Origin of the sequence: Streptomyces sp. DT190, from assembly GCF_049846985.1 — a bacterium.
Taxonomy (GTDB): Bacteria; Actinomycetota; Actinomycetes; order Streptomycetales; family Streptomycetaceae; genus Streptomyces.
In genome coordinates this window covers 80,096-191,603 of sequence record NZ_JBNCNM010000015.1, presented here as the reverse complement: position 1 = coordinate 191,603, position 111,508 = coordinate 80,096, and the positions used below count along the sequence as shown (strand labels likewise).

The window sequence follows — 111,508 nt, the reverse complement described above, 5'->3', positions numbered from 1 at the left end:
CCACGACACCGAGGCGTCGGCGCACACCGCGAACAGCGTGTCGCCGGAGACCGCGACGCCCTTGACGGCGTTGGTGTGCAGCGGCAGCGTGGCGACGTGCTCGGGCTCCTGCCCCTCGCGCACGGCGAAGACCAGGCCCTCGCCGGTGTAGGCGCCGACCACGACGTGCGGGACGCCGTCCCGGGTGAAGGCCGCGGCGCAGTTCAGCGGCGAGCGGTGCTGGTGCAGGACGCGTCCGTCGCGGGCGTCGAAGACCCGGCCGAGCTGACCGCCGGTCAGCACCCGGTCGCCGACCTCCACCAGGAAGTTGCACAGGCTGCCGGTGTCGGCGCGCTGCGTGCCGTCCACCCACACCAGTCCGGCGTCGCCGGTCGTCCACACGGCGCCGTCGGCGGTGGTGACGACGGAGTTGACGCAGGCCGTGGGCTCCACGCCGTCGAGGTCCCAGGTGCCGTCGGTGATGCGGTAGACGGCGTAGGACGAGCCGAACGTGCCGAAGACGAGCGTGGAGTCGTCGAGGAAGGCGCAGGAGCGGGCCCACACCTCGGCGGGGAACTCGGCGGTGTGTGTCAGCCGCAGCCCGGCCGCGGCGTCGGAGGCGTCCCACACGCGCAGGGTGCGGTCGTAGCTGAGGCTGACCAGGGACTCGGTGGCCGCGTTGTACACCAGTCGCTTGATGCCGGCCTCGTGGGCGGGCGACTTGCCGGTGCGGCCGTCGGCGATGGTGATGATCTCGCCGTCGTCGTTGCCCGCGTAGACCACGCCGGCCCGGGTGATCGCGATGGTGTCCGTCTCCACGCCGCCGAGGTCGACCTCGCCGACCATGCCGCCGGTCGCCAGGGACCAGCGCTTGACGGTGCCGTCGTCGCTGGAGGTGAGCAGTTCGTCGCTCTCCCCCAGCCAGGCGACGGAGATGACGTCGGCGGTGTGGCCCTCGAAGCGGGCCACGAGCGCGCCGTTGAAGTCGTAGACCCGCAGCAGGTGGTCGCGCGAGGCGGTGGCGACCAGTTCCCGGCTCGGGTGGAAGACGGACATCTCCACGTCGTCCTTTTGCTCGCTCAGGACGGCACGGAGCTTCAGGTCGGGCACCGACCACAGCCGGGCGGTGTAGTCGCTCGACGAGGTCAGCAGCAGCTTCCCGTCCGGGCTGAACGCGACCTGGTTGGCCAGGTGGTCGTGGACGGCGCGGGCGAGCGGCGTCCTGCGGGCCGCGTCCCACAGGATGACCTGGTTGTCGTAGCCGGCCGTGGCCACGTACGCGCCGCCGAAGGCCGCGACGCCGCTGATCGGCCCGTGATGGCGTATCACGCTGACTCCTCCAGTCGGATGGTGTGAGAGGTGCGGGCGACCTTCGCCGTCAGATAGCCGGTGTTGTGCGGGTTGACGAAGACGCCCGTCGCGACGGTGCGCCGCACCCGGATGCCGTAACGGCGCAGTTGCTCGCACTTGTTGGGGTTGTTGGTGAGCAGGTCGATCTCGTCGTGGCCGAGGGCCCGCAGCATCTGCGCGGCGGCCGCGTAGTCGCGTTCGTCCTCGCCCATTCCCAGGGCCCGATTGGCCTCGTAGGTGTCCAGGCCGCGGTCCTGCAGCCCGTACGCGTCGAGCTTGTTGTACAGGCCGATGCCGCGCCCTTCCTGGCGCAGGTACAGCAGCAGGCCGCCGGCGGTGTCGATCATGCGCAGCGCCTCGCGCAGCTGGGGCCCGCAGTCGCAGCGGGCGGAGCCGAAGACGTCGCCGGTCAGGCACTCGGAGTGCACCCGCACCAGCGGCACGCCGTCCTGGGCGGTGCCCAGGCGCAGCGCCAGGTGCTCGCGCCCGTCGACCAGCCCGCGGAAGGTCAGGACGCGGGCGGCGATGGGGTCGCCCGTCGCCGGGTAGAGAGGGATGCGGACGCTCTGGCGCACCTCCGCCCTGGGCGGCGCGTCACCGGCGGCGTCGGGGTGGCGCAGCGCGGGCACGGAGGCGGCCGGGAGGTCGGTGGTGCGGGTGTCGCCGGGTATGTGGGGCATGTTTCCTCCTCCTAGGCCGGCTCGGTCGTCGCCGGGTTCGTCGGGGTCCAGGCGGTGCGGGCGCGGTGCAGATGGACGAGCACCACCGACGAGGCGACGCCGAGCGCCAGGAACGTGGCGTGCGGGCCCGCAGCGTCTTCGAGCGGGGGGATCACAACAGGGGACAGCAGTGCGGCGGATCCCGTCAGCAGCCACATCAGTCCCGAGGCCCGGCCCATGACCGCCTGCGGCAGGTACCGCACCCGCAGCATCACCACGGCCGCCAGCAACGCGCCCTGGGCGACGGCGCCGAGGGCCAGGGCCACGAGGAACAGCGGCCACACCGGCACCGCCAGCAGGGCCAGGGAGACCGCGCGGACGACCACGGCGGCGGGCAGCAGCGTCGCGGGGCGCAGTCGTTCGCGCTGTGACACCAGCAGGTTGCCGGTCAGCAGGCTCAGGTTCACGGCCGCGACGACCCAGCCGGCCTGCTGTGCGGACAGCTGCCAGGAGTGGCGCAGTTCGAAGAGGACCAGGGACGTCAGGCCGGTGCCGCAGACGGCCTCCAGCACCATCTGCAGGACGAGCGTGACGGCGATGCGCCGGTCGGCGAGGGTGTCGCGCCAGACACCGCGCAGTCGTGCCGGTTCGCGCCGGCGGCTGTCCGTCGCGGGGCGGCGGGGCGGGCGGACACCCGCCGCCCACACCGCCAGGGGCGCGAAGAACGTGGGCAGGTTCAGCCACAGCACCCCGAGGTAGCCCAGCAGGGGCAGGGTGGCCGCGACCAGGACCGGCCCGGCCAGTGTCGTGGCGAGGAACAGGCTGTTGAGGGTGCCACGGGCGCGGGCCGGGCAGCGCGGGAACATCACCGGGACGTCGGTCATCCAGCCGACGCGGTAGGCGACGCCGCCGGCGGCCACCACCAGGGCGCAGAGGAACAGCACCCACGGCGCGGGATCGCCCTGCCACAGCAGCAGGTTCATCACGGTGGCCGCCGACGCCTGCGCCAGCAGTCCGTACAGGACGAGGCCGGCGGTGCCGCGCCGGTCGGCCACCGAGCCGAACCAGGGGGCGAGCAGCATGCTCATCGGCACGGTGGCCGCCAGCCAGGTCATCACCGCGAGGGAGCCGGTCAGGCGGTACGCCAGCAGGGGCAGCGCGGTCGCGTACAGGGCTTCGCCGAGGTTGTTGACCATGTTCCCGGCGGCGAAGACCCTGAAGGAGCGCTCGGCGAACGGCGAGGGCTCCACGACCTCGTCGCCGCGGTCGCTGCCCCGGGCGCGCACCCGGTCGGCGGTGGTCACGGCCGGGCCGCGCCGGTCGCGGCGGGGAAGGGACGGGCGCCGGAGGACCGCGGCAGCCACAGGTCGCGCAGCACGCTGAGGACGGGGCCCTCGCCGCCGCGGTCCACGCGGTACAGGCGCAGGTAGCCGCCCCGGCCGCCGACGACCACGTAGGCCCGGCCGTCCGCGCCGCGCAGGGCCGTCATCCCCTTGGGGAAGTCGGGCAGGTCCTCGTGCAGGGCCAGCAGTTCGCCGCTGTCGTGGTCGTAGGCGGCGATCTGCATGCCGTAGGTGACCACGCACAGGGTGCCGTCGATCAGGGCGCAGTTCTCGGCGGTGTTGTCGAGGAGTTCCACGAACTGGCGCCGCGGCTTGTCCTCGCCGACGACGATCTCCTTGACGCCTCCGCCGCCGGTGACGCGCAGCCGGTCGCCGTCGACGAGCAGCCGCTTGGGGTAGCTCTCCAGCTCCGTCTCCCAGGTGACGCCGCCCTGTTCGTCGTAGGCGGCGAGCCGGCCGGTGCGGGTGCCGAGCACCCGGCGGCCGTCGGGCAGGTAGGCCGACGCCCAGGCGCCGGCGGGCAGTCGGTCCACGTGGAGCAGCTGCCGGCCGGTGGCCGCGTCGAACTCGAAGCCGCCGGCGTTGCAGGCGACGAGGACGCGGCTGTGGTCCGGGGAGACCGAGACGGTGTGGACGATGCCGGGCAGGCGGGACTCCCACACGGTGGTGCCGTCGGGGGTGAAGCGGCGCACGGTGCCGGGCCAGAAGATGGCCACCCGGTCGTCGCCGCACGGCTCGGCGCGGCGGGCGAAACCGGGGGCGTCGTGGTACTCGTCGACCAGGTCGAGGCGGGCGTGGTCGCCGCTGGTGCGAAGGCGGACCACGGCGGTGCCGTCGTCGGTGGCGGCCAGGACGGTGGTGCCGTCGCCGGGCAGCGGGCGCAGGTCCCACACGCACTGGCGGGTGTAGGAGAGCCGGTGCAGCAGTTCGCCCTCCGGGGACAGTGCCGTGATCTCGCCGTCCTGGGTGAGGGTGTAGACGCGTCCCTGCTCGTCGATGGTGACGTCGATGATCTGGTGGCTGAAGCCGTCGACCCGCTTGCGGACGGTCAGTTCGGGCGTGGTGTTGTCGAACAGCAGCAGTTCCCCGTCGAAGCCGCCGATGTAGGCGGTGGTGAAGTCCGGGGAGAACACCAGCCCTTCGACGTCGTTGCGGGCGAAGTGCATACGCTGGCCGACCGTTCCGTCGAGCCCGATGGTCACGACGCCGTTGGAGACGTTGCGGGTGTCGTCGATGCCGGCGTCGCCGATGGCCCAGAAGCGCCGGTGCCGGGCGTCGTAGACGACACGGTGGACGTTGGAGGTGTCGATGCGCACCGTGGTCGGGAAGGACCACTCCTCCAGCGAGCCGAGGTGGACGCACCCGTGCCGGTCGGAGACGGCGTGCACGCCGGGGGCGTCGGTGCAGAACCATTCGAGCATGTCGTAGCCGTGCGGCCACTGCACGATCCGCTCGACGGCGAACGTCTCCACGTCGAGGACGACGACCTGGAAGTACCCGTTGTCGACATAGGCCTTGCCGTTCCACAGGCCGATGCCGCGCAGCATGGTGGGGGACGGCTGTTCGCCCTCCAGGAGCAGGGAGCGGTCGGCGGTGGCGCGGGCGTCGAGGCGGTCGGCCAGGTCCAGGGTGTCGGCGTTCCAGCGGCACAGGGTGCCGGTCTTGTCGCGGGTGATGATCCAGTCGCCGGCGAGGGCGACGCCGTACACCGGCTGGCCGGCCGGGTCCTGCGCGAGGGCGGGGACGCCGGAGGAGCGGCGCAGGGTCAGGTCGTGGTCGAGCAGGTGCAGGCCACCGCGGACGTCACAGGCCAGGAGCCCGCGGCCGGGCAGGCTGACGATCCGTGTGATCCGTTCGGGGATGCCCATGGCGAAACTCCACTCCTGTCGGACGGGGTTGGGCAGCAGCAGCAAAGGTGAGCAGAGGGGTCAACAGGCAACAGGTGTGCCCCCCGGGGCGGGCCGAGCCTGCCCCAGGGGGCGGATCCTCACTGCGCTACAGGGTGAGGACGCCTCAGATGGCGGCGCGGGTCACGCGACGGACGAGCTTGGTCATGGGACTGCACCTCCTTCGCACTCTCTTGCCGGGAAACGGGGACTCACCGGGCGCCTCAGATGGCGGCGCGGGTCACGCGGCGGACGAGCTTCGTCATGAGGGGCACCCCCTTTCGTGAGTTCGGGCTCCACGTCGCGTGGTGCCTGAGCGATGCACCGTCCCTGGTCGGGCGGGCTTCCTGCCACCGACGCGTACCTCGTGGGCACCACGCGCGGGGCAAGTCTGTGGTGAGGCGCGGCGGACGGGGCCGGCGCCGGGCCCGGACGGGATCGTCCGGAGTGGGTGGGGCGGGGTCGCCGCAGTCGGTCGGGCGGGGCTCAGACGGCGGTCGCCGGATGCAGCTCGCCCTCGGCGGCCGCGGGCCGGACGACGTCGGCGACGACGGCGGTGCGCCGGGCCGCCCATACGGCCCCGGCCACCTCGTCGAGCAGGGCGACCGTCGTCGGGTCGGTGAACCCCCGGGCCGTGCGCGGCAGGGCCTCGGCGTCACCGAGCGCGAGGGGCCGGTGGTCGATGAGGACGGCCCCCGAGCGCTCCAGGTTCACCCGGAGCCCCGGTTGGGCGTCCGCCGCTCCGCGCGGCCCGGGGGACGCGCTCACCACCGCCGTCGGCAGACCGGTCAGCGCACTGTCCCCCCAGGGTCGGGAGAGCCAGTCCAGGGCGTTCTTCAGGACGCCTGGTGCGCCTCCGTTGTAGGAGGGGGTGCTGATCACCAGGGCGTCCGCCGACGCGAGCAGGCGGCGCGCCTCGGCCACCGGCGCGGGTCCGTCCGCCACGTCGAGGTCCTGGTCGTAGTAGGGCAGCACCCGCGGGTCCAGCACAGGCGTGTGCACCTGTGTGTCCCGCTGGGCCAGCAGCCGGCCGAGGGTCGCGACGGCGGTGGTGTTCACCGAGTCGCGCCGCAGGCTGCCGGACATCAGTACGATCCTGGTCACCCCGGTCTCCCTGTCGTCCGGGCGGTTCCCCTGCCGGGGCCGCCTTCCGATGACTCGACAGTGCCGCACCCGCTTCCCGACCCGGTCCCGATCCGATACCGCCCGTGCCGGTCCGGACGGGAACCGCTGGCAGCGGGCCCGAAGAGCGCCGCGAACGACCCTGGACATCAGTCGCGGACCTCGCGCGGCTTCTCCCACAGCAGGGTGTAGCGCCACAGCAGGCGGCGCCGGAACCGGCTGCCCGGCAGCACCCGGTGGGCGATGTCCCGTGCCTCGCGGAACGTGGTGTCCGGGTCGGCGACCGGCATCTTCGGCGGGGAGTGGCTGCCGCCCCTGAGCCGGCCCGTGGCCTTCACGGCGGGGATCGCGGCGGCCAGGTGCAGCAGGTCGAGTACGGATCCGGGGTCGGCCAGTCCGATGACGGCCAGCCTCCCCCCGGGGGCCAGGAGTTGCGCCGACCGGGCCAGGGCGCGCTCGGTGCCGAGGTGGTGGGCGACCGCGACCATGGTGATCAGGTCGTAGTGGCCCTCGGGGAGCTCCGTCCCACTGGCTTCGTAGAAGTCCGCCTCCAGGAAGCGGGCGTTGCCCACGTTCTCGCTGCGGTCGCGTGCCGACTCGACCATCTCCGCGGAGAGATCGATCCCCGTGACCCGATCGGACCGCGCGGCGAGCAGACGCGCGAGCTCTCCGTCACCGCATCCCACGTCCAGTGCCTCGCGGCAGTTTCCGGGGACGAAGCCCAGAATTGTGGGGTAGTAATGAATGTTCGGATTCCAGTGGCTGGTAATCATTCAGCAAAGTTAGGGAGGGCGAAGTGCGAGGTCAACCCTTTCCCGAGCGGGATGAATCAGGGATCAATTCGGGAATGATTCGGGAGCGTAATTCCCTATACTCACCCCGGGGGAATTGAATTCGGCGGGCGCATCGCGCGCCGTCCGGGGTGGCACGCCGCCCCCTCCGGGCGAACCTGCCAACAGGCCTGCGGTCATAATGAGTTCATGTCAGACGCGCCAGGAGAGCAGCCGGAGACCAACGCCGTGCGGGTCGACGAGTCCGGCGTGCTGGAGTACTTCGACGGCGAGCGCTGGGCGCCGTACCTGGACCTGCCCGACGGCGACCCGGGTCCGCTCGGCGTCGTCTTCCGCGGAGAGGACCCGGTGAGCCCTCCCGCGGCGGCGAACCCGCCCGGGGCAGGAGTACTGGAGGCGCTGCCCTCACCCCTGGACTCGGTCGCCGACAGCCGGGAGGCCGCGCGCTGGACGCTCGCGGCGAGTGGTGCCGTGGGAGCCCTGCTGCTCGGCGGCGGTCCGCTCCTGGCCGTCGGGAAGATCGACGACTGGGTGCACGCGGCCTGGGCCGGGGGCGGTCTGATCGTGGCGCTGCTCGGGGTCGCCTGGGCGGTGTGGCAGACCAGTGAGGTCCTCGTCCCGCCGATGACCACACCCGACGTCCTCACCTCACCGGCCCTGCGCGGGCTGCGCGAGCAGTTCGACGCCGCACCCGGCTACTACTTCGGCGCACTGGCGACGGACGTCGAGGACCTCCTGCGCCACCGTCACATCGCCTCGGAGATCAGCCGGCGACTGGCCACCGCCGGCCCCGCGGAACGGGCCGCGCTGGAGCGCGGACTGGCCGCGGCCCGGCGCAACACCGCCCGCACCGACCCCTATCTGCGGTGGCTGCTGGCGACCGCGCACGCCTGGCTCGTACGGGAGAGGCTCCGCGCGGCGCGGCGGCACACCTTCGCCTCCGCCCTGCTCGTGATCACGGGCGCCGTGGTGTTCCTCGCCGCGACGGCCCGGTGACCGCCGCCAGCGGCCCGGCGGCGCCTCCGCTGGACGTGCGGCCGCCCCGGGCGGCTGCGCCCGGGCCGCGCCGGAGCCGTCCAGGCCGCCCGCCCTTCTCCCGGCACCTTCCGGTTTCCCGGAGGGCGCCCGGGCCAGGGTGCCGAACGCGACGCGCACACCTGTCAGATCCTCACGGCAGGCCCGGAGGGAGGCCCGCCTGATCCGATACGCGCCAATGTCGTCCCCGCGCCCGGCGGAAGCGGCCGGCGGTGCCCGGCCCGCCCGGCGCCCCCGCGCCGCGCGGATCACCTGGCACGATGCACACACCGCCCGCCCTCCACATCTCCGTCACGCGCCCTTCACGTCATGAACACTTCCGGCCGGGCGGCGCAGGGGGCCGTTCCGCGGGGCAGACGCCGCCGCCGGCCGCTGCCTAGCCTCCCGGCCATGCGATCACCCGTGATGAGACGTCTCGGCCTCGGTGCCGTCCTCGCCCTCTTCCTCGCCGTGTTCGGCCTGGCGCCCGGAGCGAGCGCGGCCGACCCGGCGCCGGCCGAGTTGACCTTCGCCACCGACAGCGCCACCACCACACCCGGCGGCACCGTCAACCTGTCGATGACCCTGACGAACAACAACACCTACGACGTCTGGTTCGTGTACCAGACGATCGAGCCGACGTGGCTGACCACGCAGCGCCCCGACCTCAAGTACGCCTTCTCCGGGTGCAGTCTGACCACCTCGAGTGGCAGCACCCCCTGTTCCGGCACCGGCCCGGCCGACCTCGGCGCCAACTACGGCGCGACCGTCCCGCCCGGGCAGAGCCGTACGGTGACCCTGAAGCTGGACGTCGCCGCGGACTCCGGCTGCAACGGCAACATCGGCTTCTACTCCTACTTCTACGCCGAGTTCAGCGATTCGACGAACGTCAGCGGCGGGCCGGTCTACACGCCCGTCACGCGCGTGCTCTGCGCCTGAGGCCGAGCCGGGGCCCGAAGGCCGTGACCTGAAAGATGCCGTACCCAGGTATCCGGTCCGGTCTGGACCACTGGCATGACGACCGGCGGGCCCCGCGGGCCCGCCGGTACGCCGTACAGGGCTCGGACCAGCACGCGGGGCCCGCACGGCCACCGCGGCCGGCTTGCGCCGATGACCGGCCAGGACCCCCTTCGCTTCGGGAAGCACCCGGTTGGACACCTGCGCTTTTTCGTCATGTTGCGCAACATGACCGCGAAATCTCCACAGAGACCTCACTATGTGACGCGAACGGATGCGTGACGAACCGGCTTCTGAGGGGGACGCCGGCGGCACGCAAGGGGGTGCGTCCGCTCCACGGGAGCCGTGCTCATCCCTGCCCGGGGAGGGGACTTCACCGCATGAAGCGGACCTTACGCACCACCGTGGTCACGGTGGGCGCGCTCATCGCCGCTCTGGGCCTGCCGGCCGGCGCGGCACACGCCGACACCACGCCCCGCGTCGACCTGCGGGTGCTGGTGGTGAGCGACGGCGGCCCGTCCACCGACGCGATAGCCGCCGAACTGGCCGCGGCCGGCACGCCGTACACCCGGATCGACCTCACGCAGTCCGGCCGGACCGTGATCGACGCCGACTTCCTCGCGGACAGCGTCGACGGCCGGCCACGCGCCAGGTTCCAGGCGGTCGTGCTGCCCAACGACAACCCGTTCCCGGCCGGTTCGGCCGAGATGGCGGCCCTCGCGGCGTACGAGCGGACGTACGACGTCCCCCAGGTCGACGCCTACACCTACGCGCGTCCCGAAGCCGGCCTGCAGTACCCGGTCAACGGCGGCTATTCCGGCAGCATCGACGGCGAGCGGGCGGAGGTGACCGCCGCGGGCAAGGCGGGCCCCTTCGGTTACCTCGACGGGGCGGTGCCCTTCGAGGACAACGACCCGGCCGTCGGCGAGAGTTACGCCTACCTGTCGAAGCCCGTCACGGGCGCCGACTTCACCCCGTACGTCGAGGCGGCGATCCCCGGCCGGCCGGCCAAGGGCACGCTGGTGGGCGAGTACCGGCACGACGGGCGGCGCGAGCTGGTCGTCACCTTCGTCTACAACCAGTACCAGCAGCAGTTCCGCCTCCTGGCCCGCGGCATCGTGGAGTGGATGACCGGCGGGGTGCACCTGGGTGCCTCACGGAACTACTTCTCCGTCCACGTGGACGACGTCTTCGCCGCCGACGACCGGTGGAACAGCACGCTCAACTGCACCCCCGGCGACGTCGACTGCACCGACCCGAACGCCACACCCGACCCGATCCGGATGACGCCCGCCGACGTCGACCACGCCGTCGACTGGCAGCGCGGCCAGGACTTCACGCTCGACTTCGCCTACAACGGCGCCGGGAGCGTCGACCACCGCCAGGACAACAACGGCGCCGACCCGCTCGCCGACCGGCTGATCGCGCGGCGGGGCGAGTTCCGCTGGATCAACCACACCTACTCGCATCCCTTCCTGGGCTGCGTGCAGGACACCACCGTGGTGCCGTGGACGTGCGCGACCAACCCCGACGGCAGCACCAAGTGGATGAGCCGCGACGACATCTCCGACGAGATCGCCCTCAACCGCGTCTGGGGCCGGAGCGCCGGACTGCCGCTGCTGGACGACGAGTTGGTGACCGGTGAGCACTCGGGCATGAAGGTGCTGCCGCAGCAGCCCGAGGACAACCCCAACCTGGCCCTCGCCCTGGACGACAACGACATCGCCTGGCTCGGCTCGGACAACTCCCGCGAGCCCGCCCAGCGCCGCGTCGGCCCGGCCACCACCGTCCCCCGCTACCCGATGAACGTGTTCTACAACGCCGGGCGGGCCGCCGAGCAGGTCGACGAGTACAACTGGATCTACACCAGCCGCGCCCAGGGCGGCAGCGGCATCTGCGAGGACAACCCGCAGACCACCACCTGCCTGCCCGCCCCCCTGGACACGGCCACCGGCTACACCGGCCACATCGTGCCGCTGGAGACGCGGATCGCCCTCGGGCACGTCCTGTCCAACGACCCCAAGCCGCACTTCATCCACCAGTCGAACCTGGCCGAGGACCGCATCGCCTACCCCGTGCTCGACGGCGTCCTGGACGGCTACGAGGCGCTGTTCGCCGAGGACACCCCGCTCGTGAACCCGCGCATGCGGGACATCGGCGCCGAACTGCAGCGCCGCGCCGCCTGGCAGGCCGCGCTCCGGGACGGGAAGGTCACCGCCCACCGCATCGGCGGCACCGTGACCGTCGACGCGCCGGACGGACTGGCGGTCACCGCGACCCTGCCCACCGGCACCACCCTGGGCGGCACCGCGTTCGGCACGGCGTACGCGGGGGCCGCCTCCGGCTGGACACCCGCGACGGGCGCACCGCTCGCTCTCACGCTGCCGGCGTCCGTCCCCGCTCCGGCGGCCGCCCCCACCGCCGAGCCCGCTCCGGCCACCCGCCCCGCGCCGCGGACCCGGGTCCCCGCGGGCGTCACCGATCCGGTGGGCCACACCGCAGACGGCTGAACGGCGCGCACGCGCCCCATCCGACCGGACGTCCCGGCCGCCCCGTGGCGGCCGGGACCGGCCCGAACCACCCCACACCTCAGCCGTGGAGCACAACGATGCCCGTTCCCCACGGCGTGCGGCGCACCGCAGCGACGCGCGTCACCCTGCTCACCGAAGGCACCTACCCGCACAGCCACGGCGGCGTCAGCGTCTGGTGCGACCAGCTCGTGAAGGGCATGCCCGATCTCGCCTTCGACGTCATCGCCGTGACCGGCACCGGGCGTGAGCCGGTCGTCTGGGACCTGCCCGCACACGTCACGAGCGTGCTGTCCGTCCCCATGTGGGGCGACCCGCCCGAGGGCCGCCCGCCCCGGGGCCGAACCCGCAACCGGCTCGCCGCCGCCTACGAGCGGTTCCTGGCCGCACTGCTCGACCCGCGTGCCGAGGACGGGTTCGCGCCCGCCCTGTACGCGCTGGCACGGGCCGCGTCGGACGGGACGCTGAGCCCGTTCCTGCGCGGGGACCGGGCGATCGCGATCCTGACCGCACTGTGGAACCGCCCCGGGCTCGCCGTCCGCGAGGCGCGGCCGACCCTGCACGACGCGCTGACCGCGACCGCCCTGCTGGAGCACGCCCTGCGCCCGCTGGCCGCCCCGGCGCCCGACAGCGGGGTCGCGCACGCGGTCAGCGGCGGGGTCGCCGTCCTGCCGGGCCTGGCCGCCCTGCAGGACCACGGCGTGCCCCTGCTGCTCACCGAGCACGGGGTCTATCTGCGCGAGCGCTACCTCGGCTACCGCACCGCGCCCTACCGCTGGCCCGTGAAGGCGGTGATCCTGGGGTTCTTCCGGCTGCTCGCGCAGGAGAGCTACCGCCGGGCCGCCCTGATCACGCCGGGCAACCGCTACAACCGGCTGTGGGAGGAGGAGGGCGGCGCCGACCCGGAGTCGATCCGCACGGTCTACAACGGCGTCGATCCCGCCGCGTTCCCGGCGGCCGGGCCCGAGCCGGACGCGCCCACCCTGAGCTGGGCGGGCCGCGTCGACCCCATCAAGGACCTCGAAACCCTCATCCGCGCCTTCGCCCTGGTCCGCGCCCGGTTCCCGCAGGCGCGACTGCGCCTGTTCGGCGGGACACCGCGCGGCGGGGAGGCCTACCGGGAACGCTGCGAGGCCCTGGCCGCCGAGCTCGGGCACGCCGACGCCGTGACCTTCGAGGGGCGCGTCGACGACATCAAGGACGCCTACGCCGCCGGCAACGTCGTGATGCTCTCCAGCATCAGCGAGGGCTTCCCCTTCACCCTGATCGAGGCCATGTCGTGCGGCCGGGCGACCGTCTCCACCGACGTGGGCGGCGTCCGCGAGGCCGTCGGCGACACCGGGCTCGTGGTGCCTCCGCGCGATCCGCAGGCGATGGCCGCGGCCGCCCTGGAGCTGCTGGCCGACCCCGGGCGGCGCAGGGCCATGGGCGAAGCCGCCCGGCTGCGGGTCATCGAGCAGTTCACCCTCCGGCAGACCATCGACACGTTCCGCTCCGTCTATCTCGAACTCGCCCACCCGTCCGAGGAGTCGACCGTGATGCCCACGAGGGTGACGTCGGCCGTGCCGGCCGTCGACGGCGCCGGAAGCCTCGCCCTGTGAGCGGGCCGATATCCCTCGAACCGGGGGGCTCCGAACAGGACACGCTGGCCATCCGGCTGGCCGCTGCCCGCCCGCCGCGCCGCCGGCCGCGCTGGGCCCTGGACGACACTACGCTCGCGATCAGGCTGCCCAGGCGCGGCCCCGACGAGGCGGCGGTCAGTGAACTCGCCGCCGAACTCGCCGACCGCATCGGTCCCGCCGTCCACCCCTACGAGGTGGCCGCGCTGCTGGAGGCGGACGGACTGTCCGCCTCCGTGATCAACGAGCGGTACGGGCACCCGAACCTGTTCTCCCTGGCCTCCGCGCTGTACGCACACGTGCCGCGCACCTTCCCCGAGCCGGCCCCGGCGGCGGACCCCTGGCGTCCCGACACCGTGCGCTGTCTGCTGCGGGGCGTGCTCTTCGCCCTGCCGGGGCTCGCCTACCTGCTGACCGCACCCCTGTGGGACGCCGGCGGGTACGCCCCGGCCCTGATCGTGGCCGGACTCGTCTCCTGGGCCTGGGGACAGGCACTCGGCCACCGCGCCCACCTGCGTCTGACGGCCGGGCGCCGGGAGGCCGGCCGGACCCTCCTGGTCGGCGCGCCCATCGGGGCGGTGGTCGCGACGGCGGCCGCCGCACCGCTCGCGGGCGGCGGACCGGTGACACTGGCGGCGGCCGCGCAGTCCGCGTATCTGGCGGCCGCCGGTGTCCTGCTGGTGCTGGGCAGGGAGCGGCTGCTGCTGGCCGCGCTCAGTCCGCTGCTCGCGGGTGCCGCCGTGCTGCCGTGGTGGGAGCCGGGCCCGGTGCCGAGGGCCGGGCTGCCGTTGCTGGCGCTGCTGGCCACGCTCGCCGTCACCGGCCGGGTCCTGCACGGTGCCCTCGCCGTCCCCGCCGCCACCGGCGCCACCCGGCCGCGTCTGCTGTGGTCCCTGCCCTACGGCCTGTTCGGACTGGCCGCGGGGGTGCTGGTGCTGCTGGAGGGGCGGCAGGAGCCGTACACCGTGATCGTGCTGACCCTCAGCATGGGACCGGCCGAGTGGCTGCTGTACCGCTACCGCGGGCTGTCGGTCGCCGCGCTGCGCGCCACCGCCACACCCGCCGGTTTCCTGCTGCGTTCCGCCGCCGTCCTCGGCCTGTGCCTGCTCGCCTACCTCGCCCCGCTGCTGCCCGCGGCCCTGCTCACCGGTGCCGACCCGGTCGCCCTGCTGCTGCTTGCCGCCGTCCTGTGGACCGCGCTGCTGCTCCAGGCGTTCGGGGCGGCCTGGCCGTCGGCCGGGATCTGCCTGGCTGCGGCCGGCGGGGCCGGGGCGGTCGTCCTGTTCCGGTCGCCGCCGGGCGCCGCCCTGGCGCTGCCGCTGTGCTGCGGCGCCGCCGCCCTGTGTCTGGCGGCGTGCGCGCTGTGGCTGCTCGGCCGGCCCGCCCCGCACGCCTGAGCCCCGCTCCTCCCCACCCACCGAAGGGATCACCCAGTTGACCTCCGCACCGCTCGCCGCCGTCACCGGAGCCGAGGGCTTCATCGGCTCGCATCTGACCGAGGCCCTGGTCGCCTCGGGGCATCGCGTCCGGGCCATGGCCCAGTACAACTCCTTCTCCTCCTACGGCTGGCTGGAGACGCTGCACCCGGACGTCCTGGACCAGGTGGAGATCGTCCTCGGCGACGTCCGGGACCCCGGCTCCGTGCGCGGCCTCCTCGAAGGCGCCGACACCGCCTACCACCTGGCGGCCCTGATCGCGATCCCCTACTCGTACCAGGCGCCGCACAGCTACGTGGACACCAACGTCACCGGCACCCTCAACGTGCTGGAGGCCGTGCGCGCCCTCGGCACGCCCCGGCTGGTGCACACCTCGACCAGCGAGACGTACGGCACCGCACGGACCGTGCCCATCACCGAGGACCATCCCATCAACACCCAGTCCCCGTACGCCGCTTCGAAGGCCGGCGGGGACCGGCTGGCCGACAGCTACCACGCCAGTTTCGACACCCCGGTCGTCACGCTGCGGCCCTTCAACACCTTCGGGCCGCGCCAGTCGATGCGGGCGGTCATCCCCACCGTCATCGGCCAGGTCGCCGCGGGGGAACGCACCATCACCCTGGGCGACCTGCGGCCCACCCGGGACTTCACGTTCGTCAAGGACACCGCCCAGGCGTTCCTCGCCGTGGGCACCGCACCGGCCGCGAAGGTGGTGGGCCGTACCTTCAACGCCGGTACCGGCGGGGAGATCTCGGTGGGCGACCTGGTCGCGCTCATCGGCAAGGTGATGGACACGCCGCTCGACGTGCGCGCGGACGAGGCACGCATCCGTCCGGCCAACTCCGAGGTCATGCGCCTCGTCGCCGACGCGAGCCGGCTCACCGCGGCGACCGGCTGGCGGCCCGCCCACACCCTGGAGGAGGGCCTCGCCCACACCGTGACGTTCTTCCGCGACCCGGCCAACCTGGCCCGCTACAAGACCGGCATCTACAACATCTGACCCCCGTCCGGCACGTCAGCGCACGTTCACGAAGGAGGAGCCCCATGCACGCAGTGATCCTGGCGGGAGGCAAGGGCGTCCGGCTGCGGCCGTACACCACGGCGCTGCCCAAGCCGCTCGTGCCCATCGGCGACCAGCACGCGATCCTGGAGATCGTGCTGCGCCAGCTCTCCACGGCCGGCTTCACCAGCTGCACCATCGCGATCGGCCACCTCGGCGAGATCATCCGCGCCTACGTCGGCGACGGCTCCCAGTGGGGTCTGTCCGTCGACTACGCCACCGAGGAGAGCCCGCTGGGCACCATGGGCCCGCTGCTCACCCTGCGCGACCGCCTGCCCGAGACGTTCCTGGTGATGAACGGCGACGTCCTGACCGACCTCGACTACGCCGACGTCCTGCACCGGCACCGCGCCTCCGGTGCCCCGCTGACCATCGCCACGTACGCCCGCAAGGTGCACATCGACTTCGGGGTGCTGACCACCGACGCCAGCAGGGTCGTCGCGTTCACCGAGAAGCCGAGCATGGACTACCGCGTGTCCATGGGCGTCTACGGCCTGTCCCGCTCCACCCTGGACGGGTACACGCCCGGACTCCCGCTCGGCTTCGACGAGTTGGTCCTGGACCTGCTGAAGGCCCGCAACCAGCCGCACGCCTACGAGTTCGACGGCTACTGGCTGGACATCGGCCGCCCGGACGACTACGACCAGGCCAACGCCGAGTTCACCACCCGCAAGTCGCTTCTGCTCAAGGGAGCCTGAGCACGTCATGCGCATTCTCGTCCTGGGCTTCACCGGTTACCTGGGCGCACACGTCACCGAGCACCTGCGTGCCCTGCCGGGCGCGCTGGTGCTCGGCGGCGGCCGCTCCCCGGGCGCCGACGTCGACGTCGACCTCGCCGTCGTCCGCCCGGAGCAGCTGGCGAAGGCCCTCGCGTCGGCCGCACCCGACACCGTGATCAACTGCGCGGGCGCCACCGGCGGCGACGCCGTCACGCTCGCCGAGGTCAACGCCCGGGGTCCCGCCGTCCTGTGCGCCGCCCTGCGCGAGGCGGCCCCCGCGGCCCGGCTGGTGCATCTGGGGTCGGCCGCGGAGTACGGCCCCGGTGTCCCGGACGCCCCGGTGACGGAGTCGGCGGCCACCCGCCCGGTCGGCTCCTACGGGGCGACGAAACTCGCGGGCACGGTCGCGGTGACGACCTCCGGTCTGGACGCGGTGGTCCTGCGGGTGGGCAATCCGGTGGGCGCCGGAGCACCGCCCACCGGGCTGCCGGGCCGGATGGCGGCGTTGCTGCGCGAGGCCGGCGGCGACCCGGAGGCGGTGCTGCGGCTCGGCGACCTGTCCGCCCACCGCGACTTCGTCGACGTACGGGACGTGGCACGGGCGGCCGTGCTCGCGGCCACGGCCCCCGGCCCGCTGCCCCCGGTCCTCAACATCGGCGGGGGCCGGGCCGTCCCGGTGCGCGACCTGGTGCGGACCCTGGCCGACCTGGCCGGGTTCCGCGGCCGGATCGAGGAGACCTCGACCGGTTCGGCCCGTTCGGCGCCGGTGTCGTGGCAGTGCTCCGACGTCTCGGCCGCCGAGGAGGCACTGGGCTGGCGCCCGGCCCGCACCCTCACCGACGCGCTGGGCGCGCTGTGGGAAGGCGGCCGCACCCCGTGACCCTGCTGATTCCGCTGTACGTCCATCCGGCCGAGGACCCGGGCGCCTGGCACCGGCTGATCACCGCCGCGCGGCACACCTACGGAGTCGTCCTGAACCCGGCGAGCGGACCGGGCGAGGTGCCCGACCCGGCGTTCACCGCCGCGGCCGGTGCGCTGCGGGCCGCGGGGGCGCGGCTGCTGGGCTACGTCGACACCGACTATGGGGTGCGCGACCTCGCGGACGTCACCGAGGACGTGCGCCGTCACCGGGAGTGGTACGCGGCGGACGGCTGCTTCCTCGACCGGGTGACGGCGACCGTGGACGGGCTCGCGGCCTGCCGGCGGCTGGTGCGGACGGTACGCCGGCTGGGCGCCGGGACGGTGGTGCTGAACCCGGGGGTCCATCCGGCGGCCGGGTACGCCCGCCTCGCCGACCTGACCGTCACCTTCGAGGGCCACTGGTCGACGTACGTTGCGGCCTTCAGCCGCCCGGCGTGGACGGCACGCCACCCACCCGGGCGGCTGTGCCACCTCGTCTACGGCGTGCCCGACGCGCTCGTTCCGCTCGCCGTGCGCACCGCGCACGAGCGCGGAGCGGGGGTCTGCGGCCCGGTGACGGGTGAACCGCCGAACCCGTGGGCCGAGTTGACTCCGGCCCTCACCCAGGCGGAGCGATGAGAGGGCGGGTCCTGTCCGGCGCTGCGTTGCTGACCGCGCTGGCGGCCGCGGCGCTGGCGGGCTGCTCGGACGGCGGTCCCGCCCCGGCCGAGCCGCGGTGGAAGCCCCGTCCGGGCCTGGCCTGGCAGTGGCAGCTCGACGGCAGGGCCGATCCGTCGGCCGACGTGCCCGTCTACGACATCGACGGCTTCGAGAACTCGGCGGCGGACGTGGCCCGGCTGCACCGCGCGGGCCGGAAGGTCATCTGCTACGTCAACGTGGGCGCGTGGGAGGACTTCCGGCCGGACCGGGACGCCTTCCCGCGCTCGGTGCTCGGCGAGCCCAACGGCTGGGACGGCGAACGCTGGCTGGACATCCGGCGGTTGACCGTCCTGCGGCCGATCATGGAGCGCCGCTTCGACATGTGCCGCGACAAGGGCTTCGACGCGGTGGAACCCGATCTGGTGGAGGGTTACGGCAACGACACCGGCTTCCCGCTCACCGCGCGCGACCAGCTCCGCTACAACCGCATGATCGCGGACATCGCCCACGAGCGAGGGCTGTCGGTCGGCCTGAAGAACGACCTCCCGCAGATCCCGCAGCTCGTGTCCCACTTCGACTTCGCGGTCAACGAGGAGTGCGCCCAGTACGACGAGTGCGACGCGCTCTCCCCGTTCGTCGAGGCGGGAAAGGCGGTGTTCCACGTGGAGTACACGGAGCCCAGAAGCGGTTTCTGCGCCGACTCCCGCCGGCTGGGACTGTCGTCGATGCTGAAGAGGCCGGAACTGGGAGTGTGGCGCAGTCCTTGCTGAGGGGGCCCGTGCACCGCCCTCCCCCGCGGCGGGCCAGCCGGTCCGGCAGGATGGTGTGATGGCTCATCGCTTCGTCGGCATACCGGAGTTGACCGGCACGCCCCGGGTCGCGGTCGTCATCGACGTCATGCGCGCCTTCACCGTGGCCGCCTGGGCGTTCTCGCGCGGGGCGGAGCGGATCGTCCTGGCGTCGACGGTGCGCGAGGCGCTCGCCCTGAAGGAGAGCCGGCCGGGCTGGCTGGCCCTGAAGGACGGGGCGCCGGTGGAGGGCTTCGACCTGGTGAACTCCCCCGGCCTGATCAGGACGAGCGATCTCACCGGTCGCACGCTGGTGCAGAAGACGACGGCCGGCACGGTCGGCGCGCTGGCCGTCGCCGGCGCGCCGCTCGTGCTGTGCGCGAGCTTCGTGGTGGCCGGTCCGACCGCGCGGTTCCTGCGGGCGGGGGCCGCCGGTCCGGTGACCTTCGTCGTCACCGGCGAGGAGGGCCGGGCCGAGGAGGACCTGGCCTGCGCGGAGTACATCGGCGACCGCGTCGCCGGGGGTGCGGTCGAGGCGGGGCCGTACCTCCACCGCGCGCGGACCTCCCGGGCGGCGGCCGATCTCACGAGCGGCCGGCGGGCGGGTAGCCATCCGGACGACGTGCGGCTCTGCCTGGAGATCGACCGGTTCCCCTTCGTGATGAGGGCCCGTCAGGAGGACTCCCTGACGGTGCTCCGTCCCGTCGCGGTACCCGATCCGTCGCCGGGCTGATCCGGGCGGGCGGAGCGTCAGCGGCACTGCCGGGGTTCCCGCAGGCACGGCAGGTGGCCCTTCCCGCGGATCACCTTCTGACTGGTGGACTCGTCGAGGTAGGCCAGGAAGCTGGCCGCGAGGGAGTCGGCCGGGGCGGGGCCGTAGGTGTAGGCGTACTCGACGTCCTTGTAGGGGTACGGTCCGGCGCCCAGGTCGATCCGCTCCTCGTCCGGCCAGTCGCCGTCCAGAGGGACCGTGGTCACCTTGCCGCCCCGCTCCTTCGCGAGGCCGACCTCGCTGTAGCCGATGGCGCCGGGCTGTTCCTCCACCTTGTCGAGCACGGCCCGGGTCGAGCCGAGTTCGCAGCGCGTGACCGTGCCGTCGGGCCGCGTGGGCGGCCTGCAGTCCAGTGAGGTGCTCGGGGCCCGCTCCCACCCCTTGAGCACCCGGTCCTGGAAGATCTGCCGCGTGCCGGACTCGTCCCCCCGGCTGACCAGGACGATCGGCAGGTCGGCGATCTCCGTCCGGCCGGGTACGACCTCGCCCCAGCGCCGGTACCTGCCCGCGTAGATGTCCCGCACCTGCTGCGGGGACAGCCCTTGCGGGCCGAGGTGGATGTCGCGGTGGACGACGAGGGTGAAGAAGGACAGCGCGACCTCGTGCCCCGTCAGTTCCCAGCGCTCCCCCATCGGCCCGTCCGAGAACGCGATGACGGACCGTGCGGCGCCCGGCGACCGTTCGCCCAGCTCCGCGAGCCCGGAGACACCGTCCTCGCTGCCGCGCGCCTCGACGGAGATGTCGACGCCCTGGCACTTGCTCTCGTACTGGTCGGCGATCGTCCGGACGACGGGCTCGAAGGCGGTCGAGCCCGTCAGGGTCAACTCGCCCTGCTCGCACTCGATCGGGTTGCCGACGCGCAGCACGATGATGCCGGCGAGGGCGAGCACCGCGAGGGCCAGCGCGCCGCTGAGCAGCCGGGCCGGGAGGCTGAACGTGCGCTGTTTCTCGTCCGGTTTGGGAGCGCTGTTGCGGTGGACCCGGCCGTCCCGCAGGCCGCCGATCAGCTTGACGTCCCCTTCGGCCGGGCCGCCGGAGAGCAGGACCAGCAGCTTGAAGTGGTCGCCCGGGTTGAGCGGGACACGCGGGATCGTCACCGTGCTGCCGACGTGCTCGAAGCCGTTGGCGTTGGTGAAGTGACTGTTCAGGTGCTCGATGCCGGACGGCTGGGTGACCGACACGGCCTGGACCGTGCGGCCGGTGAACTCGGCGGTCAGGCCGTGGACTTCGGACGAGGTGTAGTCGTTGTCGGCGACGCTCTGCGAACCGTCGTTCTCGATGCGCAGCAGTACGAGCGACGCGTCGGCCATGTTGGGTACGTCGAAGTCGCCGAGGCGGGGGTTGGACGCCCCGTCACCTATCGGGCTGTCCATCTGGACGCGGTAGCCGATCAGCTTGCGGCGCGGCACCCGGCGGTCGTACAGGAACATCGCGATGGGCACGAGGAGACCGAGGACGGACGTGCCGATGGCGATGACGTTCTCAAGGCTCAGCCACTCCACTGGTGGTCCCCCGCCACTCCCAGAGCTCAGATGGTGGGGTCACCGTATGTCTGGCCGAACAGTCCGTCACGAGTGGGGCGGCAGTGTTCGCTTGCCGTTCAACTTCGCTGCGCTTCGACGCCCTGTATCCGCAGGCGGGCCCGTGAATCACCGCCCGGCGCAGCCGCGTCGCGCGGCTCGCGCGACTCCTGGCGTGACCGGGGTGGGACGAGCCGGTGCCGGGGTAGACGGAGCAGCATGCCTGAAGTGATCCAAGCCGGCGGCTGGGGTGTCGTGGCCGGCTCCGCCCTGCTGCTGGGAGCGGTGCTCGGCTACCGGCTGCACGTTCCGCAGAAGGTCATCGCACTGGTGATGGCCTTCGGCGCCGGTGTGCTGCTCTCGGCCGTCTCCTTCGAACTGGTCGGTGAAGCGTACGACGAGGCCGGACTCGTCCCGGCGGCCCTCGGCACGCTGGCCGGGGCGCTGGCCTACACGGCCGGCAACCTGTGGCTGGCCGGCCGCGGCGCCCGGCACCGCAAACGCTCCGGCCACCATCCCGCCCAGGCGCAGCCCTCCGAGGAGGAGGACAAGGGCTCGGGGCTGGCGCTGGCCCTGGGCGCGCTGCTCGACGGCGTCCCCGAGTCCGCGGTCATCGGGGTCGGCCTGTTGAACGGCGGCGCCGTCAGCGCGGTCACCGTGGCGGCGGTGTTCATCAGCAACATCCCCGAAGGACTGTCCAGTTCGGCCGGCATGAGGAAGGCGGGACGCGGCAAGGGCTACGTCTTCGGGGTGTGGGGTGCGATCGCCGTCGCGAGCGCCGTCTCCGCCGTCCTGGGCTACTCCGTGGTCGGGGGTTTCTCCACGGCGGTGATCGCGGCGGTCACGGCCGTGGCCGCGGGCGCGATCCTGGCGATGATCGCCGACACGATGATCCCGGAGGCGTTCCAGGAGGCGCACCTGGCGATCGGGCTGGTGACCGTCGGCGGCTTCCTGGTCTCGTTCGCCTTGTCCCACGCGTAGCCGTTGCCTTCACCCTCCTTCATTGCAAAGCCGCGAGGGAAGACCCGTTGCATTACACCATCCGGTTGCAACGATTTGCTCGACTTGAGCTGGAGATAAGCCCATCGGGCGCAATAAATCAGTTGCTCATATCGTGAACGCAACGTAGCGTTTCTGACTGTTGAAACTAAATGGCAGTCAGGGGGGACCATGGAGCCAGGACGAGGACAGGGGCGGGCAGGGCCAGGCGCCCTCACCGCCTTCGCCCGGTTCGTGGTCTGCGGCGGCGGGGTGGGGATCGCGTCCAGCTTCGCCGTGACGGCCGCGGCCTCCGTGATGCCATGGATCCTGGCCAACGCCCTGATCACGGCGGCGTCCACGCTCCTCGCCACCGAGTTGCACGCCCGTTTCACCTTCGGGGCGGGCCGGCACGCGAGCCGGCGCCAGCACGCACAGTCGGCCGGATCGGCGGTGGGCGCCTACGCGGTGACCTCCGCGGCGATGCTCGCCCTGCACCTGCTGACGACGCCCGGCGCGATGCTCGAACAGGCCGTCTACCTGTCCGCCTCCGCACTCGCCGGTGTCGCGCGGTTCGCCGTCCTGCGCCTCGTCGTCTTCGCACGGCGGCAGGCGCAGCCGGAGAAGCAGCGGGCACGGGGCGAACGGCAGCGGATGCGGACGGAACAGCAGCGGGTACTGACGGAGCACCAAAGGGCGTCGGCCGCGCGACGGCGGACCCGGACCGCACCCGCCGCCCTGGCCGCCCTCCCGTGCCCGCCTCTGATCCCCGGCACGACGGGGATCGGCCCGGCCGCACTCTGCCGGACCGCCTGAGCCCACCCGGGGCGCCCGGTGGCGGGCCACTCAGTCCGGCCGGCGCAGCCCCGCGACGAGGAGCCCGACCAGCCGGCGCGCGTCGTAGCGGGTGTCGCTCTCGGCCCCGATGCACAAGTTCCCGATGCCGCGCATGAGTTGGTAGGCATCCAGATCGGGGCGGATCTCACCGGAGGCGGCGGCCGCTTCGAGGAGCCGGGCGCACACCGGCAGGAGGCGGTCCAGGAAGTAGGCGTGTAGCGTCTCGAATCCCGCACTGTCCCCCTGCATCGCGGCGGCCAGGCCGTGCTTGGTGACCAGGAAGTCGACGAAGAGGTCCACCCAGCGTTCGAGGGCGGCGTGCGGCGTCGGGCCGGCCGCCAGCAGGGCCGGTCCGGCCTCGGCGCAGGCGTCGACCTGGTGGCGGTAGACGGCGATGACGAGGTCCGCCCGGGTGGGGAAGTGACGGTAGATCGTGCCCGTCCCGACGCCCGCCCGGGCCGCGATGTCACGCACCGGCGCCTCCACTCCCGAGGTGGCGAAGACCGCAGCGGCCGCGTCCAGCAGGGTCTGCTGGTTGCGCCGGGCGTCCTTGCGCCGGGACTTCGCCGAGCTTCCCGCGCGCTCGTCGTTCTCGTTCACCGCGGCTTCCTTCCGTGCTGTTGCGAAACGGAACATCGTTCCGTATCTTAAATGGAACAACGTTCCGCTTCTTCATGATGACAGACCCGGAAGCGGTCGACCAGGCGCCCGTGCGCACGCGATGTCACGTGGCCGCCCTCACCCACGCCAAGAGCCGAGAGAAGGCCCTGCCATGCCCCACGCCCGTCCCGCGCACGACCGGCGGACCGCCGAGCCGCCCGCCACCGTGCTGTCAGCGAAGCCGGTCGTCCTGCCCGCCCCGGACCGCGGTGAGGACCTGCACGTCCGGGTGTCCGCCCCCGCGACCGGTCACGATCTGCCCGTCGTCGTCTTCTCGCACGGCTTCGGCTCCTCGATGGACGGCTACGCCCCGCTCGCGGACCACTGGGCCGCCCACGGCTTCGTCGTCGTCCAGCCCACCCACCTCGATTCCAGGACACTCGGCCTGGCCGCCGACGACCCCCGCACCCCGCGCATCTGGCGCTTCCGCATCGAGGACCTCACGCGGGTGCTGGACGGACTCGACGTGCTGGCGGCCTCCGTGCCGGGCCTCGCCGGACGCGTCGACCACGACCGCGTCGCCGTGGCCGGCCACTCCTGGGGAGCCCAGACCGCGAGCGCGCTGCTGGGCGCGCGGGTCCTCGGACCCGACGGCGTTCCCGGCGAGGACATGTCCGACCCGCGCGTCAGGGCCGGTGTGCTGTTCGCCCTCACCGGACTCGGCGACGACCTGACCCCGTTCGCCGCCGAGCACTTCCCCTTCATGCGGCCGTCGTTCGACACCATGGCCGCACCGGCCCTGATCGTGGCCGGGGACAACGACCAGTCGCGTCTCTCCACACGCGGTCCCGACTGGTTCACCGACCCGTACACCTACAGCCCGGGCGGCAAGACCCTGCTCACCCTGTTCGGAGCGGAGCACTCGCTCGGCGGGATCCCCGGCTACGAGGCCGCCGAGACGACCGACGAGAGTCCCGCACGCGTCGCCCTGATCCAGCGGCTCACCACGGCCTGGCTGCGCGACGCCCTCTGCGGGGAGGACACCGGCTGGAAGGCGGCGGCGACGGCGCTGGAGGAGGACCCCGAACCGCTGGGACGGCTGCAGAGCAAGTAGCCGCCGATCAGGGCCACCGTCGAGCCTCCGGTGTTCCCGATCAGTTCGAGTCGATGCCGGCCGCGCCCGCTCGCGGCCGGCAGAAGCCCTGGGCCGGGCCGGCAGAGCCCTGGGCCGGCAGGAGCCCGGTGCCGGCAGGAGCTCGGAGCCCTGCTCGCCGCAGTAGCCGCTCCTGTCGCCACCGGCGGCACCGGCGGCACCGGCGGCGCCGAAGCCGTCGAGGCTGGAGAAGCACGCGCGGGGGGGGATCCGCGTTCACGGCGTCGTGTCGGAGGTGACCAGCCACGCCACGAGCGTGCGCCAGTGCTCGGGCCGGTCGGTGTCGCGCGGGCCGATGAGGTACACCTCCTCCACGAAATCCTGCGCGGTCATGCCCTTCCGGCGGGCGTGGGAACCCGCGGCGGCGTAGGCGAGGTCCAGGTCGTCGTGCGGTCCGGTGTGGGTGGTGACGGCGGCCGTCCGCTCGGGCAGGTGCAGCTCCCGCACGGTGGCCGGCGCTCCCGGCGGCAGCGGAGTCTCGGTGGGGAGGTAGACCGTCGCACGGCCGTGGCCCTCCGTGAACAGCGTGTGCGCGTAGCGGCCGCCCGGTGGCAGCACGGGTCGCGGTCCCGCCACCGCGTCCAGTTCCCGCATCGCCGTGTCGTACCAGCTCAGATCGGCTCCGGGCGGGACGTCGAGGGACACGGCGAGGACACGCCGGGCCGGCAGGACCTCCAGGCTCACGGTCCGCGCGGCCTCCGGGTCGAGGAGTTCGCGCAGCGCCTGCGCCGCCCGCTGGGTGCGGCCGAGCCGGTCCTCCAGCCGCCGCAGGTGAGCGGCGACGATCTCCCGCGCGCCGTGGTCGCCTGCCTCCTCTCCGGCGGCCTCGGCCCGCAGGTAGTTCCGCAGATCCGCCAGCGGGAGGTCGAGCTCCCGGAACCGCCGGATGGTCAGCGCCGGCCCGACCTGGGCGAGCGAGTAGTAGCGGTAGCCGGTGCCGGGGTCCACCTCGGCGGGGACCAGGAGGTCCTGCTCGTGGTAGCGCCGGAGCGCCCGGATGCTGAGGTGCGTGAGGCGGGAGAACTCCCCGATGGTCAGTCGCCGGTCCAACGCCGTCCTCCTCGTCGTGGGTGTCCGGATCCGGACGGGGCCGGATCCGGCCCCGTCTTTCAGGTCGCGGGCTCGATGTCGAGCAGGGTGATCTTCCCCCGGGCATCGCGCTCGAAGGTGAACCGAAGGGTGACCGGGCTGCCGGGGAAGTCGCCCGAGACCGCCGCCACGGCTCGGCACGCCGCGGCGGTGCCGGTGACCTCGCGCAGGTCGTACACCACGGCCGGGACCTCGCCGTGCCAGCGGCGCACGGCCGCGAGCCCCCGATGGCTCCGGCCGTCGTCGTGGACGAGGGCGTCGTCGGCGAAGAGGGCGGCATGGCGCCCGTGGTCGGTGTCCACCGCCGCGGCGAAGTACTCCTCGGCGAAGTCCCGCGCTTCAGCCGCCTGCGCCTCCGCCACCGGCACCTCCGCCACCGGCGCTTCCGCCACCGGCACCTCTGTCACCAGCGCTTCTCTCACCTCTGCTCCGCTCACCTCTGCTCCGCTCACCTCTGCTCCGCTCACCTCTGCTCCTCTCACTCTCGCGTCTGTCATCTCTCGCTCCTCGGGATCAGACGGTCCGGATGGTGCCGCCGTCGACGACGAGTTCGGTGCCGGTGACGGAACTCGCCCGGTCGGAGACCAGGAAGGCGATGGCCTCGGCCACCTCCTCCGGCTCGGCGGGCCGCCCCAGCGGGATGCCGCCGAGGACGCTCATGAGGTCCGCCAGCGCCGCCTGCCTGGTGATGCCGGACTCGCTCATCCGGCGGCGCAGCAGATGCTCGGCGCCGTCGGTGCGGATGAAGCCGGGGGCGACGCTGTTGACCCGGAGACCGGCGGGCGCCAGTTCGTTGGCCAGCCCTTTGCTGTACGTGGCCAGGGCGCTCTTGGCCGCGGCGTACGCGAGGGTCGACTCGTGCAGCGGCATACGGCGCTGGATGGACGTCACGTGCACGATCGCACCCGTGCCGCGGTCCGCCATGGCCGGGACCAGGGCGCGGTCGAGCCGGACCGCGGGCAGCAGGTTGAGTGCCAGTTCCTCGGCCCAGGTCTCGTCGTCGAGCACCGCGTAACCGCCGGCCGGGGCGCGGGATCCGCCCACCAGGTGCACGAGGACGTCCGGGGTGCCGACGAGCCGGGTGACGTCGCGGGCGGCCGTGGCGACACCGTCGGAGGTGCTGAGGTCGGCCCGGACCGACCGGACGTCCGGCGTCTGCGGGGGCGTCCGGGCGATGGCCACGACCCGTGCCCCCGCCTCCTGCAGCCGGCGGACCGTGGCCAGGCCGGCTCCCTTGCTGCCGCCCGCCACCACCGCGCTGCGACCGTCGAGATCTGTGCTGTTCATGGAGGCGACCCTGGAGTCTCCCCCGGGGAGAGGGTCAAGCCGGGTCGGCCGCTCGGCCGCGCCCCCTCCCCCGACGCCCGGCCCGTCAGGCGCTCGCGCGGACGACCAGGCGCGTGGGCAGGATCAGCGGGGTGGGGTCGTGACCGCCGACCGCTGCGACCAGCATGCGCGCCATCTCCCGCCCGAGAGCCGCTATGGGCTGGTGGACGGTGGTGAGGGGCGGATCGGCGACCTGAGCGACGGTCAGGTCGTCGAAACCCACCACGGCGACGTCGGAGGGCACCGCCCGCCCGGCCGCACGCAGGGTGCGCAGCGCACCGGCGGCCATGTTGTCGTTGGCGGCGAACACCCCGTCCACGTCGGGGTGTCCGGCCAGCAGCGCGGCCATGGCGGCGGCTCCGCTGGGCTCGGTGAAGTCCCCTTCCCCGGCCGGCAGCGGATCGAGACCGGCGGCCAGCAGGGCGTCCCGGTAGCCGCGGTACCGGGCCCGCCCGGCCTCGGTGTCCAGACGCCCGCAGATCGCGGCCACGCGCGTGCGGCCGCGCGCCACCAGGTACTCGGTCGCCTCGCGCGCTCCCCCGACGTTGTCGACGTCCACGTACCAGCGCGGGACCGCACCGACCGGGCGCCCTCCGAACACGACCGGCATCTCCGCCCCCGCGGCCGCGGCGGCCAGCGGATCGTCCTCCCGCAGCGCCATCAGCATGACGCCGTCGGCGCCCTTGGACCGGAAGAGTTCCTCCACGCGCTTGCGCCCCCGGTCGGAAGCGGCCAGACACAGCATCAGGTGCAGGTCGGCCTCCTCCAGTGCCTGCGACGCCCCGACGATCACCTGGGCGTAGAACGGATCCGCGAAGATCGACGGGTCCTCTCCCGACACGACCAGTGCGGCAGCGCCGGTCTGCCGGGTGGCCAGGGCGCGGGCGGTGGGATTGGGCACGTAACCGAGCTGCCGTACGGCCCGTTCGACCGCCTCCCGCTTCGCGCGGCTGACGTGCGGTGCGTTGTTGAGGGCGCGGGAGGCCACCGAGCGGGAGACACCGGCGCGTTCGGCCACCTCGTCGAGCGTCGGCTGCCGACGCGGGGCACCTTCTGCCATGGAGCAACTCGCCTTTCCTCACGAACGGGCGATCAGCCTCTCAGCTGGGAGCGCTTCCAGTCCTGACACCACCCGTGCCATCTGCTCCACACATGGAGTGGTGCACCGACTCTTGACAGCTCAACCACCCGGCCGGACGATACCGAGCACACCCCGAGAACCCCCTGTGCACTTGGGAGCGCTTCCAGTGGGAGCGCTCCCAGTTCGTCGCGTCCCGCACCCGACACACCCCCACCAGGAATCGAGGTTCTGTCATGCGCCGTGCACTCCTCGCCTTGGCCGCGGCCGTCTCCGCCGTGCCGCTGGCGCTCGCCACCGCGCCCTCCGCGCACGCGGCCGACCCGACCGGTCTGACCAGCGGTTTCTACGTGGACCCGGACTCCAGCGCGAAGAGGTGGGTGGCCGCCAACCCCGCTGACGGCCGCGCCGCCGCGATCAACGCCTCCATCGCCAACACACCGATGGCCCGCTGGTTCGGCTCCTGGAGCGGCAGCATCGGCACCGCCGCGGGCGCCTACGCGGGGGCCGCGGACCGCGTGGACAAGCTGCCCCTCCTCGTCGCGTACAACATCTACAACCGCGACTACTGCGGCGGCCACTCGGCGGGCGGAGCCGCCTCGCCGTCCGCGTACGCCGACTGGATCGCCCAGTTCGCCGGCGGGATCGGCAGCCGCCCGGCCGTCGTCATCCTCGAACCGGACTCCCTCGGGGACTACGGCTGCATGACCCAGGCGCAGATCGACGAGCGCGAGAGCATGCTCAGCGGCGCCCTCGCCCAGTTCAGCCGCCAGGCGCCCAACACCTGGGTCTACATGGACGCCGGCAACCCGCGCTGGGCCGACGCGGCGACCATGGCCCGGCGCCTGCACGAAGCCGGACTCCGGCAGGCCCACGGCTTCTCGCTCAACATCTCCAACTACATCCCCACCACCGAGAACACCGCCTACGGCAACGCCGTCAACCGCGAACTGAGCTCCCGCTACGGCTACACCAAGCCGTTCGTCGTCGACACCAGCCGCAACGGCAACGGCTCCGACGGCCAGTGGTGCAACCCCGCGGGCCGCCGCATCGGCACTCCCACCCGGCTGGGCGGAGGCGCCGAGATGCTCCTGTGGATCAAGGTGCCCGGGGAGTCGGACGGCAACTGCGGCGTGGGACAGGGCTCCTCGGCCGGGCAGTTCCTCCCCGAGGTCGCCTACAAGATGATCTACGGCTACTGATCCCGGACTGCCGGGAAGGGCCGCGCCGACCTCCCCAGGTGTCGCGGCCCTTCCTGTCCAGCGGGCAAGCGATTACCCCGGACCGCCGGTCCTACACCTCCTCCTTCGCGAGTGGACCGCCCGGTCCGGCTGGACGACGACCCCTGCACGGTCTCCTGGACCGGGCCCAGCGGTACGGCGGCGCCGGTCGGTGCCGGTCAACGCCATCCCCGGCAAGCGGCGCGTGCGCGGTGTGGTCGTCTTCCCCCCTCCGGGTCCGGGAGCACCCGGAGCGCACCGGCCGCGGTCCCGTTCCGAGGAGTGGACGCCTGTTGGCGCCGGGCCGCAGCTGCTGTAGAAATATGCCTCATGAATTCCGAGTCCTTGGTGCGACGCCTGGTCATCGACCTGTGCCGACGCCCGGGCTCGTGTTGTCGCTGAATTCGCTGTTCTGACGCGCCCTGCCGTGCGGTGACGCCACCCGCACCGGGCCGCTCCCCGCGCTCCGTACCGCAACGCGCGCTCTCCCCTTCGTTCGGCATGACTCCCGCCCGGGGCCGGTCGCCCCCTGCCCGCGTGCAGGGGCGGCCGCTCACGTCCCGGCGCCCTTGGAGGACTCCAGGTGTCCACAACTCCCGCACTGCGCGATCCCGTCGGCCCGCCCGAGGCGCCTCCCGAACCCCGTGCCCCGGCACGGGACGTATGGCCACGGGTGCGCCCCGTCGCACTGCCGTCGGGCTCGCTCCTGCTCTTCCTCGCCCTGTGGCACCTGCTCGCGGCGAGCGGGACGTGGAGCGAGACGCTCGTTCCCGAGCCGGTCACGGTGTGGGACGCGTTCGTCGACGTCTCGACCACCCACGACGGCGTCCGCGGCTACAACGGGACCACGCTCGTGGAGCACCTGGGCATCAGCCTGCGGCGCATCGCACTGGGTGCCGGCATCGGCGTGGTCGCCGGCGTGGTCCTCGGACTGCTGATGGGCACCGTCGGCTGGATGCGTTCGCTGTTCGAGCCCTGGATCACGTTCCTGCGCACACTGCCGCCGCTGGCGTACTTCTCGCTGCTCATCATCTGGCTGGGCATCGACGAGGAGCCGAAGATCACGCTCCTCGCGGTGGCCGCCTTCCCGCCCGTCGCGGTGTCCACGACCACGGCCGTCGCCGCCGTGCCGAAGCACCTGATCGAGGCCGCCCGCGCCCTCGGCGGGTCCCGCTGGGACGTGGTGCGCGACGTCGTCGTCCCGTCCGCCCTGCCGGAGACCCTCACCGGAGTCCGGCTCGCCGTGGGCGTGGCCTACTCCTCCCTGGTCGCGGCCGAGTTGGTCAACGGCCTGCCCGGGATCGGCGGCATGGTCAAGGACGCCGCCAACTACAACAACACGCCCGTGGTGCTCGTCGGCATCATCGCCATCGGCGTCTCCGGCCTGATCATCGACGGCCTCCTGCTGCGGCTCGAACGCGTGGCCGTCCCCTGGCGCGGCCACGCCTAGCCGGCCCTCCCCCGGCCCGTCTCCGTCCTGCCCGTCCCTCGCACAGAAACGGCTCCACCATGTCCCCTGCCCCGCACGGCCCCTCCCGCCGGCTCCTCCTCGCCGGGGCCCTGGCCGCGGTGTCCGCCGCCGTCACCGGCTGCTCCTCCGACAGCGCGGCCTCGGCGTCCGGCGGCTCCCGGCGGCTGCGCATCGGCTACTTCGCCTTCCCCAGCGGCGACCTGCTCGTGAAGCACAGAAAGCTGCTGGAGAAGGCCCTGCCGGACCACGAGATCACCTGGATCAAGTTCGACTCCGGTGCCGGCGTCAACCAGGCCTTCCTCGGCAAGTCCCTGGACATCGCGGCGCTGGGCTCCAGCCCGTTCGCCCGCGGGGTGTCCGGCAGTTCGCCCATCCCGTACAAGGTCGCCTGGATCCTCGACGTCGCGGGCGAGAACGAGGCACTGGTGGCGCGCAAGGCCACCGGCATCACCGAGGTCGCCGGGCTCAAGGGGAGGAAGATAGCCACTCCCTTCGCCTCCACCTCCCACTACAGCCTGCTGGCGGCGCTGGAGACGGCCGGTCTGAAGCCGTCGGACGTCGAACTCGTCGACCTGCAGCCGCAGCCCATCCTCGCCGCCTGGCAACGGGGCGACATCGACGCCGCCTACGTCTGGCTGCCGACCCTCGACGAGCTGCGGGCGACCGGCACCCAGCTCACCAGCAGCAAGGAGATCGGCGCGGCGGGCAAGCCGACCCTCGATCTGGCCGTCGTGTCGGACGACCTGATCGCCAGGGACCCCGAGGCGATCGACGCCTGGCGCACGGCGCAGGCCGAGGCCCTGCGCCTGATCAAGTCCGACCCGGACGGCACGGTCCGGGCCGTCGCCGCCGAACTGGGCATCCCCGCCGAGGACGCCCGGGCGCAGCTCGCCCAGGGCGTGTTCCTCACCCCAGAGCAGGTGGTCTCCGCCGACTGGCTGGGCGCGGACGGCAGCCCGGGCAGGTTGCTCGGCTACGTCACCGACACCGGAGCGTTCCTGGCCGACCAGAAGCAGATCCCCGCCGCGCCGTCCGAGGACGTCGTCCGCAAGGCGTTCTACCTGAAGGGACTGCCCGATGTCCTCGGCTGAGACCACCCGCGGCACCCCAGCGAAGGGCACCTTCGGGCGGGACGCCTCCGGCGCCGGATCGGTCCGCATCGACCACGTCACCCACCGGTACGGCCGGGCCGGCGAGACCTTCACCGCCGTCGGCCCGGTCGACCTGACCGTGCCGGCCGGGGAGTTCCTGGTCCTGGTGGGCGCCTCCGGCTGCGGCAAGAGCACGCTGCTGCGGCTGATCGCCGGGTTCGAACGGCCCACGCACGGCTCGGTGCGCGTCTCCGGCGCCGAGCCGCGACCCGGTGAGGCGGCGGGCGTGGTGTTCCAGTCACCGCGGCTGTTCCCGTGGCGGACCGTCCGGGGCAACATCGACCTGGCGCTGCGGTACGCGGGGGTGGACCGTGCGCAATGGCCGCGGCGGCGCGCCGAGTTGCTGGCCCGGGTCGGGCTCGAAGGCACCGAGAGGCGGCGCACCTGGGAGATCTCCGGCGGTCAGCGGCAACGCGTCGCCATCGCCCGGGCGCTCGCCGCCGAGAACCCCCTTCTGCTGCTGGACGAGCCGTTCGCGGCGCTGGACGCGCTGACCCGGGAGCGGCTGCAGGAGGACCTCCGGCGGGTGACCGAACGGACCGGGCGGACCGCGGTGTTCGTGACGCACTCGGCGGACGAGGCGGTGTTCCTCGGCTCCCGCATCGTGGTGCTGACCAGGAGCCCCGGCACCGTGGCCCTGGACCTGCCGATCGACCTGCCGCGCGGCGACGTCGACGCCGAGGAGCTGCGCAACTCGGCGGAGTTCGCCGAGCTGCGCGCGCGGGTGTCCCACGCCGTCAAGGCCGCCGCGGCGGCCTGAAACCCGTCTCACATCACACGAAAGGACCCGAACCATGAGCGTTCTCAGCGAACGGCCCGCCGTGGCCCCGCTGCCCCTGACCCGGCTCGGCCCCGGATTCGGCGCCGAGATCGACGGCATCGAGCTCGGTCGCCTCGACGACGACCAGGTGCTGGCGCTGCGCGAGGCCCTGGTGGCGCACAAGGTGCTCTTCGTGCGGGGGCAGCAGGACCTCGACGACGCCGCCCAGATCGAGTTCGGCAGGCGCCTGGGCGAGGTGACCGTCGGGCACCCGGTGCACGACTCCGGTGACGTGGCGCCCGAGGTGTACTCCCTGGACAGCCAGGACAACGGGTTCGCCGACGTGTGGCACACGGACGTGACGTTCGTCCGGCGCCCGCCGGCGATCTCCGTCCTGCGGGCGGTGGTGCTGCCGCCCCACGGCGGCGACACCAACTGGGCCGACAGCCAGCTCGCCTACGAGTCGCTGTCGCCGGGCCTGCGGGACTACGTCGACACGCTCACCGCCGTCCACGACGGCAGCCGCGAGTTCGGCTACTACCTGGCCCAGCGCCGTCAGGGCCGGGGCAACGTGTGGGAGGGCGAGGTGTTCACCGCCCTGGAGCCGGTGGAGCACCCGGTGGTGCGGGTGCACCCGGAGAGCGGCCGCAAGGGCCTGTTCGTGAACCCCGGGTTCACCTCGCACATCGTGGGCGTCTCGGAGCACGAGAGCCGGGGCATCCTCGACATCCTGTACGCCCACCTCACCAAGCCCGAGCACGTGGTGCGCCACCGCTGGCGGCCGGGTGACGTCGCCCTGTGGGACAACCGCAGCACGGCCCACTACGCCAACCGCGACTACGGCGACCGGCATCGCGTCATGCACCGCATCACGCTGCGCGGCGACATCCCGGTCGGTCCGGCGGCGCCCGGGCGGTGACGAGGCCGGCCTGCTCCGGGCCGGTGGCGCAGTGACCTGCTGTCGGCCGGCGCGGGGCGACCTGCTGCCGACCGGTGCGGTCGACCCGCCGGCAGCGGCCGGTGACGGAGCCACCCGGTTCGGCCGCTGACGCGACGACCGGGTTCGGGCCACGGCGGCCCGAACCCGGTCGGTTCACCGTCCCCTGCGAAGGGGACGTCAGCGCTCGGCGCCTCCGTATCCGCCGTGTTCGCTCCGTGCGCTCTTCGAGGAGCGCGCGGCGGCGCCCGCGGCGGCGAGGGCGAGCAGCAGGGCGAGCGCGCCCGTGATGATGTTGTTCACGACGGTCCGGGTGGTGTCGACGTTGCCGGCCACCACCCAGGGCGCCACGATCGCCCACGCGCCCAGGGCGCAGGCGGCCCAGGCCATGCTGTGCATGCGGTCGTAGGCACGGCCGAAGCCGCCGCTCATCAGCAGGGCGTAGCCGATCCCCGTGATCAGGTTGGTGATGGCGAGACGGGCGAACCCGCCGCCGTTGAAGCCGACGATCCACGGGGAGGCCGCGAGGTAGAGGCCGGTGAGCAGGGCCAGGGTCTCGATCGCCTGTGCCCTCGGGGTCGTCGAGGCCCTCTCGGCCGCCTCGTGGCGCTGCCTCATGTCGATGATGTCGGGGTGGGTCTCCATGGTCGACCCGGAACTGGGTGACGTCACTGCGATCGCCTCTGGAAACGGTCCGGGCAAGCGCTCGAACCGTGCTGCTGTTCTGCGGTGGTGAACCGGACGGGGTCCAGGTCCGCTGGGCCCCGCGCCCGCATGGGGCACCGCGAGGGCGGGCCTTGGTGCCGGCCCGCCCGGGCGACGGCGTCTCTACGACTCGGGGCCGCGGGCCTGCCCGCGGGCCTCCCCAGCCGTGGTCTGCGCCGATCGACGGGCCTGATCCGCGACCTGGCCGGCCTGCTCGGTCGTCTGTTCCTTCGTGGAGCGCGCCGCCTCGGTGGCGGTGTCCTTGACCTCCTGGGCGGCCTGGCGACCGGCCTCGGTGGCGTCCTCCTTCAGCTGCCGGGCGGATTCCAGCGCGGCCTGTTTCACCGGTTCGACGGCCTGTCCGACCTGGTCCGCCGCCTGTTCCTCGACCTGCGAGGTGGGCAGCAGGGATGCGGTGAGCAGTCCGGCGCCGAAGGCGATCAGCCCTGCCGCGAGAGGGTTGCCCTCGGTCTGCCGCATCGCCTGCTCCGGTGCCTGCCGCACGGCCTCCTGCGCCTGTCCGGCGGCCTCCCGGGCGGTGTCGGTGACCTTGCCGGCGGCCTGGCGTGCGGTGTCCGCTGCCTGGCCGGTGCTGTCCTGCACCGACCGGGCGGCCTGCCGGGTGCGGTCGGTGGTCTGCCCGGTGATCTCCGAGGCGCTGCCCATGACCCGTTCCCTCACGCCGTGCAGTGCGCCCCGGGCTCGCCGGGTGCGACGCCGTACCATCTGGCGGGGGCGGGCGTGGTCGGCCAGCCTGGAGACGTCCTCGGACAGTCTTTCCCGCGTGGATTCGATGTCGGCCCTTATCCGGTCGGGTGCCGTGCCCATCGCATGTCCTCCTTCAGTGTCTCCATGGTCTGCTCCGGCTTGGGCGACACGGTGCGCATCTGCGTGCGGCCGCGACGGTAGAGGACCAGGCCGATCACGGCCCACAGTGCGGTGACGATCAGTGCGGCCCAGGCCAGGTCCATGACGTTGGCGAGGCCGAACATCGCCGCCAGGGTCAGCAGGACGGCCACCATGTAGCCGGCGAATCCCGCGCCGCCGAACATCCCGGCGGCTTTGCCCGCCTTGGTGGCCTCTTCCCGGATCTCGGCCTTGGCCAGTTCCACTTCCTGGTGGAGCAGGTGCTGCACGTCCGACGTCACCGTCGACAGCAGCTCCCCCATCGAACTGTCCTCCTGGCCGCGGTGCTTCGGGGCGTGTGTCCGCGTGGCGTGCGGCATGAGCGACGACATGTCACGCACCCCGGTATCCCTGGAGTTCCGCCGCCGCCGGGTCCTCCGGCAGGCTCCCCGTGACGGGCACGGGCGGCTGCGCGGACGGACCGGGCCCGAAGCCCTCGGCACCGCCGTCGGCCCCGCCGCCCGCCGTACCACCGGCCCCGGCCGCCGTACCACCGGCCCCGGCCGCCTTGCCACCGGCCTTGGCGAGCCGCCCGACCGCGAATCCGGCCAGGACCGCCCCACCGAGGAAGGCGCCGGGGCGCCGGCGGGCGAAGTCCTCCAGGTCACCGACGAGGCCGCCCACTCCCCGGCTGTCCAGATAGTCAGCCGCCCGGTGACCGCGGTCGGCCGCCTGGGCGACCAGGCCCTTCGCGGGTGAGTCCGGGGCACCGTCCCCGAGACCGGACAGGTCGTCCGCCCAGCGGCGCACGACCTCCGCTCCCCGCCGCGCCTGGTTGTCGGCCTCCTCGGCAATCCGCGCGCGCAGGTCGCCGGCTACCGCGCCGGCCTGCGCCCGGACCTCACCGGCGACGTTACCGGCCTGCTCGGCGGCCGTCGCGGCTACTTCACTCGCCCCTTGCCGGGCCTGACCCGCCGTGGCCGACGCCTCCTGCTTCGCCGTCTGCCCGGCCTGCTGAGCACGCTCGGTGCTCGCCTTCGCCATCTCGCTCATGAGTCCTCTCCCTGAGGCACCGCCCCTGTATCTGCTCCGGCGGCCGTCCGGCACGCACCCTCCACGGTTAACCCTCTCGGCCGTGACAAAACGGTATTAACAGGTGTTTTTCGTGCCGGATTCGCCCTGGTCCACAGCCGGCCCGGAGGGGACTCCGCAGTGACCGGGAAGGACTCGACGGTGACCGGGTGAGCCGGGTCCCGACGGACGGGGACTCAGCCGCGGCCGGGGAGCCGGCTGCGACCGGTGAGGGTTCGGCCGGCGACTCCGCCGGCGCGGCCAGGAGCCGGGCGTCGACGAGGAACCGGTTCGGGGCCGGCAGGGCGAACGGCTCGGCGAGCCGGTTGCCGTACTGCGCCGCCGGAGTGTGGGCGGGTGGCGTCGGGGACGGCGTCGAGCCGTCCGGTCCGGCTTCGGCGGCCCGGGGCGGCGGCGAGCCGGCCGGCGCCCCAGGTACGGCTGTTGGTGCTCCGGGTGGGCGCCCCGGCGACGGCGACGGGTCTGGACGGTCACGTCGTACCAAGGGAAGGCGATGGCACCGCGCTCGCTCGTCAGCGGCGGCCGGGTGTGCGGCGAGGGATGCAGCCGGCCGTCCCGTCCAGGGCGACGGCGGCGGGGCGGGTCCTGTGAGGGCTCAGGCGTACTCCTTCCGCTCCGGTGAGTCCCGGTGAGGGGACGCGCTCACGGACGTCCCGCGCCGGCGAAGGGCACCTGCGCGGAGGGGGCCGTCGGCCGGCCGGCGGGGTGCTGCCACAGGCCCCTGGTGCGCAGCCTGGGCAGGACGCCCTCGCCGAACCAGTAGGCCTCCTCCAGGTGCGGGTAGCCGGAGAGGACGAACTCGTCGATGCCCAGGGCCGCGTACTCCTGGATCCGCTCGGCGACCTCGTCGTGGCTGCCGACCAGGGCGGTGCCCGCGCCGCCCCGCACCAGGCCGATCCCGGCCCACAGGTTGGGGTGGATCTCCAGGCCGTCGCGGCTGCCGCCGCCGTGCAGGGCGAGCATGCGCCGCTGGCCCTCCGACTCGCTGCGGGCGAGCCCGGCCTGAACCGACGCCACCGTCTCCGCGTCGAAGCCGGACAGCAGCCGGTTCGCCTCCGCCCAGGCCTGCTCCGACGTGTCACGGGTGATGACGTGCAGCCGGATGCCGAAGCGGAGGGTGCGTCCCTCCCGGGCCGCCAGCGCCCGCACCCAGTCGATCTTCTCGGCGACCTGCGCGGGCGGCTCGCCCCAGGTCAGGTACACGTCGGCGTGGCGGGCTGCGACCTCTCCGGCGATCGGTGAGGAGCCGCCGAAGTACACCTGGGGCACGGGGTCGGGCACCCGTGCCAGGCGCGCGTCCTCGACCCGGAGGTGCTCGCCGTGCAGGTCGACGGTCTTTCCCGCCCACAACTCCCGCACGACCTGCAGGAATTCGCCGGTCCGGCGGTAGCGGGCGTCCTTGTCGAGGAAGTCGCCGTAGGCGCGCTGCTCATGGCTCTCGCCACCGGTCACGACGTTGAGCAGCAGACGCCCGTCCGTCTGCCGCTGGAAGGTGGAGGCCATCTGCGCGGCGAGCGTGGGTGAGACGAAACCGGGCCGGAAGGCGACGAGGAACTTCAGGCGCTCGGTCCGCTGGCTGACCATGGCCGTGGTCAGCCAGGCGTCCTCGCACCAGGCGCCGGTGGGGGTGAGGGCGCCGACGAAGCCGAGGTCCTCGGCAGCGCGGGCGATCTGGCTCAGGTAGCCGACCGTCGGCGGCCGGTCGCGGCCGGTCTCCGTCGCCGGGGTGCCGTGGCCGCCGCCGACGACATGGCGGCTGTCGCCGTTGGTGGGCAGGAACCAGTGGAAGGTGAGGGACACGCAGGGCTCCGATCGGGTGCTTTGGGGGGAATCGTCGGTCAGAGGAGTCCGTGCCGGGGCGGCCTGGTGCCGTTCAGCACGTAACGGCCGATGTGCTGGACCTTCCAGCGGGCCGGGTCGTGCAGGGAGTGGGTACGGGCGTCCCGCCAATGGCGGTGCAGGCCCAGGGAGTCGAGCGCCGAGCGGGTGCCCGCGACCTCGAAGAGGGCGCTGCCGAGGTCCACGGCGGCCTCCGCCGCGGCCACCTTGGCGGCGGCCACGGCGATGGAGGCCGCGGCGGCCGAGTCGTCGGTCAGCCCGGCCCTTGCGGTGTCGACGGCGCGGGCGGCCTCGCGCAGCAAGGCCTCGGCCGCGCGGACCCGGACGGCCAGTTCACCGAACCGCTGGATCAGCAGCGGGTCCTCGGCCGCGGTGGCATGCCCCTCGTCGACGCTCTCGAACCAGGGGCGGCTCTTGGCCCGCACGAACTCCACCGCCTCGGCCAGTGCGCCGGCGGCGATCCCCGTGTCGATGGCGGCGTGCAGCAATTGAGCGACGGCGCCGTGGAGTTGGGGGCCCCGGAAGGTGAGGTGGTGCGGGACGACCCGGTCGGCGGGGACGGGCACCGACTCCAGACGGACGGTTCCGCTGGCGGTGGTGCGCTGCCCCATGCCGTCCCAGTCGTCGACCACCGTGAGGCCCGGGGCGTCCCGGGGTACGTAGGCGACGTGCAGGGTGTCGTCGTCGGCCCGGGCGAGGACGGGGATCCAGTCGGCGAACAGGGCGCCCGTGGAGTAGTGCTTGACACCGTCGAGGACGTACGAGCCGTCCGGCTGCGCGGTGAGCCGGGTGCGGAGGTCCTGCACGTGCCGGGTCCCCGCCTCGGACTGGGCGTTGCCGAACCGCCTGCCGGCCAGCACCTCCCCGAAGAAGAACGCCTGCTGCCCGTGCGTGCCCTGGCGGCGCAGCACGTTGACGTACACGAAGTGACTCTGCGGGATCTGGGCGAGGCTGGCGTCGGCGGTGGCCAGCAGCCGGAACACCTCGGCGAGCGTGCCCGCGCCGACGTCCGCGCCGCCGAACCCGGCCGGTACCGACACGCCGAGCAGCCCGGACTGCGAGAGCCGGTCCACCTCCGCGTGCGGCAGCCTGCGGTGGGCGTCCCGCTCGGCCGCGCCCTTGCGGAACTCGGCGGCGAGCCCGGCCGCGACGGCGAGGGCCTCGGCGTCGTCGGCGATCACATGCGCGGTGCTCATCCGGTGGCCGCCAGGAGGGTCGTGCGGCCGCCCAGTGCGGCGGAGAACTGGTCCGTGACCTGGGCCAGGGCCTCCGCGGAGCCCGGTGCGACGGTCAGGGTGCCGTCGTCGCCCGCGGTGATGTCCTTGTCGAGGGTGAACCAGCCCGGGACGATGTGCGTGGCGCCCATGGAGCTGAGGACGGGGCGCAGCGCGTAGTCGATGGCCAGGACGTGGGCGACGGAGCCCCCGGTGGCCAGGGGAAGGATCGTCTTGCCGGCCAGCGCGTACTGCGGGAGCAGGTCGAGCAGGGACTTCAGCAGTCCGGAGTAGGCGGCCTTGTAGACGGGGGTGCCGACCACGACCCCGTCCGCCCCCTCGACCAGTGCCGTGGCCCGGACGATGGCGGGGTGCCGGAAGTCCGCCCCGAGCAGGGCCTCGGCGGGCAGGTCGCGGACGTCGAAGGGGATCACCTCGTGTCCGTGTGCGGTGAGCCGCTGGTCGAGGTGGCGCAGCAGGCGCGCGGTGCGGGAGGTGGCGGAGGGGCTGCCGGAGACGGACAGGATCGTGGCCATGTCGGGGACCTCTCAGGAGTACCAGGTGGGCTGGGGCAGTTCGCCGGTCAGGACGTGGCGGCCGACCTCGCGGCGCTTGTAGGCGACGGGGTCGTGGAGCGTGTGGGTGCGGACGTTGCGCCAGAAACGGTCGAGGCCTTCGGTGGAGGCGGTGGCACGGGCGCCGGTCACCTCGAAGATGCGGCTCGTGATCTCCAGGGCGACGTCGGTGGCGCGGGCCTTGACCGCGGCGACACGCACCTCGAACTCGCCGCGGGCCTGCTCGCTGACCGCGTCGGGGTCGTCGTGCAGCCTCTGGCCCTCGGCGGCCACGGCGTCGGCCAGCGCCTCGACGGCCCACAGCTTGGCGGTGAGGTCGCCGTAGGTGTCGATGACGTACGGCTCGTCGACGGCCCGGTCGTGGCCGCCGTGCAGCCAAGGGCGGGACTTGGCGCGGGTGTAGGTGGCGGCGGTCTCCAGGGCGCCGGCCGCGATGCCGAGGTAGAAGCTGACGAAGACGAGCTGGATCGTCGGGACGTTGAGCGTGTTGTACACGCGGGGCCGGAATCGCTTGTCCACGTATCCGGCGGCGGCCGACCAGGGCACGCGTACGGCGTCGAGGGTGACGCCGCCGCTCTCGGTGAGGCGCTGGCCGATGTTGTCCCAGTCGTCGTGGAAGGTCAGGCCCTGGCTGTCGGAGGGGACGATGGCGAACACGTGGTCGTCGGTGCCCTCCAGGACGCCTTCGAGCACGGTGACGTCGGAGACCTTGCTGCCGGTGGAGAAGGTCTTGCGGCCGGTGAAGGTGAGGGTGTCGCCCTCGTCGCGCACGACCACGTCGGCGTCGCGCGGGTTGACGGCGCCGCCGAAGAACCAGCGGTTGCGGGCGGCTTCGGCCTCCACCTGTTCCCACTGTTCGCGGGTGCCGACCAGGCGGGCCGCCCAGTTCCACAGGTAGTGGTAGCCCAGCAGCTGGCCGATGGAGCCGTCGGCCTTGGCGACCTCCCGGACGACGCGGTAGGCGGTGGGCCAGTCCTGGCCTCCCCCGCCGTGCTCGACGGGGCCGAGCAGGGTGACCAGGCCGGAGTCCTTCAGCAGCCGCACCTCCTCGTACGGGGTGGCGCCGGCCTTGTCCCGGGCCGCGGCGTCGGTGGCGAGGACGGCGGCGACCTCCGAGGCGCGGGTGATCCAGCCCTGCGCGTCCTTCGGGAAGGGGGCGGTCTGCCAGTCGGTGCGGGCGACGGTGCTCATGGGGTGTTGTCCTTTTCTCGGGGGGGGCGGGGTCAGACGTGTGCGGCTGCGGACGGCTCGGTCTCGGGCTGCTGCGCCTCCAGTTCGCGCACCAGGGGCAGCACCCGCTTGCCGAAGTACTCGACCTCCTCCAGGTAGTGCAGGAAACCCAGGAGGAAGAGGTCGACGCCGAGCCGCTTGTAGGCGACGATGCGTTCGGCGATCTGCTCGGGCGTGCCGATCAGGCCGGTGCGGAAGCCGTCGTTGTACTGGACGAGGTCCTCGAAGGTGGAGTCCTGCCACATGCCCTTGCCGTCGGCGGTGGACTGCCCGGCCTGGCGGACGGCGTCGCGGAAGCCGTGGACGGCGGGCGTGTCCGCCTTGGCGACGATCTCGCGCAGCGTCTCGCGGGCCTCGGCCTCGGTGTCGCGGGCGATGAGGAAGCCGTTGAGGCCGAACTTCGGTGCCGTGCGGCCGGCTTGCGCGGCGGAGGCGCGCACGTCGGTGATCTGCTCGGTGACGCCGTCGAAGTCCTTGCCGTTGCTGAAGTACCAGTCGGAGACGCGGCCGGCCATGGCGCGGGCGGCGGTGGAGTTGCCGCCCTGGAAGATCTCCGGGTGCGGTCGCTCGGGCGTGTTGAGCGGCTTGGGCTTGAGGGTGAAGTCACGCAACCGGTAGAAGTCCCCGCCGAGTTCGGCGTGGTCCTCGGTCCAGACGCGGCGCAGCGCGGTGATGAACTCCTCGGCGCGGCGGTAGCGCTCGTCGTGCTCCAGCCAGGGCTCGCCGAGGGCGGTGAACTCGCCTTTGAACCAGCCGCTGACGACGTTCACGGCGAAGCGCCCGCCGGAGAGGTGGTCGGCGGTGGCGCCGAGCTTGGCGAGGACGCCCGGGTGCCACAGCCCGGGGTGGACGGCGGCGATGACCTTGAGCCGCTGGGTGGCGAGGAGCAGGGCGAGGCTGAAGCTGGTCGACTCGTGCTGGTACTCGGCGCCGTAGCTGGCCGTGTAGCGGACCTGGCTGAGGGCGTAGTCGAAGCCGTTGTTCTCGGCGAGCACGGCCAGTTCGCGGTTGTAGTCGTAGCCCCAGTCGGTGCGCTGCTCGATGGTGCTGGTGACGAGGCCGCCGCTGACGTTCGGCACCCAGTAGGCGAAGCGGACGGGGTCGGTCGGTGCGGGGAATTCGGGCATGGGAGAACTCCTGGCCGGCGCATGCTGCGCGAAAGCGTGAGGGAGGAACGTCCGGGAATTCAGGCGCGCCGGAGGGGCGTGCCCGGGAAAACCGCCGTCAGCGGGAATACCGCCGTCGGGAAGTGACGCGGCGGGGACGGGAATTCACGGAAGGACGGGAGGGAAGGGAGGGGAGCACTGATACGAGGGTTTCCCTCGGTGCGCTCAGGCCCGACAGCGACAGCGGGAGCTGCAGACACGCGCAAGGTCGACATGGCGTCGCCGCGTGAGATCCTGTCGCTTCATACCTTCGATCAAAGCAGCGCGACGTCCGGCCGGTCAAGAATGCCAAGCCTGATTTCACATGCTGGGCTTCGGTATTCACGAGGTTGTGACAGGGAATCCCTTGAACCGTGCGCAATCTGTGGCAGGAACCGGGCATGGGCCTCCTGGAGGGGACGCCGCGGGCCGGAGCCCGCGGCGGTCACCGGGCGGCGGCCTGCCCTGCGCCGGAGGTGGCGGCCGGGTGGCCGGGCGCCCCGGACAGGTGACCCCGGCGGCGCCACTCCTGTGCGAGCAGTTCGTAGGAGCGGACCCGGTCCGCGTGCCCGTGGGTGATGGTCGTGATCAGCAACTCGTCGGCTCCGGTGGCCTCCTGGAGCTGCTCCAGCTGATCGGCCACCCGGCCCGGTGAGCCCACGAACCGGGTGTCGACCCGGTCCTGCACGAGTGCGCGGTCCTCCTCGCTCCACGCGTGGGCGCGCGCCTCGTCGGGCGTCGGGTACGCGATGGCGCCCTCGGCGGTGCGGATGCTGCGCACCCACAGGTCGTAGCCGCTGGCAAGCTCCGTCGCGGTCGCGTCGTCCTCGGCGACGACGACGTCCGCGGAGACACTGACGTACGGCCGGTCGAGGAACTCGGACGGCTTGAAGAAGGAGCGGTAACCGTCCACGGCTTCCAGGACGGTGGCGGGGCTGACGTGGTAGTTCGCGGCGAACCGCAGCCCGCGGGCACCCGCGACCTCGGCGCTGGTGCCGCCGCTGCTGCCCAGGATCCACACGTCGATGTCGGCGCCCTCGCCCGGCACGACGTGGGCTTCGACGCCCTCCGGGGAGCGGTAGGTGCCCGCCAGCAGGGCGAGGATGTCGTCGATCTGCTCGGCGTAGTCCTGCGGCTCGGCGTGCGGCAGCAGGAGCAGTCTGCGCTGCAGGGTGACGCGGGGCGAGCCCAGCAGGTGCGTGAAGGAGAAGCGGGGCGGGATGAGCAGCCCGTTCGGTGCGCGGCCGGCGGCGGCCGGGGCTTTCTCGTTGACGGCCGGGGCTTCCTCGGCGGCGGTGGCGCTCTCGCCCGGCGGGCGGCCTCCGGAGCGGCCCAGGCCCAGGTCGAGGCGGCCGGGGTGCAGGGCGTCGATCAGGCCGAACTCCTCGACGGTGGACAGGGCGGTGCGGTGACCGAGCTGGACGGCGCCGGAGCCGAGGCGGATGGTGGCGGTGGCCGCGGCGGTCAGGGCCAGGACGACCGCCGGGGAGGTGCCCGCGACACCCGGGTTGAGGTGGTGTTCGGCGAACCAGTAGCGGGCGTAGCCGAGCCGCTCGGCGTGCCGGGCGAGGTCGATGGAGTGGTGCAGGGCCTCCGTCGCCGTGGATCCGGAGGAGACGGGGACCAGGTCGAGGACGCCGAGGGGGATGTCAGGCATGGGCCGGCCCTTCTTCTGTGCGGGTGGTCGGTGATGCCGGCAGGACCGGGGCCCACGCGAACGGCGGGTCCGGGATCGTCCGGCGCAGCTCCGGCGCCACCGCGGACTGGAACAGCTCCAGCGAGCGGCGGTGCTGCGCGTCGGTGAGCCCGCCGGCGTCCGCGTGGACGTGGAGCACCGTGTGCCCGAACCGCTCGTGGTAGCGGTGCACCTTGTCGAGGACCTGCTCGGGGCTGCCGATCAGCGCGGAGCTGCGCTCGGCGAAGTCCTCCAGGGTCTCGAACACGACGGGCAGTCCGGTCCGCCGGGCGAAGGCCAGGTTGGCCTCGAAGACCGGCCGGTAGGCGGCGAGCGCCTGCTGGGAGGTCGGGGCCACGAGGATGCCGGCGGTGCCGGCGCCGATGGCGATGCGGGCCGGGTCGTGGCCGTAGTGCGCCCAGCGTTCGCGGTAGTGGCGGATCAGCTCGGCGTACGGCTCGACGGGGTGGGTGACGTTCGCGGAGAACAGCGGGTCGCCGTAGCGGGCGGCGAGGTCGACGGACTCCTTGCTGGTGGCGCTGCCGTGCCAGACGCGCAGGGGCTGCTGGTACGGGCGGGGATGGACCTCGGCGTCGGTCAGCGGCGGGCGGAAGCGGGTCGCCGCGGTCACCCGGTCCTCGCGCCACAGGCGGCGGAAGACCTCGTAGCTCTCGGCGTTGCGGTCCCACTGCTCCTCGGGCGTGACGTGGAACAGCTCACGCTGGGCGGTGCCGTTCCCCTTGCCGATGATCAGGTCCAGCCGGCCCTCGGAGAGGTGGTCCAGGGTGGCGTAGTCCTCGTAGGCGCGTACCGGGTCGAGCAGGCTGAGGGTGGTCACGGCGGTGAAGAGCCGGATGCGCCGGGTCAGTGCCGCGACGTGGCTGAGGACGACGGTCGGGGAGGAGGAGAGGAACGGCCGCTCGTGCCGCTCCCCCACGCCGAAGCCGTCGAAGCCCAGTTCCTCGGCGAGGACGGCGTTGCGCAGGACCTCCCGGAAGCGGTCGTGGGTGGGTGTGAGGACGCCGGTGACCGGGTCGGGGCGGTGCACGATCAGCGTGATGGCGAGGAACTTCACGACGCGACCCGCTCGGCGCGGCCGCGGTCCGGGTGGGTCAGGCCGAGGTGGTCGCGCAGGGTCGGTCCCTCGTACTCCGTGCGGAACACGCCCTTCTCCTGCAGCAGCGGGACGACCTTGTCGGCGAACTCGTCCAGGCCGGTCGGCGTGAGGTGCGGGACGAGGATGAAGCCGTCGCCGGCGTCGGTCTGGACGAAGTGGTCGAGGGTGCGGGCGAGGGTGGCCGGGGAGCCGACGAAGTTCTGCCGGTTGCCGGTGTGGATGACCAGGTCGCGGATGGACCACTGGTTGGCCGCGGCCAGTTCGCGCCATTCCCGGGCGGTGGCCAGGGGGTCCCGGTACATCCGGACCTGGGCGCGGCCCTGGGAGATGTGCTCCTGGCCGACGTCCGGGTCGATGTCGGGCAGTGGGCCGTCCGGGTCGTACGCCGACAGGTCCCGGTTCCAGACGAACTCCAGGTGCCTGAGGGCGGTGGCGCCGCTGACCTGCTGCCGGCGCACCTCGCGGGCGAGTTCCTCGGCCTCGGCGTCGGTGTCGGCGAGGGCGAAGGTCGCGGCGGGCAGGATGAGCAGCTGGTCGCGGCTGCGGCCGTACTTGGCCAGGCGGTTCTTGACGTCGGTGTAGAAGGCGCGGCCCGCTTCGAGGGTGCCGTGCCGGCTGAAGATGGCGTCGGCTTCGGCGGCGGCGAACTCGCGGCCCTCTTCCGAGTCTCCGGCCTGGAAGACGACCGGGCGGCCCTGGGGCGAGCGGGGGACGTTGAACCGGCCGTGGATGTCGAAGTGCCGGCCGGTGTGTGCGAAGGCACCGGCCTCGGGGTCCGAAAGGAACTGCCCGGTCTCCTGGTCGGCGACGATCTCGTCGCCGCGCCAGGAGTCGAAGAGTTCCTTGGCCGTCTCCAGGAACTCCTTGGCGCGGGAGTACCGCTCCTGCTGCGGCAGGAATCCGCCGCGGCGGAAGTTCTCGCCGGTGAAGGCGTCCCAGGAGGTGACGACGTTCCAGGCCGCGCGGCCGCCGGAGAGGTGGTCGAGGCTGGCGAACTGGCGGGCGACCTCGTAGGGCTCGTTGAAGGTGGAGTTGATGGTGCCGGTCAGGCCGAGGTGCTCGGTGACGGCGGCGAGCGCGGCGAGGACGGTGAAGGTGTCGGGGCGGCCGACGACGTCCAGGTCGTAGATCTTGCCGCCCTGTTCGCGCAGCCGGAGCCCTTCGGCGAGGAAGAGGAAGTCGAACCTGGCGCGTTCGGCGGTGCGGGCGAAGTGCGCGAAGGAGCTGAACTCGATGTGGCTGCCGGCCCGCGGGTCGCTCCAGACGGTGGTGTTGTTGACGCCGGGGAAGTGCGCGGCCAGGTGGATCTGCTTCAGGGGTTTGGTCATCGGTCCGGGTCCTTCCGGCTCAGACGGCGGCGTAGCGGTTGGCGGGGCGGGCCAGGCCCAGCAGGCCGCGCAGGGTGCCGGCCTCGTAGGCGCGGCGGAAGACGCCGCGGCGTTGCAGTTCGGGGACGAGGCCGCGGGTGATCGCCGGCAGGTCGTGGGCGGCGACGGCGGGCCACAGCCGGAACCCGGACAGCCCGCCGTCGCTCAGTTCCTGCAGCAGGTCCGCGAGTTGGGCGGGGGTGCCGGTGAAGACGAGCGCGTCGCTGGTGAAGGGTTCTCCCGCGAGCGCGTCGAGCCGGTCCCGGCGCGCCCGCGCGGCGGCCGGGTCGTCGTCGAGGAAGACGACGAGTTCGCCGAAGACGTGCAGCGGCTCGGACGCCCGCCCGGCGGCGTCCCGTTCGGCGCGGATCCGGTCGACGATGCCGCGGGCCTGGCCGGCGTCACGCGGGGTGACGTAGCCGACGTCGGCGGCACGGCCCACGAGCCGGTAGGGGACGGTGTCGTGGGCGAGGGCGGTGACGATCGGCTGGCCCTGCGGCGGCCGGGGGGTGATGGAGGGCCCCCGGACGCTGAAGTGGCGGCCCTCGAAGTCGATGTGGTGCAGCTTGTCGCGGTCGATGAAGCGGCCCGTGGCGACGTCCCGGATCTCGGCGTCGTCCTCCCAGCTGTCCCAGAGGCGGCGGACGACCTCGATGTAGTCGGCGGCCTCGTCGAACAGCTCGGTCACCGTCGCCCGGGCGGCCGGGCTGTCGTAGGCCTCGATGCGCGCGACGGTGCGGCGGCCGAAGTGGGCGGCCTCGTTCGGGCGGGCGGTGATCTGCACCCGCAGGCCCGCCCGGCCGGTGCTGACGTAGTCGAGGGTGGCGATCGCCTTGGAGAGGTGGAAGGGCTCGGTGTGGGTGGCGACGACGGTCGGCACGAGGCCGATGTGCCGGGTCAGCGGCGCGACGCGGGAGGCGATGAGGACGGCGTCGAGACGGCCGCGCACCTGGTCGGTGCGCTCGTCGGGGTCGAAGGGGTGGGAGGACTGGGGGCCGAGGCCGTCCTCGATGGTGACGAAGTCGAGCAGTCCGTGTTCCGCCTCGGTCACGAGGTCGGCCCAGTAGGCGGCGGTGAACAGCTCCCGCGGGCGGGCGCCCGGTTCGCGCCAGGAGGCGGGGTGCCGGCCGGTGCCGTCCAGGGCGACGGCGAGGTGCAGCGGGGAGGGAGGGGTCGAGGACATGAGGAGCCTTCCTGCGGGGGTCGCCTACCGGTTGGTCCTGGGCAGGCCCGGCGGGTTGATCTGCGACTCGGTGACGGCCTCGTCGGACAGGCCCCAGCGCTGGAGCACCTTCGCGTACGTGCCGTTGTCGATGACGTGGTCGAGGGCGTCCGCGAGCGACTCGACCAGGCCGCTGTCCTTCTTCGTGGTGGCGGCGATGAGCCCCTGGAGGGTGGCGCCCGCGCCGGAGTAGGTGCCGACGACCTCGGTCCTGCCGGTGGTGGCCGCGTGGTAGGCGGCGGTCGGGTTGGGGCCGAGGTAGAGGTCGATGCGGCCGGACTGGAGGGCGAGGTAGGTGTCGCTGTCGTTCTGGTAGTACTTGATGTCCACCGGTTCGCGGCCGGCCTTCTCGTTCTCCTTGCTCCATTCGACCAGCAGCTTCTCCTGGTTGGTGCCGCTGCCGACGGCGACGGTCCGGCCCGCCAGGTCCTCGGGGCCGGTGACCTTCAGGCCGCTGCCCTTCTTCGCCTCGAAGCCCAGGTTGTCCTCGCGGTAGGTGGCGAAGTCGTACTTGTCCTTGCGCTCCTCGGTGACGGTGATGTTGCTCAGGCCGGCGTCGTACTTGCCGCTGTCGAGGCCGACGAAGATGTTCTCCCAGGAGACGGTGTGGATGCGTGGCTCCAGCCCGAGGACGTCGGCGACGAGGTGGGCGAGGTCGGGTTCGACGCCGATGACGGTCTTGTTGTCGGTGGCGTGGAAGGTGAGCGGGGCGGCGGAGCCGGCGGAGGCGACCAGCTCCAGCGTGCCTCTCTTGCGGATCCGCTCCGGGACCTGGGCGGCGATGGAGTCGACCTTGCCGGTCCTGACGCGCTTCTGGTCCGGGCTGGTGTTGATCCTGACCGTGCTCTTGCCGCCGGGTGTGGCCGCGACCTCGGTCGTGCCGCCTTCCGAGGGGTTGGCGCAGCCGGCGAGGAGGAGGGCGGTGGCGAGTCCGGCGGCTGCCGCGGCGGTGGTGCGGCGGGCGGTGAGGGTGGTGGCCACGGTGGTGCTCCTTGCGTGTGGGACGGGAGGGAAGATCAGAGGACCTTGGAGAGGAAGGCGCGGGTGCGTTCGTGCCGCGGGGCGTCCAGGACGGCTGCGGGCGGGCCCTGTTCCACGACGACGCCGCCGTCCATGAAGACCACGGTGTCGGCGACCTCGCGGGCGAAGCCGATCTCGTGGGTGACGACGATCATGGTGGTGCCGGTGCGGGCCAGGTCCTTGATGACGTCGAGGACCTCGCCGACCAGCTCCGGGTCGAGCGCGGAGGTGGGCTCGTCGAAGAGCAGCACCTTGGGTTCGAGGGCGAGCGCGCGTGCGATGGCCACGCGCTGCTGCTGGCCGCCGGAGAGCTGGCGCGGGTAGGCGCCGGCCTTGTCCGCGAGACCGACCCGGTCCAGCAGCCGGCGGGCCGTCTCCTCGGCTTCCTTGCGGGGGCGGCGCAGGGCGGAGACCGGGGCCTCGACGAGGTTGTCCAGCACGGTCAGGTGCGGGAAGAGGTTGAAGTCCTGGAAGACGAACCCGATGTGGGTGCGCTGCCTGAGGACGTCCTTCTCCTTCAGCTCGTGCAGCTTGTTCCCCGAGCGGCGGTAGCCGATGAGTTCGCCGTCGATGCTGATCCAGCCGCGGTCGACCTTCTCCAGGTGGTTGATGGTGCGCAGCAGCGTGGACTTGCCGGAGCCGGACGGGCCGAGGATCACGGTGACCTCGCCGGCCCGGACCTGCAGGTCGACACCGCGCAGCACCTCCAGCGGGCCGAAGCTCTTGTGGACGCCGTGGACGTCCACCACGACCTGGCTCATCGGCTCTCTCCCAGGGTTCCGAGGGTCTTCAGCGGGACGACGGGACTCTCGCGCCGGGCGGCGGCCGCGCGCAGGGTGCGCACGGAGCGCCGGGCGCGCTGGAGCGGTGTCGGCGGCGGGGTGCGGTCGGCGCCCCTGGCGTAGTGGCGTTCCACGTAGTACTGGGCGACCGACAGCAGGGAGGTCAGGACGACGTACCAGGCGGTGGCGACCAGCAGCAGCGGGATGACCCGGCCGTTGCGGCCGTAGATGACCTGCACCTGGTAGAACAGCTCGCCGATGGACATCACGTAGACCACCGAGGTGCCCTTGAGCAGGCCGATGATCTCGTTGCCGGCCGTGGGCAGGATGGCGCGCATGGCCTGGGGCAGCACGATGCGCCGGATCTGCCGCAGCCGGGGTATGCCCAGTGCGGCGGCGGCCTCCAGCTGACCGTGGTCGACGGAGATGACGCCGCCGCGGACGATCTCGGCGGCGTAGGCGGCCTGATGCAGCGTCAACCCGATGATCGCGGCGCCGATGGTGCCGATGAGACTGTTGCTGTCGACGGACCAGAACACCGGCCCGAAGGGGATCCCCACGCCCAACTCCTTGTACAGGGCGCTGAGGTTGAACCAGAACACCAGCTGCACGATCATCGGGATCGAGCGGAAGACCCAGATGTAGGCCCAGGCGACGGTCTGCAGCACCGGGCTGCGGGACAGCCGCATGAAGGCCAGTACGGTGCCCAGGAGGAAGCCGAGGACGGTGGCGTAGGCGGTGAGCTGGAGGGTGACCCAGACCGCCTGCACGATGGTCTCGGACAGGACGTAGTCGCGGAAGACGCCCCATTCCCACACGGGGTTGGTGGCCAGTCCGTGCACGAACTGGGCGACCAGGACGGCCACGGCGGCCGCCGCGGCCCAGCGGGCGTGGTGGCGAGCGGGGACGATCTTCAGGGAGGCGGGGTCGTCCGGGGCGGGTGCGGCCTGGGGGCGGGTGGCCGCGGGCGGCGCGGCGTCGGTGGTGGATGCCATCGTGGTGTGTCCTGCTCGGCTCTTACGCGTGCTCGGGCGGGTTGATCCGCGACGTCTCGATCGCGGAGGCGGAGGTGCCCCACTTCTTCAGGATCCGGGCGTAGGTGCCGTTCTCGATCAGCTCGTTGACGGCGGCCTGGAAGGCCTTGGTGAGCGGGGAGCCCTTCTTGAAGGCGAAGCCGACGTCGAGGCGGTGGTACTCGCCGAGGAACGTGGTCTGCGCGGCGGGCTGGGAGGCCTGGTAGCGCAGGCCGTTGATGGTCGACATGACGACGTCGATGCGGCCCTGCTGCAGTGCGGTGAGGGTCGCGGCGTTCTCCGAGTACACCTTCACGTCGTAGGGCTTCTTCCCGGCCTTGGCGCACACCCCCTTCTGTGCGGTGAGGGTCGTCTCGAAGGTGGTGCCGGCGCCGGTGCCGACGGTCAGCCCGCACAACTGGGTGAGGTCGGTGACCTTCTTCAGCGCGGTGTTGCCCTTCTTCACGGCGAAGCCCTGGCCGTCGTTGACGTAGGTGACGAAGTCGATGGTCTTCAGCCGCTCGGTGGTGACGCCGAAGTTGCCGGTGCCGACGTCGTACTTGCCGCTGCCGAGGGCGGGCAGGATCGTCTCGAAGGAGGCGTCCTGGCGGTCCAGCTTCACTCCGAGGACCTTGGCGACGGCGTCGGCGAGGTCGATGTCCTGGCCCGCGGGCGCCTTGTCCGGCCCGTTCGGGTAGTAGGCCCCGGGCGGGAAGCCGATGGAGCTGCCGACCCGCAGCGTGCCCGACCGGCGCACGTCGGCGGGCAGCAGGGCGGCGACGGCGTCCACCGTGCGCACGGAGGCGACCGGGTCGCTCGTGGGGGCCGGGGAGGCCTGGGCGCCGACGGCCGCGGTGCCGCCGCCGTCACCGGAGCCGCACGCGGTGAGCGCGAGCAGCGGCAGCAGCGCGAGGGCGGCGACGCCGCGCAGGCGGTCTCTGAGAGCGGGGGCGTTCACAGGTCGGTGGCCTTTCCGGTGGTGTCGGGCAGGTGTTTCTCGAACGGCAGCGGACCGATGGTCTCGGGGTCGGCGGCCGTGTCGAACAGCGGTGTGTATCCGGTGGCGAGGTACAGGCCGCGCGCCTCGGGCTGGCGGGGCCCGGTGGTCAGGTGGACGCGCCGGTAGCCGCGGGCGGCGGCCTCGCGTTCCAGCTCGTCGAGCACGCGCCGGGCGAGCCCGCGCCGGCGGTGCGCGGAGTGGGTCCAGATCCGTTTCAGTTCGGCCGTGGTGGCGTCGTGGCGGCGGAAGGCGCCGCCCGCGACGGGGTTGCCGTGTTCCAGCAGCAGCAGGAGGAGACCGCCGTGCGGCGGGGTGAACTCCTCGTCGGGGTAGCGGGAGATCTCGGTGTGGGCGTCCTTGCCGTAGCGCGTCGCGTACTCGTGGCCGAGTTCGCGCAGCAGGGGTCTCACCCGGCGGTCGGAGACGGGGACGTGCACGACGGTCAGGTCCGCCGCCCGGGACGGGATGGGGGCCAGGGAGGTCACGCGCCCACCACCGCCCGGGTCCGCTCCGCGCCCGCTGCCCGCTCGGCGTCGCGCCTGGCGACCTCCTCGCGGACCAGGGGGATGACGTACCGGCCGAAGTCGACGGCGTCGCCCAGCAGGTCGTAGCCGCGCGCGGAGAGGATGTCGACGCCGAGGTCGTAGTAGTCGAGGAGGGCCCGGGCGACGGTCTCCGGGGTGCCGACGAGGGCGTTGGAGTTGCCCGCGCCGCCGGTCGCGGCGGCCGTCGCAGTCCACAGGGCGCGGTCGTAGCGCTCCCCCTCCTCGGCGATGGCGAGCAGCCGCTGGGAGCCGGTGTTCTGCGGGGTGCCGGTGCGGTGGCGCCGTTTGAGCCCGGCCGCGCCCCGCTCCCGGATGGCGCCGACCGTGCGGTGGGCCTTCTCCCAGGCCAGTTCCTCGGTGGGGGCGATGATCGGGCGGAACGCGACCTGGATGCGCGGCACATCGGTGCGGCCCGCGGCCTTCGCCGCGGCCCGGACGGCCTCGATCTGCTCGGCGGTCCTCTCCAGCGGCTCGCCCCACAGGCAGTAGATGTCCGCTTCCGCACCGCCGGCGGCATAAGCGGCGGGCGACGAACCGCCGAACGACACGTTCGGGCGCGGCTGCTGGACGGGGAAGACGTCGCTGACGAAGTCGTGGAAGCGGTAGTGCTCGCCCTGGTGGTCGAAGGGTTCGCGCGTGGTCCAGATCTTCTTGACGATCCGGATGTACTCGCGGGTGCGGGCGTACCGCTCGTCCTTGGTGAGGGTGTCGCCCTCGCGGCCCTGTTCGTGGTCGTTGCCGCCGGTGATGAAGTGGACGGTGAGCCGGCCCTCGCTGATCTGGTCGAGGGTGGCGAAGGTCTTCGCGGCGAAGGTCGGGTAGGAGACGTTGGGCCGGTGGGCGAGGAGGATCTGCAGCCGGTCCAGCCTGCTCGCGATGTACGCGGCGGCGGGCGCCGGGTCGGGTGAGCCGGAGCCGTAGGCGAACAGCACCCGGTCCCAGCCGTGATCCTCGTGGGCCCGGGCGAGGCGGAGGGTGTAGTCCTTGTCGAAGGCGGCGCCGGAGCGCGGGGTGGTCTCGGAGCCGTCGTTGGTGGCGGCGATGCCGAGGAATTCCACGGGCATGACAGTGGCCCTTTCGGGAACGACCGCACGCAGGCACGACGGAACCGCCGTGCGCGGTGGGAGACATGACTGAGCGTCAGGAAGAGGCGTGGTGCGGGTGTGACGACGCCGTGCGTCGGGAGAAGCAGGGATGCGGCAGCGCGCAGGAGGAAAACTCGGCCCGCGACGGGGTCACCGAGGGAGGGAAGGGCCGGTCAGACGGCCCGCTGCCGAGTCAGGCGCAACACGCCGCGGACCACACCCGACCGAAGTCGATGTGATCGCGCGAGACCAAGCGCTGCTGGGCATTCATGCGCTTAATTGAGCAGTACATCGTGCTTCCCGTCAAGCAGCGCCCGGATGCCGGACCGCCCGATCCCGCGTCCCCCACGCGTTGTTGACACACCCGTGCCGGGGGCACATACGATCGACGGCGGACGGCTCCGCCCCGCGCGGCGGACTCTCCGGCCGCGTTGAGGGACGCGGCGATCGTGACGACGCGGATTCCCGGCCGCGCACCGTGCCCGCACAGCGGTTCCACCGCCGCGCCGCACCGCGCGCCGCCGGTCGGTCACCCCCGCCTGTGATTCCCTCCCCCGGAGCGCCTCCCCATGGTCACACCTTCCGACGTCACCTCCGCCCCGGCCGCGACACCTCCGCGGCCCGTGCCCGCCACCGGCTCCGGCCTGCCGCGGATCGTGCCGCGCCGGCACCTCGGCCGCTGGGCCGCCGCCGCGGCCGCGCTGCTCGTGTTCGCCATGGTGGTCAACTCCGCCGTCCGCAACGAGGCGTTCCAATGGGCCGTCGTGGGGCGGTACTTCACCACCCCGGCCGTGCTCGACGGGCTGCTGCTGACCCTGTGGCTCACCGGCGCGGTCATGGTGCTCGGCTTCCTGCTGGGCACGGTGCTGGCGGTGCTGCGGCTGTCGGGCAACCCGGTGCTGCGCACGCTCAGCTGGGGCTATGTGTGGGTGTTCCGTTCCACTCCCCTGCTGGTCCAGCTGCTGTTCTGGTTCAACATCGGCGCCCTGTACCCGACGCTCGGCCTCGGCATCCCGTTCGGCCCGGAGTTCGTCACCGTCAAGACCGTCAACCTGCTCGGCCCGACCCTCACCGCCGTCATCGGACTGACCCTGCACGAGAGCGCCTACGCCGCCGAGGTGGTGCGGGGCGGCATCCTCTCCGTCGACCCCGGCCAGACCGAGGCCGCCCAGGCGCTCGGCCTGAGCAGGCGCCGTACCCTGCGCCGCGTCGTCATCCCCCAGGCGATGCGCTCCATCGTGCCCACCGCCGGGAACATGCTGATCGGCACCCTCAAGGGCACCAGCATCGTCAGCGTGCTGGCGGTGCACGACCTGCTGTACTCCGCGCAGCTGATCTACAACCAGACGTACCAGGTCATCCCGTTGCTCATGGTCGCCACGCTCTGGTACGTGGCGGTCACCAGTGTGCTGAGCGCCGGCCAGTACTACGTCGAGCGCCACTACGCACGGGGTGACTCGCGGGCGCTGCCGCCCACTCCGCCGCAGCGGCTGCGACGCCGGCTCTCCGCCGTGCGCAGCCGTCTCAGCGCGGCGTCGGCCGCGGACGCCCGTCCCGCGCTCGGCGGTGACCGCTGAGCGACGTCCCGGTCGCGGCCCCCGGACACGGTCCGCCACGGCATCTGTTCCCGGCCCCGCGACCCCGGCGGTCAACGCGGGCACCGAGGGTCACCCGGCCACCACCGGAAACCCTCGGGACCGGCCGACGGCGTGTCGCGCCCGCCGGGGGACCGATCGCCGGACGCGTCGACGCCCGCGGCCACGGACGGGCCACGCCCCTGAAGCCGCCCCGGTCCTCACCGGCTCACCCCGGTCACCTGCGCCGACCCGCACGGCCGCGCGACCCGCGCCGCTCACGCGATCCGCTCCCGTGCGCCACGCCGGGGACCGCACCGAGCGGCAGCTCGGCGTGCCCGCGGCGTACGCCGTGACCCCCTTCACGGCGGCTGCTCCCGTTCCGTGCCAGGATGGCCCGACCCGGGTGGTCCCCCGGGGTGACGGCTCGTGACGACCGTCGCCCCCTTACGGGCGGCCACAGCGGGTAAGCGAAATCGCGAAAGAGAAACGATCAGTAACCGGAAGATCTCACCCGCCCGAGGACAGATCATGATCATCCCGCTTAGGAATCAGGCGGCAGATGAAGACCCCGCGCGTTAGGGGACACACGTGCTCCAGCTCATCGAACGCGACGGGGATCTGACGGTCGCCGCTCTCGCCGACGACGTCGACTTCTACACCAGTGCCGACCTGCGCACGGCCGGCTACCGGCTGATGGACGACGGCTGCCGCTGGCTCGTCGTGGACACCTCGTCGCTCGCTTTCATCGACTCCAGCGGCATCACCGTCCTGCTGGCCTTCTGGCAGCGCCTCCACGCCGAGGACGGCGCCCTGGTCCTGGCCGTACCGGACGAAGCCCTGCGCCGGCGGATGGACGTGCTCGGCCTGGACACCGTCCTCGCCATCACACCGGGGCTGCGGGAAGCCGTCGCCCTGGCCCGGCAACTGCGCGCGGGGGCCTACTCCCCCGGCCGGCAGCCCGTGTTCCCGGCCGAATCGGAAAGCGCGTGACCCGCCGGTCAGGAAGCCCCCGCCTCCCTGTCGGACTCGCTGCGCAGGACGCAGAACTCATTGCCCTCGGGGTCCGCGAGAACGGCCCAGCCGGAGCCGTCGGGGTTGCGGCGGTCGGCGACCAGGACGGCCCCGAGCTCCAGGAGCCGCGCCACCTCCTCGTCGCGTGAGGTCTCGGGGCGCAGGCAGATGTGCACCCGGTTCTTGATCGTCTTGGGCTCGGGGACCTGGTTGAAGTACAGCGCCGGCCCGTCCGCCGGCATCACCTGGGTCTCCCGGGCACCCGGCGCGTCCTCCGGATGCAGGGGACGTCCGGTCACCCTGCTCCAGAACAGCGCCAGGCCGTAGGCGTCCGCACAGTCGATCGCGATGTTCTGCACTACCGAAACCATGCGGGTGAGCCTTCCTGATCGCGACGGCCGAACGCCACCGGATCGTATCGAGGACCGGCGCCGCACCGCACGGGCGTCGCGGCGGCTCGCCGCGGACGCGGAGGTCCTCTCCCCGCAGCCGGTGCGCAGCGCACCGCGCGACCGCGCCACCGCGATGGTCTCGCGGTGCTACGCGGTGCCGTCCTGAGGCAGGACGCCGTCCCGGCCGCGGGTGCGGAACGTACGGCGGTAGGCGTCGGGCGGCACGCCGACGGTGCGGTTGAAGTGCCGGCGCAGTGTCGTGGCGGTGCCCATGCCCGTGGCCGTCGCGATGGTGTCGACGGTGTCGTCCGTCGTCTCCAGCAGCACCTGCGCGTGGCGGATGCGCTGGGTCAGCAGCCACTTCAGCGGACTGGTGCCCGTCACCGACCGGAAGTGGCGGCCCAGGTGGCGCGAGCTCATCCCGGCCCGGCGGGCCAGGTCCGCCACGGTGAGCGGGCGGTCCAGCCGCTGCATCACCCAGGGGAGGAGTTCGGCCAGCGGGTGGTTGTCCGGGGCCGGGACCGGGGTGGTCACGAACTGGGCCTGGCCGCCGTCCCGGTGGGGCGGCACGACCAGGCGCCGGGCCAGCGTGTTGGCGACCGACGAGCCGTGATCGAGACGGACCAGGTGCAGGCACAGGTCCATGGCTGCGGCCTTGCCGGCCGAGGTGAGCACCGTGCCCTCGTCCACGTACAGGACGTCCGGGTCCACCCGCACCTCGGGGTGGCGCCGCGTCAGCTCCGCGGTGTGCGCCCAGTGCGTGGTCGCGCGCCTGCCGTCCAGCAGCCCGGCGGCGGCCAGCACGAAGGCGCCCGTGCACAGCGAGGCCACGCGTGCGCCCGCCTCGTGGGCCGCGCGCACCGCCTCGACCAGCTCGGCGGGCGGGTCCTGGTCGATGTCCGCCCAGCCGGGGACGATCACGGTGTCGGCCCGGGCGAGCCCGTCGAGTCCGTGGTCGGGCTCCAGGCGGAAGCGTCCCGCCCGCACGGAGTGCGGCCCGCAGAGGGACAGCCGGTACCAGGAACCGTCCGCGCCGGTCACGCCCGCTCCGAAGACCTCACAGGCCAGGGCCAGTTCGAAGTGCAGCATGCCGTCCGTGACGGCCAGCGCGACAGTGGTCATGTCCGGAAGTGTATGGGGTGTGGCGTTCCGGACACTCCTGATGTCCCGCCCGCCTCGGCCAGGATGGTCGTGACAGAGACCGGCGGAACAGGCGAGCACAGGGGGACCCCATGGAATCGGGCCAGACGGTGGCGGTGTTCGGAGCGTACGGGCACACCGGGCGGTTCGTGGTCACGGAGTTGAGGGAGCGCGGATTCGTCCCGGTGCTCTCCGGCCGCGACGCGGAGCGACTCAAGGAGCTGGCGTACGAGACCGGGCTGGAGGCCCGCCGGGCCTCCGTGGACGACGCCGCCTCGCTCGACCGCGCGCTGGCCGGCGCCGCGGCCGTGATCAACTGCGCCGGTCCCTTCGCCGCGACGGCCGCCCCGGTGGTCGAGGCGGCGCTGCGCGCCGGGATCCCGTACCTGGACGTGGCCGCCGAGATCGAGGCCAACCTCGACACCTTCGCGCACTTCGCGGAGCGGGCCCGGGACGCGGGAGCGGTCGTCGTGCCCGCGATGGCCTTCTTCGGCGGTCTCGGTGACCTGCTGGCCACCGCGGCGATGGACGACTGGACGTCGGCGGACGAGGCGCACATCGCCTACGGGCTGAACAGCTGGCACCCCACCGCGGGCACCCGCACCGCGGGCGCGGTCTCCCGGCAGCGCCGCGAGGGCCGGCGCCTGCGCTACAGCGGCGGACGCCTGGAGTACCGCGACGACGCCCCGCCGACCCTGGAGTGGACCTTCCCGCGGCCGATGGGCCCCCGGGCGGTCATCGGGGAGTTCACGATGGCCGACGTCGTGACCATCCCCAGCCATCTGCCGATCCCCGCCGTGGCCACCTACATGACGGTCGAGGCGGCCCGCGACCTCGCGGCCCCGGACACGCCGGCGCCTGCCCCGGCCGACGAGCGGGGGCGGTCCGCCCAGACGTTCCTCGTCGACGTCGTGGTCCGCTCCGGCGGCGGCGAACGGCGTGCCGTGGCCCGCGGCCGGGACATCTACGCCGTCACCGCGCCCCTCGTGGTGGAGGCCCTGGAACGCGTCCTCACCGGACGGACCCGTGCCGTCGGGGTCGTCTCCGCCGGGGAGATCTTCGACGCGGCCGACTTCCTGCGCGCGCTGTCCCCGCACATCACCGTGGAGCTGTCGCGGTAGCCGGCCGTCCCCCGCCCCGCGGCCCGAGCGGCCGCGGGGCGGGGGCCTGTGGGTCAGCGGGTCAGTTGGTCGGAGTAGCTGAAGTCACCCACCGTCCAGGCGCTGACGTCCTCGATCGCGACGCGGTACATGCCGCCCGTCTCCGGGATGCCCACCGTGCCCTGCAGGATGCGGGCGACGTGGAAGTGCAGGTGTGTGGGCGGCCCTTCCTCCTTCTCGGGGACGTCGAAAACGGCGGAGAACTCGCCCAGATGGGCGGAGTCCGTCAGCACCTCCGACACCCGCCGCCGCCACACGGCTTCGGGGGCCAGGCGACCGGTGATGACGGCGCCACCGGTGACCACCGTCAGGGACATCTGATTGCTCTGCCCGGACTCCACGAGGGAGGCGATGGCAACGATCAGCTCGTCAGGCTTCGACATGGGATCGAATCTTATGCACTCGCCCGCACGCGCGGCTCGGGCACCCGCCCCACAGGGCTGGACGCTTCGCACGTGTGACCCATGTCACGGACGCAGTGCGGAGGGCGCGACGGTTTTCGCCCGGGCCGCCGGTCTTGACTCCGACCGCATCCGCACACCACCACGGAGCACCCCATGACCGACCTCTTTCCGACCGCCGTCGTGACCGGCGCCGGCCGCGGCTTCGGACGCGCGATCGCCGCCGCGCTCGTCGCCGCGGGCACCCCCGTCGTCGGTGTCGCCCGCACCGAGGGCGACCTGCGCGCCGTACGCGACGAGCTCGGTGAGGGCTTCACCCCCCTGACGGCCGATGCCACGGACGAGTCGCTCGCGCGGGACGTGATCCGCGCGCACCGCCCCGGGCTGCTCGTCCTCAACGCCGGGGCCCCGCCCCACATGGCGCCCGTGCACGAGCAGACCTGGGAGACCTTCAGCCGCAACTGGCTCACCGACACCCGTCATGTCTTCACCTGGACCCGGGCGGCCCTGCGGGAGCCGCTGGCGCCGGGCAGCGTGGTCGTCTCGCTGTCCAGCGGCGCCGCCCTCGCCGGGTCCCCGCTCAGCGGCGGCTACGCCAGTGCCAAGGCCGCCGTCCGCTACCTGCGCGGGTACGCGGCCGACGAGGCCCGGCGCGCGGACCTCGGCATCCGCTTCCACACGCTGCTGCCCCACATGACCCCGGACGGCGGGGTCGGTTCGGTCGCCGTCGACGGGTACGCCGCGCGTCAGGGCGTCGACCGGGCCGCCTTCGTCGCGAGCCGGGAGCAGCCGGTCCTCACCGCCCGGCAGGTGGCCGAGGCCGTGCTGGAGGTGGCCCGGGACCCCGGGAGCGCCGACGAGTACCGGGTCGGCGGTGCCGGACTGCACCCGGTCGGCTGACACCGCCCGCCCCCTGGCACCCTGACACCCGGGAGACACCCATGCCGTCCGCCACCGAGTTCGCCGCCCTGACCGAGCCGTTCAGGCCGGAGCTGCTCGCGCACTGCTACCGGATGCTCGGCTCGCTCCACGACGCCGAGGACCTTGTGCAGGAGACGTACCTGCGGGCGTGGCGCGGGTTCGACGGGTTCGAGGGCCGCTCCTCGGTGCGGCGGTGGCTGTACAGGATCGCCACGACGGCCTGCCTGACGGCGCTGGAGTCACGCGCACGGCGGCCGCTGCCGTCCGGCCTCGCGGCGCCCTCGGACGATCACCGCGTGGCCGTGGCCGCCCGGGAGCCGTCGGTGGCGTGGCTGCAGCCGGCCCCCGACGCGCTGCTCGGTGTCGCCGACCCGGCGGTCGTCGCGGGCCGCCGGGCCGGGGTGCGGCTGGCCTTCATCGCCGCGCTGCAGTTGCTGTCGGCCCGGCAGCGGGCCGTGCTGACGCTGCGGGACGTCCTGGCGTTCCGGACGGCCGAGGGGGCCGCCGTGCTGGACACGACCACCGCGGCCGTCGACAGCGCGCTGCGCCGCGCCCGGGCCCGTCTGGCCGAGGCCGGACCACCGGCGTGGGAGGAGCTCACCGAGCCGCGGGAGGAGACCCGGCGTGCCCTGCTGAACGGTTACGTCGACGCGTTCACCCGGGCCGACGCGGACGCGCTGGTCCGGTTGCTGCGCGCGGACGTCGAGCTGGAGATGCCGCCGACCCCGACCTGGTTCACGGGCCGCCCGGCCGTCGCCGGTTTCCTCGCCGCCCGGGTCCTGGGCAGCGGCCGGTGGCACGCGCTGCCCACCCGGGCCAACGGCCAGCCCGCCCTCGTCGTCTACCGGCACGCGGGCGGGGAGCGCTACGCGGCCTACGGCGTCCACGTACTGACCCTGGCCGGGACCGCGATCGCCCGCATCACGGCGTTCAACGACCCCGCTCTCGTACCGGCGTTCGGTCACCCCCGGGCGGTTCGGCCGGATGCCGTCTGTTCACGGGCGGGGGGACGCCCCTAGCGTGTGCGGCCTTCGCGTTGTGGGGGTCCGGTGAACGCTCTCCGTGCGGTCGTCGTCTGCCTGGTGCTCGCGTGTGCCGCGGTGGTGTCGCCCGCCGCGGCGGCGCCCCCGGGCTGGTCCGCGCTGCCGGTGCCCCCGGCGGCGGCAGCGCCCGTGACCGTGTCCGGCCTCGCCGCGCGGGGACCGGCCGAGGCGTGGGCCGGCGGGTACGAGCACGCCGGCGACGGGCTGCGGCCGATGCTGTACCGGTGGAACGGTGCCGCGTGGAGCCGGGAGACGTCCTTTCCCGGCGCCGGTGACCTCGGCTGGCTCGGCACCGTGCAGGTCGTCGGCGAGGAGGTGTGGTTCCTGCGCGACCACGCCGGGACGAAGGAGCTCCTGCGTCGGTCGGCTGGCGGGTGGAGCACCGTCCCCCTGCCGCGGACGCTGTGGACGTACCAGGACTTCGCCGCGGTACCGGGCGCCGCGTGGGTGGTGGGCGAGGACGACACCGGCCTGAAGGTGCTGCACTACGACGGCGCCCGCTGGACCACCCAGCCGACCCCGGACGGTGTGCTGTACCTGATGGGCGTCACCGCGCGGACCGCCACCGACGCCTGGGCCTGGGCGGACACCGCCGCCGGGACGACGGTGCTGCGCTGGGACGGCACGGTGTGGCGGGACGCGCGGGTGCCCCTGCCCCCGGACGGCAACGTGCACACGATCCTGCTGGAGGCTTCGGGGCGGGTCACGATCGGCGGCAGCCGGTACACCGACGGCGTGGCCAGCACCTACCTGACGACGGGGGACGGCCGCACCTGGCGCACCACCGACCCGTCGCTGGGCGACACGTCCGCCGAGGCCCTGGTGCGCGGCCCGGACGGCGCGCTGTGGCTGCCGGTGCGCAGCGACCGCGCCTTCCAGTCGAAGTACGCGCGGGTGGACGGCGCGCGCACCACGTACTCCTACGGGCCGGAACGCGAGGGCGCGATCGAGGTCGCGCCGCGCGCGCTGGCCCGGGCCGGTTCCGCACTGCTGTCCTTCGGGACCGTCGAGATCTACGGCTCGAAACCGAACCTGATGAGCGAGCGGCGGGGAGGCCGACCATGACACGCCGGTTCGTCGTGGTGGCGCTCGCCGTCGCCCTGACCCTGCTGGCCCACCTGGGTCCGGCCGCGGCCGGCACCCCCTCCTGGCGGCACGTACCGGTTCCCGAGCAGGTGCGCCCCCAGGCCGGGCTGAACGAGGCCGTGGCGTTCGGGCCGGACCTGGCCTGGGCGGTGGGTGCCGACGCCGTCGGCCGTGTGGCGCCGGGCTTCCCGCTGCTGCTGCGCTGGGACGGCACCGGGTGGCAGCGGCAGAGCCTGCCCGGGGCCGCCTGGCAGGGGGAGCTGCTGTCCGTCGCCGGGAGTTCCCCGACCGCCGTCTGGGCCGTCGGCCGTGACACGGCGGGCGGTACCCGCCTGCTGCGGTACGACGGCGGCGGCTGGCGCGAGAGCCGGGCGCCGCGCGGTGTCGTCGTGACCCGGGCCGTCGCCGGCGGCGGGGAGACGTGGCTGATCGGTGCGCGGGACGACGCGCAGGTGCTGCTGCGCTGGAACGGGCGCGGCTGGACGGACGTGCCCGCGCCGCCGGGGGCCGTGTACGGCCTGCACGTCCTGGCCGGCGACGACGTGTGGGCCGCGGGCGCCACCGAGGCGGGTGCGGCCGTGTCGCACTGGGACGGGCGGGAGTGGCGTCAGACGATCGTGCACGGCTTCCCGCGGGCGGCGGTGGGCAGTGTGCTGGCGGTCTCGCCGACCGAGGTGTGGGCGGGCGGCACGGCCGGGTTCGTCGGCGGTCCGGCCGGCCGGCCGATACCGCCCCTGCTGGTCCGCTTCGACGGGCAGGCGTGGAGCCGGGTGACCGTGCCCGCCGACTTCGGCTCGATCACCTCACTGGCCTCGGCGTCCGGCTCCCCGGTCTGGGTGGCGGTGTCCCGCTCGCAGAGGTGGGGCCCGCCGGGCGGCACACCGCCGCTGGTCCCGGGGCCGGACTTCCTGGCCTGGAACGGCCGGTCGTTCACCGAGTACGACGAACCGGCCGTGGCCGGGGAGGGCGACTCCCAGGTGCTGCGCCTGGCACCGGTGCCGGGCGCGGAGACGGTGTGGTCGGCCGGCCGCGCCACGGGGCCGGAGAACACGTTCGCGCCACGGATCCTGCGGTTCGGCTGAGACCTCCAGCAGTCTCGGCACGCGCCGGAAAGGTCACCGTGGCCCGTGGGGCCGGCCCGGACCGACGCAGCGGGAAGGCGCCTCCACCACGTCGCCGCCGTGCCCGGCACCCGGCGTTCCTCGGCCCGCACCTGCCCGGCGTCGTCGAGCACGTCGTGATCAGCGGGGGCCGGGCCCTGGCGGGCACCGCCGACGAGCCGGTGGAACCGTTCCGGGCGACCGCATCCGTCACCCGGCCGACGTCCCGCACGTCGTGGATCAGGGCAGGTGCGTCGCCGGCGGGGTCCAGCGTCGGGTGCGGGGCACGGTGGAGGCGATGCCGTAGTCCGGCTTGAGGTGTTCGGGGATGGCGTAGTGCATGACGCGGCCGCGGGTGAGGGAGGACAGTTCGAGGACCGTGGTCAGGTGGCCCAGGCGGTCCAGGGCCCAGGCGCCCAGCGGGGAGCGGTCCTCGATGGTCTCCAGGACACCGAGGAGGTGGGGGACGGCCTTGACGACGGTGTCCCAGGGGGTGTGCGGGACGCCGAGCCAGTCGGCGCAGGTGTCGCCGACGAGGTGCCGGATGAGGGCGGAGACGACCGGATCGAAGAAGGTGCCGGGGACGACCTCCTCGTAGAGGTCGATGAGCTGCCGGGTCAGGTGCGCGCCCTCGTCGGAGGGGCCCATGTGCCGGATCATGTACAGGTCGAGGAAGGCGCGGGCCTCCTCCAGGGTCCTCGGGACGGCGTCCTGGTCGACGCCGAGCATGGCTCCGACGACCCGCCAGGCGTAGAAGTAGGCCTCCGCGCCCTCCTGGGACATGTGGATGCCGAGGCGGTGCAGGCTGTCCAGGACGAGCAGCGAGAAGAACATCTGCCCGCCGATCATGTCCTCCTGGCAGATCGGGGTGCCCAGGGCGGCCGTGTCCCACCGGTCCTCACGCCGCAGGTGGTGGCGGATCCCGGCGTGCAGCAGTCGGACCTTCTGCGCCGCGGGGAGGAAGCGGCTGCCCGCCTCGAAGGCGTCGGGCTGCATCAGGTGGACGGTGAACTGGCCCGTCTCCGCCATCCGTTTGGAGGGGTACTTCAGCCCGTGCGTGGCCGACAGCAGCTTCGCCACGTGCGGGACCACGTAGCACGCGGGCATGGAGGCGAAGGACAGCGCGGTGGAGATGTGCACGTTGTTGTCGATGAAGAACAGCCGGGCCTTCTCCATCTCCGTCCAGTCCACCCAGGACGGCGGGGGGCTCGTGACCCGGAGGTACTCGTGGGCGACGTCGGGGAGCCCGTCGGGCAGTGGGGCTCCGGCGGTGGAGACGTACCGCATCAGCGTGTTGAACCTGCCCACCTCCCCGCGCTCGAAGAGGGCGGCGACGGTGGCGTCGGCGAGTTCGTCGCCGGTCTGCCGCAGGGCGTCCATGGCGGCGTCGGTGTAGGTCATGGCGAGGCTCCTCGATCCGTTACGGGTGGGCCGGCGACCGGCAGGGTGAGGGCGGTGGCCCCGGGGCGGGGCCGGGCCGCCCCGGAGTTCGCGGTTCAGGACAGGCGGTTCGCCGCCGACCGGGCCAGCGCGGCCAGGGCTTCGGTGGCGTGGGCGGGCACCCGGAGTTCGTGCAGGGCGTCGAGCGCCTGCTCGACGCGGGCGCCGATCATGTCCTCGATCCGGTCGGGTGCCCTCAGCCGATGCATCACCGCGCGCACCTCCGCCAGCGCCGCCGCGTCCGGGCGGCGCCGGCCCAGCAGGGCCCGCAGCTGCTCGCGGTCGGCCTCCCCGGCGAGCCGCCAGGTCTCGGCCAGCAGGGCCGTGGGGCGGTTGCCGCGCACGTCGTCCGCGGCGGCCTTGCCGGTGGCCGCCGGGTTCCCGAAGAGGCCGAGCAGGTCGTCCCGCAGCTGGAAGGCCTCGCCCAGTGGCAGGCCGTAGGCGGAGTAGCCGTCGCGCAGCCGCGCATCCGCCCCGGCCAGGGCACCACCGATCAGCAGGGGCTGCTCGACGGTGTACTTGGCGGTCTTGTAGCGGATCACCTTCAGTGAGGCGGTGGTGTCCGGTCCGGCGCCGGTGCGCAGGATCTCCAGGCACTCGCCGGCGATCAGTTCGCGGGCCATCACCGACCACAGGGGCCGGGCCCGGGCGAGGTAGGCCGCGGGCAGGCCGCTGGTGGTGAACAGCTGTCCGGCCAGCGCCATCAGCAGGTCCCCGACCAGCATCGCCAGCGACCTCGCGGCGGCGTCGGAGCGCGGGCGCCGGCGGACCGCGTCGCGCAGGGCGACGTGCGCGGTGGGGCGCCCGTGCCGCAGCGGACTGTCGTCGATGAGGTCGTCGTGCACGACCGCCGCGGCGTGCACCAGCTCCATCGAGGCCGCGGCGCGCACCAGCGCCTCGTTGTCCGGCTGTCCCACCGCGCGCCAGCCCCAGTAGCAGAACGCCGCCCGCAGCCGTTTGCCGTCCGCGACCGCCGCTTCCAGCTGCCCGGCCACCGGGGCCAGGAGGGGATCGATCTCCGCGAACCGGTCGGCCTCAGCGGCGACGAACCGGCGCACCGCCTGGTCGACGCGGCTCTTGAACGCGGCCGGATCCCAGCGTTCAGACATCGTCGGCGGCCCGCCGGGCCCGGGCGTGCCGGGCGAGGATCTCCAGGTGGGCCGGTGGCACGGCCGTGCGGTCCAGGGCCAGCCGTCCGCGCGCCGCGAGATCCTGCTCGGCCTGTGCCGCCAGTTCGGCCGTGTCCGAACGGCGCAGGAGTCCTCTCACGGCGCCCGCGGCCGATCCGGCCGCGCTCACGGCCAGATCGGCCAGGCCCGCCACCAGGAGCACCACCCGCCGGTCCGTGCCACCGCGCTGCTCCGCCCCATGTGTCATCGTCTCCCCCAGCCACGCGACGCACGGGCGGCACCGGTCGTGTGCCGCCCCTTCGAGGATCACCGCGGACCGGGCGGGCCGGTGGATGAACTCACGGTCGAGTGATCAGGGCGGACGTCTGTGCGGTTTGCGGCGGCCGCGTCTCGCCGAGGGACGGGGGCGGCGTGTCAGGGGCTGGGGCGCAGGCCCGGGCTGTCCGGGGGGCGGCCGGTGATGTTGGTGATCAGCTCCGTGCACAGGTCGCGGAGTTTGATGTTGCGGTGCTGGGAGGCGGAGCGCAGGATGGCGAAGGCCTCGTCCGCGGTGCAGCCGCGCTGGCCCATCACCACGCCCATCGCCTGGTCGATGACGCCGCGGGACCGCATCGCCCGCTGCATCTGCTCGGCGAACGCCTCCGCGTCGGCGATGCGCTGCGCCAGCGCGACGGCGCCGGTGGCCTGCGCGGCCAGGGAGCGCAGCGCGCCCAGATCGGCGTCGTCGAACGCGTGGGCCGGGCCCCCGTACAGGTTCAGGGCTCCGACGGTGTGGGTCCGGGCGGCGATCGGCAGGGAGACCGAGGAGCGGATGCCGCAGGCGGCGGCGTAGGCCGGGTAGTCGCCCCAGCGTGTCTCCGTGAGCATGTCCCGGACGAAGACCTCCTCGCCGGTGCGGGCGGACTGCAGGCACGGGCCGTCGTTCTGGCCGTACTGCTTCTCGTCCAGCTCGGGGGCCGGCGGGCCCGCGCTCGCCACGGTGAGGGGCCGGTGATCGCGCTCGATCGTCACGCCGGTCCCCTCGGCGGACGACATCTTCAGCGCCGCGTCGGCCAGGGACTGCAGGAACTCCTCCAGCGAATCCGTCTCCAGCAGCCACTGTGTGACGGAAGCACGGTCGAAGGCGTCGTCAGAGGTCACCGCGTGCTCCTCCCGGTGGCCGTCGGCCCCCTGGTGGGTGTCGTGAGTCAGGCCTCAGTGCCCACCCTACAGAGACCGGCGGGTCGGGGCGTCCGGCTCCGGGCCGAGGGCTCGGCGGGCTCGCCGGGTGCGGTGTCCCGGCCGCTCACGCACCGCGCGGCGGCCGGCGCCCTGCCGGGACTGCGCGGGTGATGTGGTCCGGCTCCGGGGCGGACGACCCGGACAACGAGTCCGCCGCCCAGGAGGAGATGCGGGGCCGTGGGCCGAGCCGCCGAAGATCCGGGCCGGCCGCCCGGGTCGCGGGGCCCGCCGGGCCGCTCCGCACGGGCGGGCCCGGCCCGTGGCCGCGGGGCGTCCACCCCGCGGCCGCCGTACGGGCCGGGCCGCGCCGGTCACGAGCTCCGGGAGGCGAGGTACTCCTTGACGCCCGGCGCGGTGTGCGCGTCCTCCACGTTCACGGCGGCGCCGACCGCCTTGGCGTCCGGCTTGTGCACGTACGTCGAGGTGCTCGCGGGCTGCGCCTTGTCGGAGAAGTTCTGCGCGGTGCCGAGGCCGACGTCGACCGCGGACTGGGAGCGGTGGGCCTTCACCACGTCCTCGCGGGTGAGGCTGCCGTTCTCGCAGGCCTTCTTCAGGTCCGTGCCGAGCAGCTGGGCGGCGTTGTAGCCGGACAGCACGCCGGAGTCGAGCAGGGAACCCGGGTACTTCTTCTGGTAGGAGGCGACCATCTTGCGCACGCCCGGCAGGTCGGAGCTGACGGCGGGCGCGGCGCTGACCACGTTCAGCAGGGCGGTCAGGGCCGGGGCGGCCGGCGTCTTCATCAGCTGCGGGGCGTAGCCGGGGGCGCTGCTGACCACGGGCACCTTCAGGCCGCGCGAGGCCGCGACTCCCACCAGGGACGCCGTCTGGGCCGGTCCGGCGCTGATCAGGATCGCCTTCACGCCCTCCTTGCGCAGGGCGGAGACCTGAGCGGACAGATCCGTGTCCGTCGCCTTGATCTTCTGTCCGACGACCTTCAGACCGGCCTTCTTCCCCGCCCACTGCGAGCCTTCGAGCGCGTTGGCGCCGTAGTCGCCCTCGAAGTAGACGTGACCGACCGTGTCGCCCTTCTTCAGGCCCTTGGTGCGGGTGAGGAAGTCGACCGCGGCGATCATGTCGATGTCGTAGGTGGTGCCCAGGACCTGCACGGAGTCCCGGTCGAGCAGGGAGGCGGCCCAGGCCTGCGGGAAGGTGAGCACCTTGTCCCGCTCGATGTCGTCGAGCAGCGCGGCCATCACGGGCGAGCCGATGACCTGGGGCAGGGCGACGACGTCCGAGGAGAGGTCGGCGTAGGCGGTGACGGCCTTCTGGACGTCGTAGCCGTGGTCCTTGACGACGATCTCGACGCGCCGGTCGCAGATGCCGCCGCCGGCGTTGACCTCGTCCGCCCACATCTGCTGGGCCTGCACGATGCTCTTGCCGAGGGTGGCGTAGGGGCCGGTGAGGTCCGTCAGGGCGCCGAGCCTGATGACCTTGTCGGTCACGCCGGGGCCGGTCCTCACGCCGTCGGCGCCGTCGCCGGTGCTCCCGGAGGAGTCGGCCTTGGAGCTGCATCCGGTGGCGGTGAGGAGCAGGGCCGCCAGGGCCGTGGCCAGGAGCGTCCTGGGGCGTGCGCGGTGCGTGCGGTGGTGCGTGGACTTCACGGGGTGGGCTCCTTGGCTCGTGCGGAGGGCGCGGGTGAGGGTGTGGCAGGGGTGGCTGGGGACGGTGGGGCGGGGCGGCGGGCGCGCAGGCGGGCGCGGACCCTTCGGACCAGGCCGTACAGCCCGTCCGGGGCGAACAGCAGGATCAGGACGATGGCCGCTCCGTACAGGTAGCGGGCGGCCTCGGTGGGGCCGACGGTGCCGCCGGTGGTGCCGGGGGCGGCCACGAGGGGCAGCTGGTCGGCGTACCGGGTCATCAGCAGGGGCAGCGCGGTGACGAAGACGGCCCCGGCGGTGGCTCCCGCGACCGACCCCAGCCCGCCGATGACGATCATGGCGAGGTAGTCGACGGACAGCACGAGCCCGAAGTAGTCCGGCACCACGCGGCGGAACGACAGGGCGATCATCACCCCGGCCAGGCCCGCGTACATCGACGAGACGACGAAGGCGGCCGAGCGGTAGCGGGAGACGTCCACGCCCATGACGGCGGCCGCGGTCTCACTGTCGCGCAGGGCCACCAGGGCGCGCCCGGGGCGCCCGCGGAGCAGTCCACGCGCGGTGAACCAGGTGATCGCGAACAGGGCGAGCCCCAGGTACCACAGCCGTTCCTCGGCGCCGAACGGCACGCCCAGCAGCGTCAGTTCGGAGTCGGCGGAGAAGGAGAAGCCACCCAGTTCCAGCGGCGGTACGGAGCGGCCGTTGAACCCGCCGGTGACGGAGTCCGCGGTGAGCAGGACGTGGTGGCCGAGGAAGACCAGGGCCAGGGTGGCGACCCCGAGGTAGACGCCGCGCACCCGGCCGGCGACGGGGCTGAAGAGTCCGCCGGCCGCCCCGGCGAGCAGGACCGCGAGCACGGCCGCCACGGCGGTCGGCAGCCCCGGGCCGGGCTCACCGGCCAGCCAGACGTAGCCGTAGGCGCCCACGGCGAGGAAGAAGGCGTGGCCGAGGGAGAGCTGGCCCGCCGTGCCGGACAGCAGGCCGAGACCGACCGCGCCGACGGCGGCGGCCATCGAGAACAGGCCGATGCGCAGCCAGAACGCGTCGAGGTAGAAGGGCAGCGCGCACAGGACGACGACGGCCGCGAGGGTCCACCACGGGCGCGCACCACCGGTGCGGATTGCGGAGAGGCGGTCAGACACGGACGGCCGCCTTTCCGCCGAACAGGCCGGTGGGCCGTACCAGCAGGACCAGCACCATCACCGCGTAGGGGGCGACGTCGCCGAAGCCCTCGCCGAGGACGTGCAGGTCGGACTGGTAGCCGGCGACGAGCGCCTCGGTCATGCCGATCAGCAGGCTGCCCGCGAGGGCTCCGGGCGGCGAGGCCATGCCGCCGAGGATGGCCGCGGGGAACGCCTTGAGGGCGATCTGCCCCGTGGTGCGTTCCAGACCGGGTGCGGGGAACGCGGCCAGGAACACCGCCGCCAGGGCGGCCAGCGCACCGGCCAGGCACCAGGCGAGCATGCGGATGCGCACCAGCCGTACGCCCATCAGGGCGGCCGCCTCGACGTCCTCGGCGGAGGCGCGTAGCGACAGACCCCAGGAGGTGTACCTGAACAGGGCGAAGACGCCCGCGATGACCACGGTGGACACGACGATCGCGGCGATACGGCTGTCCGCGACGGTCACCGGCCCCAGCCCGCTGACCGAGTCGCCCCAGGGGTCGCCCAGCGAGAGCAGGTCGCCGCCGATGCGCCGCGACAGGTCGGTGAGGATGAGGATGTCGACGCCGATGGTGACGATGGTCTGCACGTGGGCGCCGTGCGGGTCGGCCCCGCCGCCGGCCTGGAGCAGGAAGCGGTCCATGGCGCCGGCCACGGCCGCGGTCACCAGGACGGACACGGCCAGCGCCGCGGCGAAGCCGAGGTCGTCGTGGAGTACGGCGGTGAGGTAGCCGCCGAGCAGGAGCAGGGAGCCGTGGGCGAAGTTCATGACGCCGGAGGCCTTGAAGATGATGACGAAGCCGAGGGCGACGAGGGCGTAGACCGCGCCGAGGGCGAGGCCGTTGAAGACGTTGTCCAGGAAGGTCGTCATGCCGCGTCCTCCTCTTCGGCGCCGGTGCCGAGGTAGGCGCGCAGCACCTCGGGGTCGCGGCGCACCTCGTCCGGGGTGCCGTGGGCGATGGCGCGGCCGAAGTCGAGGACGGTGACCTCGTCGGCGAGCCGCATCACCAGGCCCATGTCGTGCTCCACCAGGACGACGGACAGGCCGAGCCGTGTGCGTACGGCGTGCACGACCTCGACCGTGCGGGCGCGTTCGGCCGCGTTCATGCCGGCGACCGGCTCGTCGAGCAGCAGGACGCTGGGCTCCAGGCACAGGGCGCGGGCGAACTCCACGCGCTTGCGGTCGCCGTAGGACAGCAGCGCCACGGGGTGATCGAAGTGCGCGCCCAGGCCGGTGAGTTCGGCGATCTCACGGGCCCGGTCGAGGTGGGCGCGCTGTTCGCGGCGGGCCTGCGGCAGGCGCAGGGCGCTGGCGGCGAAGCCGGCCCGGGACAGGGCGTGGCGGCCGAGCATCAGGTTGTCGGCGACCGTGCCCTGGGTGGTGACGATGTTCTGGAAGGTGCGGGCGACGCCCAGGGCGGCGATGCGGTGCGGGGCGAGCCGGGTGAGGTCGGCGTCGCCGAGGCGTACGGTGCCGGCGGCCGGGCGGCACAGTCCCGACAGCACGTTGAAGCAGGTGGACTTGCCGGCTCCGTTCGGGCCGATGAGGGCGTGGACGGAACCCGGGGCGACGGTGAAGGACACCGCGTCCAGGGCGGTGAGCCCGGCGAACCGGACGGTCACGTCCGTCACGGTGAGTTCGGGTGGTGCGGTGGTGCGGACGGTCACGCGGCTCCCTGCCCCTCGGTTCTTCCGGCGGTCTGCGCCGTGCCGGCGCCTTCGGTGGTCCCGGCGTTTCCGGTGACCCCGGCGGCCCGGACGTCTTCGGTGGTCCCGGTGTCGTCGCCGGAGGTCTCCCCCAGGTACAGCCGCTTCACGGCGTCGGTGCGGGCGAGTTCGTCGGCGGGACCGGAGAGCCGGACCTCGCCGACCTCCAGGACGTGGGCGGTGTCGGCCAGGGACAGCGCCATTCCGGCGTTCTGCTCGACGAGCAGGACGGCGGTGCCCTGGGCGTTGATCTCGCGGACGACCTCGGCGATCCGGTGGACCATCTGCGGGGCGAGGCCCAGCGAGGGCTCGTCGAGCAGCAGCAGGCGTGGCGCGGCCATCAGGGCCCGGCCGATGGCCAGCATCTGCTGCTCGCCGCCGGACAGCAGCCCCGCGGCCTGCCGGGTGCGTTCGGCGAGCCGCGGGAAGAGCGTGAAGACCCGGTCCCGGGCCTCGGCGACCTGGTCCGGGCGGCGCCGCCCGAGGCCGAGTCCGCCGCTGCGCAGGTTCTCGTCGACGGTGAGCCCGGCGAAGACCCGGCGCCCCTCGGGGACCTGGACGACCCCGGCGCGCACCGCCGCGACCGGGTCGCGTCCGTCGAGTTCCGTGCTGCCGTAGCGGATACGGCCGGCCGTGATCGCGCCGCGGTGCAGACGCAGGGTGCCCGACACCGCCCGCAGCAGGGTCGTCTTGCCCGCGCCGTTGGCGCCGAGCAGGGCGACGACCGTGCCGTGCGGGACGGTGAGGGTCACGGAACGAAGGGCGGACAGGGCGCGGCCGTAGGTCACGTCGAGGCCCTCGACGCGCAGGGCGGGCTCTTCGTCCGGTGGTGCTTCGGGCATCACGGCTCCTCGGGTCCGCGCCGTGGGGCACGGGTGCTTCGGGGGAAGGGCAGCCCACGACAGCACGGGCGCGGACGCGCGGTACAGGTGTTCGGGCCGGGTGGCTGCGCGGTCCCAACGCAGGTCGACGCGGATTGTGCGGCTGCCCAGGGGGCTCGGCGGGCGGCGCGGTCGATACCCGGCCGGACACCGGCAGGACCGATGGGGCTGGGCCGGTTGGCCGGGCTGGGGTGGCGGGGTTGGGGGTGGCGTGGTTGGGGTGGGCTGGGTTGCGACGGCTGGGCCGGGTCGCCGGGTTGCACATCGGCATGGGCTGGGTCGCCGAGCGGCGGCGGCTGGGCACGCCGGCCGAGCTGGCCGGGCTGGCCGAGGTGGCCGAGGTGGCCGGGCTGACCGAGGTGGCCGAGCTGGCCGACCTGGCCGACCTGACCGAGCTGGCCGAGCTGGCCGGGCTGGCCGGGCTGGCCGGGCTGGCCGGGCTGGCCGGGCTGGCCGGGCTCCGCGAACGTCCGGCCGGTCAGGCAGGTTCGGGGCGGGCCTCCGCGACGCCCGCGCGGCGTCCGCGCGAGGAAGTGAGCCACACGGGGCGCTCGCCGCAGAGCATCGCCGGCCGCAGCCGGGCGAAGGCGCCGCCGGACGCCCGTCCGTCTGCCGCACGCCGGATCAAGCGGTGGCGGCGAGAAGTCCGCCGCGGCCTGCGGGCCCGCCCGGCAGGCGGCGAGGCGGAGCCGCTGCGGCCCCCTGAGCCACAGCCAACCGGAGGTGTCGGCGACGCCGCACCGGTCCGGCCGGACACCGGCGAGGCAACCCGCCGCCGTACCTCAGCGCCCGCGCGCCAGGCAGGCAGCGGTGCGGGGCTCGCCGCGGCCCTCTCAGCCACAACCCTCCGAGGGGCCAGCTGCGCCGCGTCCGGCCGGACGGACACCGGCGAGGCAACCCGCCGCCGTACCTCAGCGCCCGCGCGCCAGGCAGGCAGCGGTGCGGGGCTCGCTGCGACCCTCTCGGCCACAACCCTCCGAGGGGCCAGCTGCGCCGCGTCCGGCCGGACGGACACCGGCGAGGCAACCCGCCGCCGTACCTCAGCGCCCGCGCGCCAGGCAGGCAGCGGTGCGGGGCTCGCCGCGGCCCTCTCAGCCACAACCCTCCGAGGAGCCGGCTGCGCCGCGTCCGGCCGGACGGACGCGGCGGGGCATCCGCCGCACTTGCTCCGCGCCCGGCCGCGTCAGCCGGCGCCCCGTGACGGGCGCCCTCGCCCGCCCTCAGCCGCGTAGCAGGCGGCGTGCCGTCAGGGCGAGGTTGATCTCGACCACGTCGAGCGGGCGGGCCAGGGAGCGGCCGATGAGTTGTTCGCAGCGGCGGAGCCGGTTCAGGACCGTGTTGCGGTGGCAGTACAGCCGTTCGCCGGCGCGCTGGGCGGAACCCTCGGAGGCGAACCAGGCGACCAGGGTGTCCAGCAGGACGTCCCGGTCGGCCGGTTCCAGCCGCAGCAGAGGGCCGAGCACCCGCTCGGTGAGGGTCGCGCCGAGCTCTGGGCAGGAGATCACCAGCGCCTCGGGCAGATGCTCGGCGAGCCGGACCGTGCCGCCCTCGGGCGGACAGATGCCCAGGGCCAGATCGGCCAGGCGCCGGGCGTCACCGACCGAGGCCAGTCCCGTCACGGCGCTGCCAACGCCGATGCGGCATCCGGCGGCCGCGCCGTCGCCGGGCAGCTCCAGCGCCGCCGCGGGGTCCCGGTCGTCCCGCCCGTCCCCGGTCTCCCCCACCAGGACGATGCCGTAGTCCACCTCCGCTCCCGCGTGCCAGTACGCGCTCGTACCGGCGGACGCGCGGGCGCGGGCCCGCAGGCCCGTGGGGCCCTGCGGGCGGACGCCGGCGACCGCGACGACGACGTACCGGCCCTGCTCCGGCAGCCCCAGTCCGTCGGCGGTCTCGGGCAGGTCGGCGATGCGGCTGGTGCCGTCCAGGAGGGCCGACGCCAGCAGACGCACCCGGTTCTCGCGCCGCCAGGCGAGCTGCCGTTCGGCCTGCCGGTAGGCGTCGGCCACCAGGGTGCAGTGCTCGTCGACGAAGTTCCAGACGTCGGTGGCCACGTGGACCAGCAGACGGATGTCCTCGGGTTCCGCGCGGGCGGTCTCCTCGACCAGCCGCTGCCACACCAGGGACCCGCCGAGCCGGAACGCGTGCAGCAGCGCGTCCAGCGGCAGCCCCTGCTCGGCCCGGGTGGTACCGATCCGCCAGGTGCAGCGGTGGGCGGCCTCACGGGAGCCGCGCGGGTCGAGCAGCGAGGTCACACTGTGCCGCAGCGAGCGGTGCGCCTCCTGCCACGTGGCGGCGTGGTCGTTCTCCAGCGCCGTCCGGTACGCCGGTTCCTGCTCGTGCAGGACCGCCAGCAGCCGGTCGGTCAGCTCCGGCAGCTCGTCGAGCAGGACACGGGCCGCCCGGTGCAGGACGCGCAGCGCGTCGGCGTCGATCAGCGACCGGATCCGCCGTGTCCGCGGCTGCGGCACGGGCGTCGGCCCGGTGCGGAACGTCGTGCGTGTGCGTGCGGCAGGATGCATCGCGGTCCTCCCCCAACTTCGGCCTCCCGGCAGCACCCGGCGCCGCCCGGGCACGGCGGCGGCCGGCGGGTGCGCTGCGCGGACGGCCCTCGTCACCCCTACAGCCCTGCCCCGAAGAATGGCATACCGTCCGGTCGGTCCCCAGAGTCGTGCGGCACTCTTTCCGGATGGGACGGGGGTGATCATGCCGGGAGGAGCCGGGGAGCGGGCGGGAACGAACCGGGGATCAGGCCGGGAGGATCCGGGGGGCAGGCCGGGAGGATCCGGGGATCAGCCGGAGGTCATCGGCTCTCCTGGTCGACCATGCGGGCCAGCTCGACGCGGGAGCGCACCCCGAGCACGGCGAAGACGTTGCGCAGGTGGTAGTCGACCGTGCGGGTGCTGACGGCCAGCCGCTGGGCGACCTCCCTGTTGGTGGCTCCCTCGGCCACGTGACGGGCGATCCGCAGTTGCTGCGGGGTCAGCCGGGACAGCCCGCCCGTCGGCTCCGTCACGGACGCGGCGCCGTTGGCGCGCAGCTCTCCGCGGGTCTGGTCGGCCCAGGCGCCGGCGCCGCAGCGCTCGAAGCCGACCAGGGCGGCCCCGAGCCGGGCACGGGCCTCCCGCAGCCGACGCCGGCGCCGCAGCCACCTCCCGTACAGCAGCTCCGTACGCGCGCGTTCGAAGTCGCCGCCCGACTCGTCGTGCAGGGCGAGCGCGCGCAGGTAGAGGTCGTCGGCCTCGCCGTCGTCCACGGCCAGCAGCGCGCGGCAGCGGGCGAGCTGGGCGGACGCGTGCGGGTCGGCGCCGAAGGCCGCCCACTGGGCGAGGTCGGACACGACACCCCGGGCGTCCTCCGGCTGCCCGGCGAGCACCGCGGCCTCCACGAAACAGGGCACGGCGAGCATCCAGACGGCGAAGTGCCCCCGCCTGGGCCCCGGTCCGACGAGCGGGCCGAGCCGGTCGGCGGCGTCCAGAGGGCGGCCGCGGGCCAGGTCCGCGCGGGCGACGGCCCACTCGGCCAGGGTGGCCGCCTGGGCCAGGCCGTGGCGACGGGCGATGCGCAGGGCGGCCTCGGCGTGTCCGGTGACCGCGGCGGTGTCCCCCTCGATCGAGGCGGCCAGGGCGAGCATCGCGTGGTGATTGGCCGCGGTGTTGCGCTGGCCGGCCGCCAGCGCCGCCCGCACGCCCTCCTCGGCGTGGCCGCGCGCCTGCGCGTGGCGGCCGGCGCGCAGTTCGCCGTAGGCCAGGTACTCCAGGGCCCGCGCCTCGGACGCGGCGCACTCCGCGTTGCGGGCGGCCGCGAGGGCGCGCGCCCCGGCGGCACGGGCCGCGTGGACGTCCCCGAGCAGCAGGGCGGCCGCTGCGGCGCGCAGCAGCCGCTCCGGCCGGCCGTCGATCCGGGCGTGCTCCAGCACGCGCCGCAGCGGACGGGCGGCGTCCTCGGGCCGCCGGACGAGCAGGGCACGCATGCCGTCCCGGTAGTCCCGGACGAAGGGGTCGCGGGGCCAGTCCGGCCCCGGCCCCTCCCCGGCGGCACCGGGCAGGGCCGTGCCGTCGGTGTCTCGTGTCACCGGCCGGGCGTCGCCCCGCCCGGCGAAGGTCTCCGACGGGACGGCGAGCCCGGATCCCCGGCCCACCGCACCCGGAGCGTCCACCGCGTGCACCGCATCCGCTGCGTCCGGAGCGTCCACCGCATCCGCTGGGTCCGGAGCCTCCACCGCGTCCACCGCATCCGCTGCGTCGGGAGCCTCCACCGCATCCGCTGGGTCCGGAGCCTCCACCGTGTGCACCGCATCCGCTGCGTGGGGCGTGTCCACCGCATGCACCGCATCCGGCGCGCCCACCGCATCCGGCTCGCCCGGCCCGCCCGGCCCCTCCAGCGCATCCGACGCGTCCAGGGCGTCCACCGCATCCGGCGTATTCGACGCGTCCGGCGCATCCGGAGGAAAGTAATCGACCACCCGGTCCGCCGAGTCCGCGCCGTCGAGGGTGGCCAGGCACGCCAGGACGTCGCCCGACGCCCAGGCGGCGTCCGCGGCGGAGAGGCGCGCGGCCTCCGCCGCGTCCGGGGCGTCGGCGGCCAGCAGGGACGCGGCCAGCAGCAGGGACGCGCGCGCGTCGCCCACCGGGCCGTCGTACAACTGCCTGCGGGCGCGGGCGAGTTCGACGTGGCCGCGGCTCTCGGCAGCCGACCGGGCGGCGTCCCGTCCGTGCGGGCTCCCCGCACGGAAGGCCGTGCGCACCCAGCTCCTGTCTCCCATCATCCCAAGGAGGTTACTTGCGCGTAAGGAAGACCGGAAGCCTTACGTCCGCGCAGCCGCGGGCGCGGAACCACGTCGGCACCTGCGCGTTTGCCCGGCAGGGCCGGAGGGCGCCCGGTGGGCGGATTGTGCCCCGGCCCAACGGCGGGCCTCCTCGGCCGTGCCCCGGCACGACACCGGCGGCGGACGCGTCACGCGCGTCCGCCGCCGGTCCCCCGTCACGGCCGCGGTTCCGCGGCCCGGGATGTCAGGAGCCGTGCGGGCAGTTGCCCCGGTACTCCTCGATGGTCAGGCTGGGCCGCGGCAGCGGGCACAGGAACTGCTCGTAGCGGGTGTCGTTGTCGATGAACCGCTTGAGCCAGGAAATGCTGTACTTCGCGATCGTCGTGTTCGACGAGTTCGGCGTGAAGTGCGTCGCCGAGTTCAGCTCCAGGTAGGCCCGGTCCAGCGAGGAGGACAGGCTGGAGTAGAAGGGCTCGGAGTGCGAGGAGACCGGGGCGATGCTGTCCCCGTCGGCTCCGAAGATCAGCGTGGGCGTGGTGAGCTCGGGCCAGGACTTGTCGAGGTTCCACGGCGTCAGCGGGATCGCCGCCTGCAGCGCCGGACGCGACTTGGCGGCCTCCAGGCTGCCACCGCCGCCCATCGAGTGGCCCATGACGCCGAGACGTGAGGCGTCGACGCGACCGCGCACCGAGCTGCGCTCGGTGAGGTAGTCCAGGGCGGCCAGCAGCTGGCGGCCGCGCGAGTCGGGCTGGTCGAGCGTGGTCAGCGTGTCGATGGTGAACACCACGAAGCCCTGCGAGGCCAGACGCGGTCCGAGCCAGGCGATGGACGACTCGTAGGCCGTGTAGCCGGGCGAGATGGCCACCGCGCCGAACGTTCCGTCACTGGTGCTGGTCGGGTAGTAGATGGTGCCGCCGCCGAAGCCGGTCACGGACAGCGAGGAGACGGACGTCTGCGACACGGCGTACGGGCCGCGGCTCGCCTCGATGCTGGACGTGGTGGGGGCCGGGCCGCGCTCGTAGGGGTTGTCGGCGGCGTGGGCACCCGGGCTGGTCAGGGGTCCCAGGCCGACGACGACGGCGAGCGTCGCTGCGGCCGCGGCCAGTCGCCCGGTCCGGCGCCCGGCCCGGCGCCCAAGCGAGTCGCGGGAACCGGTGCGGGATTCGGTGTGGGGGTGGAGATGCACGACGAGTCGTCCTCTCTGTCGTGGCGGGGGGCCCGTGCGGGCACGCGGGACCTGGGGCGTCTGCCGCGTGCCCGCGGTGCGGGCACCGCCGTTGGGCTGGCCGTGCCACTGTCGGGCACCGGGCACCGCGCGCGGACCGGCAATGTCACCGGTCTTGTACGACCGGCAGAAGGACCCGCTGGAGCTGCCGCCGATGCCGGAGTGCCTGCCGCCACCGGTGCCGCCGATACCGCCATCGATGCCGAAGAGGCTGCCGCCACCGATGCCGCTGCCCCCGATGCCCCCATCGGTGCCGGAGTGGCCGCCGCCGCAGTGCCGCTGCCACCTCCGCCGCCGTCGGTGCCAATACCAATGCCGGTGCCGGTGCCGGTGCCGGTGCCAATACCAAAGCCGGTGCCGGTGCCGGCCGGGACCCGTTCCCGCAGGACCCGGCCGGGGCGTCATGGCGCGAGGCCCGAGAGGGCCGCGTCACACACCACCCGCCCCGGCTGTGCGCGGTGGGAGCAGAGCCCGTGCGCGGGCGGGCAAGGCCCCCTGGTTCTCCGGTCCTAGCGTGGCCGTGGGCGGCCCGGCGGATCCTCGATGCCGATGCGGGCCGCCTCGCCGGACACACCGGCGAGCAGCGAGTCTCAGGAGTCCGTATGTCCCACACCTTCGAACCGGTGAAGCCTGTTCTGGAGCCGGCCGCGGCCGCGTTCGCGGAGGCGACCGCCAACCCGCCCTACCTGTTCGACCTGGCCCCGGCCGAGGGCCGCAAGGCCGTCGACGAGGTGCAGTCGGGCGACATCGCCAAGCCCGCCGTCGACGAGGAGTGGATCACCGTCTCCGGCGGTCCGACCGGCAGCGTCCGGGCCCGGATCGTCAAGCCCGCCGGCGCCGAGGGCACCCTGCCCGTGGTCCTCTACATCCACGGCGCCGGCTGGGTGTTCGGCAACGCCCACACCCACGACCGGCTGGTCCGCGAACTCGCCGTGGGCGCGAACGCGGCCGTGGTCTTCCCCGAGTACGACCTGTCCCCCGAGGCCCGTTACCCGGTCGCCATCGAGCAGAACTACGCGGTCGCCCAATGGGTCGTGACCCAGGGCGCGTCGCGGAACCTGGACGGTGCGCGGCTGGCGGTGGCCGGCGACTCCGTCGGCGGCAACATGGCCGCGGCGCTGACCCTGATGGCCAAGGAGCGCGGTGATGTCGCGCCGGTCCAGCAGGTGCTGTTCTACCCGGTGACCGACGCGGGCTTCGACACCGGTTCCTACCACCAGTTCGCGACCGGCTACTTCCTGCGCCGCGACGGCATGCAGTGGTTCTGGGACCAGTACACGACCGACGAGGCCGAGCGGGCGCAGATCACCGCCTCCCCGCTGCGTGCCACCACCGAGCAGCTCACCGGCCTGCCCCCGGCCCTGGTGATCACCGCCGAGGCCGACGTGCTGCGCGACGAGGGCGAGGCCTACGCCGGCAAGCTGCGCCAGGCGGGCGTGCCCGTCACGGCCGTGCGCTACCAGGGCGTCATCCACGACTTCGTGATGCTGAACGCCCTGCGCGAGACCCACGCCGCCGACGCCGCCATCCGCCAGGCGTCCGCGGTCCTGCACGACGCGCTGCACACCCGCTGACCGGCGCCCGGGCCCGAACCGTTCCGAGGAGCACAGACATGGCCATCACACCGACCGCCCTGCTCGTCCACGGTGCCTTCGCGGACGCCGGCAGCTGGTCCGGCGTCATCGCGGAGCTCAGAAACCACGGCATCCCCGTGGTGGCACCGCCGAACCCGCTGCGCGGCCTGGCGTCCGACGCCGCCTACATCGCCTCGCAGGCCTCCCAGATCGACGGGCCGGTCGTCCTGGTCGGCCACTCCTACGGCGGTGCCGTCATCTCCGTCGCCGGCACGGCGGAGAACGTCGTGGGCCTGGTCTACGTCGCCGCCTACATACCCGAAGAGGGCGAGAGCCTGGGCGAGTTGCAGGGCCGCTTCCCGCTCTCGCCCCTGGTCGGCAGCCTGCAGGAGAGGACGTACCCGGTCGGCGGCGGGGAGACCGCCGTCGAGGTCACCATCGAGGCCGAGGCGTTCCCGGCGGTCTTCGCCGCCGACGTCCCGCGGTCCGTCACCGAGGTCCTGGCGTTGACGCAGCGTCCGCTGGCCGCCTCGACGTTCACGGAGACGGCGTCGGCCGCGGCGTGGAAGGACAAGCCGTCCTGGGCACTCGTGGCCGGGGCGGACGAGGCGATCAACCCGGAGGTGGAGCGCTTCGGCGCGCAGCGGGCCGGTGCGACGGTCGTCGAGCTCGACGGTGCCTCGCACGCCGTGGCCGTGTCCCGGCCCGAGGACGTGGCCGCCCTGATCCGCGACGCGGTGACCGCGACCGCCTGAGCCGGTCCGTGGCCGTGAGCGACGCCCCTGCCGGAGCACCCGGACGGGGCGGCCGTGAGCGGCGCGAAGGCCGTGCGGGCCGTCCCTGACGGGGCGCCTCGCACGGTCTTCGCACGTCGGTGCGTCGTGTCACGCGCCCGACGCGGGCCGCGGGGTGACGCCGTCGATCAGGTTGGTCACCAGGGCGACGACGAACTCGTCCGTCACCGGCTCGTCCGGGATCAGCAACCGGTGGTAGACGGCGCCCCAGAGCTGGTCGACGAGGACCTGGACGTCGACGTCCGCGCGGATCTGCCCCTGCTCCCGCGCGCGCAGCAGCCGCTCCCCCGCCAGCCGGCGCCGTCCGGCGGAGTACAGGGAGCGGAAGGCGGTGGCCAGGTCCTCGTCGGTCTGGGACTGGCCGATCAGCTCGGTCAGCACCCGCCCGGCCGGCGTCCCGGTCATCAGCTGCGCGAACGAACGCAGTTGACGCGTCAGGTCGGCGCGGATGTCCCCGGTGTCCTCGAAGGCCAGGGTCTCCTCGACGGCGTGGAAGTAGCCGTCCAGGGCGAGGGCGCCCCTGGAGGGCCACCACTTGTACAGCGTCGTCTTGCTGACGCCGGACAGGCGGGCCACCCGCTCGAAGGTCAGGTCGGCGATGCCTTCCTCGAACAGCACCTCGCCGACCACGCGGAAGACGTCGGCGCGGACCTCGTCGGCCGGGCGGCGCCCGCGCCCTCGGGCCGGACGTCCGGCGGCGCCCTCGGCCTGCTTCGTCACGATGTCCCTCCCTCGCTCGTTCCGGGGCCGATCAGTCTAGGAAGCCGTGCGACCGCGCTTGCGGCCCGGGCTCCGGGCCACGGCGCCTTGCCGATGCCGGTGGCGGCGCCGGTGATGAGGACGACCGATGACAAGGGTCTTCTCCCTCGCGGCTGCGGCGGGCCGGTCCGCTGGGGCCGGCGGGGTCAGGCCAGGCCGCCGTTGGCGTAGAGGACCTGGCCGTTGATCCAGCGGGCGGGGCCGGCGAGGAAGGCGACCGACTCGGCGATGTCGCGCGGTTCGCCCAGCCGCTCCAGCGGCGTGGCCCCGGCGAAGGCCGCGACGGTGGCCTCGTCCTTGCCCTCCAGGAAGAGCGGGGTGGCGACGGGGCCGGGCGCGACGGTGTTGACGGTGATGTCCTTGCCGCGCAGCTCCCGGGCGAGGATCAGGGTGATGCTCTGCACGGCGGCCTTGCTGGCGACGTAGGCCCCGTAGGCGGGCAGCTGGGTGCGGGTGACGGACGTGGACACGTTGACGATCGCGCCGCCGCGGCGGACCCGGCGGGCGGCCTGCTGGGCGACGACGAAGGTGCCGCGGATGTTCGTGCGGTGCATGCGGTCCAGGTCGTCCAGGTTCAGCTCGGCGATGGGCGCGAGCACCATGATCCCGGCGGTGTTGACCACCACGTCGATTCCGCCGAACGCCGTCTCGACGGCGTCGAAGGCTGCCTCCATCCGGTGCTCGTCGGCGACGTCGCCGCCGACGGCGACGGCCCGGCCGCCGGAGCCGGCGATCTCCTCGACGAGGGCCTCGGCCCTGGCCTTGTTGCCCGCGTAGTGCACGGCGACGGCGTACCCGTCGGCGGCGAGCCGTTCGACGACGGCCTTGCCGATGCCGCCGGAGCCGCCGGTGACGAGCGCGACGCGGGGTGTGGTGCTGGACGTGCCGGTCATGGTCGCTCTCCTCCGCAAGAAATGGACGCTGCATCCATATAAGCATTATATGAACGACGCGTCCACTTCTCGTGGAGTGCTTCTCACCGGCCCCGGCCGGGCGCGCCCGTCAGGTGCCGTGGACGCCGATCTCGTGCAGGGAGTAGCCCCAGCCGGTGCCGCGCGCGAGCCCCTGGATGCGGACGTGGCGGGCCGGTGCGGCGGCGAAGCGCGCAGTGTCCAGTCCGCCGTCGCCGGCCGTCGTCGACCAGACCGTCCGCCAGGTCGTGCCGTCGGTGGACAGCTCGACGCGGTAGGCCTTCGCGTACGCGCGCTCCCAGTCGAGGGTGACCCGGCTGACGGTGTGCGCGGCACCGAGGTCGAGCCGGAACCACTGGTCGTCGCTCCAGTCGCTCGCCCAGCGGGTGCCGCGGTCGCCGTCGACGGCGCGGTGCGGCTGGTGGCTCGTGAACAGGCTCCACTCGGAGGAGGAGGCCGACGCGGTGGACCCGCCGGCGAGATCGGCGGCGGGCTCGTGGCTCTCGGAGGCACCCCAGGTGTCGAGGTAGGACTCCGCGCCACGCATCAGGTCGTCCACCACGTCCTGTCCGCCGACCCGGCGGATGTCCTCGATCCAGTCCGGGACGAGGCCGTAGTGGGCGGCTCCGTCGGTGTTCAGGTCCCAGGTGCGCTCGCCGGTGGTCTGCCGGTCGATGACGGAACCCCCGTCGGCGCTCCTGAAGGGATACACGACCTTGTTCGGGGCGTCGGCTCCGCGCGGGGCGGGCCAGCCGCCGACGCCGTTCATGTCGGTGCCGTAGCCGTAGCCCACGCCGTACTTGTCGCGCAGGGCCTCGGTGCGCCTGGCCTCCGCGACGAAGCCCTCGGAGCCGTGCATGTACTGGGCGATGAAACCGCCCAGGCCGTAGACGCGTTCGGTCCACTCCGCGTCCATCCAGCTGTGCGAGGAGAGGACGCCCGGATAGGAGGCGGCCTCGAAGAGGTCGAGCACCCGGCCGGTGGCCTTGACGCTCATGTGGTCGATCTCCAGCATCATCCCGCGCCGCATCATGCCGCGCACGGCGTACTCACCGAGGCCGGTCAGACCCCTGACGTTGCACTGGGCGTCCGCGCTGTAGCCGGGGACCTCCACGCCCGCCGGGAGCTTCGCCTCGGCTCCGGCCGCCGTCGCGTTGCCGATGGGGTTGTCGGCCTGCGGCCCGGTGCACTTCTCCGTCTTCCAGAAGGTGCCGGTCGACAGGAACTGGCCGACGTTGATGGCCGTTCCGAGAGCTCCGGAGTCGAAGCGGACACCGCACAGCGCGTTGTCGAACTTGTGGCACAGGAACATGCTCCGCACGCCCAGCGCGTACAGCTCGTCCAGCCCCTTGTCGATGTCGGCCCTGCTGCACTGCGGCACGTCGAGGATCTGCTTGCAGCCGAACGGCTCGGAGGTCTCCACACCCAGGACGACCGCCAGCTTGCCCTGTTCGACGACCTGCCGGGCCTGGGCGCTGTCGGTGACGATCCGGAAGAAGCCCTTGCCCGGTCCGCCGTACAGCCTGTCGATGTAGGCCTGCATGTCGTACGTCAGCTTGGCCTGGAGCCGGATGGACGTCATCTCGTCGCAGCTCCGGTCCTTGAAGAAGTACACGGAGCAGATCACGCCGTTGGTGACGAGGTCGTTGACCAGCACGCGCTGCCCGCCGCGCCAGGCCCGCTCCACCCAGGCGTAGTAGTTCTGCTGGTGGGTCAGCGAGTCGTGGGCCGGCCAGTCCTTGAAGGTGGGCCAGCCGACGGGGTCGTGCTTGCCGTCTCCGCCGCGCGTGATGAAGTCGAAGATCGCCAGCGAGCCGTCCGGGTAGTGCTCGGGGCAGTCCTTGAGCGCGTCGGCCACGCCCTTCTCGGAGAACGGCTTGCCGCAGATCAGACGCCCGCCGAAGGCCTCGTTGGAGAAGATGTGGTCGTGCGCGTCGACGAAGCCGCGCACCTCGCCCCGGGCGTCGGTGCCGGTGAACGGCTCGCCCGTGACGTTGATCTGCGAGTCCGGCGCGGGCCGCGCGGTGGGACTCCACCAGTCGGTCCCGGCCGCCGCACTCGGCGTCGGGCCGAGTGCGACGGCCAGCACGAGCAGCAGGAGCGACACGACGGTCACGTTCTTGCGCGTGCGGTACGGGCGTTCGGCTCTGGTCACAACCCACGTCCCTCGGTCAGCGGGAGGCGGGGTCGGCGGCGGAGCACAGCCCGTTTGTCATGACCTCGCCCAACGTGCGACGAGAATCACCCCTGCCGCCGCACGAGTCAATACACGGGAGTGCGCGGCCTACTGACAGGTAATCAAACCTCCGGGTCCACCGCGGCCGGCGGGGGCAGGACGGTCGGCGCCGGAACTCCGGCCGGGGCAGCCACCGGCAGCGGACGCGGGCGGCGCGGCCCCGGCGCGTCTCGACGCCCGGCCGCCCCTCGGGCGGCTGACGGCGTCGGGGGTGGTGCCGCCCCCGGCCCGTACCGGCCTTCGGGGGAATTGCGCGGGCGCCGTGCGGGTGGGGGACCCTGCGGTGGTACGGGGAGGGGGTGTCCTCGCCTCCCGAACCGCCGCCCGTTCCGCCGCTCGGACGTCTCGCCGGCGAGGACGCCCGGGTGCCCGCCCTGCTGCGGACCGCGGCCGCCTACGCGTGGCGGCTCATCGCCGTCGGTGTCGTCGTCCGGGTGGCCTTCTCCGTGCTCGGGCAGTTCCACCGGATCGCCGTCGCCGTCTTCCTCGGTCTCGTCATCGCCGCGGTGCTGCGGCCCGTGGCCGGACTGCTCGCACGGTTCCTGCCCCGGCCGCTCGCGGTCGCCGTCGCGCTCGTCGGCGGCATCCTGCTCGTCCTCGGGGCGCTGGCCCTGGTGGGCGAGACCGTGGCGGACCAGCGCAGCGGACTGGCACGGGAGTTCGTGGCCGGGATCGACCGGATCGAACGGCGGCTGGAGGAACCCCCGTTCCGGCTGCCCGCGGACGCGTTCGCCGATCTGCAGTCGCGGATCGGCTCGTTGTTGTCCGACCACCGCTCGACCGTCATCAGCACGGCGCTCAGCGGCGCGAGCCGGCTGCTGGAGGTGCTGACCGTCCTCGCCCTGGCGGTGTTCTGCGCGGTGTTCTTCACGCACTCCGGCGAGCGCCAGTGGCAGTGGCTGTGCGACCAGCTCCCCGCCGGGGCACGAGAGCGCGTCACGGTCGCCGGCCGGGCCGCCTGGCGGACGTTCACCGGCTACACCCACGGCATCCTGCTGGTGGCCGGCACCAACGCCGTCCTGGTCGGCGTCGCGCTGTTCGCTCTCGGGGTGCCGCTCGCGGTGCCCCTGGCGCTGCTGGAGTTCGTGGCCGCGTTCATCCCGCTGATCGGCTCACCGATCGCCCTGGCGGTGGCGGCCGTGGTCGCCCTCGCCACGAAGGGACCCCTGATCGCCCTGGTGGTCGTGGCGCTGATCGTGGTCATCGGGCAGATCGAGGGGCACGTACTGCACCCGCTCGTGATGAGCTGGGCCGTCCGGCTGCACCCGGTGGTGGTCGCCCTGGCGGTCGTCGGCGGGGCGGTCGCGGCCGGCGTGATCGGTGCCGTGGTGGCCGTACCGCTGGTGGCCGTGGTCTGGGCGGTGTGCCAGGCGCTGCGCGACCGGAGCGCCTGACCCGCCGAGTCCCGCCATGCGGCGCGGTGTCGGGGTGCCCGTGCCACCGACCGACGGCTTTCCGTGCCCCGGCCACCGACATGGCCCTCACCCGGCTGCTCTAGTCTCTACTGCGCGGCCCGTGGCGATCTTCTCGGCCAGCGGGTGACCGCACGCGACATGCCCGTCTGGAGGACCGTTGTACGACGATGAGCGGGCCGACCGCCCCGGTAGCCACGGAGAGCATCTGATCCAGCAGGAGCTGGGCACCACCGAGCGCGCCGACCGGTTCTACGACGAACAGGTGCTGGACCGGCTCAACCCGCTCATGCAGCAGTTCGTGGCCCGCCAGGAGATGTTCTTCCTCGCCACCGCGGACGGCGACGGGGAGTGCGACAACACCTTCCGGGCCGGCCCGGCCGGCTTCCTGCACGTGCTCGACGACACCACCCTCGCCTATCCCGAGTACCGCGGGAACGGCGTCATGGCCTCGCTCGGGAACATCCGCGAGAACCCGCACGTGGGCCTGCTGATGATCGACTTCACCACGGACCGGATCGGTCTGCACGTCAACGGCCGGGCCGAGCTGGTCCCCGACGACGCCATGCGCCTCAGGCACCCCGGCCGCCTCGCCACCGACCCCGTGCCCGGCCGGCGTCCCCAGACCTGGGTGCGCATCGAGGTCGAGGAGGCGTACATCCACTGCTCGAAGCACATACCGCGGCTCGTCCCGGCCCAGCGGCGGCGGACCCCCGGCGAGGAGCGGGCCTGGGGCACGGACGACGTACGGCGCAAGGGCGGCGACTACTTCGGGGCGGCGGCCCGGGCCGGCCGGCGGCTCACCGGCCGCACTCCGGGGGCTCCACGTCCGTGAACTCCACCGGTGCCGCGCAGGCGGGAGGGCAGGGCAGGCCCGCACTCCCCTCTCCCCGCCCCTCCTACTGACGGCGCACCGGGCGTCCCGCCCTGCTCACCCGGGCCGTGCTCCTGAGGCAGGACAGGACCACCACGAACGGCCAGACCGACTGCACGGTCGTCACCGCGCGCTCGGCCACGCCCGCCGCTCCCCGCTGGTTCAGCTCGACCAGGAACCAGGCCGCGCCCAGCGCCATCACGCCGGTCACCGCGAGGGAGGGAACCGGGCGCAGGGCCCAGGGGACGCTGTCGCCGGTGCGGGCGGCCAGGAAGGGCCAGGCCGCGAGGACGGTGAAGCCCCCGGCGACCACCGAGCCGTGGCTCAGGGAGCCTCCGCTGCTCGGTGCCGGGACCACGGCCACCGCCAGCGCCGCCACTCCCCCGGCCGCGAGTGCCGCGCGTCCGGGCGTCGCGGCGGGACGCAGCCCCCAGGCGGTGAGCAGGTGGCAGACGCCGAGGACGACGAACGCGGCCGTCATCACCCAGGAGCCCGAGGTCCCGGGAGCCGCCAGGACGCTGATCGTCTGGGCGGCGGGGTCGTAGGGGGTGCTCTGGAGCGATGCCGCGACCACCCAGCCCAGGATCAGGGCGACCGGGGCACACCCCGACGACACAACAGCCCATTTCGGAACAGATCGCACCAGGACACCGTAGAGCGACGTGACCTTCCGTCCGTGGGACGAGTCCGCCCTCGCGTGGCGTAGTAGCCGGGTCCGCTCCGCCCGCTCAGGCGCAGGATGGGAACGTGCGGGCGCGCGGCGAAAGGTGATCGGTCATGGAGCTCACGCTGGTGGTGCTGATCATCGTCGTGGGGCTGACCTTCGACTTCACCAACGGCTTCCACGACGCGGCGAACGCGATCGCCACCTCGATCTCCACCCGCGCCCTGACCCCGCGGGTGGCCCTGGCGATGGCGGCGGTGATGAACTTCCTCGGCGCCTTCCTGGGCACGGAGGTCGCCCAGACCGTCGGCAAGGGCATCATCGGGGCGCCCGAGGAGGTCTCGGGCCTGCTGCTGGTGCTGTGCGCGCTGCTCGGCGCCATCGCGTGGAACGTCTTCACCTGGTGGCGAGGGCTGCCGACGTCGTCCTCGCACGCCCTGATCGGCGGTCTGGTCGGTGCCGCGCTCGCCGCCTCCGCGACGGTGTACTGGTCGGGCATCGTGGACAAGGTCGTCCTGCCGATGCTGCTGTCCCCGCTGGTCGGCGTGGCGCTCGGCTACCTGCTCCACACCGCCATCCTGTGGGCGTTCCGCCGTGCCGCGCCCCGGCGCACCACGCGGCGGTTCCGCATGGCGCAGACGGTGTCGGCCGCCGCGATGGGACTGGGGCACGGGCTGCAGGACGCGCAGAAGACCATGGGTGTCATCGTGCTGGCGCTGGTCACGGCGGGCTGGCAGGACGACTTCTCGGTGCCGGTGTGGGTGGTCGTCGCCGTGGCGCTCGCCATGGCGGCCGGCACCTACAGCGGTGGCCGGCGCATCATCACCACCCTGGGGCGGCGGATCGTGCATCTGGACCCGCCGCGCGGTTTCGCCGCGGAGACCGCCGCCGCGAGCGTCCTGTACACCACCGCGTTCCTGCTGAAGGCGCCCATCTCCACCACGCAGACCATCACCGCGGCCATCCTGGGTGCCGGCGCCACCCGGCGGGCCTCGGCCGTACGCTGGCAGGTGGCCCGTTCCATCGTCACCGCATGGGTGCTCACCTTCCCCGGCGCCGGGATCCCCGCCGCCGCGCTCTACCTCTTCCTGCACGCCGTCACCGGTGTGTGAGGCCCGCCGGAGGCCGTCATGAGCCCTTCCTCCGTTCCGCCGGCGTCCGAGCCGTCGGGCGGCGGGGTGCCCGGCGGCCTCCCGCTGCCCGGCCGTTTCGCCCATCTGCACCCGGACGACGGTGCCTGCCTGATGGAGGCCGCCGCGCTGCTGGCCGGTGACCGGTTCACCGACAGCCCGGCCGGTACGCATCCGGTGCTCGCCGCCCTGGCCCGCGCGGTCAACGACAGCGTGGGCGACGCCGCCCGGCTCGCCCTGTGGCCGCTGGCCGCAGAGCTCGCCGGCGCCCGGTCGGCGGGCCGGACGTACGCGCCACTGCTGGTCGGTCTGGTGGTGGACACGGCCCGGCGGGTCCGCCCCGCCTCCCGGCGGCTGGAGCGGCACGGCCGTGCGTGCCGCCGGAGGGCGCGGCGCCTGGCCCGCTCCCCCGTGGCCGGCCCCGTGGGCCGTCTGTCCGACCTGCTGTGGTGGCGCGGCCCCGGGCGCGGGTACCTCGAACACGCCGTGCGGGTGCTGAGCGCCGCGCCCGACGCCGACGAGCGGCTGTCCGGGCTGCTGCGGCAGGCCGTGGCGGAAGCCCGGGGCGGGACGGCCTCGACAGCGGAGGTCCGCTGCAACCGGTAGCGGGCGCGGGCCCGTCCTACAGGGCACCATGATCCCTCCCAGCGTCGGCGGCCCCTGGGCCGCACCGGTCGTCCGGCACCTGCTCGACTTCGCGTGGACGCAGACGCGCGCCTGCGCCTTCGCCATCGCCCTGCTGTCCGGCGTCGCCGTCTCCGCCCTGCTGCCCGACCTCCCGGTCGCGCGCTACGACGTGCTGGTCGTCTACGGCGTCCTGCTGACGCTGCTGTTCTGGCTGCGCGGCTGGGAGGACGGGCGGGACGTCGCCGTCACCGCGGTCTGTCACGTCATCGGTCTGGCCTTCGAACTGGTGAAGGTGTCGCTCGGCTCCTGGAGCTACCCGGAACCCGCCGTGCTGAAGTTCGCCGGGGTGCCCCTCTACGGCGGGTTCCTGTACGCGGCCGTGGGCAGCTACGTGTGCCGGGCCTGGCACCTGTTCGACCTGGAGCTGGTGCGCTACCGGCCGCGTGCCACGGCGGTGGTGGCGGCGGCGATCTACGTCAACTTCTTCAGCCACCACTGGCTGCCGGACGTGCGCTGGGTGCTGGCCGGACTGCTGGTGGCGGTGACCGCGGGGACGTCGGTGCGGTTCACCGTGCGGGGGGCGCGGCTGCGGATGCCGCTGGCGGTGTCGTTCGTGCTGATCGGGTTCTTCCTGTGGGTGGCGGAGAACCTCGCCACCCTGGCCGGCGCCTGGCGCTACCCGTACCAGGAGCACGGATGGGAGCCGGTGGGGATCGGCAAGTTCGGCGCGTGGGCGCTGCTGATCAGCGTGACCTTCGTGCTGGCGGCGGTCGGCCGGCGGCCGCGAGTCGTCACCGGGCCCGGCCCTGAGTATCATCCTATGAACGCACATTGAGTGATGTGACTTCGAGGGTCGTCACCGACCGTGGCCATCCTCGCCGGAGTGATCCATGTCCCGCACCGGCACCACGGACGACGACGGCGACGAGCTGCTGACCCGGCTCGGTGCCCTGACGGCCCAGGCACGCGCGCAGGCCGAGATGCAGCGCTCCCGCGTGGAGCTCGCCCTCGCGCTGCAGCGCGGCATGCTCCCCCGCGACCTGCCCGTGGCGCACCGGCTGCACCTGGCCGTGCGGTACGCCCCCGCGTACCGGGGCCTGAACGTGGGCGGTGACTGGTACGACGCCTTCACGCTCGGCGACGGCCGGATCGGTCTGTCCATCGGTGACGTCCAGGGGCACAACATCGAGGCCGCCGCCTTCATGGGACAGGTACGGGCCGCGCTGCGGGCGCTGGCCTCCGTCAGCAGCGAGCCGGGTGAGGTCCTGGCCCGCACCAACGACCTGCTGCTGGCGCTCAACTCCGACCTGTTCGCCACCTGCACCTTCCTGCGGCTCGACCCCTGCGCCGGGGTGCTGGAGAGCGCGCGGGCGGGGCATCTGCCCTGCGTCTGGGCCACGGCCGACGGCAAGTCCGGCGTCACCGAGGACGAGGGCGGACCCCCGCTCGGGGTCCTGGCGGGCATGCCGTATCCGGTGACCCGGTACGAGCTCACCACCGGCGGGGTGTTCGTGCTGCTCACGGACGGGGTCGTGGAGGGGCCGTCGCTGCGGCTGGAGGAGGGACTGGACCAGGTGACGCGGCTCGCGGGCGTCGCCGCGGTGGCGGGCATGGACGTGGACGCGCTGGCCGCGGCCGTGATCAAGGGCGCGGAGCGGGTGGGACACGACGACGACGCCGCCGTCCTGGTCGTGGGACTCGACGGGCCGGACGCGCCGCGCCCGTCCCACGAGGCCGACGGCGGGCGGATACGGACCGCTCAGCCATAGGGCCGCACGGCCCCGCTCCCGCCTCGCCGACCCGGCGGCCCCGGTGTCTCATGGCTGCTGTGGTGAGTAGCCAGGATCTGCGCAGTCCGGTCGCCCTCGTTCTGCTGACGCCGGCCGTCGCCGCCTGCTACTACGCGTCGGGGCAGCTGGGGCTGTTGCGGGAACTGGTCGTCGAGGGCGCGGTCGTCACCCCCATCTGGCCCCCCACCGGCGTCTCGGTCGCCTGCCTGCTGCTGTTCGGACTGCGCTGCTGGCCGGGGATCGCCCTGGGCGCCCTGCTGGTCATCCTGTCCCTCACCTCTCCGACGCCGTCGGCGCTGGGCGTGCTGGCCGGCAACACGGCCGCGCCCGTCGCCGGGTACCTGCTGCTGCGCCGGGCGGGCTTCCGCACCGAACTCGCGCGGCTGCGGGACGGTCTGGCCCTGGTGTTCCTGGGCGCGTTCACGGCGATGCTGATCAGTTCCACCACGGGCGCGGGCCTGCTGCTCCTCACGGACCGGATCGAGTGGACGGGCTTCTGGGCCGTGTGGCTGGCCTGGTGGGTGGGCGACGCCATGGGCGTGCTGATCGTCACGCCGGTCGTGCTCCTGCTGACCCGGATCCGCCTGCCGGTGCGCCTGACGCGCTGGAAGGAGGCCACCGGGCTGGCGGTCATCGTCTGCTGTGTCGTGCCGCTGGCCGCGCACAGCCGGCTGAGCGTGCTGTATCTCGTCTACCCCCTGCTGATCTGGGCGGCTCTCCGGTTCCAGCTGGCGGGCAGCATGGTGTGCGCCCTGTTCGCGTCGGTCATGGCCACCGTGGCGGCGACCGACCGGGTGGGACCGTTCGAGCGGCTCAGCCGGGTGGAGGTGATGATGAAGCTGCAGGCCTTCAACGGGGCGATGGCCCTGACGGCCCTGATCCTGTCGGCCGTGATCACCGAGCAGATCAACACCCGGCGCTCGGTGGAGCGCGCCTGCCAGGAACTGGTGGAGGTCCTCGGGCATCTCACCGCGGGCGACGTGCCGGACGGCCGGACGCCGGGCGACGAGCGCGGGGCCGGGCGGCGCCGGGACGAATGAGCCGCCCGGGACCGCGCCGGACCTGCGGCGGCCGGCGCGCCCTAAGGTGGGCGCGTGATCGAGGTGGAGGTGCTGCAGCTGCTGGTGTCGCCCGCGCACCGGCTGGCCGGGCGGCCGTCGGACGGACCCGCTCCGGGCCCGGACGACGAGCGCGTCACGCGGGTCGCGGTGCGCGGCGGCCTCGGCCTGGTCGGCGACCGCTACCACGCGCGGCCCGCGCACCGCGACGCGGCGGTGACCATGATGGCCGCGGAGAACCTCCCGGCCGGCGCCGACCTGCGGCACACGCGCCGGAACGTCCTGCTGCGGGGCGTCGACATCGACGCGTACCTCGGCGCGACGATCTCCCTGGACTGCGGCACCGGGCCGGTGCTGTTCGCGGTGAACCGCCCGGCCCGGCCCTGCGCCTGGATGGACGTGACCGTGGGCCCCGGCGCACAGCGTGCCCTGCGCGGCCGGGGCGGGGTGCGCTGCACACCGCTGAGCGACGGCCTGCTCACGGTCGGCCCGGCTCGGTTCCGGACCCTGGACGAGGCCGGCACCGCCTCCTGAGGGCCCGGTCAGCCGGCCCCGGGTGCCGTGCGGATCGCCGCGATGTCGAACTGCAGACGCACCTTCTCGCTCACCATCGCACCGCCCTCGGCCAGCCTGCTGTTGTAGGTGAGGCCCCAGTCCGAGCGGTTGATGGTCGTGGTGCCGTCGAATCCCACCCGCTCGTAGCCGAACGGGTCGGTGACATGCCCGATGTAGGTCATCTCGAGTACGACCGGCCGGGAAATTCCCTTGATGGTGAGCTCGCCCGACATGAGATAGAGATCGGCGCCCGCCTGTTGCACCCCGGTGCTCGTGAAACGCATCCGCGGATAGGTCGCGACGTCGAGGAAATCACGCCCGACCAGGTGGGCGTCGCGCTGTTCCACCCCGGTGTCGACACTGGAGGTGAACAGGGTGATGTCGGCCCGCGACCGGGCCGGGTCGTGGGCGTCGAAGTAGAGCCGGCTCTCGTACTCCAGGAAACAACCGCGCACGGTGGTCACCATCGCGTGCCGGACGGAGAAGCCGATCCTGCTGTGCGCAGGGTCGACGACCCATTCACCGGTCAGACTCGCCAGGCCGGGATCCGGCAGGACGGCGGTGGGGGAAGCCGGTGCGCCGACGGGGCGCTGTGGGGGGACGGCAGGCGTCTGCCGCCGGGACGGCACGACGCGGTTGAACAGGTTCATGATTCATCTAGGTACTTGAGTTTCTTTATTGCCGCAAGTCCCCTTGCGTTGTGCGTCTGTTGACGAGGAGCCCGGCGGCCCATTTCCCCGGCACCTTGCACAGAATCCACACATGACGCTCGCGGCGCACCGACGAAATACCCATCCGAAACCCCAGTGTTTTTCATTCCGGGCATTTCGGGGATGCGGTCGGGGTCTCCTCGATCGCGAGGTCGTTGTCGACGGTGTAGTAGGGGCGCAGAGCGGAAGCGCCCGCGGTGGTCGCCGGAAAGACGTGGACGTGCTTCCGGTCCGCGACGTCGTCGAGGAGGCGGCCGATCCTGACCGGCCGCGCATCGGCCTCCGGCAGGACGAAGGCGTCCCAGACGCGGCCGGCCTCAGGTGCGGGATCCGCCAGGTCGCCGGAGCCGACCGTGAAGGAGAAGCCGCGTCCGTCGCCGTCGATCCGGGGGCGCACGGTCCGGAAGGTGCCGGTGCCCCGCAGGCGCAGCCGTACCGTCGCGCTCTGCCGGAGGCCGGCGCCGTGCAGCCGGGCGGCGACCGTGATCGCCCCGTCGGCCAGGCCGACGGCGTGGACCTCCGCGTGGGCGGTGCGCAGCCAGGCCCGCAGGGCGAGGAAGCCGTCCTTGGTGACGTACGGGACCCGCACGGCCACCGGGGTGGAGCGGTGCCGCAGGTGCCCGTCGACGAGTGCGCGCAGATCCCGCAGACCGGGGCGCAGCCGCTGCCGGCCGGCCCCCTGCTCCGGCAGCAGGTACAGGTCCCAGCGGCCTTCGGCCAGGTCCGTGCCGGGTTCCAGCACGGCGTGCGGGCGGCCGTCGGCGTCGGGTTCCAGGTCGAGGTGGCGCAGGGTCTGCTCGGGGTGGCCCTTCCTGGGGCGCAGGCGCAGCAGCAGGCGGGGGCGGCCGGCCGGGGCCCCGGGCAGCCGGAAGGTGATCCGCCCGTCCGCGTCGCTCGTGCAGTCGGTGCGCGGGACGGTGTCCTGGTGGGTGCTCATCGTCGGCCCTTCCGTAGTGCGCGCAGGGCGCCGGCGGCAGCGGCGTGGGCCGTGTCGCGGGCGGCGTGGATCCGGCCGGTCAGCGGGCTGAGGGTCCCGGTGGCGTCGCGAGCGGCACGCCGGCCGGCGGTGCGCGCCGCGACCGCGCGGTCGAGGATGTGCTCGGCCTGGGCGACGACCGGCCCCGGGGCGAAGCGCTGCGCGTTGCTCAGGGCGGCGGCGCCCATGCGGCGGCGCAGTTCGTCGTCGCCCACGAGGTGCAGCAGGGCCGCGGCGAGGGCGTCCCGGTCGCCGACGGGGACCAGCCGGCCGTCGGTGCCGTCCTGGATGATCTCGCCGGGGCCGTAGGGGCAGTCGGTGCTGACGACGGGCAGTCCGCAGCGCATCGCCTCGACGATGGTCATGCCGAACGGCTCGAAGTTCGAGGCGGCCGCGCCGATCGAGGCCTTGACCCACTCGGCCTCCATGGGGGTGGCGGCCCCCATCAGGAACACGTTGTTCCACAGGCCGAGCCGCTCGACGAGCCCGCGCAGCGCCGACTGCTCCTCGCCCTTGCCGTAGATGCGCAGCTGCCAGTCGGGGTGCGCGGCCGCGACCTGGGCGAAGGCCTCGATCAGCAGGTCGTAGCGTTTCACGCGGACCAGGCGCCCGGCGGCGACGACGACCTTCGCGGTGCCGTCGGCGGGGGGCAGCACCGGGTCGGGGACGCTGTTCGGCAGGGCCTCCACGTGGACGCCGGGCAGCCACATGGCGCGCCGGTAGGCGGCGGCGTCCGCTTCCGTGACGGTGGTGATCACGTCGAGGTGGCGGTAGGCGCGGCGCAGGACGGTGCGCAGCCGCGGCGAGTGGTTGTCGAGGGTGAGGTGCTCCTGGCCGACGCGGGCGACGTGCTGCGGGGCCTGGCGGGCTATGTGCACGTTGAGACCGGGCCGGGTGCCGATGACGACGTCCGCGTCGAGGTCGGCGAGGTGCTCGCCGATGCGCTGGTCGGTCAGCTCGCTGTACTGACCGTGACGGTACTCGGCGGCCGGGAAGATCTTCGCCGGTCTCCCGTGCAGCGGATGGTCCGCTTCCTTGCGCAGGTCGACCAGCGCCCGCAGCCGCACCCGGGGGTCGGGGGTGAGGTTGGGGTCCTCCCGGTGCCTCAGGGCGGAGACGATCTCGACGTCGTGCCGTGCGGCCAGCGCCCGGGCCAGGTTGAACGTGGTGGTGATCGTCCCTCCGATGCCGTAGGCGTTGTGGATGAGGAAAGAGATCTTCATGGTGGTCTAGACGGCGTCAACACCCGGACAGTTGTTCACCGTTACTACTCTGTGGCCCGGCGCGGGAGGCCGGGTGGGTCCGGACGATTCCGTAATGATCTCGGACATAAGTGGTCTGGGCCATAGTGCTGTGCCACCGGGATGTGCATAGCTTGATCTGTTTGCCCGCAGCAGTGTCGCGTCACGGGTGCACCGTCCTCGTCGATCCCCTGGAGAGCCATGCGCCCCCGAATAACCTCCGTACCGCGCCTCGGATCCCTGCCGCCCCTCGCCCTGGCGGGCGGTGCGCTGGCCGTCGGTGTGGGCGGCCTGTACCTCGGCGGGCTGCTGCTCACGGGCGGGGAGATCGACGCCGGGACGACCGTGCGCGGGGTGGAGATCGGGGGGCTGAGCCGCGCGGAGGCCGTGCGGAAGCTGGAGCGGCGGCTGGAGGCGTCCGGCGCGCGGGCGATCCCGGTGCGGGTCGGCGACCGCAGGGGCACGGTCGATCCGCGGCGTGCCGGGCTGTCCTACGACGTCCGGGCGACCGTCGACCGCGCCGCGCGCACGGGCGTCGACCCGCTCAGCGTGTTCGGCGGGCTGTTCCGCACCGGTGGCGCCGTCGAGCCGGTCGTACGCCTCGACGAGGACCGGGCCCGGGCCGCGCTCGGGCGGCTGGCACTGGACCGGAAGGTCCGCGACGGCGCCGTCGCCTTCGACGGCGGGCGGGTCGAGCAGGTCGCGCCGCGCACCGGCTACGCGCTGGACGTGCCGGCCTCGGTCGGCCCCCTGCGCGCCGCGTTCCTGCGCGGTGACGCCGGCGCGGTGACGGCCCTGCCGGTGCGGGAGACCAGACCGAAGGTGACGGCCGAGGAGGTGCGGCGCGCGGTGCGCTCGTTCGCGCAGCCGGCCGTCTCGGGACCCGTCACGCTCACCGCGGCGGGCCGCCGGATCACGGTCGGCCCCGACGTCCTGGGCGCCCACCTTTCGATGCGGCCGGACGACGACGGCACGCTGGAACCGCGGCTCGACGCGAAGGGGCTGCGGGACGATCCCGCGGTGGCCGGACCGCTGGACGAGATCACCACCACCGCCCGCGACGCCGTGCTGCGGCCGGACGGCGACCGGGTCGCCGTGGCCGAGGACGCCGTGATGGGCAGGGAGGTCACCGACAAGGCGCTGGGCAAGGCCGTGCTGCCCCTGCTCACCGGGACGGGTGACGCCCGCACCGGCGCGGTGGACGTGCACACGACCCGGCCCGAGGTGACCCGCGAGAACGCGGCCGAGCTGGGGCTGACCGAGACGATGAGCTCCTTCACGGTCGACTTCGAACCGGCCGAGTACCGCACGAAGAACATCGGCCGGGCGGTGGAGCTCATCAACGGCTCCCTGGTACGGCCGGACGAGACGTGGAGCTTCAACCGGACCGTCGGTGAACGTACGAAGGCGAACGGCTTCGTCGAGGGCATCATCATCCTCGACGACCAGTTCACGAAGGCCTCCGGAGGCGGGGTGTCCGCCGTGGCGACGACCGTGTACAACGCGCTGTTCTTCGCCGGGGTCAAGCCCGTCGAGCACGGCGCGCACTCCTTCTACATCGAGCGCTACCCGGAGGGCCGCGAGGCGACGGTCGCCTGGGGCAGCCTGGACCTGCGCTTCACCAACGACTCGGGCAAGGCGCTCTACATCCAGGCGGAGTCCACGGACACGTCCGTGACCGTCTCGTTCCTCGGCACCCGCGCCTACGACGAGATCAAAGCGGTCAAGGGCCCGCGCACCGAGGTGAAGAAGCCGGCGAAGAAGGTGAGCGACGCCGAGGAGTGCGTCCCCCAGACGCCGCTGGAGGGATTCGACGTGACGGTGGAGCGGGTCTTCTACAACGACGGCCGGGAGGTGCGGCGCGAGCCGTACCGCACGCACTACACGCCGCGCGACGAGATCGTCTGCGAGTGATCCGACCACCGTTCGACCGGCCGCACAACTCTCCCTTCTGCTCGGGCCGTTGACCCGCCTCCATGGCGCCAGCACAATGAGCGCGCAAATTGAGAGCGCTCTCAAGGGGAGATCCATGACTGGCAGACAAGGCCCGGCGCTCAGCCGGCGTTCGCTCATCGGTGCCGGGCTCGGGGCCGCCGCAGTCGCCGCGGCCGGCACCGGGCAGGCCCACGCGGCCGGTCCCGTTGCCCGGCCGGCGCCGTCCCCGGCCCGCGCCCAGGCCTTCCTCGCCGCCGCCATGGACGCCTATCCCGACCACGGGGACCTCCGGCTGACCCAGAGCTACACCGACCAGGCCGGTCTGTTCAGCACCGCGTTCACGTACGACAACGCCCTGGCCGTCCTGGCCCACCTCGCGACCCGGACCGCGGGCGGCCTGGCCCGGGCCACGGCCCTGGGCGACGCCCTGCTCTACGCCCAGCTGCACGACCCGGCCCACGACGACGGCAGGCTCCGGCAGGCCTACAACGTCGGGCCGTACACCTTCTACGACGGTTCGCCGCAGCCCGACGGCTTCGTGCGGCCGGACGGCACCGTCAACGTCGGCACGCAGTTCGGTTTCACCGGCACGGCCGTGGGCGACATGGCCTGGGCCGGCATCGCGCTCAGCGCCCTGGCCCGCCGCACCGGCGCGCGCCGCTTCCTCACGGGCGCGGTGCGGATCGGCGAGTGGATCGAGCGGACCGGCCGGACCACGGAGCCGCTCGGCGGCTACAAGTTCGGCGTGGACGGGGCGAACCAGCGGCTGCCGTTCACCTCCACCGAGCACAACACGGACCTGATCTGCCTGTTCGGCCGGCTCGCCCGGCTCACCGGTGACCGGGTGTGGCGCGAACGGCGCGCCCGGGCCGAGGAGTTCGTCCGGCGGATGTGGGAGCCGGACGGAGGCTTCTTCTACACCGGCACGAACGACGGGGTGACGGTGAACAAGGCGCCGATCCCGGAGGACACCCAGACCTGGACGCATCTCGCCCTCGGTGCCCGCACGCGCGGCTACACCCGTTCGCTGGACTGGGCGGCGGCCGAGCTGGCCGTCGTCGACCACTCCGGCCGCCCGAACAGCACGGTGCCGGCGGGGCAGTCGTACGAGGGGGTCACCTTCAGTTCGGCGAGTCTGGTGGCGGACGAGGACGCGCCGATCGCCTCCGGGCAGCCCAAGCCGGACCGCAACGGGGTGTGGTTCGAGGGGACGGCCCATCTCGCCCTCGCCCTGCGGGAGCGCGGCGCGCGCGGTGACGAGAGCCGGGCCCGGCAGCTGCTCGCCTCCCTGGAGCGGGCCCAGGACCTGCTGGGGGGCGGTCAGACCGTCGGCGGCCGGGAACTGCCCGAGCGCGCCGGGGTGGTGTCCGCGAGCAGTCCGCTGGACACCGGCTTCGGCTTCGGTTACTACCCGTACCGGCACACCGGGGCGACCGCCTGGTACCTGATGGCGGCGGCGCGGTACAACCCGCTGCGGGCCTGACCCGGCGGCCCGGTCCGCTGCCGTGCGCAGCGGACCGGGCGGGCGGTCAGGCGAGGCGGTGGACCCTCTGGTCGGTCAGTTCGTAGCGGGCGCCGACGATCGCGAGCCGTCCGGTGGCGATCCGGGCGGCGAGGTCGGGCTCCGCCACCAGCTTGGAGCGGACGAGCCGGACGTTGGCGTCGACGGTCGCGTCGATGCGCGCGTCGCCCTGCTGCCCGTGGTCTATGGCGGGGCTGATCTGGTCGGCCAGGTACTGGATGTGCGCGGGCAGGTGGCCTCCCGACTCCTCGGCCTCGACGGCGGCCCGCACGGCGCCGCACGACTGGTGGCCCAGCACGACGACGAGGGGTATGCCGAGCTCCAGCACGCCGTAGGCCACGCTGCCGAGCACGGCCTCGTCGAGGACCTCGCCGGCGGTGCGCACGGTCATCAGGTCGCCCAGGCCCTGGTCGAAGACCAGCTCCGGGGGCACGCGTGAGTCGATGCAGCCGAGGACGACGGCGAAGGGGTGCTGGGCCGTGGTGAGGGTCTGGCGCACGGCGGGCGTCTCGTGCGGGTGGCGTTCCCGGTAGGTGCGCCAGCGGCGGTTGCCCTCGGCCAGCTCCCGCCAGGCCTCGTCCGGGGTGTCGGGCCGCGGGGGCGTGCCCCGGGTGGGGGCTGCCGCGGCGGCCGGGCGGGCGGCGGCGAGTCCGGTGCCGAGGGCGGCGGCACCGGTCAGTGCGGTGCGCAGGAGGGTGCGGCGGCCGGGACCGCCGGTGGTGGGCCGTGCACCGGCGAAGGGGTGCGGTGTACGGCCGGCGCCTCTGTGGGCGGCGGAATCAGTGTTCACGGCCAGAACGTATGCCCGAATCCGGGAGCGGACGCGTTCCTTACCGTTTCATGGTCCGAGTTGGGCAAGTGATGTTCTTGCCTTGAACGGGTTTTGACGATCCCTCAGGCAACGCGGGACGCCCCGGACCGGCCGGTCCGGGGCGTCCTGTGGTGCGGGGTGATCAGACCAGGTCGAACCGGTCCAGGTTCATGACCTTGACCCACGCCGCGACGAAGTCCTTGACGAACTTCTCCTTGGCGTCGTCGCTCGCGTAGACCTCGGCGAGGGCCCGCAGCTCGGAGTTCGAGCCGAAGACCAGGTCGGCGCGCGAACCGGCCCACTTGACCTCGCCGGTGGCGGCGTCACGGCCCTCGAAGGTGGTCTGGTCCTCGGACGTCGACTTCCACGTGATGCCCAGGTCGAGCAGGTTCACGAAGAAGTCGTTGGTCAGCGAGCCGGGCGTCTTGGTCAGCACACCGAGCTGGGACGACTGGTAGGTGGCGCCCAGCACCCGCAGGCCTCCGACCAGGACGGTCATCTCCGGAGCGCTCAGGGTGAGCAGGTTCGCACGGTCCAGCAGCAGGTACTCGGCCGGCAGGCGGTTGCCCTTGCCGAGGTAGTTGCGGAACCCGTCGGCGGTCGGCTCCAGCGCCTCGAACGACTCGGCGTCGGTGTGCTCCTCCGTGGCGTCCACCCGGCCAGCGGTGAAGGGGACCTCGATCTGGAAACCGGCTTCCTTGGCGGCCTTCTCGACGGCGGCGGAGCCACCGAGGACGATCAGGTCGGCCAGCGAGACCTTCTTGGCACCGGCGCCGGAGTTGAACTCTTGCTGGATGCCCTCCAGGACGCGCAGCACCTGGGCCAGCTCGTCGGGCTCGTTGACCTCCCAGCCGCGCTGCGGCTCCAGGCGGATACGGGCGCCGTTGGCACCGCCGCGCTTGTCGCTGCCGCGGAAGGTCGAGGCGGACGCCCACGCGGTGGACACCAGCTGGGAGACGGACAGGCCCGACTCCAGCAGCTTGGTCTTCAGGACCGCGACGTCCTCGGCGTCGATGGCCTCGCCCTCGGGCTCCGGCAGCGGGTCCTGCCAGATCAGGGTCTCCTCCGGGACCTCCGGGCCGAGGTACAGCGACTTCGGGCCCATGTCACGGTGGGTCAGCTTGAACCAGGCGCGGGCGAAGGCGTCCGCGAACTGGTCGGGGTTCTCGTAGAACCGGCGGGAGATCGGCTCGTAGATCGGGTCGAAGCGCAGCGCCAGGTCGGTGGTGAGCATCTTCGGACGGTGCTTCTTCGACGAGTCGTGCGCGTCCGGCACGATCTCCGGGGCGTCCTTGGCCACCCACTGGTGGGCGCCGGCCGGGCTCTGCTCCAGCTCGTACTCGAACTCGAAGAGGTTCTTGAAGAAGCCGTTGCTCCACTGGGTGGGCGTGCTGGTCCAGGTCACCTCCAGGCCGGAGGTGATGGCGTCGCCGCCCTTGCCCGTGCCGTAGGTGCTCCGCCAGCCCAGGCCCTGCTCCTCCATGGAGGCGGCCTCGGGGTCGGCGCCGACGTGGTCGGCCGGACCGGCGCCGTGGGTCTTGCCGAAGGTGTGGCCGCCGGCGATGAGGGCGACGGTCTCCTCGTCGTTCATCGCCATGCGGCGGAACGTCTCACGGATGTCGCGGGCCGCGGCGAGCGGGTCCGGGTTGCCGTTGGGGCCCTCGGGGTTGACGTAGATGAGGCCCATCTGGACCGCGCCGAGCGGGTTCTCCAGCTCGCGGTCGCCCGAGTAGCGCTTGTCGTCGAGCCAGGTGGTCTCGGGACCCCAGTAGACGTCCTCCTCGGGCTCCCAGACGTCCTTGCGGCCGCCGGCGAAGCCGAAGGTCTCGAAGCCCATCTGCTCCAGGGCGACGTTGCCGGTGAGGATCATCAGGTCGGCCCAGGAGATGTTCTGGCCGTACTTCTTCTTGACCGGCCACAGCAGACGGCGGGCCTTGTCCAGGTTGCCGTTGTCCGGCCAGCTGTTCAGCGGCGCGAAGCGCTGCTGGCCGGCGCCGGCGCCGCCGCGGCCGTCGCTGATGCGGTAGGTGCCCGCGCTGTGCCAGGCCATGCGGATCATCAGCGGGCCGTAGTTGCCGAAGTCGGCCGGCCACCAGTCCTGCGAGGTGGTGAGCACCTCGGCGATGTCGCGCTTGACGGCCTCCAGGTCCAGGGCCTGGAACGCCTCCGCGTAGTCGAAGTCCTCACCGAGCGGGTTGGCCACCTCGGGGTTCTTGGCGAGGATCTTCAGGTTCAGCCGCTCGGGCCACCACTGGCGGTTGCCGCCGCCCTGAGTCGGGTGCAGCGCCCGGTCGTGGGCCACCGGGCAGCCGCCTCCTGCCTCCTCCGACTTCGGGTCGGTGACGATCGCGTCGTGGTTCTCAGTCATGGAAATCCTTCCGGACGGGGTGGATCACGGTGCTCGGGTGGATCACGTGCTCAGGAACTGCTGGCGGTGGAACAGCCGGGGCACAGGCCCCAGTAGATGACCTCGGCCTCGTCGACGGCGAAGCCGCGGTCGTCGGAGGCGGTCAGGCAGGGGGCGTGACCGACCGCGCAGTCGACGTCGGCGACGGCGCCGCACGACCGGCACACGAGGTGGTGGTGGTTGTCGCCGACCCGTCCCTCGTAGAGGGCCGGGCTGCCGGGTGGTTCGAGGCGGCGTATGAGGCCCGCCGCGGTGAGCGCGTGGAGACCCTCGTAGACGGCCTGGACGGAGATGTGTCCCACGCGGCCGCGTACCTCGGAGGCGATCGCCTCGGCGCCCAGGTGGTCACCGTCCCGCACGGTCTCCAGCAGCGCCACACGGGCTGCCGTCACCCGCAGGCCGGCACCGCGCAGCTCCTCGGCGGTGGTCGGGGTCCGGGATGCGGTCATGCCCACAACCTAGCCACACAAACACGAACGGTTCAAGAAAACGAACGGTTCAATTTTGGTGTCGCGCGTGTGAGCCGCGGGATACCGCTCCACTCCTGGGGTGTGAGCTCCGTCACGTCCTCATGATGGGGCCGGGCGCCCCGGGCGGCAGCGGCCCGCCAGGCTTCCCGCACGGTCAGTTTCCGGCGCGGTCGGTTTCCGGTGCGGTCAGGCGTTCGAGCCGGGCGGCGGCCGCCGCGGCCCGGCGGTCGGCCTCACGGACGCGGCGCCCCGCCGTGCGGGCCCGCTCCCGGGCCGAGCGCTCGGCGAAGCGCGCCTGCTGGTGTTCACCCCTGGCGCGTTCCAGCTCCTCGGTGAGCTCCCCGACGTGCCGCTGGAGGCGTTCGACCTGCTGTTTCGCCTCCTGTGCGGCCCGGTCGGCGTCCGCCGCCTCGTCCCGCGACGCGCGCAGCTCGCTCTCGGCGGCCTCGGCGTCCTGCCGCGCCTCGGCCAGCCGCCGCCTGCGCTGCTCGTCCGCCTTCGCGTCCCTCTTGCCCTTCGCACCCTTATTACCCTTCGCGCCCTTCCCGCCCGGCGTGTCCTTCCCGCCCTCGACGGGCTGGTCCCGGTCGGGCCCACCGGTGGCCGGGCGGGAGAGGGCGCCCTCGGCGACGGCCGGGAAGCCGACGGCCGCGCTGAGCGGCTTGGTGAGGCGGCCGGTCGCCCAGGCCTCAGCGGCCTCCGGGTCGGCGAGCACGGCGTGCAGGGTGTTCTCGACCTCGCGCTGCACGCTCTCGCCGATCGGATGACCGGCCTCGGCGGCGAGCTGCCGGGCCTGCAGGGACAGGGCCCGGATCAGGGCGTGCTGCCGGCGGCTCAGCTCCCGCAGCTGGGTGCCGTCCAGATCCTGGTGGGCCCGGCGCAGCCCCTCGCCCAGCCGGAGCAGGGGCTCCACCTCGCCCGGGCGGCTGCGGACCAGGAGGTTGCTGACCCAGGCCGCGAGGCTCGGTTTGCGCAACGCGCCGATCCGCGCGGCGAGTTCCCGGTCGCCCGCGGTGCGGGCGGCGGCCACGGCCGAGGCACGGGCGGGGGTGAATTCCTCCGGCCGCAGGGCGTACAGCTCGTCGGCCACGGCGTCCAAGTCCATGCGCGTCCCTTTCGCACGGCAGCTCCGAGTCGATCGTCTCAGGCCGCGCCGTCCGGGGCGCGCGGAACGGCGGGCCGAGGGCTTCGGAGGCACCCCCTGCGTGACCGGGAGATCGACGGTTTAACATATGAGCGCCGCCTAGCTCGAAAGATGGACTCGTGACTGTCAACGACGACTCGTTCACCAACTGGAAGAACCGCGAGGAGATCGCGGAGTCGATGATCCCGATCATCGGGAAGCTGCACCGGGAGCGGGACGTGACCGTCCTGCTGCACAGCCGCTCCCTGGTGAACAAGTCGGTGGTCAGCATCCTGAAGACCCACCGGTTCGCCCGGCAGATCGCCGGTGCGGAGCTCTCCGTCACCGAGACGCTGCCGTTCCTCGAGACGCTGGCCGGGCTCGACCTCGGGCCCTCCCAGATCGACATCGGCATGCTGGCGGCGACGTACCGCGAGGACGACCGCGGTCTGTCGATCGCGGAGTTCACCGCCGAGGCCGTCGCCGGCGCCACGGGCGCCAACAAGATCGAGCGCCGCGAGGGCCGCGACGTCGTCCTCTACGGCTTCGGCCGCATCGGCCGGCTCGTGGCCCGCCTGCTGATCGAGAAAGCGGGTTCGGGCAACGGCCTGCGGCTGCGGGCGATCGTCGTGCGCGGCGGTGGCGAGCAGGACATCGTCAAGCGCGCCTCGCTGCTGCGCCGGGACTCCATCCACGGCCAGTTCCAGGGCACGATCACCGTCGACGAGGCGAACAGCACGATCGTCGCCAACGGCAACGCCATCAAGGTGATCTACGCCAACGACCCGTCCGAGATCGACTACACGGCGTACGGCATCAAGGACGCCATCCTCATCGACAACACCGGCAAGTGGCGCGACCGCGAGGGTCTGTCGCAGCACCTGCGTCCCGGTGTCGACAAGGTCGTGCTGACCGCGCCCGGCAAGGGCGACGTCCCGAACATCGTCCACGGCGTCAACCACGACACCATCAAGCCGGACGAGCAGATCCTGTCCTGCGCGTCCTGCACCACGAACGCGATCGTGCCGCCGCTGAAGGCGATGGACGACGAGTTCGGCGTCCATCGCGGTCACGTGGAGACCGTCCACTCGTTCACCAACGACCAGAACCTGCTGGACAACTACCACAAGTCCGAGCGCCGGGGCCGGTCCGCGCCGCTCAACATGGTCATCACCGAGACCGGTGCCGCCTCCGCCGTCGCCAAGGCGCTGCCCGACCTCAAGGCGAAGATCACCGGCAGCTCCATCCGGGTGCCGGTGCCGGACGTCTCGATCGCCATCCTCAACCTGCAGCTCGCGCGGGAGACCACCCGCCAGGAGGTCCTCGACTACCTGCGCGAGGTCTCGCTGACCTCGCCGCTGAAGCGCCAGATCGACTTCATCAGCGCCCCCGACGCGGTCTCCAGCGACTTCATCGGCTCGCGCCACGCCTCGATCGTCGACGCCGGCGCCACCAAGGTCGAGGGCGACAACGCGATCCTCTACCTCTGGTACGACAACGAGTTCGGCTACTCGTGCCAGGTGATCCGGGTCGTGCAGCACGTGTCGGGCGTGGAGTACCCGACGTTCCCGGCTCCCGCGGTCTGACCCCGGCGAGCACAGGAAAGGCGCGGGGCGTGCGGGCCCCGCGCCTTTCCTGTGTACTGTCCCAGCACTCCGGTGCGTGCGCCGCACGCGCCAGATACGCTCAGCGCTCCGAGCGCTCAGTGCCTGAAGCGCTCAGTGCTTGAAGACGTCCTTCGTCTTCTCCTTGGCCTGCCGGGCGTCGCCCTTCGACTGCTGCGCGCGGCCCTCGGCCTCCATGCGCTCGTTGCCGACGGCACGGCCGATCGTCTCCTTGGCCTTGCCCTTGGCCTGTTCGGTCTTCGCCTTGGCCTTCTGCTCTCCAGCCACTCTTCGCTCACTCCCAGTCGTGTACGACGTCGGGGTCACGGTACGAGTGACCTCCGTGGAGAGGTCCAAACGTGCCGGGCCGCCTACACTGCCGCCCGTGCAGGAACAGCGGGACGGACGAGGACAGGGCATGACCATCAACCGGCCGGGGCTGCCCGGGGACCTGCCGTCGGCTCCGGTGCTGTGGGGGCGCTGGGCGCTCGTCGCGGTGCTCGAGGCCACCTCGCAGGACGAGCGGAAGGCCCACCACCGCACGGGCACCTGGGTCGACGGGGCCGGACTGCACCTGGACGACTCCGGCTGCACCTGGTGGCGCCTCGCGCCCCGGGGCGCGGGGCGGTGGGTCCTCTTCGGTGAGGACGAGTCGAGCGGCTGCAAGTGGCACGAGCCGCCCGTCGACCTGCTCGCCGGGGCCCCCTCCTGGCTGCCGCACGAGGAGCTGACGGACCTCCTGGGCGGGGGCGAACTGGGCTGTGTCTACTGGTACGAGAGCGGAGCCTGGGCCCGGGCCGCGTACCCGGACACCCTGGAGGACGACGGCCTCGACTGCGGGATGAGCCGCTTCACCGACCGCGCCGACGTACTGCGCACGGTCGCCGACGAGGATCACGGCGCCACCTCGGCCCGCGACGCGGAGACCTTGCTGGACCACGCCGAGAACCACCGCCTGACACCCGGGCTGCTGTTCCGTCTCACCCGTGACCCGGCCGGGCGGCAGCGGGACCGGCCGGCCATGGGCAGAGCGCTGGAGGCGGCGGGCCTGAACCGGCCGTGACCCCCGGGGTCAGTGGCAGCAGCCGCCGGCGGCCGGTGCGACGTCCAGGCGGCAGAAGCAGGACGCCTGGATCGGCACGTCGGCCAGCGCGGTCGCCGTCCTGAGCTGGTGCGCCACGAGGGCCGCCTCGCCGGTCCTGCCGGTGCGCAGCAGGCACTCGTGGAACCCATGGAGCGCCCAGACGTTGTTGGGATGCTGCAGGGGGCGGGGCAGGGTGTCGTCGAGGCCGAGGTCGGCGCGGTAGACGGCCTCGGCCTCCGCCACCCGGCCCTGCTCCAGCAGCAGCGCCCCGTAGGCGTGGCGGGTGGGCTGCATCCAGCCCCACGGCTCGTCGTAGGGGAGGTTGTCGTCGAGCTCGATGGAGCGTTCCAGGGCGGCGAAGGCCAGGTCGTGATTGCCTTTGCGGTACTCCAGCTCGCCGTCCAGCATGGCCGCGGCGATGGCGAGGATGTCGTGGCAGGTGTTGTTGAACAGCATCCGCGTCCCGGGCACGCGGCTCACCGCCTCGTGGAACAGGGCCCGTTCGGTCTCCGCCCGGTCGACCTCGCCGGTGGCCGAGAGGGCGACGCCCCGGGCGTAGTGGCGCATCGCGGTGGTGACCGCGTACAGCTCCGGGTCGGCGGGGGCGGGGAGTTGGAGGATGTCGGCCCAGCGGCCGAAGCGGATCAGGACGTGGACGCGCATGGCCAGGAACGCTTCGAGCCAGTCGGCCATCGGAGGGCTCTGCACGCGCAGCAGGTCCTCCGGGACGGCGGCCTCCAGCCGGGCGGCGGTGTCGAGGGCGACCTGTGCCTGGCCGAGGAACATGGCGCCGTAGATCTTGAAGTGGTAGTTGTGCGCCCGGTACAGGGTGTAGAAGTTCATCGCGCCGGCCCGGCGGTGGTACTTCTCGTCGGCGGCGATGGCGGCGGTGTTGGCCGCGACGACCTGGCGGTAGTCCCCGCACAGGACGTCCAGGTGCGAGGGCATGTGCAGCAGGTGCCCCGCGTCGGGCACGATGCCGCGCAGCCGGTCGGCGACGGTGAGGGCCCGCTCCGGGGCCGGGGACATCTCCATCAGGTGGATGTAGAGGTGCAGGACGCCGGGGTGCCGCGCCCCGGCCTCGGTGGCGAGGGCGCCTTCGAGCACGTCCCGGGCCTCCGTGGTGCGGGCGCCCTCGGCGGGCTGCCCGGTCCTGAGGTCCCACAGCTGCCACGGGGTGAGGTTCATCGCGGCGTCGGCATGGAGGGTCGCGACGTCCGGGTCGCCGGGCGCCAGCGCGTACACCGCGCGCATGGCGTCCGCGTACGGCTCGTTCCACACCGAGCAGTCCGCCACCGCCTCCGCCTGCGGGTAGCGGGCCCGCAGGGCGCCGATCAGGGCCTGCTCGACGGGGGTGGCGCCGACGGCCTTCTCGTGCGCCCGCTCCACGGCGGCGTGGGTGCGCCCGACCGTCCGCACCAGTTCCTCGCCGTCGAAGAATTCCCAGGGCTTGTTGTAATTCGGGCCGAGGGCGTAGGCGATTCCCCAATACGCCATCGCGCACTCGGGATCGGCCTCGGCCGCTTTCTCGAAGCAGGCGACGGCTTCCTCGTGGTGGAAGGCGTACGTCCACACCAGCCCCCGGTCGAACCAGAGTTGAGCCTCGTCGGACGTGGTGGTGACGGGACGGCTGTGGGTGCCGAGGTCGTAATAGTCGCCCATGGGATTCTCCTGGGAAAGCGGCCGGGGCCGTGAGAATAGCGGCTGAGGACCCACCGCCGGCTTCCGCTCGATTCTCGTATTTCCAGGTTATCGGTTCGATGGTCGACCGGACGCGGTCAGCAGCTGCGGTCGCGGCGACACGAGGAGACCACTCACAGTGACACGACGGTCACCAGGTGCTTCCTGGCCGATCATCCGGTCGTTCGATCGCGGGCAGCTTCACCGACGGGCTGGCACCGCCCAACTCCCGCTCCCTAGGATGTACTTCCTGTCCGGCCAGACCGTTGGCGCGGCACCTTGCAGGGGGAACGATGAACTCCGAGAAGCAGCTGTCCACCGAGATCGACGCGAACGTGCCGACGGCAGCACGCATGTACGACCACTACCTGGGCGGCAAGGACAACTACGCGGCCGACCGCGCCGCGTGCGAGGAGCTCGACAAAGTCGTCCCGAGCACGCGCCGCCTGGCCCTGAACAACCGCCGCTTCCTCCAGCGCGTGGTGCGGACCCTCTCCGAGGAGTACGGCATCCGCCAGTACCTGGACCACGGCTCCGGCCTGCCGACGCAGGACAACGTGCACCAGGTCGCCCAGCGCATCGACCCCACCACCCACGTGGTGTACGTCGACAACGACCCGATGGTGCTGGTGCACGGCCGGGCGCTGCTGGAGCAGGACGACCGCACCACCGTCATCCACGCGGACATGCGCGAGACCGACCTGATCTTCGACCACCCCGACACCAAGCGGCTGATCGACTTCTCCGAGCCGGTGTGCGTGCTGTTCAACTCGGTCTTCCACTGCATTCCGGACAGTGACACCGACGGACCGCTCGCGGTGGCCCGTCGCGTCCGGGAGCGGCTCGCGCCCGGCAGCTTCATGGTGATGTGCCAGCTGGTCAGCGAGGACCCGGAGGTCCGCAAGTTCGTCACCGACTTCATGGACCAGGCGACGCAGGGCCACTGGGGCCGTGTGCGGGAGCCCAAGGACGTCGAGACGTACTTCGAGGGCCTGGAGATCCTGGATCCGGGGCTGGTGGAGGTCTCCACCTGGCGTCCGGACACGGAGGTGGCGCCGCGTCAGCTCACCCACGAGTGGATCGAGTTCGGCGGCGTGGGCCGGCTGCCCCTGGAGAAGTGACACGGCGGGTGCCGCTCGCGGGACGCCTGACGTCCCCCCGAGCGGCACCCGGGCGTCACGGGTGGAACTGCCCCGTCGTCCACGGATGGCGCCGCCCCGTCGTCTACGGGTAGCGCTGCTCCATCGTCTGCCGCAGCAGCTCCATGGACTCGCGGGGCTTGAGGGCCTCGTCCGCGAGCCGGTCCAGCACGATCCGGTACTCCTCGGTCTCGTCGCGGTCCTCGAGGAAGTTGGCGCTTCGGATGTGCTCCAGGTAGACCACGTCGGGCAGGTCCAGGCCACCGAAGCGCAGATAGGTCACCGGGATCGCGGGAGCCGAGGCGTTCGTGACGCTCAGCGGCACGATCTGCACCGTCACATTGGGGCGCTTGGCCATCTCGACGAGGTGCGCGAGCTGTTCGCGCATGACCTCCGGGCTGCCGAGGACGCGCAGCAGCACGGACTCGTCGATGATCGCCCACAGCTGCGGAGCCTCGTCCCGCGTGACCAACCGGGCCCGGCGCATGCGCAGTTCGACGCGCCGCTCCACCTCGCCCGCCGGGGCGTTCGGCAGGCCGCGCTCGACGACGGCCTTGGTGTAGGCGGGCGTCTGCAGCAGGCCGGGCACGTACTGGATCTCGAAGGTACGGATGGTGGCCGCGGCTTCCTGGAGCCCGACCAGCCGGTCGAACCACTCGGGCATCAGCCGCTTGTCGTAGCGCTGCCACCAACCCGGTTCACCGGCGCGCTGCAACAGCTTGAGCAGCACCGCGGCCTCGTAGTCGTCGGTGCCGTACAACTGCAGCAGCGCGCGGACGTCGTTCTCGGTCGGTGGGCGGCGGCCCTTGCCGGACTCGATGCGGGACAGTTTCGCGGCACTGAAGCCGACAGCGCGCGCCGCCTGGTCCTGGGCGAGCCCGGCGTCCTCGCGGAAGCCTGCCAGCTGTACACCGACCAGCATCTTCAGCAGGGTCGGCGCCGGCTCGGGCCTGTCCAGATAGGGTTCCAGACGGGAGATACGATGCGACGCGGCGGACATCCTGACTCCCAGCAGACCGGCACAAGGGCGATTTACACTATCGCACCCGGCCGGGCCTGTGCGCATCCCCGGGAAGAGCCGTGCAGAAATGGGGAGTTGGGCTCCGCTTCATCGGCACCCGACCCGTCCCGGCCCGGGGTGATCCCCCACCGGGTCTGTCACACGAGGTGGTCTCAGACCAGGTGGTCGAACTCCCCGTCCTTCGCACCGGCCAGGAAAGCCGCCACCTCGGCCGCCGTGTAGACGAGCGCCGGGCCGTCGGGATCACGGGAGTTGCGCATCGCGATGCCCCCGTCCACGAGAGGGGCGACTTCGACGCAGTTGCCCTCGGCGTTGCTGTGCCGGCTCTTGATCCAGCAGGCGTCCAGCGAACTTGCCTGCACTCCGTTCCGCACTGGTGGCACCGCAGTCTCCTTGCTCTCCGGTCGGACCCGTCCCGGCTTGCGTACCCGCGACGGCTTGAAACTCACGCAATTTCTCGTGCAATTGCACGCGAGCGCCGTCAGCGTGGATAATAGCTGCGGCGTCAACCCCCGTGGTGACGCCCCGTCCTGACGTCGCATCGGGGAGATGCCGTGTCATCACCTGCGCAGCACGTGCTCCGGCCGCTCAGTGAGGGCCCGGCGCACGCGGGCGCTCGCGGGACCCTCGGCGGCTTGCGAGCCGCTCCCGTTCCTCACGAAGTGCCACCGTGCGGGGCGTCGCGCCCGATGCCCGGGACGGTGTCCCCCGCCACGCCGGAGACCCCGTCTCCCACGGCGCCCGACCTCGGTCCCCTGGCCCCCGCGGTCGCGCTGCGCGTCGAGTGCAGCCGGGAGGGGTTCGCCCGGGCCCGGTCCTTCACACGCCACACCCTGCACCTCTGGTCACTCGACCACTGCTGCGACGACACCACGCTCGTCATCACGGAACTCACCGCGAACGCCGCGACGCACGCGGCCCAGGGGGCACCAGGTGCACCGGAGATCCGGCTCGGATTCCGTCTGGATCCGGCCCATCTGCTGGTCACCGTCTCCGACCCCGACGACCGTCCGCCCCGGTACGCGCCCGGCACCGGCTCCGCCCTGCAGGAGCACGGCCGGGGCCTGTGCATCGTCGACGCCCTGTCCGAGGAGTGGGGCTGGGCCCCCAGCCCTCCGGGGGGCAAGACGGTCTGGGCGAGATTGTCGACCTGTCCACCCATCTGACACGACTGCCGCGGAAAGGCCCCTCGCCATGCGCAGCGCTTCGACGGAACACCCGAGCAGCGAGCGCCCACAGCGCCCCGACGCCCCGGCCGGTCTGGC

104 protein-coding genes and 1 pseudogene (2 of these 105 cut by a window edge) are annotated in these 111,508 nt (G+C 73.1%); 44 read left to right on the top strand and 61 right to left on the bottom strand.

What is annotated here, in order from left to right; all coding sequences use genetic code 11:
• The 6 genes from ACPXCS_RS25555 to ACPXCS_RS25530 form a co-directional block, all read right to left on the bottom strand.
• Positions 1-1,308, bottom strand: partial view of a WD40 repeat domain-containing protein gene (locus tag ACPXCS_RS25555; RefSeq protein ID WP_425949557.1) — the 5' portion only. Its footprint begins 420 nt before the window's first position; only the first 1,308 of its 1,728 coding nucleotides appear in the window; its start codon is at positions 1,306-1,308; the stop codon falls past the left edge of the window.
• The gene (locus ACPXCS_RS25550) at positions 1,305-2,009 is read right to left on the bottom strand and encodes a GTP cyclohydrolase II (protein WP_425949556.1); all 705 of its coding nucleotides are present in this window, start codon (positions 2,007-2,009) and stop codon (positions 1,305-1,307) included. The genes ACPXCS_RS25555 and ACPXCS_RS25550 overlap by 4 nt, the downstream gene beginning before the upstream one ends.
• An 11-nt stretch (positions 2,010-2,020) precedes the next feature.
• Complete coding sequence (locus ACPXCS_RS25545; RefSeq protein WP_425949555.1) at positions 2,021-3,292, bottom strand: MFS transporter; 1,272 nt, start codon at positions 3,290-3,292, stop codon at positions 2,021-2,023.
• Positions 3,289-5,199 (bottom strand): PQQ-binding-like beta-propeller repeat protein, encoded by a 1,911-nt coding sequence (locus ACPXCS_RS25540; protein ID WP_425949554.1) that lies wholly within the window; start codon positions 5,197-5,199, stop codon positions 3,289-3,291. Before ACPXCS_RS25540 ends, ACPXCS_RS25545 begins: the two co-directional genes overlap by 4 nt.
• A gap of 504 nt (positions 5,200-5,703) precedes the next feature.
• Positions 5,704-6,321 carry an NADPH-dependent FMN reductase gene (locus tag ACPXCS_RS25535; RefSeq protein WP_425949553.1) on the bottom strand — a complete coding sequence of 206 codons (618 nt, stop codon included), beginning with the start codon at positions 6,319-6,321 and terminating at the stop codon, positions 5,704-5,706.
• A 167-nt stretch (positions 6,322-6,488) separates the two neighbouring features.
• On the bottom strand, positions 6,489-7,112 hold the full coding sequence (locus ACPXCS_RS25530; RefSeq protein ID WP_425949551.1) for a class I SAM-dependent methyltransferase: 624 nt from the start codon (positions 7,110-7,112) through the stop codon (positions 6,489-6,491).
• A gap of 207 nt (positions 7,113-7,319) precedes the next feature.
• Between ACPXCS_RS25530 and ACPXCS_RS25525 the strand changes: the two genes are divergently transcribed.
• From ACPXCS_RS25525 to ACPXCS_RS25475, 11 genes are all read left to right on the top strand, one after another.
• Positions 7,320-8,126, top strand: a complete 807-nt coding sequence (locus tag ACPXCS_RS25525) for a hypothetical protein (RefSeq protein WP_425949550.1) — start codon at positions 7,320-7,322, stop codon at positions 8,124-8,126.
• Positions 8,127-8,555: 429 nt separating this feature from the next.
• A complete protein-coding gene (locus ACPXCS_RS25520; RefSeq protein ID WP_425949548.1) occupies positions 8,556-9,083 on the top strand; it encodes a hypothetical protein in 528 nt (175 codons plus the stop codon).
• Positions 9,084-9,481: 398 nt separating this feature from the next.
• Positions 9,482-11,611 carry a hypothetical protein gene (locus ACPXCS_RS25515; RefSeq protein WP_425949546.1) on the top strand — a complete coding sequence of 710 codons (2,130 nt, stop codon included), beginning with the start codon at positions 9,482-9,484 and terminating at the stop codon, positions 11,609-11,611.
• Positions 11,612-11,709: 98 nt separating this feature from the next.
• Positions 11,710-13,230, top strand: a complete 1,521-nt coding sequence (gene pelF / locus ACPXCS_RS25510; RefSeq protein WP_425949545.1) for a GT4 family glycosyltransferase PelF — start codon at positions 11,710-11,712, stop codon at positions 13,228-13,230.
• Positions 13,227-14,645 carry a hypothetical protein gene (locus ACPXCS_RS25505; RefSeq protein WP_425949544.1) on the top strand — a complete coding sequence of 473 codons (1,419 nt, stop codon included), beginning with the start codon at positions 13,227-13,229 and terminating at the stop codon, positions 14,643-14,645. Before pelF ends, ACPXCS_RS25505 begins: the two co-directional genes overlap by 4 nt.
• A 37-nt stretch (positions 14,646-14,682) precedes the next feature.
• Positions 14,683-15,684 carry a GDP-mannose 4,6-dehydratase gene (locus ACPXCS_RS25500; RefSeq protein WP_425949542.1) on the top strand — a complete coding sequence of 334 codons (1,002 nt, stop codon included), beginning with the start codon at positions 14,683-14,685 and terminating at the stop codon, positions 15,682-15,684.
• Between the two features lie 44 nt (positions 15,685-15,728).
• A complete protein-coding gene (locus ACPXCS_RS25495; RefSeq protein ID WP_425949540.1) occupies positions 15,729-16,442 on the top strand; it encodes a nucleotidyltransferase family protein in 714 nt (237 codons plus the stop codon).
• A gap of 7 nt (positions 16,443-16,449) precedes the next feature.
• A complete protein-coding gene (locus ACPXCS_RS25490; protein WP_425949538.1) occupies positions 16,450-17,343 on the top strand; it encodes an NAD-dependent epimerase/dehydratase family protein in 894 nt (297 codons plus the stop codon).
• The gene (locus ACPXCS_RS25485) at positions 17,340-18,002 is read left to right on the top strand and encodes a spherulation-specific family 4 protein (RefSeq protein ID WP_425949536.1); all 663 of its coding nucleotides are present in this window, start codon (positions 17,340-17,342) and stop codon (positions 18,000-18,002) included. Before ACPXCS_RS25490 ends, ACPXCS_RS25485 begins: the two co-directional genes overlap by 4 nt.
• Positions 17,999-18,793 carry an endo alpha-1,4 polygalactosaminidase gene (locus tag ACPXCS_RS25480; RefSeq protein ID WP_425949534.1) on the top strand — a complete coding sequence of 265 codons (795 nt, stop codon included), beginning with the start codon at positions 17,999-18,001 and terminating at the stop codon, positions 18,791-18,793. The genes ACPXCS_RS25485 and ACPXCS_RS25480 overlap by 4 nt, the downstream gene beginning before the upstream one ends.
• Positions 18,794-18,851: 58 nt before the next feature.
• Positions 18,852-19,544, top strand: coding sequence for a 2-phosphosulfolactate phosphatase (locus ACPXCS_RS25475; RefSeq protein ID WP_425949532.1), 693 nt, complete (start codon positions 18,852-18,854; stop codon positions 19,542-19,544).
• Between the two features lie 17 nt (positions 19,545-19,561).
• Here the strand turns inward: ACPXCS_RS25475 and ACPXCS_RS25470 are convergent, their stop codons facing one another.
• A complete protein-coding gene (locus tag ACPXCS_RS25470; protein ID WP_425949531.1) occupies positions 19,562-21,085 on the bottom strand; it encodes a substrate-binding domain-containing protein in 1,524 nt (507 codons plus the stop codon).
• Positions 21,086-21,322: 237 nt separating this feature from the next.
• Between ACPXCS_RS25470 and ACPXCS_RS25465 the strand changes: the two genes are divergently transcribed.
• Together ACPXCS_RS25465 and ACPXCS_RS25460 are read left to right on the top strand one after the other, a co-directional pair.
• Positions 21,323-22,084 (top strand): ZIP family metal transporter, encoded by a 762-nt coding sequence (locus ACPXCS_RS25465; protein WP_425949529.1) that lies wholly within the window; start codon positions 21,323-21,325, stop codon positions 22,082-22,084.
• 189 nt (positions 22,085-22,273) lie between these two features.
• A complete protein-coding gene (locus ACPXCS_RS25460; protein ID WP_425949528.1) occupies positions 22,274-22,897 on the top strand; it encodes a GtrA family protein in 624 nt (207 codons plus the stop codon).
• Positions 22,898-22,927: 30 nt separating this feature from the next.
• Here ACPXCS_RS25460 and ACPXCS_RS25455 read toward each other — a convergent pair whose 3' ends face one another.
• Positions 22,928-23,554 (bottom strand): TetR/AcrR family transcriptional regulator, encoded by a 627-nt coding sequence (locus ACPXCS_RS25455; protein ID WP_425949526.1) that lies wholly within the window; start codon positions 23,552-23,554, stop codon positions 22,928-22,930.
• Between the two features lie 136 nt (positions 23,555-23,690).
• On the opposite strand from ACPXCS_RS25455, the gene ACPXCS_RS25450 reads away from it, so the two are divergent.
• A complete protein-coding gene (locus tag ACPXCS_RS25450; RefSeq protein WP_425949525.1) occupies positions 23,691-24,632 on the top strand; it encodes an alpha/beta hydrolase family protein in 942 nt (313 codons plus the stop codon).
• A 255-nt stretch (positions 24,633-24,887) separates the two neighbouring features.
• Here ACPXCS_RS25450 and ACPXCS_RS25445 read toward each other — a convergent pair whose 3' ends face one another.
• The 4 genes from ACPXCS_RS25445 to ACPXCS_RS25430 all read right to left on the bottom strand — a co-directional run bounded on the left by ACPXCS_RS25445 (position 24,888) and on the right by ACPXCS_RS25430 (position 28,146).
• On the bottom strand, positions 24,888-25,721 hold the full coding sequence (locus tag ACPXCS_RS25445) for a MerR family transcriptional regulator (RefSeq protein WP_425949524.1): 834 nt from the start codon (positions 25,719-25,721) through the stop codon (positions 24,888-24,890).
• A 59-nt stretch (positions 25,722-25,780) separates the two neighbouring features.
• Positions 25,781-26,167 (bottom strand): nuclear transport factor 2 family protein, encoded by a 387-nt coding sequence (locus ACPXCS_RS25440; protein ID WP_425949522.1) that lies wholly within the window; start codon positions 26,165-26,167, stop codon positions 25,781-25,783.
• 106 nt (positions 26,168-26,273) lie between these two features.
• Positions 26,274-27,047, bottom strand: coding sequence for an SDR family oxidoreductase (locus ACPXCS_RS25435; protein WP_425949520.1), 774 nt, complete (start codon positions 27,045-27,047; stop codon positions 26,274-26,276).
• Between the two features lie 85 nt (positions 27,048-27,132).
• Positions 27,133-28,146, bottom strand: a complete 1,014-nt coding sequence (locus ACPXCS_RS25430) for a LacI family DNA-binding transcriptional regulator (protein WP_425949518.1) — start codon at positions 28,144-28,146, stop codon at positions 27,133-27,135.
• A 254-nt stretch (positions 28,147-28,400) separates the two neighbouring features.
• Here ACPXCS_RS25430 and ACPXCS_RS25425 point away from each other — a divergent pair, with 254 nt between their 5' ends.
• From ACPXCS_RS25425 to ACPXCS_RS25405, 5 genes are all read left to right on the top strand, one after another.
• Positions 28,401-29,366 (top strand): glycoside hydrolase family 6 protein, encoded by a 966-nt coding sequence (locus tag ACPXCS_RS25425; RefSeq protein WP_425949517.1) that lies wholly within the window; start codon positions 28,401-28,403, stop codon positions 29,364-29,366.
• Between the two features lie 601 nt (positions 29,367-29,967).
• Positions 29,968-30,834 carry an ABC transporter permease gene (locus ACPXCS_RS25420; RefSeq protein ID WP_425949516.1) on the top strand — a complete coding sequence of 289 codons (867 nt, stop codon included), beginning with the start codon at positions 29,968-29,970 and terminating at the stop codon, positions 30,832-30,834.
• A gap of 59 nt (positions 30,835-30,893) precedes the next feature.
• On the top strand, positions 30,894-31,946 hold the full coding sequence (locus ACPXCS_RS25415; RefSeq protein ID WP_425949514.1) for an ABC transporter substrate-binding protein: 1,053 nt from the start codon (positions 30,894-30,896) through the stop codon (positions 31,944-31,946).
• Positions 31,933-32,766, top strand: a complete 834-nt coding sequence (locus tag ACPXCS_RS25410) for an ABC transporter ATP-binding protein (RefSeq protein WP_425949512.1) — start codon at positions 31,933-31,935, stop codon at positions 32,764-32,766. The genes ACPXCS_RS25415 and ACPXCS_RS25410 overlap by 14 nt, the downstream gene beginning before the upstream one ends.
• A gap of 34 nt (positions 32,767-32,800) precedes the next feature.
• Positions 32,801-33,685 carry a TauD/TfdA dioxygenase family protein gene (locus ACPXCS_RS25405; protein ID WP_425949510.1) on the top strand — a complete coding sequence of 295 codons (885 nt, stop codon included), beginning with the start codon at positions 32,801-32,803 and terminating at the stop codon, positions 33,683-33,685.
• A gap of 198 nt (positions 33,686-33,883) precedes the next feature.
• Here the strand turns inward: ACPXCS_RS25405 and ACPXCS_RS25400 are convergent, their stop codons facing one another.
• The 19 genes from ACPXCS_RS25400 to ACPXCS_RS25310 all read right to left on the bottom strand — a co-directional run bounded on the left by ACPXCS_RS25400 (position 33,884) and on the right by ACPXCS_RS25310 (position 53,154).
• Positions 33,884-34,348: an SPW repeat protein gene (locus ACPXCS_RS25400; protein WP_425949635.1), complete on the bottom strand. Its 465-nt coding sequence runs from the start codon at positions 34,346-34,348 to the stop codon at positions 33,884-33,886.
• 183 nt (positions 34,349-34,531) lie between these two features.
• Positions 34,532-35,236: a DUF3618 domain-containing protein gene (locus tag ACPXCS_RS25395; RefSeq protein WP_425949509.1), complete on the bottom strand. Its 705-nt coding sequence runs from the start codon at positions 35,234-35,236 to the stop codon at positions 34,532-34,534.
• Entirely contained in the window at positions 35,212-35,646 is a 435-nt protein-coding gene (locus tag ACPXCS_RS25390; RefSeq protein ID WP_425949507.1) for a phage holin family protein, read from the bottom strand. Before ACPXCS_RS25390 ends, ACPXCS_RS25395 begins: the two co-directional genes overlap by 25 nt.
• Before the next feature lies 1 nt (position 35,647).
• Positions 35,648-36,307: a hypothetical protein gene (locus tag ACPXCS_RS25385; protein ID WP_425949505.1), complete on the bottom strand. Its 660-nt coding sequence runs from the start codon at positions 36,305-36,307 to the stop codon at positions 35,648-35,650.
• A gap of 681 nt (positions 36,308-36,988) precedes the next feature.
• Positions 36,989-38,146, bottom strand: coding sequence for an LLM class flavin-dependent oxidoreductase (locus ACPXCS_RS25380; protein ID WP_425949503.1), 1,158 nt, complete (start codon positions 38,144-38,146; stop codon positions 36,989-36,991).
• A 38-nt stretch (positions 38,147-38,184) separates the two neighbouring features.
• On the bottom strand, positions 38,185-39,381 hold the full coding sequence (locus ACPXCS_RS25375) for an SfnB family sulfur acquisition oxidoreductase (RefSeq protein ID WP_425949502.1): 1,197 nt from the start codon (positions 39,379-39,381) through the stop codon (positions 38,185-38,187).
• Positions 39,378-39,935 (bottom strand): NADPH-dependent FMN reductase, encoded by a 558-nt coding sequence (gene ssuE, locus ACPXCS_RS25370; RefSeq protein WP_425949500.1) that lies wholly within the window; start codon positions 39,933-39,935, stop codon positions 39,378-39,380. Before ssuE ends, ACPXCS_RS25375 begins: the two co-directional genes overlap by 4 nt.
• A gap of 12 nt (positions 39,936-39,947) precedes the next feature.
• A complete protein-coding gene (locus tag ACPXCS_RS25365) occupies positions 39,948-41,165 on the bottom strand; it encodes an acyl-CoA dehydrogenase family protein (RefSeq protein WP_425949498.1) in 1,218 nt (405 codons plus the stop codon).
• Between the two features lie 32 nt (positions 41,166-41,197).
• Positions 41,198-42,331 (bottom strand): dimethylsulfone monooxygenase SfnG, encoded by a 1,134-nt coding sequence (sfnG, locus tag ACPXCS_RS25360; protein ID WP_425949496.1) that lies wholly within the window; start codon positions 42,329-42,331, stop codon positions 41,198-41,200.
• A gap of 463 nt (positions 42,332-42,794) precedes the next feature.
• Positions 42,795-44,006: an LLM class flavin-dependent oxidoreductase gene (locus ACPXCS_RS25355; protein ID WP_425949495.1), complete on the bottom strand. Its 1,212-nt coding sequence runs from the start codon at positions 44,004-44,006 to the stop codon at positions 42,795-42,797.
• On the bottom strand, positions 43,999-45,099 hold the full coding sequence (locus ACPXCS_RS25350; protein ID WP_425949493.1) for an LLM class flavin-dependent oxidoreductase: 1,101 nt from the start codon (positions 45,097-45,099) through the stop codon (positions 43,999-44,001). Before ACPXCS_RS25350 ends, ACPXCS_RS25355 begins: the two co-directional genes overlap by 8 nt.
• Complete coding sequence (locus tag ACPXCS_RS25345; protein WP_425949491.1) at positions 45,096-46,469, bottom strand: NtaA/DmoA family FMN-dependent monooxygenase; 1,374 nt, start codon at positions 46,467-46,469, stop codon at positions 45,096-45,098. The genes ACPXCS_RS25350 and ACPXCS_RS25345 overlap by 4 nt, the downstream gene beginning before the upstream one ends.
• A 19-nt stretch (positions 46,470-46,488) precedes the next feature.
• Positions 46,489-47,691: an LLM class flavin-dependent oxidoreductase gene (locus ACPXCS_RS25340; protein WP_425949490.1), complete on the bottom strand. Its 1,203-nt coding sequence runs from the start codon at positions 47,689-47,691 to the stop codon at positions 46,489-46,491.
• A 24-nt stretch (positions 47,692-47,715) separates the two neighbouring features.
• Entirely contained in the window at positions 47,716-48,711 is a 996-nt protein-coding gene (locus tag ACPXCS_RS25335; RefSeq protein WP_425949488.1) for an ABC transporter substrate-binding protein, read from the bottom strand.
• Between the two features lie 35 nt (positions 48,712-48,746).
• Positions 48,747-49,511 carry an amino acid ABC transporter ATP-binding protein gene (locus ACPXCS_RS25330; protein ID WP_425949487.1) on the bottom strand — a complete coding sequence of 255 codons (765 nt, stop codon included), beginning with the start codon at positions 49,509-49,511 and terminating at the stop codon, positions 48,747-48,749.
• Positions 49,508-50,527 (bottom strand): amino acid ABC transporter permease, encoded by a 1,020-nt coding sequence (locus ACPXCS_RS25325; RefSeq protein ID WP_425949485.1) that lies wholly within the window; start codon positions 50,525-50,527, stop codon positions 49,508-49,510. Before ACPXCS_RS25325 ends, ACPXCS_RS25330 begins: the two co-directional genes overlap by 4 nt.
• Before the next feature lie 22 nt (positions 50,528-50,549).
• Positions 50,550-51,503 carry an ABC transporter substrate-binding protein gene (locus tag ACPXCS_RS25320; protein ID WP_425949484.1) on the bottom strand — a complete coding sequence of 318 codons (954 nt, stop codon included), beginning with the start codon at positions 51,501-51,503 and terminating at the stop codon, positions 50,550-50,552.
• Entirely contained in the window at positions 51,500-52,030 is a 531-nt protein-coding gene (locus tag ACPXCS_RS25315; RefSeq protein ID WP_425949482.1) for a GNAT family N-acetyltransferase, read from the bottom strand. The genes ACPXCS_RS25320 and ACPXCS_RS25315 overlap by 4 nt, the downstream gene beginning before the upstream one ends.
• Positions 52,027-53,154, bottom strand: coding sequence for an LLM class flavin-dependent oxidoreductase (locus ACPXCS_RS25310; protein WP_425949481.1), 1,128 nt, complete (start codon positions 53,152-53,154; stop codon positions 52,027-52,029). The genes ACPXCS_RS25315 and ACPXCS_RS25310 overlap by 4 nt, the downstream gene beginning before the upstream one ends.
• A gap of 590 nt (positions 53,155-53,744) precedes the next feature.
• On the opposite strand from ACPXCS_RS25310, the gene ACPXCS_RS25305 reads away from it, so the two are divergent.
• Together ACPXCS_RS25305 and ACPXCS_RS25300 are read left to right on the top strand one after the other, a co-directional pair.
• A complete protein-coding gene (locus tag ACPXCS_RS25305) occupies positions 53,745-54,752 on the top strand; it encodes an amino acid ABC transporter permease (RefSeq protein ID WP_425949479.1) in 1,008 nt (335 codons plus the stop codon).
• 588 nt (positions 54,753-55,340) lie between these two features.
• Positions 55,341-55,742 (top strand): STAS domain-containing protein, encoded by a 402-nt coding sequence (locus ACPXCS_RS25300; RefSeq protein WP_425949477.1) that lies wholly within the window; start codon positions 55,341-55,343, stop codon positions 55,740-55,742.
• Positions 55,743-55,750: 8 nt separating this feature from the next.
• Here the strand turns inward: ACPXCS_RS25300 and ACPXCS_RS25295 are convergent, their stop codons facing one another.
• Positions 55,751-56,134 carry a VOC family protein gene (locus ACPXCS_RS25295; RefSeq protein ID WP_425949475.1) on the bottom strand — a complete coding sequence of 128 codons (384 nt, stop codon included), beginning with the start codon at positions 56,132-56,134 and terminating at the stop codon, positions 55,751-55,753.
• A 4-nt stretch (positions 56,135-56,138) separates the two neighbouring features.
• On the opposite strand from ACPXCS_RS25295, the gene ACPXCS_RS25290 reads away from it, so the two are divergent.
• Positions 56,139-56,321: a hypothetical protein gene (locus ACPXCS_RS25290; protein ID WP_425949474.1), complete on the top strand. Its 183-nt coding sequence runs from the start codon at positions 56,139-56,141 to the stop codon at positions 56,319-56,321.
• Here ACPXCS_RS25290 and ACPXCS_RS25285 read toward each other — a convergent pair.
• Positions 56,303-57,277: a helix-turn-helix domain-containing protein gene (locus ACPXCS_RS25285; RefSeq protein WP_425949472.1), complete on the bottom strand. Its 975-nt coding sequence runs from the start codon at positions 57,275-57,277 to the stop codon at positions 56,303-56,305. The two genes, ACPXCS_RS25290 and ACPXCS_RS25285, sit on opposite strands and share 19 nt — an antisense overlap.
• 110 nt (positions 57,278-57,387) lie before the next feature.
• On the opposite strand from ACPXCS_RS25285, the gene ACPXCS_RS25280 reads away from it, so the two are divergent.
• A complete protein-coding gene (locus ACPXCS_RS25280) occupies positions 57,388-58,416 on the top strand; it encodes a saccharopine dehydrogenase family protein (RefSeq protein WP_425949470.1) in 1,029 nt (342 codons plus the stop codon).
• A 53-nt stretch (positions 58,417-58,469) separates the two neighbouring features.
• Here the strand turns inward: ACPXCS_RS25280 and ACPXCS_RS25275 are convergent, their stop codons facing one another.
• Positions 58,470-58,838, bottom strand: a complete 369-nt coding sequence (locus ACPXCS_RS25275; RefSeq protein WP_425949469.1) for a hypothetical protein — start codon at positions 58,836-58,838, stop codon at positions 58,470-58,472.
• 174 nt (positions 58,839-59,012) lie between these two features.
• On the opposite strand from ACPXCS_RS25275, the gene ACPXCS_RS25270 reads away from it, so the two are divergent.
• The 4 genes from ACPXCS_RS25270 to ACPXCS_RS25255 are packed head-to-tail and all read left to right on the top strand — an operon-like array spanning position 59,013 to position 62,988.
• Positions 59,013-59,756, top strand: coding sequence for an SDR family oxidoreductase (locus ACPXCS_RS25270; protein WP_425949467.1), 744 nt, complete (start codon positions 59,013-59,015; stop codon positions 59,754-59,756).
• Between the two features lie 41 nt (positions 59,757-59,797).
• Positions 59,798-60,796: an RNA polymerase subunit sigma-70 gene (locus ACPXCS_RS25265; RefSeq protein ID WP_425949466.1), complete on the top strand. Its 999-nt coding sequence runs from the start codon at positions 59,798-59,800 to the stop codon at positions 60,794-60,796.
• 30 nt (positions 60,797-60,826) lie between these two features.
• A complete protein-coding gene (locus ACPXCS_RS25260) occupies positions 60,827-61,885 on the top strand; it encodes a hypothetical protein (protein ID WP_425949465.1) in 1,059 nt (352 codons plus the stop codon).
• Complete coding sequence (locus tag ACPXCS_RS25255) at positions 61,882-62,988, top strand: hypothetical protein (RefSeq protein WP_425949464.1); 1,107 nt, start codon at positions 61,882-61,884, stop codon at positions 62,986-62,988. The genes ACPXCS_RS25260 and ACPXCS_RS25255 overlap by 4 nt, the downstream gene beginning before the upstream one ends.
• Before the next feature lie 258 nt (positions 62,989-63,246).
• On the opposite strand, the gene ACPXCS_RS25250 is transcribed toward ACPXCS_RS25255, so the two are convergent.
• From ACPXCS_RS25250 to ACPXCS_RS25195, 12 genes and pseudogenes are all read right to left on the bottom strand, one after another.
• The gene (locus tag ACPXCS_RS25250; RefSeq protein WP_425949462.1) at positions 63,247-64,407 is read right to left on the bottom strand and encodes an oxygenase MpaB family protein; all 1,161 of its coding nucleotides are present in this window, start codon (positions 64,405-64,407) and stop codon (positions 63,247-63,249) included.
• A 95-nt stretch (positions 64,408-64,502) separates the two neighbouring features.
• Positions 64,503-65,555, bottom strand: coding sequence for a polyprenyl synthetase family protein (locus ACPXCS_RS25245; RefSeq protein WP_425949461.1), 1,053 nt, complete (start codon positions 65,553-65,555; stop codon positions 64,503-64,505).
• A complete protein-coding gene (locus ACPXCS_RS25240; protein ID WP_425949459.1) occupies positions 65,548-65,823 on the bottom strand; it encodes a polyprenyl synthetase in 276 nt (91 codons plus the stop codon). Before ACPXCS_RS25240 ends, ACPXCS_RS25245 begins: the two co-directional genes overlap by 8 nt.
• Positions 65,824-65,990: 167 nt before the next feature.
• Entirely contained in the window at positions 65,991-66,716 is a 726-nt protein-coding gene (locus ACPXCS_RS25235) for a GAF and ANTAR domain-containing protein (protein WP_425949457.1), read from the bottom strand.
• A gap of 392 nt (positions 66,717-67,108) precedes the next feature.
• Entirely contained in the window at positions 67,109-68,398 is a 1,290-nt protein-coding gene (locus tag ACPXCS_RS25230) for an ABC transporter substrate-binding protein (protein WP_425949456.1), read from the bottom strand.
• The gene (locus ACPXCS_RS25225) at positions 68,395-69,537 is read right to left on the bottom strand and encodes a branched-chain amino acid ABC transporter permease (protein WP_425949454.1); all 1,143 of its coding nucleotides are present in this window, start codon (positions 69,535-69,537) and stop codon (positions 68,395-68,397) included. Before ACPXCS_RS25225 ends, ACPXCS_RS25230 begins: the two co-directional genes overlap by 4 nt.
• Positions 69,530-70,429: a branched-chain amino acid ABC transporter permease gene (locus ACPXCS_RS25220; protein ID WP_425949452.1), complete on the bottom strand. Its 900-nt coding sequence runs from the start codon at positions 70,427-70,429 to the stop codon at positions 69,530-69,532. The genes ACPXCS_RS25225 and ACPXCS_RS25220 overlap by 8 nt, the downstream gene beginning before the upstream one ends.
• A complete protein-coding gene (locus ACPXCS_RS25215; protein WP_425949450.1) occupies positions 70,426-71,226 on the bottom strand; it encodes an ABC transporter ATP-binding protein in 801 nt (266 codons plus the stop codon). The genes ACPXCS_RS25220 and ACPXCS_RS25215 overlap by 4 nt, the downstream gene beginning before the upstream one ends.
• Positions 71,223-72,107 (bottom strand): ABC transporter ATP-binding protein, encoded by an 885-nt coding sequence (locus ACPXCS_RS25210; RefSeq protein ID WP_425949449.1) that lies wholly within the window; start codon positions 72,105-72,107, stop codon positions 71,223-71,225. The genes ACPXCS_RS25215 and ACPXCS_RS25210 overlap by 4 nt, the downstream gene beginning before the upstream one ends.
• Positions 72,108-73,366: 1,259 nt before the next feature.
• Positions 73,367-74,665 (bottom strand): helix-turn-helix domain-containing protein, encoded by a 1,299-nt coding sequence (locus tag ACPXCS_RS25205; protein WP_425949445.1) that lies wholly within the window; start codon positions 74,663-74,665, stop codon positions 73,367-73,369.
• 281 nt (positions 74,666-74,946) lie between these two features.
• A pseudogene (locus tag ACPXCS_RS25200) lies at positions 74,947-76,347 on the bottom strand (helix-turn-helix transcriptional regulator); the annotation flags it as partial.
• Between the two features lie 808 nt (positions 76,348-77,155).
• Positions 77,156-78,097 (bottom strand): alpha/beta hydrolase, encoded by a 942-nt coding sequence (locus ACPXCS_RS25195; RefSeq protein WP_425949444.1) that lies wholly within the window; start codon positions 78,095-78,097, stop codon positions 77,156-77,158.
• A 641-nt stretch (positions 78,098-78,738) separates the two neighbouring features.
• Between ACPXCS_RS25195 and ACPXCS_RS25190 the strand changes: the two genes are divergently transcribed.
• Both ACPXCS_RS25190 and ACPXCS_RS25185 read left to right on the top strand, forming a co-directional pair.
• Entirely contained in the window at positions 78,739-79,710 is a 972-nt protein-coding gene (locus tag ACPXCS_RS25190) for an alpha/beta hydrolase (RefSeq protein ID WP_425949442.1), read from the top strand.
• 38 nt (positions 79,711-79,748) lie between these two features.
• On the top strand, positions 79,749-80,465 hold the full coding sequence (locus tag ACPXCS_RS25185) for an alpha/beta fold hydrolase (protein WP_425949440.1): 717 nt from the start codon (positions 79,749-79,751) through the stop codon (positions 80,463-80,465).
• A 129-nt stretch (positions 80,466-80,594) separates the two neighbouring features.
• Here ACPXCS_RS25185 and ACPXCS_RS25180 read toward each other — a convergent pair whose 3' ends face one another.
• The 3 genes from ACPXCS_RS25180 to ACPXCS_RS25170 all read right to left on the bottom strand — a co-directional run bounded on the left by ACPXCS_RS25180 (position 80,595) and on the right by ACPXCS_RS25170 (position 84,329).
• Complete coding sequence (locus ACPXCS_RS25180; RefSeq protein ID WP_425949439.1) at positions 80,595-81,224, bottom strand: TetR/AcrR family transcriptional regulator C-terminal ligand-binding domain-containing protein; 630 nt, start codon at positions 81,222-81,224, stop codon at positions 80,595-80,597.
• 185 nt (positions 81,225-81,409) lie between these two features.
• Entirely contained in the window at positions 81,410-82,156 is a 747-nt protein-coding gene (locus ACPXCS_RS25175) for an SDR family oxidoreductase (RefSeq protein WP_425949437.1), read from the bottom strand.
• 109 nt (positions 82,157-82,265) lie between these two features.
• Positions 82,266-84,329: a discoidin domain-containing protein gene (locus ACPXCS_RS25170; protein WP_425949435.1), complete on the bottom strand. Its 2,064-nt coding sequence runs from the start codon at positions 84,327-84,329 to the stop codon at positions 82,266-82,268.
• 446 nt (positions 84,330-84,775) lie between these two features.
• Here ACPXCS_RS25170 and ACPXCS_RS25165 point away from each other — a divergent pair, with 446 nt between their 5' ends.
• Together ACPXCS_RS25165 and ACPXCS_RS25160 are read left to right on the top strand one after the other, a co-directional pair.
• Positions 84,776-85,804, top strand: coding sequence for an AI-2E family transporter (locus ACPXCS_RS25165; protein ID WP_425949634.1), 1,029 nt, complete (start codon positions 84,776-84,778; stop codon positions 85,802-85,804).
• Positions 85,805-85,982: 178 nt separating this feature from the next.
• On the top strand, positions 85,983-86,657 hold the full coding sequence (locus tag ACPXCS_RS25160; RefSeq protein ID WP_425949434.1) for a pyridoxamine 5'-phosphate oxidase family protein: 675 nt from the start codon (positions 85,983-85,985) through the stop codon (positions 86,655-86,657).
• A gap of 64 nt (positions 86,658-86,721) precedes the next feature.
• Here ACPXCS_RS25160 and ACPXCS_RS25155 read toward each other — a convergent pair whose 3' ends face one another.
• Positions 86,722-87,339, bottom strand: coding sequence for a DUF998 domain-containing protein (locus tag ACPXCS_RS25155; protein WP_425949432.1), 618 nt, complete (start codon positions 87,337-87,339; stop codon positions 86,722-86,724).
• Positions 87,340-87,473: 134 nt separating this feature from the next.
• On the opposite strand from ACPXCS_RS25155, the gene ACPXCS_RS25150 reads away from it, so the two are divergent.
• The 6 genes from ACPXCS_RS25150 to ACPXCS_RS25125 are packed head-to-tail and all read left to right on the top strand — an operon-like array spanning position 87,474 to position 92,499.
• Positions 87,474-88,472: an anion permease gene (locus ACPXCS_RS25150; protein WP_425949431.1), complete on the top strand. Its 999-nt coding sequence runs from the start codon at positions 87,474-87,476 to the stop codon at positions 88,470-88,472.
• An 18-nt stretch (positions 88,473-88,490) separates the two neighbouring features.
• The gene (locus ACPXCS_RS25145) at positions 88,491-89,096 is read left to right on the top strand and encodes a hypothetical protein (protein WP_425949430.1); all 606 of its coding nucleotides are present in this window, start codon (positions 88,491-88,493) and stop codon (positions 89,094-89,096) included.
• Positions 89,097-89,124: 28 nt separating this feature from the next.
• Positions 89,125-89,952 carry a DUF817 domain-containing protein gene (locus ACPXCS_RS25140; protein ID WP_425949429.1) on the top strand — a complete coding sequence of 276 codons (828 nt, stop codon included), beginning with the start codon at positions 89,125-89,127 and terminating at the stop codon, positions 89,950-89,952.
• A gap of 55 nt (positions 89,953-90,007) precedes the next feature.
• The gene (locus ACPXCS_RS25135) at positions 90,008-90,886 is read left to right on the top strand and encodes a PP2C family protein-serine/threonine phosphatase (protein WP_425949428.1); all 879 of its coding nucleotides are present in this window, start codon (positions 90,008-90,010) and stop codon (positions 90,884-90,886) included.
• Between the two features lie 50 nt (positions 90,887-90,936).
• Entirely contained in the window at positions 90,937-91,947 is a 1,011-nt protein-coding gene (locus ACPXCS_RS25130) for an MASE1 domain-containing protein (RefSeq protein WP_425949426.1), read from the top strand.
• A gap of 54 nt (positions 91,948-92,001) precedes the next feature.
• Positions 92,002-92,499 carry a molybdenum cofactor biosysynthesis protein gene (locus ACPXCS_RS25125; RefSeq protein ID WP_425949425.1) on the top strand — a complete coding sequence of 166 codons (498 nt, stop codon included), beginning with the start codon at positions 92,002-92,004 and terminating at the stop codon, positions 92,497-92,499.
• 8 nt (positions 92,500-92,507) lie between these two features.
• Here ACPXCS_RS25125 and ACPXCS_RS25120 read toward each other — a convergent pair whose 3' ends face one another.
• The 3 genes from ACPXCS_RS25120 to ACPXCS_RS25110 all read right to left on the bottom strand — a co-directional run bounded on the left by ACPXCS_RS25120 (position 92,508) and on the right by ACPXCS_RS25110 (position 95,429).
• The gene (locus ACPXCS_RS25120) at positions 92,508-93,170 is read right to left on the bottom strand and encodes a YceI family protein (protein WP_425949423.1); all 663 of its coding nucleotides are present in this window, start codon (positions 93,168-93,170) and stop codon (positions 92,508-92,510) included.
• Positions 93,171-93,333: 163 nt separating this feature from the next.
• A complete protein-coding gene (locus ACPXCS_RS25115; protein WP_425949422.1) occupies positions 93,334-94,167 on the bottom strand; it encodes a transferase in 834 nt (277 codons plus the stop codon).
• Entirely contained in the window at positions 94,164-95,429 is a 1,266-nt protein-coding gene (locus ACPXCS_RS25110; protein ID WP_425949421.1) for a glycosyltransferase family 4 protein, read from the bottom strand. Before ACPXCS_RS25110 ends, ACPXCS_RS25115 begins: the two co-directional genes overlap by 4 nt.
• A 219-nt stretch (positions 95,430-95,648) precedes the next feature.
• Here ACPXCS_RS25110 and ACPXCS_RS25105 point away from each other — a divergent pair, with 219 nt between their 5' ends.
• Together ACPXCS_RS25105 and ACPXCS_RS25100 are read left to right on the top strand one after the other, a co-directional pair.
• A complete protein-coding gene (locus tag ACPXCS_RS25105; RefSeq protein WP_425949420.1) occupies positions 95,649-97,361 on the top strand; it encodes a VanW family protein in 1,713 nt (570 codons plus the stop codon).
• A gap of 115 nt (positions 97,362-97,476) precedes the next feature.
• Positions 97,477-98,865, top strand: a complete 1,389-nt coding sequence (locus tag ACPXCS_RS25100; RefSeq protein ID WP_425949418.1) for a Tat pathway signal sequence domain protein — start codon at positions 97,477-97,479, stop codon at positions 98,863-98,865.
• A gap of 46 nt (positions 98,866-98,911) precedes the next feature.
• Here ACPXCS_RS25100 and ACPXCS_RS25095 read toward each other — a convergent pair whose 3' ends face one another.
• The 4 genes from ACPXCS_RS25095 to ACPXCS_RS25080 all read right to left on the bottom strand — a co-directional run bounded on the left by ACPXCS_RS25095 (position 98,912) and on the right by ACPXCS_RS25080 (position 103,697).
• Positions 98,912-99,694 carry a carbonic anhydrase gene (locus ACPXCS_RS25095; RefSeq protein WP_425949416.1) on the bottom strand — a complete coding sequence of 261 codons (783 nt, stop codon included), beginning with the start codon at positions 99,692-99,694 and terminating at the stop codon, positions 98,912-98,914.
• Between the two features lie 163 nt (positions 99,695-99,857).
• Positions 99,858-102,083, bottom strand: coding sequence for a catalase/peroxidase HPI (gene katG, locus ACPXCS_RS25090; protein ID WP_425949414.1), 2,226 nt, complete (start codon positions 102,081-102,083; stop codon positions 99,858-99,860).
• Between the two features lie 50 nt (positions 102,084-102,133).
• Entirely contained in the window at positions 102,134-102,571 is a 438-nt protein-coding gene (locus ACPXCS_RS25085; protein WP_311686234.1) for a Fur family transcriptional regulator, read from the bottom strand.
• A gap of 175 nt (positions 102,572-102,746) precedes the next feature.
• Positions 102,747-103,697, bottom strand: coding sequence for a hypothetical protein (locus tag ACPXCS_RS25080; protein WP_425949413.1), 951 nt, complete (start codon positions 103,695-103,697; stop codon positions 102,747-102,749).
• Positions 103,698-103,855: 158 nt separating this feature from the next.
• On the opposite strand from ACPXCS_RS25080, the gene ACPXCS_RS25075 reads away from it, so the two are divergent.
• On the top strand, positions 103,856-105,301 hold the full coding sequence (locus ACPXCS_RS25075; protein WP_425949411.1) for a glyceraldehyde-3-phosphate dehydrogenase: 1,446 nt from the start codon (positions 103,856-103,858) through the stop codon (positions 105,299-105,301).
• Between the two features lie 132 nt (positions 105,302-105,433).
• Here the strand turns inward: ACPXCS_RS25075 and ACPXCS_RS25070 are convergent, their stop codons facing one another.
• On the bottom strand, positions 105,434-105,607 hold the full coding sequence (locus tag ACPXCS_RS25070; protein WP_425949409.1) for a CsbD family protein: 174 nt from the start codon (positions 105,605-105,607) through the stop codon (positions 105,434-105,436).
• 130 nt (positions 105,608-105,737) lie between these two features.
• Here ACPXCS_RS25070 and ACPXCS_RS25065 point away from each other — a divergent pair, with 130 nt between their 5' ends.
• The gene (locus ACPXCS_RS25065; protein WP_425949407.1) at positions 105,738-106,382 is read left to right on the top strand and encodes a hypothetical protein; all 645 of its coding nucleotides are present in this window, start codon (positions 105,738-105,740) and stop codon (positions 106,380-106,382) included.
• Between the two features lie 9 nt (positions 106,383-106,391).
• Here the strand turns inward: ACPXCS_RS25065 and ACPXCS_RS25060 are convergent, their stop codons facing one another.
• Positions 106,392-108,065, bottom strand: coding sequence for a hypothetical protein (locus ACPXCS_RS25060; RefSeq protein WP_425949406.1), 1,674 nt, complete (start codon positions 108,063-108,065; stop codon positions 106,392-106,394).
• A gap of 311 nt (positions 108,066-108,376) precedes the next feature.
• On the opposite strand from ACPXCS_RS25060, the gene ACPXCS_RS25055 reads away from it, so the two are divergent.
• Positions 108,377-109,204, top strand: coding sequence for an SAM-dependent methyltransferase (locus ACPXCS_RS25055; RefSeq protein WP_425949405.1), 828 nt, complete (start codon positions 108,377-108,379; stop codon positions 109,202-109,204).
• A gap of 103 nt (positions 109,205-109,307) precedes the next feature.
• On the opposite strand, the gene ACPXCS_RS25050 is transcribed toward ACPXCS_RS25055, so the two are convergent.
• The gene (locus ACPXCS_RS25050) at positions 109,308-110,222 is read right to left on the bottom strand and encodes a helix-turn-helix domain-containing protein (RefSeq protein WP_425971021.1); all 915 of its coding nucleotides are present in this window, start codon (positions 110,220-110,222) and stop codon (positions 109,308-109,310) included.
• 173 nt (positions 110,223-110,395) lie between these two features.
• Positions 110,396-110,626, bottom strand: coding sequence for a DUF397 domain-containing protein (locus tag ACPXCS_RS25045; RefSeq protein ID WP_311686249.1), 231 nt, complete (start codon positions 110,624-110,626; stop codon positions 110,396-110,398).
• 318 nt (positions 110,627-110,944) lie between these two features.
• On the opposite strand from ACPXCS_RS25045, the gene ACPXCS_RS25040 reads away from it, so the two are divergent.
• The gene (locus tag ACPXCS_RS25040; protein ID WP_425949403.1) at positions 110,945-111,409 is read left to right on the top strand and encodes an ATP-binding protein; all 465 of its coding nucleotides are present in this window, start codon (positions 110,945-110,947) and stop codon (positions 111,407-111,409) included.
• Positions 111,410-111,437: 28 nt separating this feature from the next.
• Positions 111,438-111,508, top strand: partial view of a hypothetical protein gene (locus ACPXCS_RS25035; protein WP_425949401.1) — the 5' portion only. 475 nt of this gene lie beyond the right edge of the window; the window shows 71 of its 546 coding nt (coding positions 1-71); its start codon is at positions 111,438-111,440; its stop codon lies off the right edge, out of view.

What these genes read in the sequence shown, in the direction of transcription:
- ACPXCS_RS25550 (WP_425949556.1), bottom strand. Translation starts at nt 2,009, where the DNA reads ATGCCCCACATACCCGGCGACACCCGCACCACCGACCTCCCGGCCGCC.
- ACPXCS_RS25540 (WP_425949554.1), bottom strand. Translation starts at nt 5,199, where the DNA reads ATGGGCATCCCCGAACGGATCACACGGATCGTCAGCCTGCCCGGCCGC.
- ACPXCS_RS25530 (WP_425949551.1), bottom strand. Translation starts at nt 7,112, where the DNA reads ATGATTACCAGCCACTGGAATCCGAACATTCATTACTACCCCACAATT.
- ACPXCS_RS25525 (WP_425949550.1), top strand. Translation starts at nt 7,320, where the DNA reads ATGTCAGACGCGCCAGGAGAGCAGCCGGAGACCAACGCCGTGCGGGTC.
- ACPXCS_RS25520 (WP_425949548.1), top strand. Translation starts at nt 8,556, where the DNA reads ATGCGATCACCCGTGATGAGACGTCTCGGCCTCGGTGCCGTCCTCGCC.
- ACPXCS_RS25515 (WP_425949546.1), top strand. Translation starts at nt 9,482, where the DNA reads ATGAAGCGGACCTTACGCACCACCGTGGTCACGGTGGGCGCGCTCATC.
- pelF (WP_425949545.1), top strand. Translation starts at nt 11,710, where the DNA reads ATGCCCGTTCCCCACGGCGTGCGGCGCACCGCAGCGACGCGCGTCACC.
- ACPXCS_RS25495 (WP_425949540.1), top strand. Translation starts at nt 15,729, where the DNA reads ATGCACGCAGTGATCCTGGCGGGAGGCAAGGGCGTCCGGCTGCGGCCG.
- ACPXCS_RS25490 (WP_425949538.1), top strand. Translation starts at nt 16,450, where the DNA reads ATGCGCATTCTCGTCCTGGGCTTCACCGGTTACCTGGGCGCACACGTC.
- ACPXCS_RS25480 (WP_425949534.1), top strand. Translation starts at nt 17,999, where the DNA reads ATGAGAGGGCGGGTCCTGTCCGGCGCTGCGTTGCTGACCGCGCTGGCG.
- ACPXCS_RS25475 (WP_425949532.1), top strand. Translation starts at nt 18,852, where the DNA reads ATGGCTCATCGCTTCGTCGGCATACCGGAGTTGACCGGCACGCCCCGG.
- ACPXCS_RS25465 (WP_425949529.1), top strand. Translation starts at nt 21,323, where the DNA reads ATGCCTGAAGTGATCCAAGCCGGCGGCTGGGGTGTCGTGGCCGGCTCC.
- ACPXCS_RS25460 (WP_425949528.1), top strand. Translation starts at nt 22,274, where the DNA reads ATGGAGCCAGGACGAGGACAGGGGCGGGCAGGGCCAGGCGCCCTCACC.
- ACPXCS_RS25455 (WP_425949526.1), bottom strand. Translation starts at nt 23,554, where the DNA reads ATGTTCCGTTTCGCAACAGCACGGAAGGAAGCCGCGGTGAACGAGAAC.
- ACPXCS_RS25450 (WP_425949525.1), top strand. Translation starts at nt 23,691, where the DNA reads ATGCCCCACGCCCGTCCCGCGCACGACCGGCGGACCGCCGAGCCGCCC.
- ACPXCS_RS25435 (WP_425949520.1), bottom strand. Translation starts at nt 27,047, where the DNA reads ATGAACAGCACAGATCTCGACGGTCGCAGCGCGGTGGTGGCGGGCGGC.
- ACPXCS_RS25430 (WP_425949518.1), bottom strand. Translation starts at nt 28,146, where the DNA reads ATGGCAGAAGGTGCCCCGCGTCGGCAGCCGACGCTCGACGAGGTGGCC.
- ACPXCS_RS25425 (WP_425949517.1), top strand. Translation starts at nt 28,401, where the DNA reads ATGCGCCGTGCACTCCTCGCCTTGGCCGCGGCCGTCTCCGCCGTGCCG.
- ACPXCS_RS25415 (WP_425949514.1), top strand. Translation starts at nt 30,894, where the DNA reads ATGTCCCCTGCCCCGCACGGCCCCTCCCGCCGGCTCCTCCTCGCCGGG.
- ACPXCS_RS25410 (WP_425949512.1), top strand. Translation starts at nt 31,933, where the DNA reads ATGTCCTCGGCTGAGACCACCCGCGGCACCCCAGCGAAGGGCACCTTC.
- ACPXCS_RS25405 (WP_425949510.1), top strand. Translation starts at nt 32,801, where the DNA reads ATGAGCGTTCTCAGCGAACGGCCCGCCGTGGCCCCGCTGCCCCTGACC.
- ACPXCS_RS25400 (WP_425949635.1), bottom strand. Translation starts at nt 34,348, where the DNA reads ATGGAGACCCACCCCGACATCATCGACATGAGGCAGCGCCACGAGGCG.
- ACPXCS_RS25395 (WP_425949509.1), bottom strand. Translation starts at nt 35,236, where the DNA reads ATGGGCACGGCACCCGACCGGATAAGGGCCGACATCGAATCCACGCGG.
- ACPXCS_RS25390 (WP_425949507.1), bottom strand. Translation starts at nt 35,646, where the DNA reads ATGTCGTCGCTCATGCCGCACGCCACGCGGACACACGCCCCGAAGCAC.
- ACPXCS_RS25385 (WP_425949505.1), bottom strand. Translation starts at nt 36,307, where the DNA reads ATGAGCGAGATGGCGAAGGCGAGCACCGAGCGTGCTCAGCAGGCCGGG.
- ACPXCS_RS25375 (WP_425949502.1), bottom strand. Translation starts at nt 39,381, where the DNA reads ATGAGCACCGCGCATGTGATCGCCGACGACGCCGAGGCCCTCGCCGTC.
- ssuE (WP_425949500.1), bottom strand. Translation starts at nt 39,935, where the DNA reads ATGGCCACGATCCTGTCCGTCTCCGGCAGCCCCTCCGCCACCTCCCGC.
- ACPXCS_RS25365 (WP_425949498.1), bottom strand. Translation starts at nt 41,165, where the DNA reads ATGAGCACCGTCGCCCGCACCGACTGGCAGACCGCCCCCTTCCCGAAG.
- sfnG (WP_425949496.1), bottom strand. Translation starts at nt 42,331, where the DNA reads ATGCCCGAATTCCCCGCACCGACCGACCCCGTCCGCTTCGCCTACTGG.
- ACPXCS_RS25355 (WP_425949495.1), bottom strand. Translation starts at nt 44,006, where the DNA reads ATGCCTGACATCCCCCTCGGCGTCCTCGACCTGGTCCCCGTCTCCTCC.
- ACPXCS_RS25345 (WP_425949491.1), bottom strand. Translation starts at nt 46,469, where the DNA reads ATGACCAAACCCCTGAAGCAGATCCACCTGGCCGCGCACTTCCCCGGC.
- ACPXCS_RS25340 (WP_425949490.1), bottom strand. Translation starts at nt 47,691, where the DNA reads ATGTCCTCGACCCCTCCCTCCCCGCTGCACCTCGCCGTCGCCCTGGAC.
- ACPXCS_RS25330 (WP_425949487.1), bottom strand. Translation starts at nt 49,511, where the DNA reads ATGAGCCAGGTCGTGGTGGACGTCCACGGCGTCCACAAGAGCTTCGGC.
- ACPXCS_RS25325 (WP_425949485.1), bottom strand. Translation starts at nt 50,527, where the DNA reads ATGGCATCCACCACCGACGCCGCGCCGCCCGCGGCCACCCGCCCCCAG.
- ACPXCS_RS25310 (WP_425949481.1), bottom strand. Translation starts at nt 53,154, where the DNA reads ATGCCCGTGGAATTCCTCGGCATCGCCGCCACCAACGACGGCTCCGAG.
- ACPXCS_RS25305 (WP_425949479.1), top strand. Translation starts at nt 53,745, where the DNA reads ATGGTCACACCTTCCGACGTCACCTCCGCCCCGGCCGCGACACCTCCG.
- ACPXCS_RS25295 (WP_425949475.1), bottom strand. Translation starts at nt 56,134, where the DNA reads ATGGTTTCGGTAGTGCAGAACATCGCGATCGACTGTGCGGACGCCTAC.
- ACPXCS_RS25285 (WP_425949472.1), bottom strand. Translation starts at nt 57,277, where the DNA reads ATGACCACTGTCGCGCTGGCCGTCACGGACGGCATGCTGCACTTCGAA.
- ACPXCS_RS25280 (WP_425949470.1), top strand. Translation starts at nt 57,388, where the DNA reads ATGGAATCGGGCCAGACGGTGGCGGTGTTCGGAGCGTACGGGCACACC.
- ACPXCS_RS25275 (WP_425949469.1), bottom strand. Translation starts at nt 58,838, where the DNA reads ATGTCGAAGCCTGACGAGCTGATCGTTGCCATCGCCTCCCTCGTGGAG.
- ACPXCS_RS25270 (WP_425949467.1), top strand. Translation starts at nt 59,013, where the DNA reads ATGACCGACCTCTTTCCGACCGCCGTCGTGACCGGCGCCGGCCGCGGC.
- ACPXCS_RS25265 (WP_425949466.1), top strand. Translation starts at nt 59,798, where the DNA reads ATGCCGTCCGCCACCGAGTTCGCCGCCCTGACCGAGCCGTTCAGGCCG.
- ACPXCS_RS25255 (WP_425949464.1), top strand. Translation starts at nt 61,882, where the DNA reads ATGACACGCCGGTTCGTCGTGGTGGCGCTCGCCGTCGCCCTGACCCTG.
- ACPXCS_RS25250 (WP_425949462.1), bottom strand. Translation starts at nt 64,407, where the DNA reads ATGACCTACACCGACGCCGCCATGGACGCCCTGCGGCAGACCGGCGAC.
- ACPXCS_RS25245 (WP_425949461.1), bottom strand. Translation starts at nt 65,555, where the DNA reads ATGTCTGAACGCTGGGATCCGGCCGCGTTCAAGAGCCGCGTCGACCAG.
- ACPXCS_RS25240 (WP_425949459.1), bottom strand. Translation starts at nt 65,823, where the DNA reads ATGACACATGGGGCGGAGCAGCGCGGTGGCACGGACCGGCGGGTGGTG.
- ACPXCS_RS25220 (WP_425949452.1), bottom strand. Translation starts at nt 70,429, where the DNA reads ATGACGACCTTCCTGGACAACGTCTTCAACGGCCTCGCCCTCGGCGCG.
- ACPXCS_RS25210 (WP_425949449.1), bottom strand. Translation starts at nt 72,107, where the DNA reads ATGCCCGAAGCACCACCGGACGAAGAGCCCGCCCTGCGCGTCGAGGGC.
- ACPXCS_RS25205 (WP_425949445.1), bottom strand. Translation starts at nt 74,665, where the DNA reads ATGCATCCTGCCGCACGCACACGCACGACGTTCCGCACCGGGCCGACG.
- ACPXCS_RS25190 (WP_425949442.1), top strand. Translation starts at nt 78,739, where the DNA reads ATGTCCCACACCTTCGAACCGGTGAAGCCTGTTCTGGAGCCGGCCGCG.
- ACPXCS_RS25185 (WP_425949440.1), top strand. Translation starts at nt 79,749, where the DNA reads ATGGCCATCACACCGACCGCCCTGCTCGTCCACGGTGCCTTCGCGGAC.
- ACPXCS_RS25175 (WP_425949437.1), bottom strand. Translation starts at nt 82,156, where the DNA reads ATGACCGGCACGTCCAGCACCACACCCCGCGTCGCGCTCGTCACCGGC.
- ACPXCS_RS25150 (WP_425949431.1), top strand. Translation starts at nt 87,474, where the DNA reads ATGGAGCTCACGCTGGTGGTGCTGATCATCGTCGTGGGGCTGACCTTC.
- ACPXCS_RS25145 (WP_425949430.1), top strand. Translation starts at nt 88,491, where the DNA reads ATGAGCCCTTCCTCCGTTCCGCCGGCGTCCGAGCCGTCGGGCGGCGGG.
- ACPXCS_RS25140 (WP_425949429.1), top strand. Translation starts at nt 89,125, where the DNA reads ATGATCCCTCCCAGCGTCGGCGGCCCCTGGGCCGCACCGGTCGTCCGG.
- ACPXCS_RS25135 (WP_425949428.1), top strand. Translation starts at nt 90,008, where the DNA reads ATGTCCCGCACCGGCACCACGGACGACGACGGCGACGAGCTGCTGACC.
- ACPXCS_RS25130 (WP_425949426.1), top strand. Translation starts at nt 90,937, where the DNA reads ATGGCTGCTGTGGTGAGTAGCCAGGATCTGCGCAGTCCGGTCGCCCTC.
- ACPXCS_RS25120 (WP_425949423.1), bottom strand. Translation starts at nt 93,170, where the DNA reads ATGAACCTGTTCAACCGCGTCGTGCCGTCCCGGCGGCAGACGCCTGCC.
- ACPXCS_RS25115 (WP_425949422.1), bottom strand. Translation starts at nt 94,167, where the DNA reads ATGAGCACCCACCAGGACACCGTCCCGCGCACCGACTGCACGAGCGAC.
- ACPXCS_RS25110 (WP_425949421.1), bottom strand. Translation starts at nt 95,429, where the DNA reads ATGAAGATCTCTTTCCTCATCCACAACGCCTACGGCATCGGAGGGACG.
- ACPXCS_RS25105 (WP_425949420.1), top strand. Translation starts at nt 95,649, where the DNA reads ATGCGCCCCCGAATAACCTCCGTACCGCGCCTCGGATCCCTGCCGCCC.
- ACPXCS_RS25100 (WP_425949418.1), top strand. Translation starts at nt 97,477, where the DNA reads ATGACTGGCAGACAAGGCCCGGCGCTCAGCCGGCGTTCGCTCATCGGT.
- katG (WP_425949414.1), bottom strand. Translation starts at nt 102,083, where the DNA reads ATGACTGAGAACCACGACGCGATCGTCACCGACCCGAAGTCGGAGGAG.
- ACPXCS_RS25085 (WP_311686234.1), bottom strand. Translation starts at nt 102,571, where the DNA reads ATGACCGCATCCCGGACCCCGACCACCGCCGAGGAGCTGCGCGGTGCC.
- ACPXCS_RS25080 (WP_425949413.1), bottom strand. Translation starts at nt 103,697, where the DNA reads ATGGACTTGGACGCCGTGGCCGACGAGCTGTACGCCCTGCGGCCGGAG.
- ACPXCS_RS25065 (WP_425949407.1), top strand. Translation starts at nt 105,738, where the DNA reads ATGACCATCAACCGGCCGGGGCTGCCCGGGGACCTGCCGTCGGCTCCG.
- ACPXCS_RS25060 (WP_425949406.1), bottom strand. Translation starts at nt 108,065, where the DNA reads ATGGGCGACTATTACGACCTCGGCACCCACAGCCGTCCCGTCACCACC.
- ACPXCS_RS25055 (WP_425949405.1), top strand. Translation starts at nt 108,377, where the DNA reads ATGAACTCCGAGAAGCAGCTGTCCACCGAGATCGACGCGAACGTGCCG.
- ACPXCS_RS25050 (WP_425971021.1), bottom strand. Translation starts at nt 110,222, where the DNA reads ATGTCCGCCGCGTCGCATCGTATCTCCCGTCTGGAACCCTATCTGGAC.